Source organism: Streptomyces sp. NPDC043726 (assembly GCF_056436565.1).
Window position 1 is genome coordinate 848,822 of sequence record NZ_JBWKCI010000001.1, and the last position, 112,452, is coordinate 961,273.

Below are 112,452 nucleotides of genomic sequence, written 5' to 3' on the forward strand. Positions count from 1 at the left end.
TACGAACTGACGCCGCTGGGCGGGACCCTGCACGCCACCATCCAGTCGCTGGTGACGTGGACCGAGGAGCACCAGCAGGAGATCGCGCGGGCGCGGGAGGCGTACGACCGGCAACAGGCCGCCGAGGTGTCTTAGGACGGTTCCCGACCTAATGGGCCGCTATAAGTGACCCCATGACGCAGACACCTGAATCCGCATCAGCTCCCGCGCCGCTGCACTGGAAGCTCGTCATCGACTGCGCGAGCCCTCAGTCGCAGGCGGACTTCTGGGCCGCCGCGCTGCACTACGAGGTCGAGGACAACGACGCGCTCATCCAGCGGCTGCTGGAACTCGGCGCGCTGCCGCGCGAGGCCACCGTGGAGTTCCACGCGCGGCTCGCCTTCCGGGACCTGGTCGCCGTACGGCATCCCGAGGACCCGTACGACAAGGACAGCGGCACCGGGCTCGGGCGGCGGCTGCTGTTCCAGCGGGTGCCGGAGGAGAAGACCGTCAAGAACCGGCTCCATCTCGACGTGCACGCGGGCGAGGGGCGGCGGGAGGCGGAGGTGGAGCGGTTGCGGGGACTCGGCGCGCGGGTGCTGCGGGAGGTCGCGGAGCCGTCGGGGGCGTGGGTCGTGATGGCGGATCCGGAGGGAAACGAGTTCTGCGTGCAGTGAGCACGACAGGGCCTCGCTAGGGCTGTGCGTTCCGGGCGCGGTCGGTGAGCCGATCCATGCGGGCGCGGGCCGACTCCAGCCGCTCGGTGTCCTCCGCGGCCGGGCCGCCCTCGGCGACGAGCGTCGCCCACAGGGTGACCAGGTCCTGGCCCAGGCGCAGGCCCGGCTCCGGATCGCGTACGCCGCGCCAGGCGGTCGCCGCGCTCAGGACGTTGCCGTACGCGGCCTCGGCGTCCTGGGCACGGTGGTGTATCCGGGCCAGGTCGAGCGAGAGGGCGCAGGCCTGCGCGGGCTCGCCGGCCAGGTAGGCGATGTACGCGGCCAGTTCCCGCAGTCGCAGCACCTCGGGGTGTTCGGGGCCCAGGCTCTGGGAGGCCTGCGCCACGGTCCGCGCCGCCAGCTCCGCCGCGTCGGGCGTGCGCCCGTCCCGGACGGCCTCGTTGATCCGGGCCACGGGTTCCGCGAGGAGAGTGGTGCCGGTGGGCGGCCCGTCGCCGAGCACGGCTTCGGCCACGGCGTCGAAGCCCCGGGGCGGGGTGGGCGGCTTGGGCCCGGCGTCGAGGGCCGGGTCCTCCGGGACGGGGTCCACGTGCGCGGGGGGCTTACGGGCGACCAGGGGCCGAGTCCGCGCGTCGAACGGCCCCGGCACCGGCGCGTCCATCACGGGCGGCGGCCCGAACTCCCCCATCGGCGGAGCGACTGTGCCGGGGGTGTGGGCGGGGTCGTGGGCGGGGTCGTCGGGGAGGGGTGCGTCCGGGAACCGGGCTGGGTCGGGGGCGGCGTCCCGTACGGGATCGGGCAGGGGTGCGTCCGAGGACCGGGCCGGATCGGGTACGGGCGCTTCCGGGAACCGGGCCGGGTCGGGGGCGGCGTCCCGTACGGGATCGGGCAGGGGTGCGTCCGAGGACCGGGCCGGATCGGGTACGGGTGCGTCCGGGAACCGGGCCGGATCAGGTACGGGCGCTTCCGGGAACTGGGGCGACTCAGGTACGGCGTCCCGTACGGGATCGGGTACAGGTGCGGCCGGGGACCGGGCCGGATCGGATACGGGCGCTTCCGGGAAGCGGGGCGACTCGGGTACGGCGGCCCGTGCGGGGGCGGGCAGGGGTGTGTCCGGGAGTCGGGTGGGGTCGGGGACGGCTCGGAGGGGGAACGTCGGGGCGGGGTCGGGCACGGCCCGCAACAGGTGGGTCGGCCTGTCCCGCTTCGGCCGCGGTGGCTCTTCCGGCGCGAGGCGTACGGCGTCCTCGCCGCGCGGAGCCGTCGGGACCGGGTTCCCCGCCAGTTCGCTGGAGCCGTCCGGGTTCACCTGCAGGGGTACGGCGTAGCCGATGCGGTCGTCCTGGATCGTCGCCCGGACCGGGGCGCCGGTGGTCAGGGCGATGCCGTGCAGGTGGTTCAGGACGGTCTGCTGGATCTCCTCGCCGTCGGCCGCCCTGACCGGGACGCCACCGACCGAGGCGGTACGCGGGTCGGCGGACGGGACGTGCACGTCGATCGGGGAAGCCGAAGGCCCAGCCTGCTGCTGTTCCCGCTTCTTCGCGCGGCTGAGTCGAGACATCGGTTCCTCACTCGCTGGCTACACCTACCACCGAGTCTCTCCGCAGGTGCCCGGCGCACACGTCACCGCCGCGTCACAGCCTCGTTCCAGGACTCCCGCCCGCTCCCGGCACCGCCCCCGCCCACCGAAGATCATTGGCGTGACGAGGGAGGAACACGGGCATGCGGACTGACGTGCAGCAGGGACCGGAGATCTGGATACGCGGACCGGTGGCCGTACCGCCGGGCGAGGACGCGCGGCCGTCCGCCACACCGCGCCGCTACTCCTGGGTCGCGACCCACGGCGGCGCCGGTGCCACCACCCTCGCCCGCGTCTACGGCGGCCACGACTGCGGACGCGACTGGCCCGGGCCCGCCGCTCCGCGGTCCGTCCTCCTGGTCGGCCGTACGCACGCCGGCGGGCTGGACGCCGTACGGCGGGCGGTGGAGGCGTTTCGCTACGGACAGGTGCCCCCCGGCCTCGATCTCGACGGAGTGGTGCTCGTCGCGGACGCGCCCGGGCGGCTGCCGCGGCAGTTGGCCCAAGGGGTGAAGGCGATCGAATCACTCGTCGACGTGTACCGCGTGCCCTGGGTGCAGGCCTGGCGGCTCGGGGAGACGGACGGGAAGCCGCCCCGGGAAACGGAAGCCCTGGCTCACCTCATGGGAGCCGTGCGCCGATAGAACCCGCTCGACAATTCAACCCCCTCGACAATTACTTGCGTACGCATATACTGCAGATGCAGTTTGTTCGCGCACGCCGACCATTCGCATCCTGGGGGATCCATGACCCGCCGTTTCCTGTTCGTCCTCGGCAGCAGCCGCACCGACGGCAACACCGAGTTCCTCGCCCGCCGCGCCGCCGAGCAGTTGCCGGAGGACGTCGAGCAGGAGTGGATCGATCTCGCCGAGCATCCGCTGCCGGACTTCGAGGATCTGCGCCACGACACCGACCACGTCCGCCCGACCGAGGGCCCGGTCGCACGGCTGCTCGACGCCACCGTCGCCGCGACGGACATCGTGATCGCCTCGCCGCTGTACTGGTACACCCTGTCCGCGCCGGCCAAGCGCTACCTCGACTACTGGTCCGGCTGGCTGCGCACCCCCGGCCTGGACTTCAAGGCGACCATGGCGGGGCGCACGCTGTGGGGCGTCACCGTGCTCTCCGACCACGAGCCCGTGGTCGCCGACCCGCTGATCGGCGCGCTCAACAACTCGGCCGCGTACATGGGGATGCGCTTCGGCGGGGTGCTGCTCGGCAACGGCAGCAAGCCCGGTGACGTACGCAACGACACCGAGGCGCTGACCCGCGCGAAGTCGTTCTTCCAGAGCTTCGAGGGGGAGGCACCGCTCGCGCGGTTCCCGTTCCAGGACCAGTCGCCTACGCCGTGATGTCCTTCGCCGCGAACCTCGCCCACGCCGCCGTACCGAACACCCCGGCGTACAGGGCCTGCAGGCCGAGGTTCTTCACCAGGTCGTCCCAGTAGACCGGGTCCCGCATCAGGTCGGCGAAGGACAGCCAGTAGTGGGAGAAGAAGTACGGCTGGAACGCGTCGAGCTGGGGAATCTGGTCGAGGATCTGGACGGTGATCAGCAGGCCCACCGTCGTCGCCATCGCCGCGATGCCGCTGTTGGTCAGGGTCGAGACGAACAGGCCCAGCGCCGCGAGCCCGGTCAGGGACGCGGCGACGACCAGCGCGATCAGCAGGGCCCGGCCGAGCCCTTCGGTGAAGCCGATCCGGGTGCCGGAGATCGTCGTCAGGTCCCCCAGCGGGAAGAGCAGCGCGCCGACCGTGAGCGCCGAGGCCGCGACCACGAGCGTGGCCAGCAGGCAGAAGGCCATCGTGGTCGCGTACTTGGTGAGCAGCAGCCGGGTGCGGCCCGCCGGGGCGACCAGGAGGTAGCGCAGGGTGCCCGCGTTCGCCTCGCCGGCGATGGCGTCGCCCGCGACGACACCGACGGCCATCGGCAGGAAGAAGGGGAGCGTCGCGGCGAGGGCGGTGAAGACCAGGAACAGACCGTTGTTGGTGATCTGCGAGATGAAGGCGGGGCCCTCCCCTCCCCCGCCGTCCATGGATCCGCCGTCACCGGTCTCGATCTTCACCGCGACACCGACGAGGACCGGTACGGCGGCCAGGACGCCCAGCAGGGCGAGCGTGCGCCAGCGTCGGAGCGTCATACGCAGCTCGTCGCGGAGGAGCCCGAAGGACCACAGCGGGTTCGCCGGGCGCGTGAGTTCAGCCCGCGACATCGAAGCCCTCCCCCGTCAGCGCCACGAACGCGTCCTCCAGCGAGGCCCGTTCGATCGTGAAGCCCCGCACCCGAACTCCTGCTGTCACCAACGCCTCGTTGATGTCCGAGAGTTCCCCGTTCGGGGGTTCCGCCGTCACCCGGTCGTCGTCGATCACGACGTCGGACAGCCCCTGCTCCTTCAGCACCCGGGCCGCGTCCGCCGCGTCCGGGGTCGTCACGAGGAGGCGACCGCGCGCCCCCGCCGCCAGCTCCGCCACCGCGCCCTGGGTGATCAGCCGGCCCTGCGCCATCACCGCCGCGTGGGTGCACACCTGCTCGATCTCGTCGAGGAGGTGGGAGGAGAGGAAGACGGTCGTGCCGTCGGAGGCCAACTCCCGTATCAGCGCCCGGATCTCGCGCATGCCCTGCGGGTCGAGGCCGTTGGTCGGCTCGTCCAGCACCAGCAGCCGGCGCGGCTGGAGCAGCGCCGCCGCGAGCCCGAGCCGCTGCTTCATGCCGAGCGAGTACGCCTTGGCCTTCTTGCCCGCGGCGGCCGTCAGGCCCACCCGGTCTAGCGCCGCCGCGACGCGGTCGCGCCGGGTGCGCGGGTCGGCGGTCGGGTCCGCGGCGTCGTAGCGCAGGAGGTTGTCGCGGCCGGAGAGGAATCCGTAGAGCGCCGGGCCCTCGATGAGGGCGCCGACGTGCGGGAGGACCGCGCGGGTCGCCCGGGGCATGGGGCGGCCGAGCACCCGGGCGGTGCCCGAGGTGGGTTCGATGAGCCCCATGAGCATCCGGATGGTGGTGGTCTTGCCGGAGCCGTTGGGGCCGAGGAAGCCGAAGACGCTCCCCGCCGGGACGGTCAGATCGAGGCCGTCCACGGCGAGTTGTCCGCCGCGGTAGCGCTTGGTCAGCGCGCGGGTGACGATCACGCTGTCACCCGCGGGGTGCCGCTCCGGTTCGGCTGCGGGTTCCCCTGCCGGTTCCGCTTCCGCGGCGGACGTTTCGGTCATGGGTGCCTTCTTACCCGGCGTTCGCCGCCTTCACCAGGGCATCCTTGGTGACCGCTCCGACGTAGACCTTGCCGTCCTCCGTGATCAAGGCGTTGACCAGGCGGGTCTTGAAGACGGTGCCCTCGCCGAACTCGCCCTTCACCTTGTCGCCGAGGGAGTCCAGGAAGCCGCCGAGGTCACCGCCGACCTCGGAGCCGGAGGGGATGCCCTCGCCGCCGCCGTCCAGGACGGCGATGGAGTTCCAGCCCTCGCCGATGACCTCGGGCTCGCCCTCGGGGGCGACCTCAGGGGCCGTGGAGTGCCCGTCCGGGGCCTTGGAGTGCTCTTCCGGGGCCTGGACCTCGTCCTCCTCGGTGACCTTGGCACCCTTCGGCGGGGTGAAGTCGAAGGTGGAGGCGTCCGGCTTGGCGAAGCTGACCTGGGTGAAGCCCGCGTCCACCACGGCGGCGCCGCCGCTCGACGGGGTGAGCGTGAACTTCAGCGGCATGCCCGTCTTCGCGTCCACGGCCACGGTGATGGCGCCGACCGTGGTGTCGTCCTGCTTGGGCTTGATCAGCAGCCGGTAGGCGTCCCGGCCCGCGACCTGCGCGGTGCCGTCGACGGTGACGGAGGTGGTGTCGTCGACCGCCTTCAGGGCCTCCTCGGTGAGGTCCTTGGGCGTGGCGGGGGTCTCGTGGGTGCCCTCCTCGTGGGTGCCCTCCTCGGCGGTGCCGTGGAAGACCTCGTTGGAGGCGCTGTCGTAGCCCCAGACGTCCTTGCCGTTGTGGATCAGGCTGTACTCGGCGGCGTTCTCCAGCAGGGAGAGCTTCTGCCGGTCGGGGCCGTCGACGGCGACGCGCAGGGTGTGCGTGCCGGACACCAGCTCGGTGAGCTTGGCCGACGGGTCGGCGGACGAGCCGTCCCCGGACTCCATGGCCCCGGAGGCCAGCGAGCTCTCCAGACCACCGAGGTCGGGCAGCCCCAGATCGGTGCTGATCTTCACGGTCCCGGACAGCCGCTGTACGTCGGACTCGGCGATCTTCTCGATGAGTTGCTGTGCGCTGATCTCCGGCAGATCGGGGTCGCCGGAGTCGGCGATGGCGGGGACGAGACCGATGGTCGCCGCCGCCACGCCCACCACCGCGACCGGCACCACGTACCGCGCGGCCTTGCGTCGCCCGGAGCGCAGGTCGTCGGTCTCGTCCGCGGTCGTGCTGTCGTCGGATTCGTACGGTGCCATGTGTGCCTTACCTCCGTCGTCGGCGGCGGCCTGCCAACTCCCGTGCGTCCAGCCCGTAGCCGCCATTCTCACCCGAATCGGTGAGGAGTGGTGTTTTCCGTTGTCACCATCTGACCAAATCGGTCGCGCCCAAGCGTCAGACCGCGGGCTCAACTCCGTGTACACCTGCGGTATGACATGAGAGGGCGGCGTCTCCCCCGACCCGTAGGGGTCGCGGGGGAGGACGCCGCCCGGGGTGCTCTCGATCAGCCCTGGATGAACACGTAGTCCGCCTGGTAGGGCACGCCGACGATCGCCCCCGGGGCGCAGGAGCCGGCCGGGGCGACGCCGCCGACGGTGTTGAGCCGCAGGATCTCGGCCGTTTGGGCGAGCAGGCCCCGGTGCTTGCCGGACTGAGTGGCCTTCAGGTCCAGCTCGGGGATGTTCCCCGGCCCGTTCGGGGTCCTGCTGATGACCGATCCGGTGACCGCGCTGCGGTCGGGCGCGATCCACTGCGGGGTACCGGAGTTGGGCGCGACGAAGGAGTGCGCGATCGGCCCGGCCAGCACCGCGCCGACGTCCCGCTGGGCGAAGGCGTGGCCGCCGCCCTCGGCCGGCTTGCACTCGTAGATCTGCCGGCCCTTGATGACGGAGGCCTGGAAGTTGTCGAGCGCGTCGCGGAAGTCGAAGGCGGTGGTGACCTTGTGGAGCTGCCCGCGGACGGCGCCGGCCGGGAACTCGGCGGTGTGCAGGTTGGCGTAGAACGAACCGGGGTCGGACCTCAGGGAGTTGAGCAGGGCCGGGTCCTTCACCTGGACGCTGCCGGTGAGGGTCTTGCCCTTGCTCTTCGGGAGCAGCCCGGTGAGGTCGACCTTGACCCCGCCGTCGGTGCCCTTGACTCCCTGGTGGATGTGGAGCTTGGTGGGCCGGTCGACTCCGCGCCACTTGACGGCGACGGACACCTTGTCGCCCTTGACCTGGAGGAACTGGAGGGCGGCGCCGTCCGTGTCCCCGCCGGACACCTCGTTGGCGCCGCGCAGGCTGGCGGCGAGGATGACGCCGCCATGGTCAGCGGTCCCGCCGTCGTGGGCGGTCCCGCCGTCGTGGGCTGTGGCGGAGGTGGGCACCAGAGCGGCGGCCACGGCGACAGCGGCGACGATCAGGCTCGTACGCATGAGTTTTCTCCCCGTATGTCAGCCCACGCCCCCTGCGTCGGCTTCTGGGCATGAATACGGGGAGATCCGAGCATGGACTCAGGCCAGTGATGTGAGGCAGGTCACGAATACCTGCCTAGGGGCGCGGGGAACCGCGCGACCAGCCACGACGCACGCGCGGACGGCGCTGAGGCAGCGAGGGGGCACCCCTAGCCCGCCCGATGCACCACCGCGTCGCACAGCTCCATCAGCGCGGCCTTGGCATCGCACTCCGGCAGCGGAGCCAGCGAAGCCCGCGCGTCCTGCGCGTACCGCACGGTGTCCCGCCGAGCCTGCTCCAGGGCCGGATGCCCGCGCAGCCCGGCCAGGGCCTGCGCGAGCCGCGTGTCGTCGCTCAGGTCGGAGTCCAGCAGCTCGCACAGGGCGACGTCCTCCGCCAGCCCCAGCCGCTCCGCCCGCTCGCGCAGCCGCAGCACGGGCAGCGTCGGAATGCCCTCGCGCAGATCCGTGCCCGGGGTCTTGCCGGACTCGTGCGAGTCGGAGGCGATGTCCAGCACGTCGTCCGCGAGCTGGAAGGCGACCCCCAGCCGCTCGCCGTACTGGGTGAGCACGTCCACGACCGTCTCGTCGGCCCCCGACATCATCGCGCCGAACCGGCACGACACCGCCACCAGCGAGCCCGTCTTCCCGGCCAGGACGTCCAGGTAGTGCTCGACCGGGTCCCGGCCGTCCTGCGGCCCCGCGGTCTCCAGGATCTGCCCGGTCACAAGCCGTTCGAACGCCTCGGCCTGCACCCGGACCGCCTCCGGACCGAGGTCGGCGAGGGTGTGCGAGGCACGGGCGAACAGGAAGTCGCCCGTGAGGACCGCGACCGAGTTGCCCCAGCGGGTGTTCGCGCTGTCCACCCCGCGCCGGACCTCGGCCTCGTCCATCACGTCGTCGTGGTACAGCGTCGCCAGGTGGGTCAGCTCCACCACCACGGCCGACGGCACGATCCCCGGCGCGTACGGGTCCCCGAACTGCGCGGCGAGCATCACGAGCAACGGCCTGAACCGCTTCCCGCCGGCGCGCACGAGATGCTGGGCTGCCTCGGTGATGAAGGGGACCTCGCTCTTGGTGGCCTCGAGCAATCCCTCCTCGACAGCCGCCAATCCGGCCTGGACATCGGCTTCCAGAGCCTGGTCCCGCACGCTCAGCCCGAACGGCCCGACGACGGTCACGAGGGGTCTCCTGTCTGCTGGTGTCTACTGGCGATTACGCGGTTTGTCGATAGGTCGCTGCCTTCACTCAAGTCAGCGTATCCGGTCACGTTTCGATCACCGTCGCCGCCCACCGGTCCACGACGGGCGGTATCGGATCACGGCGGCTATGTTTTTGATCACCTGATAAGAACGGATATCCATCGACTTACGTGGAAGTAGTGGAGCGTGTCTCGAACCGAAGTCGATGTCCCACCCGGCGGCGACCCGGCCCGAACACCAGGGTTCCCGCGATGAGCCCGCACATCCGTACGTCGTTCCCCTACGAGACGACCCACGAGGACCTCCGTATCCCGCTCGCGGACGGAACCCTGCTCTACGCGCGGGTGTGGCGCCCGCTCACCGACGAGCCCGTCCCGGCGCTCCTCGAGTACCTCCCCCACCGGCTTACAGACCGGACGGCGCCGCGCGACTTCCAGCGCCACCCCTGGTACGCCGGTCACGGCTACGCCTCCGTCCGGGTGGACGTCCGCGGGCACGGCAACAGCGAGGGGCTGCCGACGGACGAGTACTCGGCGACGGAGCTGGCCGACGGGGTGGAGGTGGTGCACTGGCTGGCGGCCCAGCCCTGGTGCGACGGCAAGGTCGGCATGTTCGGCATCTCCTGGGGTGGCTTCAGCTCCCTCCGGATCGCGGCCCTCGCGCCCGAGCCGCTCAAGGCGATCGTCACGGTCTGCTCCACCGACGATCGCTATGACAACGACGTGCACTACACCGGAGGTTCCGTCCTCGCGGTCGACATGCACGCCCGGTCGGCGACCATGCTCGCCCTCGCCTCCCGCCCACCCGATCCGCGCTACGTCGGCGACGCCTGGCGGGACCTGTGGCTGAGGCGCCTGGGGGCCGTCGAACCGCTCCTGCACACCTGGCTGGCCCACCAGACGCGGGACGACTACTGGCGCCACGGCAGCGTCCGCGAGGACTACGGCGCCATCGACGCCGCCGTCCTCGCGGTGGGCGGCTGGCACGACCCGTACCGCGACACCGTGCTCCGGCTGGTCGAACACCTGCCCGCCGAACGTGTCCGCGGCCTGATCGGCCCCTGGTCCCACCAGTACCCCGACCGCGGCCGGCCGCCGGGCCCGGCGATCGGCTTCCTCCAGGAGACCCTGCGCTGGTGGGACCACTGGCTGAAGGGCCGGGGGACCCTCCCGGAACCCCTCCTGCGCGCCTACGTCAGCGACTCCCACCCGCCCGCCACGGTCTACGACGCCCTGCCCGGCCGCTGGGTCGGCGAGCCGGCCTGGCCCTCCCCGAACGTCACACACATGACGTACGCCCTCCAGGGCTCCCCCGTGCTCGTACGGTCGCCCATGCACACCGGGGTGGACGCCGGCCGCTTCCTCCCCCTCGGGAACGACGCCGATCTGCCACCGGACCAGCGGGAGGAGGACGGCCGCTCGGCCTGCTTCGAGTTCGCGGTGGGCGAGGAGACCTGGGTGCTGGGGCGGCCGAGGGTGCGGCTGCGGCTGACCTCGGAGGTGCCGCGCGGGCAGGTCGTCGCCCGGGTCTGCGACGTCGCCCCCGACGGCTCCTCGACGCTCGTCACGCGGGGTGTGCTGAACCTCGCCGCGCGGCACGGCCGCGACCGGGCGGTGCCGTGGGAACCGGGCGCCACGCAGGACGTCTCGTTCGAGCTGAACGGCATCGGCCACGCCTTCCCGGCCGGTCATCGCATCCGGCTCGCGGTGTCGTCGGCGTACTGGCCCTGGGTCTGGCCCCAGCCGGAGTCCGCGGCGGGCTTCACCCTGGATCCGGCGGGGAGCTTCCTGGAACTGCCGGTACGCGCGCGTGAGGCCGCTTCCGCCGCTGTCGGCAAGGGCGGCTCCGAGATCACTTCCGAGACCGACGCCGGGATCACCTTCGAGGAGCCGGAGCAGGCCGAGCCGCTGGGCGTGAGCCACCCCGTCACCCTGGACGAGCCGCCGCCCGAGCGGCTCGTCGTCCGTGACGTGGCCAAGGGCGAGTGGCGCCTGGACGTCGATCCGCGCTACGGCGGCACACGCCTGTACCCCGATGGCCTGGAGTTCACCGAGGACGCGCTGGAGACGTACACGATCCAGGAATCGGACCCGCTCTCCGCCCGCGCCCGCTCGGACTGGTCGATCCGGCTGCACCGCCCGGAACTGACGTGGGACACCTTCGTGCAAACCCGTTCGGAGATCGCCTGCGACGCGGAGGACTTCGTCGCCACGAACGAGGTGATCTGCCGGGAGGGCGGCGAGGTGGTGTTCCACCGGACGTGGGAGAAGCGGATCCCGCGAACGGCCGGTTGATAAGGCCCTATTGGATTGATTGCCCGTTTTGGCACGTCTTGCGCTCGGCGTGAGTTGACTCACGCGGAGAGACGCACAGGGATCCCACAGACTCACCCCGATACACCGCCATTGCTTGCGAGTTGAACCTTGGCACCCGCAAAGGCGCCACCTCCGCACACCCCTTGGGCAAAGATCAAATCCCGCGATATGTGAATCCGCCACTTGTTTCGGACATGTGCTCTCGCATACGTTCCCGGCCTGTCGGGCGGACGCCTCATCCTGCCGCCGTCCGACTCCACCGAGATCTTCGTACGGCAGGAGCGGGGGACCCAGGTAAGTCGCCGGGCCGGACGTCTTCGGACGTACCGGTACGGCTCGGGGTGAAGTCGTGTGCCACTTCGTGGTGCGCGGCCGGGCAGCTCCCGCCCGAACCCGACAGCTCACCTCGCAGGCGCCGGAGAGGAACTTCGTCATGTCCGCTGCCGCTCAGCCGCGCCGCCCCCGCCGTATCGCCCGCAAGCTCGCCGTCCTCGGCACCGGAGCCGCCGTACTCGCGCTCCCGCTCATCGGCGCGACCAACGCCTCGGCCGCCACCTCGACCGTCACCACCGCCACCTCGCTCGGGTACACCAACAACCTCGACGGCTGGATCCGCGCGTCCCTCCAGGTCATGGCGCAGAACGGGATCCCCGGCAGCTACGACGGCATCTACCGCAACATCATGCGGGAGTCCTCGGGCAACCAGTACGCGATCAACAACTGGGACTCCAACGCCGCCGCCGGCACCCCGTCCAAGGGCCTGCTCCAGGTGATCGACCCGACCTTCCAGGCGTACCACGTGGCGGGCACCTCGTACGACCCCTACGACCCGGTCGCGAACATCACCGCCGCCTGCAACTACGCGGCCCAGCGGTACGGCTCGATCGACAACGTCTTCGGCGCGTACTGAGCCTTCTCCGGGCCACCGTCCAAGCGGCCGTCCGGGCTATCGGAAGAGTCTTTCGAGGACGACGGCGATGCCGTCGTCCTCGTTCGACAGGGTGATCTCGTCGGCGACCGCCTTGAGTTCGGGGTGGGCGTTGGCCATCGCGACGCCGTGCGCCGCCCAGTCGAACATCGGGATGTCGTTGGGCATGTCCCCGAAGGCGATCGTCCGCTCCGGGCCGAGGCCGAGGTGGTCGGCGGCCAGCGCGAGGCCGGTCGCCTTGGTGATGCCGCATGGCTGAAGTTCGACGGTCCCCGGTCCCGACATGGTGACGGTCGCCAGCGAACCGACCACCGAGCGGGCCGTCGCCGCCAACTGGTCGTCGGACAGGTCGGGATGGCGCAGCAGCACTTTGCTGATCGGCTCGCACCAGAGGTCGTCGCGCCGCCCGACCCGCACCGCGGGCAGGGTGGGGTGCGGCATCAGGTAGCCGGGCTCGATCAGCGTGAGCCCGTCGACGCCGTCCTGGTCGACGGCCGCGTACACCTGCCCCACCTCGGCCTCGATCTTGCCGAGCGCGGTCTCGGCCAACTCCCGGTCCAGGGTGACCGACCACAGCAGACGGTCCGCGCCGGCGTCGTACACCTGCGCGCCCTGCCCGCACACCGCGAGCCCCTCACTGCCGAGGATGTCGAGGAGCGGCCGCACCCTGGGCGCCGGCCTCCCGGTCACCACCAGGTGCCGGGCGCCGGACTCCGCCACCCGCGCGAGCGCGGCGAGCGACCGGTCCGAGAGCGTGTCGTCGCCTCGGAGCAGCGTTCCGTCCAGGTCGGTGGCGATGAGTGAATATGCGATGGGTGCGGCCATGATCAGAGAATACGGACAGGACGCCCCGGCGACTCAGCGCGAACCGGACGACCCCGGCGTCCACCACAGCCCCGCGCGCCCCCTCCAACTCCCTTGACATCAACCGCATCTGGTGAAATGAGGGCACTGCTGTGACGGACGGGGGCGAGCGGCATGACCGGTCAGGGCGGAACATTCTCGGCATATCTCCGGGAGGCCGCGGCGGGCGTCCTCGAGCGCTTCCCCGAGCGGCTGAGACCTGAGATCTACGCCCTCTCCTTCCGTATCTGGCGGGTCGACGACGACGATCGCCGCCCGTACGTCGCCATCGGCTACAACACGGAGTCCCAGTACGAGCGGGAACGGAGCCCGGACGACCCCGGCGAGGCCCGCTGGAACTACGCCTGTTGGCTCCTGGACGGCTTCGAGACGCTGGGCAGCGCGCCGCAGGATCCCGTCGGCGGCCCGCTGTACGAGGACGAGATCAGGCGGCTCGGCCTGTGGTTCGAGGAGCGGGAGGACGACGAGGGCGCGGAGGGTGCGGAGGGCGCCGAGGGTGCGGAGGGCGCCGAGGACGAGGGGCGGGAGGAGGACGCGGGGGACGACGAGCGCGACGCCAAGCGCGAGCTGCTCGGACTCCACTTCGCCGACGCCTGCATCGGCCTGGCCCGCCACCTCCACGAGAGCGGCCGTATCGAGGCGGTCCTGGGCCGTCCGCTGCCCATCGTGGTGTTCGACATGTACTCCCCCGGCTGGGAGGTCGAGGCCACCGAGGCGGCCAACCCGCCGGAGCTGATCGAGGGCTTCCTGGCCTGGCAGCGGGCGCAGGGCGCCTTCGACCACTGATCATCTCGGTCCTTCGGCACTGCCCAAGAGGGGTGCCCCACACGTAACGTGTCCGGCGACGACACGGACCCGTGGCACGCACGAGAGTGAGGCAGCACCCATGCCCCCCTTCGATCTCCCCGAGGGCGACCCCTTCGGCCCGCACAACCTTCCGTACGGTGTCTTCTCCGTCCCCGGTGAGGACGGAGCGCGCCGGGTCGGTGTACGGCTCGGCGACCACGTCCTCGACGCGGGGGCGGCGGCGCGGGCGCTGGGTTCCCCGTACGCCTCCCTGCTCGACCGGCCCACGCTCAACCCGCTGCTGGCCGCCGGCCGCACCGCCTGGTCGGACGTGCGCCGGGCGCTGACGGCCTGGGTCACGGTGCCGTCGCACCGGGAGACGATCGAGCCGCTGTTCCACCCGCTGTCCTCGGTGACCCTGCACCTCCCCTTCGAGGTCGCGGACTACGTCGACTTCTACGCCTCCGAGAACCACGCCCGGAACGTCGGCCAGATGTTCCGCCCCGATGCGGCGGACTCCCTCACCCCGAACTGGAAGCACCTCCCGATCGGCTACCACGGCCGCTCCGGCACGGTCGTCGTCTCCGGCACGGATGTCGTACGGCCCTCCGGCCAGCGCAAGGCCCCGGCCGACGCGGCCCCCGTCTTCGGCCCGTCCGTCCGCCTGGACATCGAGGCGGAGGTCGGCTTCGTGGTGGGCGTGCCCTCGGCGATGGGCAGCCCGGTCGCCCTCGGTGACTTCCGGGAGCACGTCTTCGGGCTCTGCCTGCTCAACGACTGGTCCGCGCGTGACGTCCAGGCCTGGGAGTACGTCCCGCTCGGCCCGTTCCTCGGCAAGTCCTTCGCCACCTCGGTGTCGGCGTGGATCACCCCGCTGGACGCCCTGGACGAGGCCCGCGTGGCGCCGCCGGAGCGCACGCACGAACTGCTGCCCTACCTGGACGACGCGGCGGAGGAGCCCGGCGGCTACGACCTGCGGATCTCGGTGTCCCTCAACGGCCATGTGATCGCCGAGCCCCCCTTCTCCACGATGTACTGGACGGCCGCCCAACAGCTCGCCCACATGACGGTCAACGGTGCCTCCCTGCGCACCGGCGACCTCTACGGCTCCGGCACGGTCAGCGGCCCGACGGAACGCGAACGCGGCTCTCTGCTGGAGCTGACCTGGAACGGCCGCGACGCCCTCGAACTCCCCGACGGCAAGCGCACCTTCCTGGAGGACGGCGACGTGGTGACCCTGTCGGCCTGGGCCCCGGGCCCGGACGGGGCCCGGGTGGGGCTGGGCGAGGTGACGGGGCGGGTGGTCGCGGGGTGAGGCGTACGCCTGCCTACACCCTCCAATAGCCCCCGTCCGTACGGGCGTTGACGCTCCTGTGCGACGGTCGCCGCTCGTCTCGTCCCAGCGGACAGTTCACCGGCCGCAGACATCTGCCGCGTGCCCTCCGCCGCCGTCATACTTGGCGGCGGACGGTGCGCGCGGCACCCGCTCCGCACCGCCCGCGCACGGCCCGCCCCGCAGCCGCCTTGTCCCGACCAGGATCCGGAGCCCGTGGCATGACCGTCTGCCTGCTCCTGCTGAGCGCCGTCGCTCTGACGGCCGCCGTGCCGGTGCCGCGTTCCCTGACCCGGGCCGCCTGGCCGGAACGGGAGCCGGTGGTCGGGCTGTGGGTGTGGCAGTGCCTGGTCGCCACCGTCCTGCTGTGCTGTCTGACGGCCCTGGTCCTGGGCGCCGCCGCCGTCTTCCACACGGTCCGCGACCATGTCTTCGCGCCCGCGCCACCGGCCGTGACCGCGGCGTACGACCTGTCCGCGGCGCCGGTCTGGGCGACCGCGCTCACCCTGCTGCTGGCCTGCGGCGCCGCCTGGACGACGGCGATGCTGGCCCGCGAGCTGGTCGAGGCCCGCCGAAGCCGCGGCCAGGCCAGGGCCCACTTGAGTGAACGCGCGCCGGACCTGCCGGCGGGGCTGCCGGCCGCGCGCGGCCCCTTGCTGGTGCTGGAGGACGAATACCCGGACGCCTGGTGGATGCCGGGCAACCCGCCCCAGCTGATCGTCACGACGGGCGCCCTGCACCGGCTGACCGACCACCAGCTGGACGCGGTCCTCACCCACGAACGCGGCCACGCGCGCGCCCGCCACGACTGGCTGCTGCACCTCTCCACGGCCCTTGCCACCGGCTTCCCCCGAATCCCGTTGTTCTCCCACTTCTGCGACCAGACGCACCGGCTGGTCGAACTGGCCGCGGACGACACGGCGTCCCGTCGGTGCGGTCATCTCACGACGGCTCTGGCCCTGATCGAGCTGAACCAGCACCGAGGCGTCCTGTCCTGCGCCTCCAGCCACCGCCTCCTGGGCGAACGAGTGGACCGCCTCCTGGAACCCCGCCCCCGCCTGGGCCGCCGCCACCGAGTCCTGACGGCCACGACAGCGGCGCTGGTCCCCCTGCTCCCGCTGCTGATCGTGTTCGGCCCGGGTTTGACGGCGCTGGCGTAGGACTGCCGTCCTTCGGGTGCGGCTCGGTGGGGGCTGGTCGCGCAGTTCCCCGCGCCCCTTGGGTACGTGCAGCACCGGTGAGCCAATCAGCGCCGCCACGCCACGCCGGCTACCGCCCCCGGTACATCCCCCTCACGCCCAGTCGTCCGGCTCGGGCTCCGGATCGGGCTCGTCCTCAGGCCACGCGTCCTCCCCGGCAGCCTCGGCCCCCGCCCCGGCACCCGCGCCCCCCAGCCCGGCCAGCACCCCGATCACGCCCTCGCCGTACGTCGCCAGCTTCTTCTCCCCCACGCCTCCGACGCTCGCCAACTCCCGCACCGACGAAGGCCACACCGTCACGATCTCCCGCAAGGTCGCGTCGTGGAAGATCACATACGCCGGAACCCCCTGCTCCCGAGCCTGCTCGGCCCGCCAGGCCCGCAACGCCTCGAACGCGGGCGCCAGATGCGACGGCAACTCCGCCACCGCCGCCTTCGCCTTCCGCTCGCCCTTCCCCGACGCCCCCGAAGCCGACCGCGAGGACACCGGCTTCTTCGGCTCCTTGCGCAGCGGCACCTCCCGCTCCCGCCGCAGCACTCCCCCGCTGCCCTCGGTCAGCACCAAGGTCCCGTACTCGCCCTCGACAGCGAGCAGCCCCTGCGCCAGCAACTGCCGGATGACACCCCGCCATTCGCCCTCGCTCAGCTCCTCCCCGATGCCGAACACCGACAGCTGGTCGTGGTCGAACTGGATGACCTTGCCCGTCCGCTTCCCCAGCAGGATGTCGATGATCTGCACGGCCCCGAACTTCTGACCCCGTTCCCGCTGCAACCGCACCACCGTCGACAGCACCTTCTGCGCCGCGACGGTGCCGTCCCAGGTCTCCGGCGGGGTCAGGCACGTGTCGCAGTTCCCGCACCCGGAGAGGTCCGGCTCCTGCCCGAAGTAGGCGAGCAGTTGCCCTCGCCGGCACTGAGCCGTCTCGCACAGCGCCAGCATCGCGTCCAGATGGGCCGCCGCCCGCCGCCGGAAGGCCTCGTCGCCCTCGCCCGACTGGATCAGCTTGCGCTGCTGTATGACGTCGTTGAGGCCGTACGCCATCCATGCCGTGGACGGCAGACCGTCCCGGCCGGCGCGGCCGGTCTCCTGGTAGTAGCCCTCGACCGACTTCGGCAGGTCCAGGTGGGCCACGAACCGCACGTCCGGCTTGTCGATGCCCATGCCGAAGGCGATCGTCGCCACCACGACCAGACCCTCCTCCCGCAGGAACCGGGACTGGTGCGCCGCACGCGTCCCCGCGTCGAGCCCGGCGTGATACGGCACCGCCTCGACGCCGTTGCGGCACAGGAACTCCGCCGTCTTCTCCACGGAGTTGCGCGAGAGGCAGTAGACGATGCCCGCGTCCCCGGCGTGCTCCTCGCGCAGGAAGCCCAGCAGCTGCTTCTTGGGGTCGGCCTTCGGCACGATCCGGTACTGGATGTTGGGCCGGTCGAAGCTCGCCACGAAGTGCCGGGCCGTCGGCATGTTAAGCCGCTGGGTGATCTCCTGGTGCGTCGCGTGGGTGGCGGTGGCCGTGAGCGCGATCCGCGGCACCTCCGGCCAGCGCTCACCGAGCAGGGACAGCGTCAGATAGTCGGGGCGGAAGTCATGGCCCCACTGGGACACACAGTGCGCCTCGTCGATCGCGAACACCGAGATCTTGCCGCGCGAGAGCAGCTCCAGCGTGGATTCCAGGCGCAGCCGCTCCGGCGCCAGATACAGCAGGTCCAGCTCCCCGGCCAGGAACTCGGCCTCCACCACCCGGCGCTCGTCGAAGTCCTGCGTGGAGTTGACGAACCCGGCCCGCACCCCTAGCGCCCGCAGCGCGTCCACCTGGTCCTGCATCAGCGCGATCAGGGGCGAGACGACGATGCCCGTACCGGGTCTGACCAGGGACGGAATCTGGTAGCACAGGGACTTGCCGCCGCCGGTCGGCATGAGGACCACGGCGTCGCCACCGGCCACCACATGCTCGATGACCGCTTCCTGCTCGCCCCGGAAGGCCTCGTACCCGAAGACCCTGTGGAGCGTGGCGAGCGCCTCGCTCGCGGTTGCCGCTGTCATCGCACCGATCCCGCCCGTCCCGCCCATCGTCGTGCCCCCCGTACGTCGCTCCTCGACCACTGCGTCCACGATAGGCGTCCGCACCGACAGTGCCGGAGTTATCCACAGGCTGCTCACGTGACGTTCAGTAGTCAGTCCATTGGCCCCTGTCACCTGGCGGCGCCCGACCTGCCGGAACATGCTCGTCGGGCGGGACGGGGGAGGCCCGCCCACCTCTCGACCTCGGCGGACGGCGTGCCGTACGGGCGCGCCCGAACCAGCGCGGCTCATGCGAAAGGCCCCGGCTCCCCTCTCGGGATTCCGGGGCCCTCCACGCGGAAGCCGCAGGTCAGCGTACGAACACCCCGGCATCGCTCGCGAGGTCCAGGAAGTACTGCGGCGCCACGCCGAGCACCAGCGTGACCGCCACGCCGACCCCGATCGCCGTCATCGTCAGCGGCGACGGCACGGCGACCGTCGGGCCCTCCGGCCGGGGCTCGCTGAAGAACATCAGCACGATGACCCGGATGTAGAAGAAGGCCGCGATGGCCGACGAGATCACACCGACCACGACCAGCGGGGCCGCCCCGCCCTCCGCCGCGGCCTTGAACACCGCGAACTTGCCCGCGAACCCGGAGGTCAGCGGGATGCCCGCGAAGGCCAGCAGGAACACCGCGAACACGGCCGCCACCAGCGGCGAACGCCGGCCGAGCCCCGCCCACTTGGACAGGTGCGTCGCCTCGCCGCCCGCGTCGCGGACCAGTGTGACGACCGCGAAGGCGCCGATCGTCACGAACGAGTACGCGGCCAGGTAGAAGAGGACCGAGGACACACCGTCCGGCGTGGTCGCGATGACACCGGCGAGGATGAAGCCCGCGTGCGCGATCGACGAGTACGCCAGCAGCCGCTTGATGTCGGTCTGCGTGATCGCGACGATGGCGCCGCCCAGCATGGTGATGATCGCGACGGCCCACATGACCGGCCGCCAGTCCCAGCGCAGGCCGGGCAGCACGACGTACAGGACCCGCAGCAGCGCGCCGAAGGCCGCCACCTTGGTCGCCGCCGCCATGAAGCCGGTCACCGGGGTCGGAGCGCCCTGGTACACGTCCGGCGTCCACATGTGGAAGGGGACGGCGCCGACCTTGAACAGCAGGCCCATGACGAGCATCGCCATGCCGATGAGCAGCAGGGCGTCATTGCCCATGGTGTCCGCGAGGGCCGGGTCGACGGTGGTGAGGGTGCCGTCGACGACCTGCGCGATCGTCGCGTACGACACCGAGCCCGCGTAGCCGTACAGCAGCGCGATGCCGAACAGGGTGAACGCGGAGGCGAAGGCGCCGAGCAGGAAGTACTTCACCGCCGCTTCCTGCGACATCAGCCGCTTGCGGCGGGCGAGGGCGCACATCAGGTACAGCGGGAGGGAGAAGACCTCCAGCGCGATGAACAGTGTCAGCAGGTCGTTGGCCGCCGGGAAGACCAGCATGCCCGCGACGGCGAAGAGCAGCAGCGGGAACACCTCGGTGGTGGTGAACCCGGCCTTGACCGCGGCCTTCTCGCTGTCGCTGCCCGGCACGGAGGCCGCCTGCGCGGCGAAGGAGTCGACCCGGTTGCCGTGCGCCTCCGGATCGAGCCGCCGTTCCGCGAAGGTGAACAGGCCGACCAGACCGGCCAGCAGGATCGTGCCTTGGAGGAAGAGGGCGGGGCCGTCGACGGCGATGGCGCCCATCGCCGCGATACCCGCCTTCGTGGTGCCGTAGCCGTCGGCCGCGAGCGTGACCACCGCGGCGAAGGCGGCGGTGAGCGCGACGGCGGACACGAACACCTGAGCGTAGTAGCGGGACTTGCGCGGGACGGCCGCCTCGATCAGCACGCCCACGATCGCCGCGCCGACGACGATCAGCGTGGGCGACAACTGTCCGTATTCGATCTTCGGCGCGTCGATCTTCGAGATCGGATCGGCCGCGGTTGTCCACAGGCTGTGGACGGCTGATGCGCTCACTTGGCCGCCTCCACCTCGGGCTGGGGGTCCTTCTTCTGTACGTCGGACATGGTCTGCTCGACCGCCGGGTTGACGATGTCCGTGACGGGCTTCGGGTAGACGCCCAGGAAGATCAGCAGTACGACCAGCGGGGCGACCACGGCGAGTTCCCGCACCCGCAGATCGGGCATCGCGGAGACCTCGGGCTTCACCGGGCCCGTCATCGTCCGCTGGTACAGCACGAGGGTGTAGAGCGCGGCGAGCACGATGCCGAAGGTCGCGATGATGCCGACCACCGGGTATCTCGCGTACGTGCCGACCAGGACCAGGAACTCACTGACGAACGGGGCGAGTCCGGGCAGCGACAGCGTCGCGAGGCCGCCGATCAGGAAGGTGCCGGCGAGCACCGGGGCGACCTTCTGCACTCCGCCGTAGTCCGCGATGAGCCGCGAGCCGCGCCGCGAGATCAGGAAGCCGGCCACCAGCATCAACGCGGCCGTCGAGATGCCGTGGTTGACCATGTACAGCGTCGCGCCGGACTGGCCCTGGCTGGTCATCGCGAAGATGCCCATGATGATGAAGCCGAAGTGCGAGATCGACGCGTAGGCCACCAGACGCTTGATGTCCCGCTGGCCGACGGCCAGCAGCGCGCCGTAGACGATGCTGATCAGCGCGAGGACCAGGATCGCGGGCGTCGCCCACTTCGAGGCCTCGGGGAAGAGCCCGAGGCAGAAGCGGAGCATCGCGAAGGTGCCGACCTTGTCGACGACCGCGGTGATGAGGACGGCGACCGGGGCGGTGGCCTCACCCATGGCGTTGGGCAGCCAGGTGTGCAGTGGCCACAGGGGTGCCTTCACCGCGAACGCGAAGAAGAAGCCGAGGAACAGCCAGCGTTCGGTGTCGGTCGCCATGTCCAGCGAGCCGTTGGCGCGGGCCTCGGCGATCTCGGGGAGCGAGAAGTTCCCGGCGACCACGTACAGGCCGATCACCGCGGCCAGCATGATCAGACCGCCGACCAGGTTGTAGAGGAGGAACTTCACCGCGGCGTACGAGCGTTGTGTCGACGCCACCTCCTCGCCGTGCTCATGGGCACGGTCCCCGAAGCCTCCGATGAGGAAGTACATCGGGATGAGCATGGCCTCGAAGAAGATGTAGAAGAGGAAGACGTCGGTGGCCTCGAAGGAGAGGATCACCATCGCCTCGACGGCCAGGATCAGGGCGAAGAAGCCCTGCGTCGGCCGCCACCGCTTGCTGCCGGTCTCCAGCGGGTCGGCGTCGTGCCACCCCGCGAGGACGATGAACGGGATCAGCAGGGCGGTCAGCGCGATCAGGGCCACCGCGATGCCGTCCACGCCCAGGTCGTACCGGACCCCGAACTCCTTGATCCAGGAGTGGGATTCGGTGAGCTGGTAGCGGTCACCGTCCGGGTCGAAGCGGACCAGGATCGCGACGGCGAGCGCGAGCGTGCCGAGCGAGAAGAGCAGCGCCAGCCACTTGGCCGTGGTGCGCCGCGCGGCCGGTACGGCCGCCGTGGCGATCGCCCCGATCGCGGGGAGCGCCGCCGTCGCTGTCAGCAGGGGAAAGGACATCGGTATCAGACCGCCCTCATCAGCAGGGTCGCGGCGACGAGGAGTGCCGCACCGCCGAACATCGAGACCGCGTACGACCGCGCGAAGCCGTTCTGCAGTCGGCGCAGCCGTCCGGAGAGGCCGCCGACCGAGGCCGCCGTGCCGTTGACGACGCCGTCGACCAAGGTGTGGTCGACGTACACCAGGGAGCGCGTGAGGTGCTCGCCGCCGCGGACGAGGACGACGTGGTTGAAGTCGTCCTGGAGCAGGTCGCGCCGGGCGGCCCGGGTGAGCAGCGACCCGCGCGGGGCGACGACCGGCACCGGGCGGCGGCCGTACTGCAGGTAGGCGACGGTGACGCCGATGACCATCACGGCCACCGTGGACGTCGTGACCGTGGCCGCGCTGAGCGGGGAGTCGCCGTGGTCGTGCCCGGTGATGGGCTCCAGCCAGTGCACGAAGCGGTCGCCGATGCTGAACAGGCCGCCCGCGAAGACCGATCCGAAGGCCAGCACGATCATCGGGATCGTCATGGAGCTCGGCGACTCGTGCGGGTGCGGTTCGTGGCCGTGCTCGTCGGGCTGCCAGCGCTTCTCGCCGAAGAACGTCATCAGCATCACGCGCGTCATGTAGTACGCCGTGATCGCCGCGCCCAGCAGGGCGCAGGCCCCGAGGATCCAGCCCTCGGTGCCGCCCTTGGCGAACGCCGCCTCGATGATCTTGTCCTTGGAGAAGAAGCCGGACAGGCCCGGGAAGCCGATGATGGCGAGGTAGCCGAGGCCGAAGGTGATGAAGGTGACCGGCATGTACTTCCGCAGGCCGCCGTACTTGCGCATGTCGACCTCGTCGTTCATGCCGTGCATGACCGAACCGGCGCCGAGGAAGAGCCCGGCCTTGAAGAAGCCGTGGGTCACCAGGTGCATGATCGCGAAGACGTAGCCGATCGGGCCGAGGCCCGCGGCGAGGACCATGTAGCCGATCTGCGACATGGTCGAACCGGCCAGCGCCTTCTTGATGTCGTCCTTCGCGCAACCGACGATCGCACCGAACAGGAGCGTGACGGCGCCGACGATGGTGACGACCAGCTGCGCGTCCGGAGCGGCGTTGAAGATCGCGCCGGAGCGCACGATCAGGTAGACGCCCGCCGTCACCATCGTGGCCGCGTGGATCAGGGCCGAGACCGGGGTCGGGCCCTCCATCGCGTCCCCGAGCCAGGACTGCAGCGGCACCTGGGCGGACTTGCCGCAGGCCGCGAGCAGCAGCATCAGGCCGATGGCGGTGAGCGTGCCCTCGGAGGTCTCGCCGACCAGTCCGGGCTCCTCGTGGCTGCCGAGCAGCGGGCCGAAGGCGAAGGTCCCGAAGGTGGTGAACATGATCATGATGGCGATCGACAGACCCATGTCGCCGACGCGGTTGACCAGGAACGCCTTCTTCGCGGCCGTGGCGGCGCTGGGCTTGTGCTGCCAGAAGCCGATCAGCAGGTAGGAGGCGAGACCGACGCCCTCCCAGCCGACGTAGAGCAGCAGGTAGTTGTCGGCGAGGACCAGCAGGAGCATCGCCGCGAGGAACAGGTTCAGATAACCGAAGAAGCGGCGGCGGCGCTCGTCGTGCTCCATGTACCCGATCGAGTACAGGTGGATCAGCGAGCCGACGCCGGTGATCAGCAGGACGAACGTCATCGACAGCTGGTCGAGCTGGAAGGCGACGTCCGCCTGGAAGCCCTCCACCGGGATCCAGCTGAACAGGTGCTGGGTCAGCGTCCGGTCCTCGGCGTCCTTGCCGAGCAGGTCGAAGAAGAGGATCGCGCCGAACACGAAGGACACGGACGCGAGCAGCGTGCCGATCCAGTGCCCGACGGCGTCCAGGCGCCGGCCGCCGCACAGCAGGACCGCCGCTCCGAGCAAGGGCGCCGCGATGAGCAGCGCAATCAGGTTCTCCACGATTCAGCGACCCCTTACAGCTTCATCAGGCTGGCGTCGTCGACCGAGGCCGAGTGGCGGGAACGGAACAGCGACACGATGATCGCGAGCCCGACCACGACCTCCGCGGCGGCGACGACCATCGTGAAGAAGGCGATGATCTGGCCGTCGAGATTGCCGTGCATGCGGGAGAAGGCGACGAGCGCGAGGTTGCAGGCGTTGAGCATGAGCTCGATGCACATGAACACGACGATCGCGTTGCGCCGGATCAGCACGCCGGTGGCGCCGATCGTGAACAACAGGGCCGCGAGATAGAGGTAGTTGACCGGGTTCACTTGGCCGCCTCCCCACTGTTCGTGCGCTCCAGGCGCTCCTCGGCACGCTGCTCCAGGGCCTTGAGGTCGTTGAGGGCCTCCGTGGACACGTCCCGGATCTGGCCCCGCTCGCGCAGCGTCTTGCTGACGGTGAGCTCCGACGGCGTGCCGTCGGGCAGCAGGCCCGCGATGTCCACCGCGTTGTGCCGCGCGTACACACCGGGTGCCGGCAGCGGCGGGAGGTGCTTGCCCTCGCGCACCCGCTCCTCGGCCAGCTCGCGCTGGGTCTTGGCCCGCTCGGTGCGCTCCCGGTGGGTGAGCACCATGGCGCCGACGGCCGCGGTGATGAGCAGGGCGCCGGTGATCTCGAAGGCGAAGACGTACTTGGTGAACAACAGGGCGGCGAGGCCCTCCACATTGCCGTTCGCGTTCGCCTGCGCGATGCCGTTGAACTCCGTGAGGGAGGCGTTGCCGATCCCGGCGAAGAGCAGGATGCCGAAGCCGAGGCCACACAGAAGGGCCAGCCAGCGCTGGCCCTTGATGGTCTCCTTCAGGGAGTCCGCCGCGGTCACGCCGACCAGCATCACCACGAACAGGAACAGCATCATGATCGCGCCGGTGTAGACGACGATCTGCACGACGCCGAGGAAGTAGGCGCCGTTGGCGAGGTAGAACACCGCCAGGATGATCATGGTCCCGGCCAGGCAGAGCGCGCTGTGCACGGCCTTCTTCATGAAGACGGTGCACAGGGCGCCGATCACCGCGATCGTGCCGAGGACCCAGAACTGGAAGGCCTCTCCGGTGGAGGTGGAGTAGGCGGCGAGCTGCGCGGTCATCGGCCGATCACCTTCCCCGACGCCGGCTCGGTCCCGCCGAAGGTCGAGTCGGCCTCCTGCACGACCTCGCCCTTGGAGTGCGCGACCTGCACCTCGGTGCCGGGCGCGGCCTCCGTCACCAGGCCCCGGTAGTAGTCCTGTTCGTCCGTGCCGGGGTAGATCGCGTGGGGCGTGTCCACCATGCCGTCCTCGAGACCGGCGAGCAGCTGCTCCTTGGTGTAGATGAGGTTGGCGCGGCTGGAGTCGGCCAGCTCGAACTCGTTCGTCATCGTCAGCGCGCGCGTGGGGCACGCCTCGATGCACAGGCCGCACAGGATGCAGCGGGCGTAGTTGATCTGGTAGACCCGGCCGTACCGCTCGCCCGGCGAGTAGCGCTCCTCCTCGGTGTTGTCCGCGCCCTCGACGTAGATCGCGTCGGCGGGGCAGGCCCAGGCGCACAGCTCGCAGCCGACGCACTTCTCCAGGCCGTCCGGATGGCGGTTGAGCTGGTGCCGTCCGTGGAAGCGCGGAGCGGTGGTCTTCTGCTGTTCCGGGTACTGCTCGGTCAGCCGCTTCTTGAACATGGCCTTGAAGGTCACGCCGAAGCCTGCCACCGGGTTCTGGAAGCCCGGCTTCGACTGACCGGTCTCCTTGGGCTCCTCAGCCATCGGACGCCTCCTTTCCATCCAGAGATCCGTCGTCACTCTGAGTATTCATCCCGCCACTGACAATCAGCTCCCGCTCCCGGCGCGAACGGCGTCGCGGCACCGGTGGCAGCTCCTGTCCGGGCAGCGGCGGTACGGGGAATCCGCCCGCCGTCGCGTCGAACGCGGGGGGCGGTCCCGCCTCCTGCTCCTCCGTCGGCTTGCCGCGGAACATGTCCGCGACGAAGGAGAGCAGCAGGAGGGCCAGGACGCCGCCGCCGACGTAGAGGGCGATGTCGGCGAAGTCGTAGTTCTCGTTGCGCAGGGTCCGCACGGTCGCGACGAGCATCAGCCAGACCACGGAGACCGGGATGAGGACCTTCCAGCCGAGCTTCATCAGCTGGTCGTAGCGGACCCGTGGGAGCGTGCCGCGCAGCCAGATGAAGAAGAACAGCAGCAGCTGCACCTTGATCGTGAACCAGAGCAGCGGCCACCAGCCGTGGTTGGCGCCCTCCCAGAAGGTGGAGACCGGCCAGGGAGCCCGCCAGCCGCCGAGGAAGAGCGTCACCGAGACCGCCGAGACCGTCACCATGTTCACGTACTCGGCGAGCATGAACATCGCGAACTTGATCGAGGAGTACTCGGTGTTGAAGCCGCCGACCAGGTCGCCCTCGGACTCCGGCATGTCGAAGGGGGCCCGGTTGGTCTCGCCGACCATCGTGATGACGTAGATGATGAACGAGACCGGCAGCAGGACGATGTACCAGCGGTCCTGCTGGGCTTCCACGATGGTCGAGGTCGACATCGACCCCGAGTAGAGGAAGACGGAGGCGAAGGCCGCGCCCATGGCGATCTCGTAGGAGATCATCTGCGCGCAGGAGCGCAGGCCGCCGAGGAGCGGATAGGTGGATCCGGAGCTCCAGCCCGCCAGCACGATGCCGTAGATGCCGACCGAGGCGACCGCGAGGATGTAGAGCATCGCGATCGGCAGGTCGGTGAGCTGCATCGTGGTCCGCTCGCCGAAGATCGAGATCTCGTTGCCGGCCGGGCCGAAGGGGATCACCGCGATCGCCATGAAGGCCGGGATGGCCGCGACGATCGGCGCGAGGACGTAGACGACCTTGTCCGCGCGTTTGACGATGAGGTCTTCCTTCAGCATCAGCTTGATGCCGTCGGCGAGCGACTGGAGCATGCCCCAGGGGCCGTGCCGGTTGGGGCCGATGCGCAGCTGCATCCACGCGACGACCTTGCGCTCCCAGACGATCGAGAACAGCACGGTCAGCATCAGGAAGGCGAAGCAGAAGACGGCCTTGATGACGACGAGCCACCAGGGGTCGCGGCCGAACATCGAGAGGTCTTCAGCGGCGAGGTACGGGCTCATGCCTCCACCTCCTCGGTGGCCTCCGCGGCGAGCGTCGCCGGGCCGATGCGGACGAGGGAGCCGGGCCGCACACCGGCGTCGGAGGCGACGCCGCCGCCGGTGGAGTTCAGCGGGAGCCAGACCACCCGGTCGGGCATCGCGGTGATCCTGAGGGGGAGTTCGACCGTCCCGGCGGCACCGGTCACCGCCAGGACGTCGCCGTCCTTCACGCCCGCCTCGGCGGCCGTGGCGGCCGACACGCGCGCGTGGGCGGCGTGCCGGGTCCCGGCGAGCGCCTCGTCGCCGTCCTGGAGCCTGCCCTGGTCGAGCAGCAGCCGGTGCCCGGCCAGTACGGCCTCTCCGGCGGCCGGTCGCGGCAACTGGGCCGCGGACTCCAGGGGTTCGGTGGCCCGGGGACCGTCCCAGGCGCCCAGCCGGTCCAGCTCCGCGCGGGCGGTGCGCAGGTCCGGCAGACCCAGGTGTACGTCCATGGCGTCGGCCAGCATCTGCAGCACGCGGGCGTCGGTCGGGGGAAGCGGGCGGGTCATCTGGTCGGGCTTGAGCGCGGCCTCGAACAGGCGCGCCCGGCCCTCCCAGTTGAGGAAGGTGCCCGCCTTCTCGGCGACGGCCGCGACGGGCAGGACCACGTCGGCGAGTTCGGTGACCTCGCTGGGCCGCAGCTCCAGCGAGACCAGGAAGCCCGCCTCGGCGAGCGCCTCACGCGCGCGTGCCGGGTCCGGCAGGTCGGCGATCTCGACTCCGGAGACCACCAGGGCCTGGAGTTCGCCGGTGGCGGCGGCCTCCAGGATCTGGCCGGTGTCCCGCCCGTAGCGGTGCGGAAGTTCGGCCATGCCCCAGGCCGCGGCGACCTCCTCCCGCGCGCGGGGGTCGGTGGCCGGACGTCCGCCCGGCAGCAGCGACGGCAGCGCGCCGGCCTCGACGGCGCCGCGCTCCCCGGCCCGGCGCGGGATCCACACCAGGTGGGCGCCGGTCGCGGACGCGGCCCGTACGGCGGCGGTGAGCCCGCCCGCCACTGCGGCCAGCCGCTCGCCGACGACGATGACCGCGCCCTCGGCGCGCAGCGCCTCGGTCGCCTTCGCGCCGCCCTCCTCCAGGCCCACACCGCTCGCGAGCGCGTCCAGCCACTCGGTCTCGGTGCCGGGAGCGGCCGGCAGCAGCGTGCCGCCCGCCTTCTCCAGACCGCGGGTGCCGTACGTGGCGAGCGAGAAGACCTTCTGGCCGTGCTTGCGCCAGGCCTTGCGCAGCCTCAGGAAGACGCCGGGCGCCTCCTCCTCGGCCTCGAACCCGGCCAGCAGGACCGCGGGCGCCTTCTCCAGGACGGAGTACGTGACGCCCGTACCGTCGAGGTCGCGGCCGCGTCCGGCGACCCGGGCCGCCAGGAAGTCGGCCTCCTCGCCGCTGTGCACGCGCGCGCGGAAGTCGATGTCATTGGTGTCGAGCGCCACGCGCGCGAACTTGCTGTACGCGTAGGCGTCCTCCACGGTGAGCCGGCCGCCGGTCAGGACACCGGCCCGCCCGCGCGAGGCGAGCAGCCCCTGGGCCGCGATCTGCAGGGCCTCCGGCCAGGACGCCGGGACCAGTTCGCCCTCGGGATTGCGCACCAGCGGCGTCTGAAGCCGGTCCCGCTGCTGCGCGTACCGGAAGGCGAAGCGGCCCTTGTCGCAGATCCACTCCTCGTTGACCTCGGGGTCGTTGGCCGCGAGCTTGCGCATGACCTTGCCGCGCCGGTGGTCGGTGCGCGTCGCGCAGCCGCCGGAGCAGTGCTCGCAGACCGTCGGGGAGGACACCAGGTCGAAGGGGCGGGAGCGGAAGCGGTACGCCGCCGAGGTGAGCGCTCCGACCGGGCAGATCTGGATGGTGTTGCCGGAGAAGTACGACTCGAAGGGGTCGCCCTCGCCGGTGCCGACCTGCTGGAGCGCGCCCCGCTCGACCAGCTCGATCATCGGGTCGCCGGCGATCTGGTTGGAGAAGCGGGTGCAGCGGGCGCACAGCACGCACCGCTCGCGGTCGAGCAGCACCTGCGTGGAGATCGGGACGGGCTTCTCGTACGTCCGCTTGCGGCCCTCGAAGCGGGACTCGGCCTGGCCGTGCGACATGGCCTGGTTCTGCAGCGGGCACTCGCCGCCCTTGTCGCAGACCGGGCAGTCCAGCGGGTGGTTGATGAGCAGCAGCTCCATCACACCGTGCTGCGCCTTCTCGGCGACCGGCGAGGTCAGGTGGGTCTTCACCACCATGCCGTCGGTGCAGGTGATGGTGCAGGACGCCATCGGCTTGCGCTGGCCCTCGACCTCGACGATGCACTGCCGGCAGGCGCCGGCCGGGTCGAGGAGCGGGTGGTCGCAGAAGCGGGGGATCTCGATGCCGAGCTGTTCGGCGGCCCGGATGACCAGGGTGCCCTTGGGCACGCTGATCTCCACGCCGTCGACGGTCAGCGAGACGAGGTCCTCCGGCGGGACCGCCGCCTCACCGCCCCCGGAGGGAGCGCTGCTGGTCGTCACTGTCATGCGTTCACCTCCGAGTGCTTGTCGGCCCAGGCCGTGGACTTGGCCGGGTCGAAGGGGCAGCCGCGGCCCGTGATGTGCTGCTCGTACTCCTCGCGGAAGTACTTCAGCGAGGAGAAGATCGGCGAGGCGGCACCGTCGCCGAGGGCGCAGAAGGACTTGCCGTTGATGTTGTCGGCGATGTCGTTCAGCTTGTCGAGGTCGGACATGACGCCCTTGCCGGCCTCGATGTCGCGCAGCAACTGCACGAGCCAGTACGTGCCTTCACGGCAGGGCGTGCACTTGCCGCAGGACTCGTGGGCGTAGAACTCGGTCCAGCGGGTGACGGCGCGCACGACGCAGGTCGTCTCGTCGAAGCACTGGAGCGCCTTGGTGCCGAGCATGGAACCGGCGGCGCCCACTCCCTCGTAGTCCAGGGGGACGTCGAGGTGCTCGTCGGTGAACATCGGCGTGGAGGAGCCGCCCGGCGTCCAGAACTTCAGCCGGTGGCCCGGCCGCATCCCGCCGCTCATCTCCAGCAGCTGGCGCAGCGTGATGCCGAGCGGGGCCTCGTACTGGCCGGGGCTCGCGACGTGGCCGCTGAGCGAGTAGAGCGTGAAGCCCGGGGACTTCTCGCTGCCCATCGAGCGGAACCATTCTTTGCCCCGCTGGAGAATCGCGGGAACCGACGCGATCGACTCGACGTTGTTCACCACAGTCGGGCATGCGTAGAGGCCCGCGACAGCGGGGAAAGGGGGACGGAGCCGCGGTTGACCACGGCGGCCTTCGAGCGAGTCGAGCAGTGCGGTCTCCTCACCGCAGATGTACGCCCCGGCGCCGGCGTGCACGGTGAGATCGAGATCGAGGCCGCTGCCCAGGATGTTCTGTCCGAGGTAGCCGGCCGCATAGGCCTCGCTCACGGCCGAGTGCAACCGCCGCAGCACGGGGACGACTTCACCACGCAGATAGATGAAGGCATGCGACGACCTGATGGCATAACACGCGATGATCATGCCCTCGATGAGGCTGTGCGGGTTCGCGAAGAGGAGCGGGATGTCCTTGCACGTCCCGGGCTCCGACTCGTCGGCGTTGACAACTAGATAGTGCGGCTTTCCATCTCCCTGGGGAATGAACTGCCATTTCATCCCGGTGGGGAATCCCGCGCCGCCGCGCCCGCGCAGACCGGAGTCCTTCACATAGGCGATGAGGTCGTCCGGCGACATGGCGAGCGCCTTGCGAAGTCCCTCGTATCCGTCGTGCCTTCGGTAGACGTCGAGCGTCCAGGACCTGTCCTCGTCCCAGAAGGCCGACAGCACGGGTGCGAGCAGCTTCTCGGGGCTGGTGTCTTTCAGCTCGGGTGCCAAGGTCATCACTCCCCCTCCTCGGCGGTAGGCCCGGCCGGGTGGGTCGGGTCGGAGGCCGATGTGTCCTGCGGCGCGTCGTGTGAGCTCAAGTGCTCCGTCGGTGACGGCTCGTGCACTGCCCTGTCCTGCGGCTCCTCATGAGGTCCGCCGTCGCGTGGGTGAACCACCCGCGCGGGAGCGGCCTCCCCCTTGGCCAGCTTGAGGCCGACCAGCGAAGCGGGTCCCGCGCTTCCGCCGGCCTCGAGCGCCCCTTCCCGCTCGTCGGGAAAGCCCGCCAGGATCCGGGCGGTCTCCTTGAAGGTGCACAGCGGCGCACCGCGCGTGGGAGAAACCGGTGCTCCCGCGCGCAGGTCGTCCACCAGGCGCTTGGCGCTCTGCACGGTCTGGTTGTCGAAGAACTCCCAGTTGACCATCACGACCGGCGCGAAGTCGCAGGCCGCGTTGCACTCGATGTGCTCCAGGGTGACCTTGCCGTCGTCGGTGGTCTCGCCGTTGCCGACGGCCAGGTGCTCCTGGAGCGCCTCGAAGATCGCGTCGCCGCCCATCACCGCGCACAGCGTGTTGGTGCACACCCCGACCTGGTAGTCGCCGCTCGGGCGGCGCCGGTACATGGTGTAGAAGGTGGCCACGGCGGTGACCTCGGCGGTGGTCAGGTCGAGCATGTCCGCGCAGAACCGCATCCCGGTGCGCGTGACATGGCCCTCCTCCGACTGCACGAGGTGCAGCAGCGGCAGGAGCGCGGACCGGGAGTCGGGGTAGCGGGCGATGACCTCGCGCGCGTCCCGCTCGAGCCGGGCTCGAACGTCGTCCGGGTAGCCGGGCGCGGGCAGTTCGGGCATGCCCAGGCTGACGCCCTGCTCCGAAGAACTGGTGGTCACCGGTCGACGCCTCCCATCACGGGGTCGATGGATGCGACGGCGACGATGACGTCGGCGACCTGGCCGCCCTCGCACATCGCCGCCATGGCCTGAAGGTTGGTGAAGGACGGGTCGCGGAAGTGGACCCGGTAGGGGCGGGTGCCGCCGTCGGAGACGGCGTGCACCCCGAGCTCGCCCTTGGGCGACTCGACGGCCGCGTACGCCTGTCCCGGCGGGACGCGGAAGCCCTCGGTGACCAGCTTGAAGTGGTGGATCAGGGCCTCCATGGAGGTGCCCATGATCTTCTTGATGTGGTCGAGGGAGTTGCCGAGGCCGTCCGGGCCGAGCGCGAGCTGGGCGGGCCAGGCGATCTTCTTGTCGGCGACCATGACCGGTCCGGGCTGGAGCCGGTCCAGGCACTGCTCGACGATCCTGAGCGACTGGCGCATCTCCTCCAGGCGGATCAGGAAGCGGCCGTAGGAGTCGCAGGTGTCGGCGGTCGGGACGTCGAAGTCGAAGGTCTCGTAGCCGCAGTACGGCTGGGCCTTGCGCAGGTCGTGTGGGAGGCCGGTGGAGCGCAGGATCGGGCCGGTGGCGCCGAGGGCCATGCAGCCGGCCAGGTCGAGGTAGCCGACATCCTGCATGCGGGCCTTGAAGATGGGGTTCCCGGTGGCGAGCTTGTCGTACTCCGGGAGGTTCTTCTTCATCTTCTTCACGAACTCGCGGATCTGGTCCACCGCGCCCGGGGGCAGGTCCTGGGCGAGTCCGCCGGGGCGGATGTACGCGTGGTTCATCCGCAGGCCCGTGATGAGCTCGTAGATGTCGAGAATCATTTCACGATCACGGAATCCGTAGATCATGATCGTGGTGGCGCCGAGTTCCATGCCGCCGGTGGCGATGCACACCAGGTGCGAGGAGAGGCGGTTGAGCTCCATCAGGAGCACCCGGATGAGGGTGGCCCGGTCGGGGATCTGGTCCTCGACGCCGAGGAGCTTCTCGACGGCGAGACAGTAGCCGGTCTCGTTGAAGAAGGACGTCAGGTAGTCCATGCGCGTCACGAACGTGGTGCCCTGCGTCCACGTGCGGAACTCGAGGTTCTTCTCGATGCCGGTGTGCAGATAGCCGATGCCGCAGCGGGCCTCGGTGACCGTCTCGCCCTCGATCTCCAGGATCAGCCGGAGCACCCCGTGGGTGGACGGGTGCTGCGGACCCATGTTGACGACGATGCGCTCGTCGTCGGCGCGGGCCGCGGACTGGACGACCTCGTCCCAGTCGCCACCGGTGACCGTATATACGGTGCCCTCGGTGGTCTCGCGCCCAGTGGCGTGCTGCGTGCTCATGAGTACGACCTCCGCTGGTCCGGAGCCGGGATCTGGGCGCCCTTGTACTCGACGGGGATGCCGCCGAGGGGGTAGTCCTTGCGCTGCGGATGGCCCTGCCAGTCGTCCGGCATCATGATCCGCGTCAGGGCCGGGTGACCTTCGAAGACGATCCCGAAGAAGTCGTAGGTCTCGCGCTCGTGCCAGTCGTTGGTCGGATAGACCGGGACCAGCGACGGGACCCGCCGGTCGCTGTCGGGGGCGCTGACCTCCAGCCGGATGAGCCGGTTGTGGGTGATCGAGCGCAGGTGGTAGACGGCGTGCAGCTCGCGGCCCGTGTCGTTCGGATAGTGGACACCGCTGACGCCGGTGCACAGCTCGAAGCGCAGGGCCGGGTCGTCGCGCAGGGTGCGGGCGACGCGGAGCAGGTGCTCGCGCTCGATGTGGAAGGTGAGCTCGCCGCGGTCGACGACCGTCTTCTCGATGGCGTTCTCGGGGAGCAGGCCCTGCTCCTCCAGCGCGCCCTCGAGTTCGTCGGCGACCTCGTCGAACCAGCCGCCGTAGGGGCGGGTGGCCGGTCCCGGGAGGCGGACGGAGCGGACGAGGCCGCCGTAGCCGGAGGTGTCGCCGCCGTTGTTCGCGCCGAACATGCCGCGCTGGACGCGGATCTCCTCGCCGCCCTCGCCCCGCTGGCCGGGGAGGTTGGAGGCGCCGAGGTCCTTCTCGGGGTTGACGCCGTTGCCGGTGTCGCTCATCGCAGCAGCCCCTTCATCTCGATGGTGGGGAGCGCCTTGAGCGCGGCTTCCTCGGCCTCGCGGGCCGCCTCCTCGGCGTTCACGCCGAGCTTGGAGCTCTGGATCTTCTGGTGGAGCTTGAGGATCGCGTCCATCAGCATCTCGGGGCGGGGCGGGCAGCCCGGGAGGTAGATGTCGACCGGGACGATGTGGTCGACGCCCTGGACGATGGCGTAGTTGTTGAACATGCCGCCCGAGGAGGCGCAGACCCCCATGGAGATCACCCACTTGGGGTTCGGCATCTGGTCGTAGACCTGCCTCAGCACGGGCGCCATCTTCTGGCTGACCCGGCCGGCGACGATCATGAGGTCCGCCTGCCGCGGTGAGCCGCGGAAGACCTCCATGCCGAAGCGCGCCAGGTCGTAACGGCCGGCGCCGGTGGTCATCATCTCGATGGCACAGCAGGCGAGGCCGAAGGTGGCCGGGAAGACCGACGCCTTGCGCACCCAGCCCGCGGCCTGCTCGACGGTGGTCAGCAGGAAGCCGCTCGGCAGCTTTTCTTCGAGTCCCATGAGTTAAAGGCCCCTCAGTCCCATTCCAGGCCGCCGCGCCGCCATACGTACGCGTACGCGACGAAGACGGTGAGCACGAAGAGCAGCATCTCCACGAGCCCGAAGATCCCCAGGGCGTCGAAGGTGACGGCCCAGGGGTAGAGGAAGACGATCTCGATATCGAAGATGATGAAGAGCATCGCCGTCAGGTAGTACTTGATCGGGAAGCGCCCGCCGCCGGCCGGCGTGGGGGTCGGCTCGATACCGCACTCGTAGGCTTCGAGCTTGGCGCGGTTGTACCGCTTCGGACCGATCAGCGTGGCCATGACCACGGAGAAGATCGCAAAGCCTGCCCCGAGGGCTCCCAGTACGAGGATGGGCGCATACGCGTTCACCGCTCCTCGCTCCTCTCAGTCGGCACTGACTGCTGGCGGTTGCGTCAGGCTCACCACGTGCGCCTCATGCGTCCCTCGAATCCCGCTCGTCCCGGCGAAGATCGAGAACATGTGAAGCAGGTCACAAGCCCAACTGCCTCGCATCCTATGCCCGCCGCTCTGTGATCTGCGACACGGGGTATTACACAAGCTTTGTGATCTCCACCACCTGACGAAGGATCATGAAGTCGGATGAGTGGTGATCTTCGCACGCGAGGCATCCAAGTGATCACCTGAGGTGACATTTCCGCTCGTCGGCGCAGCTCGGAAGGGTCGTCTCAATATCAAGAGACTTCCTCTGCATGCAAATTGGCGATGGACGCGGCGCCTTGATAGAGGACGGCGTTCACACATCAGGGGGAGGGGCGGTGCGGGGTGTGGACGCGTGCGCGCGTTCACGAGCGGCGGGGGGTGGGGCGTGCGCGCGGGACGCGGCCGTCGCCGTAATCGTTGCGTGACCTCCACCACATCCATAAGAGCGCCATGAGAACCGGGCTTGGCCACCTGCCTCAACAAGTGGTAGGCGCGGGGCAATTCGGGCGAACCGACGAAAGGACGTGATCACGGGTGGGTTACGGTGCGCCCGCAATGTCCGTTACGGCGTCAATAAAGAGCGACACGCCCGGGATTCACGCCGCCGATTGAACAACTGTGGCGCAGCACACGTTTCTTGAAGGTATGGAGGAGCCCCTGATACCCGTTGTTCTCATGTCCCACACCGCTCACATACGCAGCCACCGGAAACCCCGCCGCACCGGGTCCACGACCCTCGCGATGCGCGCCGGAGTTGCCGGTGGCGTCCTCAGCATGGCAGCGGCGGGCGCGTCGGCCACGGCGAGCGCCGCCGAGCCGGTCACGCAGACCCTCGAACTGCCCACCCTGACGGCCGACCTGGCCGCTCAGGTAGCCGAGTCCGCTGACGCCACGCAGCAGGCCGCGGCCAGCTACGAGCTCCAGGCGGAGCGGGACGCGGCCGCCGCCGCGGCCGCCAAGGAGGCCAAGGCGGACCTCGCCGTGGCCAAGAAGAAGGCGGAGGCCAAGAAGAAGGCCGCCGAGGCCGCTCGCAAGGCCGCCGCCGAGCGCGCCGCCCGCGACGCGGAGCGCACCACGCTCGCCGCCACCTCCACCGCCACGACCGCCACCGCCACCGCCTCCGCTCCGGCGAGCGGCAGCGTCGCGACGGTCATCTCCTTCCTCAAGGCCCAGCTCGGCGACGCCTACGTCATGGGTGCCACCGGCCCCAACGCGTGGGACTGCTCCTCGCTGGTGCAGGCCGCCTTCAAGCAGGTCGGCGTGGACCTCCCCCGCGTCTCGCAGGACCAGTCGATGGCGGGCACGGACGTCTCCCTGTCCAACCTCCAGGTCGGCGACATCCTGTACTGGGGCGGCAAGGGCTCGGCGTACCACGTGGGCGTGTACATCGGGGACGGTCAGTACCTGGACGCCGCCAACCCGTCCAAGGGCGTGGTCATCCAGGACCTTTCCGGCTATCCCGCCTCGGGCGCGGTGCGCGTACTCTGACGCACAGCCCGCGAGGCATATAGCCCCGAAAGGGGCACAGCAGTACGGATGGGGCCGCAGCCGCTCGGGGGCAGCGGCCCCGTCCGGCACCTCCGCGAGGCCGGCGCTAGCCGAGGTCGAAGGTGTTGGGCAGGCCCAGCCGGTGCGGAACTCATCGATCCGCTTCAGCGGTTCCAGCTCGGGCGGACGGTACAGCCCGACGATCGCGCAGCGCTCGGTGTCCGAATCGTCCGCGTCCAGCAGCGCGTTGACGGCGGCGCGGGCGGCCTCGTTGGCGCCCTCCATGGACGCGAGGTCGATGTCGGTGCGGACGTAGTCGCCGGCGAGGAAGAGGTTCGGCACCTTCGTGCGGGCCGTGGGCCGGTTGTAGTACGTGCCCGTGGGATGGATCATCAGCTGTTCGCGGTTCTGCGGGTCGGGGCCGCCGAGGCCGGTCACCGCCGGGTCCATGAACCAGCCGAGGCGGTCGGCGTCCGTGAGCGTGGTCTTGCCGGGGTCGTTCAGCGCGTCCTTCAGTTGCGCCCACAGTTCGGCGACGACCTCCTCCTGGGTGCACTCCCGCGCGGGCTTGCCGTAGAGGATGCCCGGCTTGTCCCACTCGGAGATGATCGCGGAGAGGCAGTCCCGGACCTGTCCGTCGCCGTAGTCGCGGGCGAAGTCCCGGCCGGCCCAGAACTGGGCCTGGCCCACGGCCGTCACCGCCCAGGGTGAGTCGAGGCAGTTGACGTGGCCGTGCACGACCGGGGTGGGCGTGCGCAGGTAGAACATCACGCCGGTCATCCAGTCGGTCCTCAGCGCGTCGCAGCGGGCGAGCTGCGGGTCCGCCGCGCGCAGGGCCGGGCCCCACGTCCCGCGCGCGTGTTCCACGGGGCTCACAACACACGCCCACAGAAGGGGAGTTCACGAGGTCGGCGAGCAGGTGCTGCACAAGCCGTGGCGGGACGTGACCGAGTTCGGGCCGGATCTCGCGGCGCTCATCGTCGTCTACGACTGTCCCGACGACGAGGGGAGTTGCGCCGTCATGGACGTACCGCGGCCGGACCGGGCCGTGGTGCGGGGGCTGGACGAGGACGGGGAGCCGGTCGTGATCGAGGGCAGCGGGTACTTCGCCCGCTGTCTCGCGCACGAGACCGACCACTGCGACGGGCGGATCTACCTGGACCGGCTCTCCCAGCGGGAGCGCAAGGACGCGCTGCGGCAGGTGGCGGCCCGGCGGGAGGAGGTGCTCGCCCGCCGGGCCGCCGACGTGGAGGCGCTGAACAGCCGGCTCACGCCCGGAGAAGCCGGGTCACGCCTTCGGGGCCACCTTGCTCAGACCGTTGATGATGCGGTCCATCGCGTCGCCACCGGTCGGGTCCGTGAGGTTCGCGAGCAGCTTCAGCGTGAACTTCATCAGCAGGGGGTGCGTCAGGCCGCGCTGGGTCGCGATCTTCATGACCTTCGGGTTGCCGATGAGCTTCACGAAGGCGCGGCCCATCGTGTAGTAGCCGCCGTAGGTGTCCTTGAGCACGCGCGGGTAGCGCTGCAGGGCCATCTCGCGCCCCGCGGGAGTCGACCGCGCGTGCGCCTGGACGATGATGTCGGCGGCGATCTGGCCGGACTCCATGGCGTAGGCGATGCCCTCGCCGTTGAAGGGGTTCACCAGACCACCGGCGTCGCCGACCAGCAGCAGGCCCTTGGTGTAGTGGGGCTGGCGGTTGAAGGCCATCGGGAGGGCGGCACCGCGGATCGGGCCGGTCATGTTGTCCGGCGTGTAGCCCCACTCCTCCGGCATCGAGGCGCACCAGGCCTTCAGCACCTCGCGCCAGTCCAGCTCCTTGAAGGAGTCGGAGGTGTTGAGCACGCCCAGACCGACGTTCGAGGTGCCGTCGCCCATGCCGAAGACCCAGCCGTAGCCGGGCAGCAGGCGGTCCTCGGGGCCGCGGCGGTCCCACAGCTCCAGCCAGGACTCCAGGTAGTCGTCCTCGTGGCGCGGGGACTCGAAGTACGTGCGGACGGCCACGCCCATCGGGCGGTCCTCACGGCGGTGCAGGCCCATCGCCAGCGACAGCCTGGTCGAGTTGCCGTCGGCGGCCACCACCAGCGGGGCGTGGAAGGTCACTTCGCGCTTCTCGTCACCGAGCTTGGCGTGCACGCCGGTGATGCGCCCGGTGCGGTCGTCGACGACCGGGGCGCCCACGTTGCAGCGCTCGTACAGGCGCGCCCCCGCCTTCTGGGCCTGCCGGGCGAGCTGCTCGTCGAAGTCGTCGCGCTTGCGGACCAGGCCGTAGTCGGGGAAGGAGGCGAGGTCGGGCCAGTCGAGCTGGAGCCGGACACCGCCGCCGATGATCCGCAGGCCCTTGTTGCGCAGCCAGCCGGCCTCCTCGGAGATGTCGATGCCCATCGCCACGAGCTGCTTGACCGCGCGCGGCGTGAGGCCGTCACCGCAGACCTTCTCCCGCGGGAACTCGGTCTTCTCCAGCAGGAGCACGTCGAGCCCGGCCTTGGCCAGGTGGTACGCGGTCGTGGAGCCGGCTGGCCCCGCGCCCACGACGATCACATCGGCGGTGTTGTCGGAGAGGAGGGGCTCGGTCACGGCGGGATCTCCCCAAGTTCGAAATCTGCGTGCCGACCGGCACAGGACATGGGCAGTCTATTCAGCACCAGTGATCACCCGGCTGAAGGGCTGCCCCGTGAACCGAGCTCTCCCCGCAGTGCGGCTGCGCGTCCCCACCGACGAGGACGCCGTCGTCTGGCACCGGCTCTTCGACGACCCGGACGTCATGGAGTTCCACGGCGGCAAGTCCGCGGGCCTGTCCGTCTACGAGGAGCTCACGGCCCGGCAGCGGCGGCACGACGCCCAGCGCGGGTTCTGCCTGTGGTCCGTGCTGGACGAGTCCGGCGAGGTGATCGGGTTCACCGGCGCCCAGCCGTGGGAGCGGGAGTGGGGTCCCACGGGCGAGATCGAGATCGGCTGGCGGCTCGCGCGGGCGCACTGGGGCAGGGGTTACGTCACCGCGGCCGCGCGGTTGACGCTGGAGCGGGTGCGGACGGCGGGTGTCCCGGGCGTGGTGGCCATGGTCGACGCCCGCAACGCGCGCTCCATCGCGGTGACCCGGCGGCTGGGCATGACGCTGGCCGAGGTCTTCACGACGCCGACGAACGGCCGTCAGGGGCACTGCTACCGACTGGACCTGACAAGCGGAGCAGCGGGAACCAGTTTGAACACGAAGAGTAACTGACTGTCACAGAAAGCCACTTAACGCTTCCGGGCGGTACCGGGTGGGGGTTACTCTGCCGGTACCGCTGGGGGTGACGTCTGTGTACAAACCGCCCAAGACACCTGAAGTGCGCGTACCGCGCCTCGTCGGCCTGATGGCCGTGGACGCGCGCAGGTCGGCCGAGGCACGCGGAGTGCTGCTCGCCTCCCCCGACCAGCCCGACCTCCGACTCGCCGTCGTGGACTACGTCGTACGGCAGTACCCGGCGCCCGGCGTCGAGATCCCGCGCGGGGCCGTGGTCACCGTGTGGTTCGACTTCGGCGAGGGCGAGGGCGGCGGAGGTTCCGGGGTCCGCGAGCCACGCCTGCCGGAGCCACCCGGCGGCGGGATGCGGCGGGAACTGGACGAGCCGATGGGGCACTCCTACGCCCCGGCGGCCGGGTTCGCGTGAGCCCCCGGGCAAGCCCTCGAAAGGGGGTTACGGAAGCCCAGAGGCCCCGCGAGCGTGCCGTCAGCTCTCCTTGAAGCCCCGGTGCAGCGCGACCACCCCGCCCGTCAGGTTCCGCCAGGCCACCTTCGACCAGCCCGCCTTCCGCAGCCGCTCGGCCAGCGCGGGCTGGTCGGGCCAGGCGCGGATGGATTCGGCGAGGTAGACGTAGGCGTCGGGGTTGGAGGAGACCGCGCGGGCGACCGGCGGCAGGGCGCGCATCAGGTACTCGGTGTAGACGGTCCGGAAGGGCGCCCACGTCGGGTGCGAGAACTCGCAGATCACCACCCGGCCGCCGGGCTTGGTCACCCGGTGCATCTCGCGCAGGGCGGCGTCGAAGTCCTGGACGTTGCGCAGGCCGAAGGAGATCGTGACGGCGTCGAAGGTGTCGTCCTTGAACGGCAGCCTCGTCGCGTCGCCCGCCGTCAGCGGCAGCCAGGGGTGCTTCTTCTTGCCGACCTGGAGCATGCCGAGGGAGAAGTCGCAGGGGACGACATAGGCGCCGGTGCGGGCGAAGGGCAGGGAGGAGGTCGCCGTACCGGCGGCCAGGTCCAGGACCTTCTGCGCGGGACGGGCGTCGACCGCCTTGGCGACCTCCTTGCGCCACACCCGGTCCTGGCCGAGCGACAGCACGTCGTTCGTCAGGTCGTACCGTTCCGCGACGTCGTCGAACATCGAGGCGACTTCGTGCGGCTGCTTGTTCAGGGAAGCGCGGGTCACGCGCCCATTCTTGCAGCCGCCCCGGCCCGAGCGGCCGACGGCCTCACGGAAGAAGCCTCGGCTTCTTCCTCGCCGCCACGTCCTCCACCCATCCGCACGCCAGGACGAACCCGGCGATCAGCACCCAGCCGACGCCGAACATGAACCACTGGCTCTCCAGCGGCAGATACGCCTCGAAGGCGGGCACGTTCCAGAACTGGTCGATCAGCGGGACGGCGAGGATCAGCGCGATCTCGTGCCAGAGGTAGATCGTGACGGCACGCGCGTTGAAGACCGTCACCAGCCGGTCCAGGCGCCGCAGCCGCGTCAGCCCCGCGAAGTCGATCCGGAACCGCGCCTTGGCCCACATCAGCAGCATCACGAACCCGGCGGACCAGAAGGCCTGCGCGAGCGGGATCTCGTCCAGGTCGTAGGTGCCGTACTCCCCCTGGTGAGCGAAGGCGTACCAGCCGCCGTAGCCGAGCGCGGCGGACGACAGCAGGACCACGGCCGCCGGCGCCATCCGCTGGAGCACGCCGTCGCGGTGGGCGAAGCCGAGGATCCAGCAGAAGAGGTACGTCGACAGGTCCCACAGGGCGCTGCCGAGCCGGTTGTCCGGCCCCGCCCAGACGAACTGAAGCACCAGGACCGGCGCCAGGGAGCCGAGCAGGACGGGGACCGGGGCGAGGCGGAACAGCTTCAGCAGAAGGGGGGACAGGAGCACGAACCAGAGGTACGTCCGCAGGTACCAGAGGATCTCGTACGCCTGTACGCCCCACGCGTTGCCCGGCGGGTCGCCGAGCGGGACGACCCAGTAGACGATCTGCCAGCCCGGCATCCAGTCGTGGATCAGCATCGCGACGACCACGAAGAAGCCCCAGAACCAGAAGGGCGGCAGCAGGCGCCGGAGCCGGCTCCGGACCACCTTCAGCGCCGGCCGTTCCAGGGACTTGGCCATCAAGGTGCCGGCCAGGCCGAACATGATGCCCATGGAGGGGAAGACCAGGCCGGCCCAGGCCCAGCCGAAGGTGTGGTACGTCACCACCCTGACCAGGGCGAGCGCGCGCAGGGTGTCGAAGTAGCGGTCACGGGTGGGTGCGGCGGCGGCAGGCCGGGCCGCCAGGACGGCGGCTCCGCCCCGCCGGTGCGAGCCCACTCAGCCCACCCCCGCCGGCGTCCCGACCTCGCCCGTGCGCTTCAGCTTCTGCCAGCGCAGCCGGCCGCCGGTCAGGGCGGTGATGCAGGAGTGGATGAGGACGAGGTACATCATCTGCCGGTAGGCCAGCTGCTGGAGCGGCATCATCAGCAGGTAGCGGTACCGCTCCCGGTCGAGGCGGAAGGCGTAGGCCGCGCAGACGAGCTGGACCGCCAGCACCGCGAGCCAGGCCAGCAGGGCGGCCCGGAAGTCGACGAAGATCATCGAGTAGACGGTGAAGACGTCGATCAGCGGCGCGAAGACCGGTGTGACGATCTGGAAGATGACCACCAGTGGCATGCCGACTCGCCCGAAGCGGCCCGAAGGGCCCTTGTCCGTGAGGGACTTGCGGTGCTTCCACAGCGCCTGCATGGTGCCGTACGACCACCGGTAGCGCTGCGACCACAGCTGCTTGAGCGAGCCCGGCGCCTCGGTCCACGCCCGCGCGTGCTCCTGGTAGACCACCCGCCAGCCCGCGCGGTGCATGGCGATCGTGATGTCGGTGTCCTCGGCGAGGGTGTCCTCGCTCATCCCGCCGACCTCCAGGACCGCGTCCCGGCGGAACGCGCCGATCGCGCCCGGGATGGTGGGCATGCAGCGCAGCAGGTCGTACATGCGCCGGTCGAGGTTGAAGCCCATCACGTACTCGATGTGCTGCCAGGCGCCGATGACCGTGTTGCGGTTGCCGACCTTGGCGTTGCCCGCGACCGCGCCCACCCGGGAGTCGGCGAAGGGCTGCACGAGCTGCCGTACGGTGTCCGGCTCGAAGACCGTGTCGCCGTCCATCATCACGACGATGTCGTGACTGGCGCTGCGCACACCGTTGTTGAGGGCCGCCGGTTTGCCGGCGTTCTCCTGGCGGATGACGCGGACGTTGGTCATGCCCAGTTCGTCGGCGGCGTGGCGAGCGATCTCGGAGGTGCCGTCGGTCGAGCCGTCGTCGACGACGATGACCTCGATCGGATGGGTGCTCTTCGCCAGGGACTCCAGGGTGTTGGCGATGCACTCCTTCTCGTTGTACGCCGGGACGATCACGCTCACCGGCTCGGTGACCGTCGGACCCCAGCTGAACCGGCGTCTGTTGCGCTGCCGGTAGTGCCGGCGGGCGAGGATCAGCATCATCCCGAACCGGCCGAGCACGGCCACGCCCACGATCATCAGGCCGACCGACAGCGTCGGCACGGTCCACTCGGCGACGGCGACGGCGGCGATGAGGGCCTTGCCCTCGTAGAGCGTCGCTCCGGTGGCCTCGCGGTGAGCGGCCTGAAGGGACTGGGTTCCCCCGGGAACCCCAGCAGCTCCGGCGGTCCCGGCGTCCCCGGCGGCCGGCCCCTGCTCCTGCATCACCCCGCTGATCGTCGTGAAGGTGTACCCCTTCGCCTTCATCTTCTCGATGTACTTCGGCAGCGCCTTGATCGTCTGCGACCGCTCGCCACCGGCGTCGTGGAAGAGCACCGACGCGCCCTCGCCGTCGCTCGGCGTCGCCCACTTGACGATCTTCGAGACGCCCGGCCGCTTCCAGTCGTCGCTGTCGGTGTCGATGAAGACGCTGGTGTAGCCGTCCTCGCCGAGCTTCTGGTAGACGGGCCAGCTGTAGTTGTCGATGGCGTCCGTCTCCGAGGAGTACGGCGCCCGGAACAGGGTCGTGGTGATGCCCGCCGCGCCCGCCAGGGCGAGCTGGGTCTGGGTCATCTCGCGGGTGACACGGGCGTCGCTCTGGTACGACAGATCGACGTGGGTGAAGGTGTGGATGCCGACCTCGTTGCCCTGGTCGACCAGGTCCTTCACGATCGACGGGTAGCGGGAGACCATCGAACCGACCACGAAGAACGTGCCCGGGACGTCGTACTCCTGGAGGATCTCCAGGACCTGGGGCGTCCAGGTGGGGTTCGGGCCGTCGTCGAAGGTGAGGGCGATGGTCTTGTCCGGCACCGAGAGCGTGGTGGCCTGGCCGCCCCGGAAGGTGAGGATCGGGCCGCCGTCGAGGACCTCGTCCGGTACGTCACTGGAGCTGGCCCCGGAGCGGACGCGCTGGTCGCCGCCGACCTCGGCGCGCAGATAGCCGTCGAGCAGCATGATGCTGGTCAGCGCCAGAAGGAGCAGCAGGGCGAGGATGACCCGGGGCTTCTGCAGCGCCGAGGCCTTGCCCGCCATCCGTTCCATCCGGGTGGGGGCGCGCCGACGGCCGCGTGAGGGAGTCGTCGTAGTCATGGAAGTCGCTGCGGTCCCGGGTCAGTTCGTGGTGTCCGCGACGGCGGACGCGGAGGCGGTGGGCGCGGAGGCGGCGGACGCCGATGCGGTGGGCGCGGGCGTGCCGGAGGGCGGGGCCGACGGGGCGCCGCTGGGCGGGACCTGGCCGCCCACGCCGCCCTGCGGCTGCCGGCCGGGGGTGCCACCCGGTGCGCCGCCCTGGGCGCTGTTGCCGAAGGGCAGCAGCTGGTTCGGGTCCAGCGAGGTGCCGATGCCCATGAAGGCCATCCCCAGCACGATCGCGTACCCGAGGCAGCCGACGCCGACGAGGATGCCGATACGGCGCAGCATCTTCGAACGGCGTCCGGAGTTGTCAACGAACACGGGCCCTTCGGCGGACCCGTTGCCGCGTTTGCGGCGGCGACCGCGTGACGCGGCGCGGCTTTCGATGGCAGGCTCGGAATGCATTCCCTGGACATTAGAGCGGCTTTATGTGCTGAAGGCGCCGGAGTCATGTGAGACGCCCATGAGAAGCGCCTTAACCTGTCCGTTCGCTGAGAGTCTTGGCGGATACGGCGGCTTCCCGGGATGAACCCGATTCCATGTGAGAGATTCGCACAATGCGGATTCCCCTGAAGGCGACCACCGGGCTCGTCGTGCTGCTTTCCCTGGCGGCGAGCGCATGCACGGCGAATTCCGGAACCGCCGAGAACACGAAGAACACGAAGAAACCCGCGAGCACGCAGAGTGCCGAGAGCACCGAAAGTCCCACCTCCTACGCCCCCTACGTCAGCGCCCTCACCTCCTCCGCCAACGACAGCGCCGGCTCCCCCACGACGTACAACCTCGCCTTCGCCATCGCGAACGGCAGTGACTGCACGCCGAGTTGGAGCGGGGTGTACGGCGTCGACGACGACACGGTGGCGTCCCGGATCGCGGAGCTGAAGGAGTCCGGCGCCACGATCCGCGTCTCCTTCGGCGGGGCCTCCGGCGACGAACTCGCGCTGCACTGCGACAGCGCCGAGGCGCTGGCGGAGGCGTACGGCGAGGCGCTGGACGTGGCCGGCTCCACCCAGGCCGACTTCGACATCGAGGGCGACGAGCTGACCGACTCCGACTCGGTGGACCTGCGTTCGGAGGCGATAGCCCTGCTTCAGCGGGAGCGCTTGGACCTCAAGGTCTCCTTCACCCTTCCCGTGATGCCGTCCGGACTCGACGACGACAGCGTCGCGCTGCTCCAGTCCGCCAACGACCAGGCCGTGCAGGTCTCCACCGTCAACCTCATGACGATGAACTACGGCGAGTCCTACGACGGTGACATGGGCGACTACGCGATCACGGCGGCGAAGGCCGCGCATGCCCAGCTCCGGGACGTGTTCGGGACGTCGGCGGCGACCGCGTGGCGGGGGATGGCGCTGACCTCGATGATCGGGGTGAACGACGTGGACGGGGAGACGTTCACGCTTCAGGACGCCGCGCAGGTGAGGAAGTTCGCGGAGGAGAAGGAGATCGGCTGGGTGTCGATGTGGTCCACGTTCCGGGACCAGCGGTGCGAGGAGGGGAACGCCGACGAGGACGACGCGCAGACCGACTGCAGCGGGGTGGAGCAGAGTTCGGGGGCGTTCGGGGAGGCGTTCGCCGGCTGAGTCAGCGCCGGCGGTACACCAGTCGGCCGCCCAGCACCGTTGCCACGCAGGTCCCGGCGCCCTGGGCGATGAGCGTGGCCTCGTCCGGGACGTCGAAGGCCGCGAGGTCCGCCGGGCCTCCGACCGTCAGCGGGCCGTGGGCGGTGCCGGGGAGGTCGTAGCCCTCGACGAAGGGGTCCAGGGCGGGGCCGTCCCATACCGGTGCGGCCCGGCGCCAGGGCTCGGGGACCTCCCGCAGGCCCGACCGCGCCACGGACTGCCGTACGGCCTCCGGGAACGGGCCGCCTACATGGGTCGTTCCGTGCGCGAGCATCCGCTGCAGGCCCCGCCGGACGCTGCCCGCCATCCGCGCCGCGTCCGGGGCCAGTTCGTCGAGCGCCGCGCCCGTGATCGGCTCGGTGCCGAGTTCGTCGGCCTCGCGCGGGTCGGGGTGGTAGCAGCGCAGCAGCAGCCAGCGCCCGTGCAACTGCCGCAGCCCCGGCGCCAGCACCCCCGGCCAGCGGCGCGTGCGCGCGCTCTCGAAGGACACGGCCAGTTCGTCGTACGGCCCGATCGCCGCGACGCGGTCGCCGTCGACGACGACCGCCCCGTCCGGCACCGGCTCCGCGCCGACCGGCAGCACCAGCGGTGCCGCGTGAATCGTGAGCATCTGGTCGGGCGGATCTAGTTGGAGGCGAGGATCTTCAGCTCGGGGTGGGCCGTACCGCCCTCGATCGCCGTGGAGGAGATGTGGGACATCACGCGCGCGTCGACCGGGTCGTTCGCCGGGTCGTCGTGGACGACGAGGTGCTCGTACGTCGTGGACCGCTGGGCCGGGACCCGCCCCGCCGTGCGGATCATGTCGATCATTTCCTGGAGGTTGGAGCGGTGCTTGGCACCCGCCGCCGAGACGACGTTCTCCTCCAGCATGACCGAGCCGAGGTCGTCCGCGCCGTAGTGCAGGGTCAGCTGGCCCGCGTCCTGCCCGGTGGTCAGCCAGGAGCCCTGGATGTGGGCGATGTTGTCCATGAAGAGCCGGGAGATCGCGATCATCCGCAGGTACTCGAAGATCGTGGCCTGGGTGCGGCCCTTCAGGTGGTTGTTCATCGGCTGGTAGAGGTACGGGATGAAGGCGCGGAAGCCGCCCGTGCGGTCCTGCACGTCGCGGATCATCCGCAGGTGCTCGATGCGCTCGGCGTTGGTCTCGCCGGTGCCCATCAGCATGGTGGAGGTGGACTCCACGCCCAGCCGGTGAGCCGTCTCCATGATCTCCAGCCAGCGCTCGCCGGACTCCTTGAGCGGGGCGATCGCCTTGCGGGGGCGCTCGGGGAGCAGTTCCGCGCCGGCGCCCGCGAAGGAGTCGAGACCCGCCGCGTGGATGCGCTGGATCGCCTCCTCCACGCTCACCTTCGAGATCCGCGCCATGTGCTCGACCTCGCTCGCCCCCAGGCTGTGGATGACGAGCTGGGGGTACGCCTGCTTGATGGCGGCGAAGTGCTTCTCGTAGTACTCGACGCCGTAGTCCGGGTGGTGGCCGCCCTGGAACATGATCTGGGTGCCGCCCAGTTCGACGGTCTCCGCGCAGCGGCGCAGGATGTCGTCCAGGTCGCGGGTCCAGCCCTTGTCCTTGGCGGTGGGCGGCGCGTAGAAGGCGCAGAACTTGCACGCCGTCACGCAGACGTTCGTGTAGTTGATGTTGCGCTCGATGATGTACGTCGCGATGTGCTCGGTGCCCGCGTACCGGCGGCGGCGCACGGCGTCGGCGGCGGCGCCGAGCGCGTGCAGCGGGGCGTCGCGGTAGAGGTCGAGCGCCTCCTCGGGCGTGATGCGCCCGCCCGCGGCGGCACGGTCGAGGACGGACTGAAGGTCGGCCTTCTCGGTCACCGGCGGCGTCCCTTTCGTCAAGGGTTGTGGACGGACTGATCCAGCGTACGCCAGGGCCCGAGGGGGGCCGACGTCAGGCCGCGTAGGCCCCGATCAGCAGCCCGAGGAACGCCCCGCCGATCAGGAACGGCCCGAACGGGATCGCCGTCTTGCGCCCCGCCCGCCGTACGACGATCAGCGCACCGCCGTACAGCGCCCCGAGCAGGAAGCCGGCGAAGGTGCCGAGCATCAGCGTGGACCAGCCGTACCAGCCGAGCACCGCGCCCATGCCGAGGGCGAGCTTGACGTCGCCGAAGCCCATGCCGGAGGGGTTGATCAGGAAGAGGACGAGGTAGCCGCCGCCGAGGGCGAGGGCGCCGTAGAGGGCGGTGAGCCACTCCCCCGTGTGCTCGGGGACGAGGGTGACGACACCGAGCAGGGCCAGGGCCAGGGCCGCGAACGGCAGGGTCAGCGGGTCCGGCAGCCGGTGCACCCGGAAGTCGACGACCGCGAGCAGCACGCCGAGGGGGGCGAGGAGCAGCCAGACGCCCAGTTCGGGGCGGGTGCCGGTGGCCGCGGCGAGGGCGGCGCAGACGAGGGCGGCGGCGAGCGCGAGAGGGGCGACGCCAGTGCCGTAGGACCCCCGGCAGGTCGCGCACCACGCGCGGCCGAGCCAGCCGCGCACCGGATGCCCCTGCGGGCAGCCGTCCCGCCAGGGCTCCCCGGCCGGGGCGGAGAAGCGGTACGCGGCACGCGGCAGGAACGCGCCCGCCGCCGCACCCCACAGCGCGGCGGCGATCACGAGCAGCGGATCGGTCATCCCGCGGCCGTGGCGCCGGAGCGCCAGGTCGGCAGCAGCTCGTCGAGCAGCGCCTCCGTACGGGGCGGCAGACCGCGCGCGCCGCTGCGCCGGATCAGGTCGGCGGCCAGCGCCCGCAGCCGGGCGGGGTCGCCGGTGGCGTGGGTGGCGCGCAGCAGCTCGTGCCACAGGCGCTCGTCGGCGGGCGCGGAGTTCAGCGCGGCGGTGAGCGCCTCGATGGCCTTCTCCGCGCGGTCCTTCTCCAGGTGGAACGCGGACAGCGCGAGCCCGATGTCCGCGACCAGCAGCGGGAGCTGGGCGTCGACGATCTCGTGGGTGAGCCAGCGGTAGCGGCCCTCGGGCCGGTCGGCCAGCAGCTGTCCGCGCACCAGCACCAGCGCGTCGGTGAGCAGCCGCCCGCGCACGGCCCGGCTGTCCACGCCCCGGCCCTGGGTGGCCTCGTGGTACAGCGACCGCAGCACGTCCAGGTCGGATACGACGGACCGGGCGAGCGTGAGCCGCCCGGTGGAGTCGGTTCGCAGCCGGGGGCTGCCGTCCGGGTCGGTGCCGAGCCAGGCGTTCAGCCGCTCCAGCAGCGCGTCCCGGACGTCCTCCGTGACCCCGCGCGGCCACAGCGCGGAGGACAGCACCCGCGGGTGCACGCCCTCCCGGTGCAGCAGCAGCAGGGCGAGGGCCTCGTGCAGCAGCGCGCTGCGCTCCCCGTCCGGGGTGTCGAGGCCGATGATCTCGTACGGGCCGACGAGCCGGGCGTAGACCGCGGGCCGCCCCTGCTCGCTGATGTCGACGAGGAACGGCGGGGTGTTGACGGGACCGTCGGGGTCCTGGTCGGGGTCGGCCTGCACGAATAGCTCGACGACCGCCTGCTGTTGGGCGGACGGCAGCAGCTGTGCCTCCAACTCCAGCCCGAGCAGCGGGGCGAGCAGCTTGCCCTCGCCGGTGATCTCCATCTCCCAGGCGGCGCCGGGCAGATCGCCGGTCTCGGTGCCGACGAGGTAGCCGATGCCGAGGCGGCTGGCGTCGGAGGCGAGTTCGGCGAGCTTGACGGCGTCCTCGGCGGACGGCTCGGCGGCGAGCAGGACGAGATGCGGGGCCCAACGGGTGTGCTGGGCGGGCCCGGTACGGCCGGTGAGCACGGAGTCCTGACCGGCGGCCCCGAGCGCTCCGCGGCGCTGCCGGGTCTCGGCCTCCATGGTCTCGATCAGGTCGTCGATGCCGTCGAGGTGGCGGAGCCGGTTGGGGGCGAGCGGGGTGAGGTCCTGCCCGAATCCGACGAGGGTGATGGTCATGCGGTCGGACCAGCCGTTGGTGGCCAACTCGGCGGCGACGGAGGCGAAGACGGCGGCCCGGTCGGCCTCGCGGCCGCTGAGGGAGACGATGCCGGGCACGGACTCCAGGTTCAGCAGCAGCCGGGAGTCGTCCATGGTGCCGAGGCTGACGAGACCGGGGAACGGCGCGGCGGTGTCGACGTCCTCGTACCGCTCGGCGTCGGTGCGGGCCAGCATCCAGAAGGTCTGGTCCTGGCCGAGCTGCCAGGGGGCGGGCGGCTTTCCGGCGGGCTGCGCGAGCTGGAGGTGCAGGTCGCCGTTGCTGAGCCAGGCGGCGTAGACGGTGGGCAACGGCCGGGACTCGGCCGCGAGCGCCGCGGCGAGTCCGCGCAGGGAACGGTCCAGCAGTCGTACGCCTTCGGGGTCGGCGCCGACCAGGAGCGCGTCCTGGGCGTCCGCCGCGTCACCGGTCGGGGTGGGCGGCTCCATACCGCGCCGCCCGCCGACGGAACCGAGCGCGGACTGCCACAGGGCCTGCCGGCGACGGCGGCCGAGGGCGCCGAGGAGGCCGGCGGCGAGGAGGGGGGCGGTGAGGAGGGCTTCGGGGAGGCCGAAGGCGCTGTCGGTCGACTCGGCGGCGGGGGTGGCGGCGGGCGTCTGCTGCCGGTGCCCGGCCTGGCGGTCCTGTCCGCCCGCTTCCTGCCGGTCGGGGGCGGGCCGTTGCGCGGGAAGGGAACCGCTGTCCGTTCCCTCCTGCCCGTCTTGGGCGTGATCGCCGGTCTTGGCGTAGTCGTTGATCTGCCGCTCGACCTCGGGCGAGACGTTCGGTGTCTCGTCGGGCATCTCGACGAGGTCGCCGCCGCGGGCGTCACCCGGCATCTCCATGATCCAGCCGGGCCGGATCAGACTGGCCTCCGACAGCCGCGAACCGTCGGGCTGCACACGGTCCTTGTTGAGCTGGTAGATCTCCTTGTACCGGCGGCCGTCGCCGAGGTGGCGCTCGGCGATCTCCCAGAGGGAGTCGTGGTGCCGGCCCTCGGGCGGCTGGATCCGGTAGTACTTCGTGTCCCCGTCCTTGGCGGTGGCGCTCGGGGCGGCCTCCGCGTGGGACGCCTGCTCGGCGAGGGCGGCCGCGGCGGAGGCGGCCTGCTCCTGCTGCTGCGCGAACAGCCCGCCACCGGGCGTCTGCTGAGCGGCGGCGACGGTTCCGCGCTGGTTGCCCTCCAGGCTCTGGCCGAGCTGGGAGAGCCCTGGAGTGAGGCTGGCCGCGGTCGCGCCGACGAGCAGCAGCGCGGCGACGAGCTGCCGGGCGAGCAACTGGCTGGGCCCGGCGCCCGGAACGCGGCCCGGCACCCCGACCCCCGACACCGCGGCCTTCATCTCGACGATCACACAGGCGGTGAACTGCGCCCAGGCGAGCCAGACGAAGAAGGTGAGGATGGCGAGGAAGGTGTCGACGCTCAGCTCGTTCTGGAGCCAGTCCATCGGCTTCCACTCGCTCGGGAACGGCCACCCGAGCTGGGTGGCGAGCGCCGCGGGGACCCCGATGACCAGCACGAGCAGCGCGACGAACGCGAGGAACGCCTTGACGAAGTCCCCGACCGAACGCCGCCGCACCCGCACGGGCTGCGGGGTCCGGTTCCGCGGGGTGGTCGGGCTTCCCGTCGGGCTTCCCGACGAGCTGGAACGTCGCGGCATGGGAGGTGTCCTGGGGTTGGGGTGTGAGCGGTGTACTGAGACTACAGAGATCTTATGGACTGACTCGGGGGTCGTCGAAGGTCGGGTGATTGCGGGCAGGAGGACTCCTCACATCCCCCTCACCGTTCAGCTACGGCGTCCCCGCACGGCCTTCCAGGCGTCCTCGGCCGCGAACACCGCGCTCAGTCGCCAGGAGTCCAGCTTGCCCACCACGGTCGTTCTCACCAGTTGCCACTTGAACCACGGCGGCAGGTCCCGGAACGGCACGAAGGTCAGGGTGTCGTCGATGGCGTGGTCTGCGAAACCACCGCGGCCCTCGGTACGCAGAGCGGCGTACAGCTCCGGCGTGAGCCGCCCGTGGAGCCGGGCCACGTGAGCCGCCGCGGTGAAGGGGAAGTCCCGTCGGGAACGGTCCAGCACCTCGACGGCCCGGAGGATCCGCGGCGACGCCACCTCCGGCGGGCAGTTGAGAGCCAGCCCGATCACCGCCGCACCGACACTGCGCTCACCGCGCTCCAGCGCGGCGTCCACCCCGGCGGGGTCGTCCATGCCCAGCAGGCCTTCGCCGGTGTCCCAGTGCCACTCGGGCTTCATGAGCGGCACCACCGTGGCCGGGCAGCCGTCGGGACGACCGGCTCCTCCTCGGAGCAGGGGAAGGGAATCACCATGCGCGCTCAGTCGTGCAGCCGAGCCACAGCGAACTCGATCAGTTCGTCGATGCCGATCTCACGCGGGGTGCCGCTTGGCGTGTCCCACTCCGCGAGGTACCAGGTTCCGTGCCACTCGACCCGCCAGACGTGGCCGTGCCGGTTCTCGAACTCGACGAAGCTCCCGGCTCCGCCCTCGATCGCCCGCAGTTCGGTGACGAGCCGCTGGGGGTCGGTGAGACCGCGCCCCTGGTTGGTGCTGCGACCCCGGGTCCGCGTGTTGGAGAACCGCATCTTGAGGAACGGCAGCGGAGAACGTTCGAGGTCGGTGAGCCCGAGCGTGCGGTAGCGCGTGATCGCCTCGTCGAGGGTCTCCGTCCCGGCGAACTCGCACGCGTAGGCGGGATACACCAGCCGCACATGCTCCGTGAGCTCCGGCTTCTCCGCACGGTAGAAGCGGTGCACCTCGGGCGCGACGCCCACGACCGCGTCGAAGCGCTGCCCGCCGGGCGAGTCGAAGCCGTCCAGTGAACCGAGGAAGGCATTGCGGAGGAACATCTCGTCCTCGTGCGCCCGCGCGAACGCCAGCGCGGCGACCGCCAACTCCTGGTCGTAGGAGTCACGGCCGCTCAACTGGAGAAGACGCTTGCCGTCAGCGGACAGAGCCCCGGCGAAGTCGATCCCGGGCGCCGGCGACCAGTGCCAGGCGTCGGAAAGCCCTGGCAGCGGCGCAACACCGGGGAATTCCATCACTACGGCACGAATGTCCACGTTTCCTCCAAGGTCAGGTGCATGAGTATCCGTCGCCGACTTCCTGGATGTACGTCTCCGTCATCTGCCCGCCGCCGCGCGAGTTCTCGCTCCACTCCATCGGCTCCAGATGTCTCGTTTCGTTGTAGAAGTCGTTCCGGGTGCCGCGGTCGGTGAACCGGCCCTCGGTGTTCCAGTGCGTGACCACCGGGTTCCGGTGCTCGTAGGTCACCGTACGGTGGAACGGTTTGGGATTGTCCGCCTGGGGGTTCCAGATCACTTCATTGTTGCCGTTGCGCCAGGTCAGCTGATCGCGCGGGATCCGCTCCTTGGTCACGTCGTCGCGCGGCACACCGTTGATCGCCCTGCCCTCGTCGGTGAACCGCCGCACCATCTCGTCGTGAGTGGTCTGGCGGTAATCGGACGGGTACTGGTTGCTGCGCGTGTACTCACGATCGCCCTCGGGGAGGTCCGGGTCCCGCCCGAAGCGCATGCCGTTGCCCGGGTCCTGCCAGTACAGGCCGAGCGGGTCGTTCCAGATCAGCGGGTTGGGCACATACGCGCTGTCATTGGGCGAGGGTCCGAGGCCGAGGGGGTCAGGGCTGACGTACTGCCCCGTGAACGGGTCGTAGTAGCGCTGGAAGTTGTAATACCAACCGGTCTCTTCGTCGGCGTACTGGCCGGGAAACCGCAACGGGCAGTCGACCGTGTCCCCGTTGCCCCTGGCCGCTTGCGACGTGTCGGGAACGCGGCTCCCCCAGAGGGTGGTGCGCTGTTGCCAGACGACTTCGCCGTCCACCGACACGAGTTCGGCCGGCATGCCGGACAGGTCTGCGACGACTGCCTGGAACCGCGCCGGAAGATGCTGCTCCGTGCGATCGAGTTGTGTCACGGGCTGATGGCTTCCGGGCACGTAGTCCCAGGTCGTGGAAGCACCTCCGGACGAAACCCGCTCGACGAGACGGGTCCCGTCCCAGGTGAACAGCGTCTCCTCGGCGACATCACCGTCTTCGGCCAACCGCTGTTTCGCGACCCTCCGGCCCGCGGGATCGTACTGGTACCGCCAGTGGCTGCCGTCCGGGGTCGTCGTGCCGACGAGGTGCCCCCTGCTGTTCCAGCGGTAGGAGCGGATGCGGCGCTGACCGTTCAGCAGCCGCTGGACACTGCGGACGATGCGCCCTTCGCCGTCCCGCTCGTACCGAGTACGTCCGGAGTGCTGGATCCGGGTCCCGGCGAACGTCCGGTGCGCGTCCGCATCGTCGATGACCGGGCTGGACGCCCAGGTGACGTTGCCCAGTCCGTCGTAGCTGTACCGCTCCTGCCAGTCCCGCGCCTCGACTCGGGTCGTCTGTCCGCGCGTGTCGAGCGTGAAATGGCGGGTGCCCGTGGTGAGTTCGTCGATCGAGAGGGGCGCGCCGTCGGGGCGGTACCGGTATGAGCGCTGTTGGAGCAGGGTTTCCCGGGGGCCCGACTCCGATGCGCGCGCGAGCCGCTGAAGGGAGAGCCTGCCGGACTCGTCCCAGGACTGGGTGAGGGTGACCCCGCCGGGAAGACGGCGACTCGTCTCGCGGTCGCTCTCGTCGAAACCGAACGAGAGGAGGTGCCCCTCGGACAGCAGCGAGGCGGAGCGCTCCGTGTCGTCGTAGCTCCACGTCGACTCGATGCCGGTAGGGGTGATCCGCCGGACACGCCTTCCCAGCACGTCGTACTCGAAGGTCGTCGTTCTGCCGTTGATGCTCTCGGACAGGAGCAGGCCGTCGCGGCTGAAGGCCCGCTCGACGAGGACGCCGGGTGAGGCTTCCCGGACGCGCCGGCCGGCGGCGTCGTAGGCGTAGCGGGCCGAGACACCGTCGTACACCGTCTCCACGACGCGGCCGAGGGCGTCGCGGTGGAAGTCCAGTCTTTCTCCGGCGCCGTTCACGCGGGCCGCCAGGTCGCCCATGGCGTCCAGTTCGTACGCGATGCGCCGCCCGCCGAAGTCCGTCTCGGCCACCAGGTGGTTCGCCGCGTCGTAGGCGTAACTCCAGGCGTTGCCGAGTGGATCGGTCACCTGAAGCAGATTCAGCTCCGTGTCGTACGCGAAGGTGTGCCGCGACCCGTCGGCGAGGTGCCGTGAGGTCACCTGCCCGAACGGCCCGACCTCGAACCTGGTGGTGCGTCCGGCGCGATCGGTCTGGGACACCAGGTTGCCTTCGGCGTCCCACACCCAGTGTTCCTCGGCCCCGTCCGGCGTCAGACGCCAGATCAGCCGGCCCTCCACCGTCCTGCGCTGCTTCGTCACGCGGCCCTGCGGGTCAGTGGCACTGCTCACCCGGCCGAGGGCGTCACGTTCGAGTCGTCGCACGGCGCCCCGGGCGTCGGTGAACTCGATCGGGAGTCCCGCGTCGTTGTTGCGCGCGCTGTGTGTGTTGCCCGTCGGATCCGTGACCGCCACCAGTCCGCCGCGCCGGTCGTACGCGTAGCGGGTCTCCGCTCCTGACGGGTTGGTCGTACCGGTGTGGTTGCCCTGGCCGTCGTACGAGTGCCGCCACTCCGCACCGTCGGGGAGCACCGCTCGTACCAGTTGGCGCAACTCGTTGTACGCGACCTCGGTCAGCATGCCGTCGGGCCGAGTGACCGTGGTGAGGTTGCCGACGGAGTCGTAGGTGTAGCGGGTGGTGCGTCCCAGGGCATCGGTCTGCGCCAGCAGGCGGTCGTACCGGTCCCACTCGTTCGTCAGCGTCTGTCCGAGCGCGTTGGTGGACGAGACGAGCTGAAGTCGTTCGTTGTGGTGGTACACGGTGGTGCGGCCGAGGGAATCGGTGTACCGCGTCGCACGCGCCTCCGCGTCGTACTCGACGGCGCAGTTCAGGAAGGAGTCGATGCCCTCACCACGGACCACGCGATCAGCCGCGTCGTAGGTGTAGCGGTACCAGGAGCCCGTGCGGTCGGTCCACGAGGTGATGCGGCCGTCACGGTCGTAGGTGAATCGATACGGCAGGTCGGAGGAGTTGGTGATCTCCGTCAGATCGCCGTCTGCGTAGCCGTACCGCACGAGGGTCGTCTCCTCGCCGTCGGCGGCGAGCAGGCGCAAGCCCGTGACGCGTGCCTCGGCCGAGTCGACCACCACGTGGTATCCGCCGGAGTGGCGCAGGGAGACCGGGGCGCCGTCGGGGCCGTAATCGAACTCGATGCGGTTTCCGTGCCGATCCCACACCGCGCGAACGGGCATGGTGAACGCCGTGTCGTGGTCCTTGCTGGTCACGGGGACGAAGAGGCGCGTGATTCCGGAGACCGGATCGCTCACCCGCATGGCTCCGGATTGCGTCTCGTCCCAGCGCAGTGACCATCTGGGCCCCTCCTGCGGCAGCACTTCCCCGTCACCCTGCGGCACCGGGTAGTGCAGGACCATGCCGTCGGCGGTCGCGAACAGGACGCCCTCGTCGTCGAGTTCCAGTCGTTGGTCGAGGGTGGAGGCCCAGGACGGGCCGAACCAGCGGCCGGAACGGTACGAGGAGAGGTGAGTACGGGCCACCGCGAGCCGGAGCACACCAGGAAGCAGCACATCCGTGGTCGCCAGCAGCATCTCGCCGGAGATCATGTCGATGGGGTCGCCGTTCTTGCAACGCCCCTTGGTGGGCTTGCTGTTCGCGACGGCGTCGTCCGCTTCCTTGCGAAGCCCTCGCTTGCCGAGCCCTCTCGCCATGGCCTTGAGACCGCCCTTGCCCAGCGCCTTCGCGCCCGTGGCGAGCTTGCCGAGCGTGGTCAGACCCTTCATGCCGGGTATGCAGTCCATCGCGGCGAATGCGACGTCCAAGAGGCCGGCTTGGCCTTTCGAGTATTTGTAGAGCGTGTCCGCCAGGACTATCAGGCCGGCGACGATCACGATCGCGGCGAGGATCGGCCCACCGATGATCATCGCGATCACGCCCACCACCGCGACCACGACCTTGCACACCGCGACGATCGTGTCCCAGTTGTCCACGAACCAGTCGCCGATGTCCTCCCACCACGACCGGTTCTGGATCCCCGCGTCGGATGCCTCGTCGATCTTCGACTTCGCCGTCCGCGCGGCCTCCTCGCGCATCTTCCGCGCGTCCTCGGCCATCTTCTTCGCCGCGTCCAACGCGCCCTGGGCATCGGCGACATCACCACGGGCGTTCGACTGCGCCGACTCGGCGTTCCGGACGTCCCGCGTCGCCGCCCGGACCTTCGCCTCGTCCGGCTTCTCCGCCGACTTGCTCCCCGTCGGATCGTCCTTGTACTTGTCCGCCTCCTTGCCGGCCCGCGTCACCCACGAGTCGGCGGAAGCCAGCCGGGACTTGGCGGAGGAGAGATCCGACTGCGCCTCCCGGCCCTTCGCCAGCGCACGGTCCGCCAACGCCTGCGCACGCTCCAGCTTCGGCCAGTAGTCGGCGAGGGCATCACCACAGAGCTGGTACGACGACTTCAGCTTCCGCAGGTTCTTCGGGACATCGGCGAAGTCCTCCTTGAACACCTCCGCCGACTTGCCCGCCCACTCGGCAAGGGTCGTCTCCCCCGCCATCCCCTTCACCAGACGCAACGCGTCCGAGACATCGTCCGCGAAGTCGTGCAACGACTTCGCCAGCAACCGCACCTGCTGCGGATCGCCCGGCACCGGATCCTTCTCCAGGTCCAGCACATGCCAATCCGTAGGCCGATGCCCCGCCATACCGCAACCCCCGTCACGCGCACATCAACAACACCCGTATGCACAAGTGAACTTACAAGGCACGGGCGTTCGAGGTGAAGTTCGGGCTGACGGTGCTCAGGCGCGCAAGCGTGCCCTCACTCCGCGAAGCGGAACGTCGACGTGATCGCGTCGAAGATGTCGAAGAAGGAGTCCGCGAGGTCCAGGACCTGGCTGCTGCCCGCCACCAGGGCGACCTTGCCCTCCTGGCCGGGTACCGGGATGAAGGTCTGCATCAGGACCGCGCGGATCGTCCGCTTCAGCGCGTCGTCGGGGACGACGATGTCCTCGATGCCGTACGTCCGGGCCGCCGGGCCCACCCCCGGGATGTCGACCGTGGTCACCTTGCGCCAGGAGTCGCCCTCCTTCTTGGCCTCCTTGACGGCGAGCGTGCTCGCCATGACCGCGGGGTCCGTCGGCAACGGCTCCCCGGAGCGGGTGCTGCCGCCGACCAGGGAGACCGTGACCGAGCCGGTGATCGGGGTGTCGCCGCCGAAGCTGTCCGCCATGCAGCCGCAGTACAGGGCGCCCGACTTCCAGGCGTCGGCGGCCGCCTTGCGGAGGAACTCCGTGTAGGCGTCGCGGTACTTCGCCAGCTCCGGGTTGCCCGCGACCCTCTCGTTCACCATCCGGCGGATCGAGTCGTCCCGGGACTCCGGGCGGACGTCGAACTCCCACCACGATTCCGGAACCTTGATCCGGAAACCCCCGCGCTCGATGGTGAGCGCCTCCATGTAGCGGGCCATGACGTCGACCTTCCCCGTTCGTTCGATGTACCGTGCCGATCAGCCTACGAGTCACAGTCGGGGGACCAACATCATGGGCAAGGGCAAGAGCGACCTGTCGCTGCCGCTGACCGAGCTCGAGGACTTCGGGCGACGGCTGCGGTCCATCAAGACCCGGATGAACCACACCAAGAAGATGTTCGAGAAGTACGAGGACGACATCGGCGACGGCACCGTCAACAGCGCCCTCGGCGACTTCGAGTCCAACTGGGAGGACGGGCGCGAGGACATCGGCCAGCAGCTCGACGCCCTCGCGGGCATGTCCGACGCCGTGGTCCGTGAGTTCAAGAAGCTCGACGACGAACTCGCCAAGCAGGTCAACGACGCCATGAAGACCGAGGACAAGCGGCCCAAGAAGGACAACAAGGCCTGACTGCCCAGGCCGAGTCGCGCTCAGCCCACCTCGTTCTCCGCCACCGCCTCGCCGCGCACGATCACGTCCCCGCCGTAGAACATCCCCATGAACACCGGTGAGTACGTCAGCTGGACCTCGACCTGCACCTGGTCGACCGTCGCCACCGTGCAGTGCGTCGCCGCGATGTCCGCGCCGTTCATGTCCATCTCGGTGGCGAAGGCCTTCACCCGGGCGTCGCAGTTCTGGAAGTTGATCGGCGCCGGGCCGCCCTCGTTGTCGTAGAGGGCCTCGCGGTCGATGTCCTGGGCCGCGTAACGGGCCGCCTGTTCCGCGATGTCGGCCGCCCGTTCGCGCTTGGAGATGGACAGGCCGCCGTCGATCACGAACGCCGACAGCGACAGGAACACCAGCGCGAAGATGATCACCGCGCCCGCGCCGGAGCCGCGATCGTCCATACGGCGCCGGCGGTCCGCCAGGAATCGCCTCACGCCGACCTCCTGAACGGGTCCAGCGGCGAGCTGAAGGAGGCGTCCATCGTGGGGTCGATGTCCAGACCCAGCGTCGCGAGGCCCCGGACCCGGCAGCTGACCTGCACCGAGAACAGCGGGTCCACCTCGGGGTCGAAGCCCACGCTGGTCTGCGTCACCGTCACAGGGCCCGCGCACACGTCCGCCAGGTTCGCCTGCGCCGCCTTCCGCGCCTCGGCCATGGCCGTCGCGTGGTCCTTCTGGATGGAGCCCGCACGGGCCGCGTCACGCGCGGCGCCGTCCAGGGCGCCCCGGCCGTCCACCAGTTGCCCGAAGGCCACCAGGACGAGGATGAACAGCATCATCACCGGGGCGAGGATGACCACTTCCACGGTGGACAGGCCGCGGTCGTCGTCCCGCACACCACCCATCAGTTCTCCCCCTCCGGCACGAACCGCTCCACCGGTCCCGCCGACTGCGCGTGCACCGTGAAGTCCAGCCCCGGAAACACCGACGGCACCTTCGCCGTGATCTCCACGCCCACCGTGTTCTGCTCCGGCTGGAGCATCCGTACGTCCGGCGAGAGCACCAGCGCCGGGCCCAGCTGCTCGATGTAGCTGTCGACGACCGTACGGGCCTCGCCGCGCCAGCCGCCCGGCTGGGCGTCCGCCGTGGCTCGGGCCTTGCGGGCGCCGGCCTGGGCGGCCGCCTGGGCGACGTGATCGGCGAAGAAGTACAGCGCGAACTGCACGGTGGCGAAGATCATGAAGAACAGCACGGGAGTCAGCAGCACGAACTCGATCGCGGTCATGCCGGAGTCGCCGCGCGCGGAGACTTCCTCCCGCCTACGGCGTACCCATGCCCGCATACGTCGCTGCACCCCCGTCACCGTGACCGTGATCAGCAGGTGCCGCTCTGGTTGGCCCCGTTGATGCAGTTCTCCACCTTCTCGGCGCCACCCTCCAGCGCGCGGTTGATGATCGCGGCGACCACGCCGACGATCGCCACGACGACCGCGGAGATGATGACCCACTCCACGGCCGAGGCACCGCGGTCGAGTTCGCCGGAACGGGCGCGCTGCACCCGCCCCTGGAGGAAGGTGACGAGGAAGTCCACCGCCGGGATCCCGGTACTGAAGTTCCGCTGTTTCATGGTGAGTTGTCCTCTCAAGACGCAATCTGCAAGACGTAGGGGTGGTCAGACCTGGAAGACCCGCATGGCGGCCGGATAGATCAGGAACACCAGGAAACCGGCGCACAGCAGCAGCTGTGCCACCAGCATCGACTGGGACTTCTCGCCCGCGCTGCCCTCGATCTCGGCGAGTTCGCGATGCCGCATGGTCTCGGCGCGGGAGGCGAGGGACTCCCGGACCTTGGCGCCGTCGTCGGCGACCAGGGCCAGCGAGGCGGAGAGGTCCTTCAGCTCCTCCACCCCCAGCTCCTCGCCGAGCGAGCCCAGCGCCTGCCACTGGCTGATGCCGGTGATCCGGGCGTCGGCGAGGGCGCTGCGGATGCGCTGGTTGGCCCAGCCGTCCGAGATCTCCGCCGCCGCCATCAGCGCCTCGGGGAGACCGCGGCCGCCCGCCAGGCTCATCGACACCAGGTCCAGGTACGCCCCGATGACCCGGCGCAGGTCGCGCCGCTTCTCGGCCGCGTCCCGCCGTACCTCGACATCGGGGAGGAAGAAGAACAGGGCCGCGAAGAGCAGGGCCAGCCAGACCGGGACGATCGGGCTGCTGCTCAGGCTCATCGTCCACACCACGGCGAACAGGAACGGCCCGAAGAACAGACCCGCCAGCCCGAGCAGCACCTTCGTCGCCAGGAACTTCTCCCAGCTGCGCTCCAGCACCGCGAGGTCCGCCCGCAGCGAGCGCTGTTCCCAGCCCTGCTGCAGATAGAACTCGGCGACCCGCTGCCCGACCTCGGCGCGCAGGGAGGCGAAACGGCCCGTGTCCTGCGTGGTCCGCGCCGACTCGTACGCCGCACCCCGTGCCCGCATCGCGTCGATCCGCGCGACCTGCGCGACGGCGCTGCGCTTGGTCGGCATCAGGGCGCGGACAAGGGCGTAGACGCCCAGTCCGAAGACCGCTCCGACGACGATCGGCATCGTCACGTCGCTCATCGTCGTGCCCCCTCATCCGTGTAGAGCGGTCCCTGTGCCGCCGTGGGCGTGCGGGGCCGCACGAACTGCACCGACGACGCGTCCCGGACGAGGAACCGTTCGGGCGTCTCGATGGTCGACAGCTTCCGCAGCCACAGGAAGCCGAGCGCGAACAGCCCGCAGACGCAGGCGAGGACGAGCTGACCGACCGGGTCGCCGTACGGCTCGACGAACTCCCGGTTGAAGATGGACAGTCCGAGGACGAAGGCGACCGACACCGCGACGACGATCTGCACCGACCGCCGGGTGGAGGCTCGTTGGGCCATCACCCGCTGCCGCATGTCGACCTCCTCGCGGGCCGACTTGGCCAGCGCCCCGAGCACCTGGCGCAGACCGGGGCCGCGCAGCCGGGCGTTGAGGATGAGCGCGGCGACGATGATGTCGGCGGACGCGTCGTCGATCTCGTCGGCGAGCTGCTGCAGTGCGTCGGGCAGCGGGGTGCGCGCCCGCAACCGGTCGACGAGAGCGTCCAGATGGGGCCGCAGTACCGGGGCCGCGGCCCGCGCGGACGCCGGGATCGCCTGCTCCAGACCGACCGCGCCCGCGATCGTGTCCCGCAGCGACTCCGTCCAGGAGGCCAGCGCCTCCACCCGCTTCATGGCGGCCCGCTCCTCGGCGGCACCGCCGAAGAGCCGGTCCCAGAAGAAGACGAGGATGCCCGCCGCGATGCCGAGCACCGCCCACCGGGTGAGCAGCAGCACGGCCAGTCCCACGCCCGCGGCGAGCGAGCCGCGCTGACCGGCGAACCGGATCAGCTCGTTCGCCCGCTCGCTCGCCTTCTGCTTCTCGTGCTCGGGCTTGGCGGGCAGCCCTCGTACGGCGATCAGGAGCAGCGCGAGCCCGCCGCCCACGGCGACACCGCAGGCGAGCGCGTACAGGACGGTCGTGGAGAACAGACCGCCGAGAGAACCGAGTTCTCCGCTCATCGTGTGCTCACCCCCATGTTCCGGCGGGCCGGTAGCCGTGCGCCATCAGGTCGTCGAGGCAGGCGAGCGGCGCGTGCGGTACGACCCGGCCGTCGGGCGTCTGCGCGAACACCTCGCTGGACAGCACGCGGCCGTCGACGCCGTTGACCTCGCGGACGGAGGTCACCATGCGCTGGAGGCGGCCGCCGCTCTGGAAGTCGTTGCGCCGCTGGATGAAGACGACGAAGTTCACCGCGCCCGCGATCAGCATCTGGCTGGCCTCGATGGGCAGCCGCTCGGTCGCCTGGAGCGCGTACGTCGAAATACGGTTGAAGACCTCGCTGGAGCTGTTGGCGTGGATCGTGGACAGCGAGCCGTCGTTGCCCTGCGACATCGCGTTCAGCATGGTCACGATCTCGTCGCCGAGCACCTCACCGACGATGACGCGGGAGGGGTTCATCCGGAGGGACCGCCGTACCAGCTCGGCCATGGTGATGGCGCCCTGCCCCTCGGAGTTGGGCAGCCGTTCCTCGAACGCCACCACGTTGGGATGGAGTTCGGGGAAGGTGTCGAGCCCGAGCTCCAGGGCCCGCTCGACGGTGATGAGCCGCTCGTGTCCGGGGATCTCGTTGGCGAGGGCCCTCAGCAGTGTGGTCTTACCGGCGTTGGTGGCGCCGGCGATCATGATGTTCTTGCGGGCCCGGACCGCGCAGGCGAGGAAGTGGCCGACCTCGGGGGTCAGCGTGCCGTTGCCGACGAGGTCGGAGATGAACACCTTGCCCATGCGCGCGCGACGGATGGAGAGGGCGGGGCGCCGGGCGACGTCCATGACGGCCGACAGTCGCGAACCGTCGGGCAGCCGCAGGTCGAGCTGGGGGTTGGCCGAGTCGAAGGGACGGGACGAAAGCCCCGAATAGGCGCCGAGCACCTGAATGAGCTCGATGAGCTCCTCATCGGTCTCCGCGACGGGATCCCCTTTGACCTCCCGCCCGTCGCTGTACCCGACGAAGACCTGATCGCACCCGTTGATGTCGATGTTCTCGACCTCGGGGCTGTCGAGCAGCGGCTGGAGTCGCCCCACCCCGAAGAGCGCGGCGTGCACGGCGGCCGCGTACTGCTCCTCGGTCTCCGCGTCGAGCGGAGTACGACCGGCGTTGATCTCGGTCCGGGCGTACTCCTCCAGTATCTGCGCGATGACGGCACGGGCGTACTGCCGCTCGTCCTCGCTGGACATCGGGGTGACACCGCTGACCTGGTCCAGGCGGCGCTGCTCGGCGATCCGGTCGCCGGCCTCCTGCCGGAACCGCTTGACCAGCTGATGGTCGACAGCGGTCATCGGGCGGCCTGGCCGTTCATCTGGGCCTGGTGCGCCCAAGCGGCGCCGTACTGCTGGTAGATGTCGGCGGCGACCTTGCGGGCCGAGCGGATCAGCAGCGACTTGTCGAGCCGTCCGCGCTTACGGCCGGCCAGCTGGTCGGCGCCGGTGGGGTCGTCGGCGATGGTGCCGACGACGCGGGCGCCGGTCTGGGCGTGCACGAGCATGTCGTTGACCTGGCCCGCGATCTTTCCGGCGTCGCCCGGGTCGGCGATGAGCACGACGCCGATCAGCGGGGTGGCGAGGCTCGCGGCACCGCGCGGACCGCCGTGCAGCTTGGCGGCCAGGGCGGCGGCACGGTCCCGGACGCGGGCGATGGCCTCGGGTTCGGTACGGCTGATCAGCAGCACGAGCGCGGCATGCGGGAACAGTTCCACGGCCGGGGTGTCGCCGCTGATCCGGCCGCAGTCGGCGATGACGTCGGCGGGCGCGTTCGGGGAGTCGGCGAGGGTGGAGAAGGCGTGCCCGAGGGTGGGCCAGAGCCCGGCGAGGCCGGCGGCCTGCTCGGCGATGCCGAGTCCCACGAGGACTTCGAGCCCGCCGCTGAGCGGCTGGACGTGGTCCCAGAGCTGATCCGGGACGAGTCCGCGTCGCGCGGTGGCGGCTATGGACAGCATGCCGGTGTTCGGGTTGAGCGGTCCGCCGTGCGCGGCGGCACTGCGGTACACGAGGTCCCCGCCCGCCGGGTCGGTCTCGGCGAGCAGGACGCGGCGCGGCCAGACCGCCGAGAGGGCGACGGCCGCGGTGGTGACGCCGGGGGAACCCTTGTCGGCGGCGAGAGCGATGAGCGCCATGGGGTGTGTGCCGCCTTCTAGTTGCTGCCGGGGACGCGCACGACGGCCACTTCGCCGTTGGACGCGGCCTGGGCGAGAGGGGCGGCTTCGTCGGTGTCGACGGTCACGGTGATCGTGAAGTTGGTGCTGCCGACGAGGTCTTCGCCCTTGTCGCCGGGCACGGAGGAGATGGTGGCCTGGTCGACGATGACGCCGCTGCCCGCAGCGGTGGAGCCGCCGGTGTCGGAGTCGTCGTTGTTCGAGCCGGAGCCGGTCGCGCCGACGCGGTAGGCGGCGACGACGTCGCCCACCTTCAGGCCGGTCGGGTACTGGCCCGCCTTGAGGGAGAGGCCGACGGTGGCCTTGCCCTGGGCGGGGCCGGCCTCCTCGCCGAACATCTCACCGACGGCGACGGCACCGGCCGGGATGGTGTTGACGGCCTTGAGCTTCTTCAGGCCCTCCAGCTGCGTCCACTTGACGTAGTGGATGCTCTCGTCCTCGGCGACCATGACGGAGGTCACGCTGTCGTCGGTGACGGACGCGCCGGCCGGGATCTCCTTGGTCACCTTGACGACCTCGACCCGGTCCCCGGCCTGCAGCACGAGCATGGTCGCCCCGAGGGCACCCACCAGGATGAGCAGCACCGCCAGCGCGGCGAGCGCGGGTTTGCGCTCGCGAGGAGGGGTGGGAAGCCGGTCACCGACCGTCGGCTGAGCCGGAGCGGCGGAACGTCCCGCGCCTGCCCCCGTACGCTCTTGGATCTTCACGCAACCGCTCCCCGTACACCCAAGAAAATGTCTGCCAAATACTCTGCGAATCCGGACACTTCACCCGTTCCTGCGCGGATAACCAGCGGCGGGGCGAGTGTCAAGCCACCGCACCGTATCAGCCGCCCATAAGCCCCTCAAGGCGCGTCCGACCCCCTGGCACCCGCGGGGCGGAATGTTACCCATCCGCAACGGGAGCCCCGTTTCACCCAGTTGTGAGGGCGGCCGTGAACCACGCCTTTCTGTGCGCCAGCGAATCCAGGAGCCGTCTTCGGTCGCCCCACCCCTCACGCCGAAACCACAAGCCCTCCACGATTCACTCACCAGAGTGGGGCCGAAGGCGGCGATCCACGCCCGCGGCTCTGAGCGCCCCCCGTCGCGGTTTCGCAGCAGCGAAGGCCTGAGTAGAGTGCCGCGGTGGATTGCTGCCTGGTACGGGGGAGGCGACAGTGACCGTGAGGGGACTCTCGGCGCGAATAGGGGCGTTGCTGGTGCTCAGCGCCTTGGCGGCCGTGTTCGTCGGCTTGGCCACCGCCACCCCCGCCCGCGCGGCGGCGGACACCCAGGCCGCCTACCTCGCCGACCGCCTTCGCGAGAACCCCGTCTACGTCAGCGACCAACTCCCGCGCGAGGTGCCGAAGTCGATGACACGGGACTTCGCCACGGTGGCGAAGGGGGCGGGCGTACCGACGTACGTCCTCGTCCTGCCCAGCGGTGCCGCGTACGGCGACGGACTGCTCGGCGCCGTGCACGACCGGCTCGGCCGGGACGGGCTGTACGTGCTCCTCGACGAGTCGTCGGTGTCCTCCGCGATGGCCTACGGCGTCTCCGCACCGGTCGACGACGCGCTCGCCGTAGTCCTTTACGAACTGCCCTACGACGCGGGCCCCTTGCACGAGCTCCAGCTGTTCACCGAGGTCATCACCCAGGGCGCCGAGAAGGCCGCCGCACGGGCGGAGTCGGCGCGGGCGAAGTACGAGGACGACGAGCCGGCCCCGATGTATCTCGGCCCGTCCGACCGTGAGAACCAGTCCTTCCTCACAGGGATGCTGATCACCGGCGTACCGCTGCTGATCGTGCTGCTGGTTCCGTACGTACGGCGGCTGCGGGGCCGTAAGCGGACAAGGCTCGGGTGGGTGGCCCCGGCCTCGGCGGCCCTCGCGACCGCCACCGTCATCGCCGTGGCGGCCCCCCTCGTCTTCGACCAGACGAGGTCCAGCGCCTCCCCCCGCCCCCGCGCGATCGACCTGAACGCCCGTCTCGACCGCGTGGCGGAGGGTCTCGCGCAGGACCCGGTGTACACCGACCCGGAGAGCCCACGGGTTCTCGATGACGCTCAACTCACCCGGCTCCGCAGCCGCATCGAGAGGTTCGAGCGATCCGAAGGCGGCGGCCCGGTCTTCGTGTCCGTCGTCCCCCAACTGCCGGAGGACGAGTCCGAGGGCGACGAGGAGATGTTCGCGGGCTCGCTCCACGACAAGCTCGGCGCGGACGGGCTGTACGTGGTCGCCGACCCGCTCTACGGCGACATCGAGGTCTTCAACCACGGCCTGCGCCTGGACAGCCTGGACCTCGCCTACGAGCTTCCCGACTCCATCGCCCACGTCGACGACAAGGCGCGGGAGGCCGACGACCACCTCCTCGGCGAGCGCCTCGACGCCCTGATGACCCACCTCGACAAGGCCCCCCGCACGGAGGACCCGGACAGCATCGGTGACCCGTACCCGGTCACGAACCCCGTCACCGAGGACGACCTGCCCTCCCTCTACGGCGCCGAGGACTTCGAACCGGGCCTGTTCATGGGCACGTTCGCGGCGGGGGCCGTGTTCGGCCTGGTGGCAGCCGTCGTATGGATCATCCGCAAGCTGATCCGCCGCTGGCGCCCCGAGCCGTTGGCTACGAAGGCGCTGCCGGAGGTGTCACCGACGGCGCCTTCACTGCCGTATCTGCGCAAGGTGGCGAAGACCGAACTCCGCGCGCTGGCAGCCGACTTCAACCGCACGCCCCCGCGCTCCGACCCCCGCCCCGGCGACTGCCTCGACGCGGCGATGCTGCTGCTGGACGGCGACACCGGCCGTATCGCCGACGCGGACGCCCCCACCCTCCTCGCGGTCATCGTGCTGGCCCGCGCCGGCCGGGCCGCGCTGGCGGGCAAGGCGTACAACCGCTGCTGCGCGGTCAACCCCCTGCACGGCCCCGCCTACACCCGCCACCACGTCCGGGTCTCGGCCGAGAGCCGTGGCCGGCGCCTGCTCCACGTCTGCGCCCCGTGCCGCGACACGGCGATCGCCGAACCGGCCACGCTGCACGCGCGCGTACTGACCCTGCCTGCCGACGACACCCGGCTCCCGTACGAGGAGGCGGACGACCTCCCGACCGCCGTACCTGACGGCATCCGCAGGCTGATCGAGCGGGTGAAAAAGCGGGTCCATGTCCCTTAGCGGCAGGGCGGTTACGCCGATCGGCATCCGCCACCCAACCCCCTGCACGGCCGCGCCACGAGCCGCACGGTGTGGCGCCCGACGGGCCGCCGAGACCGAACCGAGGTGGCCACCTGCCCCGCCTGCACCAGGGCGCTGAACACCCACCACTCCCCCGAGGTCCTGCCGGACATGACGGACGACGGTGAGCCGGTGCCGTACTTCGAGACGCGGAGCGTCTGGGCGGTTACGGGGTACGGCTCACCGCGGCGCGACTTGGCGGCGGTGCTTGGCGGCGGTGCTGCAGACCGCTGACGATTCGCTACTACCTCTCGGAGAACCCCCTGTGGAGCGCCGCTCAGCACACGCAGCCATCGCCCGGAAGCGGCTCGGTCTCGAGGCGAGCTGCGCAACCTGGTGCGGCATCCTCAAGCTGCCCACGCCACCGAAGGACCTCCACGCGGCTTCAGGCGAAGGCGCCCTACGACCGGCCTTCATACGCCCGTTGGGCGTGCTGGGCCTGGCACTGCTCGCTCCCCTTTGGCCTGTGCTTGCAGTGCTGTCTCTTCTCTCCGCTCTCATGGACAAGGTGGAGCTGTATCTAAGCCCCAAGTCGGAACGTGACCGTGCCCGCGCCAAGGTCCAAGAGGGCAAGGCATACAAGGAGGCGATCCGGACGCACGGCCTGGACAAGCCGTTCGACGGCGACTGGTCGGCTTCGGCCGGCCAGTTCCTGCTGCGCTGGTACAGCCACTCCACCCACCCGAGGCGGCTCCTGGCCTTGACCCCGGACGCCCTCGTGCTGGCGGCGCCGCCACGAAGGGTCACTGTCCGCCAAGAGGAACTCCTACAGGTGGTCGCCGAAATTCCGCTGACCGAAGCGACATTGGAGGACCCCCTCCTCGGCTACCACCCCAGCGACCGGCTCCGCGTCCGCTTCACGGACGGCTCCTGGCTGACCCTCGTCACGGAGGAGGAGCGCACGGAGGTCCACATGCATCTGATGCGCCGGCCGGGGCTGGGAGCAGGAACGCGCCAGTAGCGAAGGGGAACCTGCAACAGCTCCACCCCGACACACACACATCCCACACTCCCTCGCATCCCTATTTGCCCACATTGGCCGAGTTCCGGGAGGAGTTCGCGCTGGCGAACCGGCAACCCCACCGATACCGTTTGAGCTCTTGACAGAACTCATGTCTCACGGGGAGCCCACTGTGAAGCGCCGCACTCTGCCCGCCGCTGCCGCGCTCGCCGCGACCGCAGCACTACTGCTGACGGCCTGCGGCAGCGAGGACGACACGACCGGTGACAACGACAAGATCGCCGGAGCCGACCAGGGATCGGAGAAGCCGAAGGAGTCGGCGTCCCCCTCGGGAGCCCCGGCGGAGTCCAAGCCGGACGGCGTGGACGTGTCCCTGCCGAAGGACATGAACCTGGTCTTCGACTGGGACGCGCCGGAGGACAAGAACGAGGCGGCGGCGATGGAGGACGCGGCGAACTACCTCCGGGCCATCTACCACGGCGTCGACAAGCGCACGTCCAAGGTGGCGGCGGTGACCGCATACTCCACGGGCGACGGACTGACGTACGCGAACACCCAGATCGGCGACCGGGTCGACGGCGGCTGGACTGCGACCGGCACTCGGCGCCATTACCAGGCCACCACCCGGTCCGCCTCGAACGGCACATCAGTGGAGGTGGCGTTCTGCGTCGACTCCAGCAAGTTCTACGGCAAAGAGATCAAGACCGGGAAAGTCCTGAAGAGCCAGCCCAGCATCGCGGACTACGACCACTTCAAGATCATTATGGTGAAGGTCCCCACGGGCGAGGAGCTGTGGCAGGCGTCCAAGGTGTACGTCGAGACGAAGGCGGAGCAGTGCCGATGAGCAGGTCACGGCATACGGCACTCGGCGCCGGCGTGACTGCCCTGACACTGGCCTTCGGCGCCACCGCCCACACGGGAACCGCCTACTCCGCGGAGCCGTCGAGCAACGGCAATGGATCGACAGAACAGTCGGGCGGCAGCAACAACACCGGCATCTACGCCACCGCACGAGTGACATACTCCGGCTCCGTCGCCAAGGGCGGCGGCAAGGGCAACGTGACGTCCACCGACGTCAACTGGACGCCCCCACCCTGCTGGTACGCCCCCTACCTCGGCGCCAAGGACTTCAAGGAGAAGATGTCCAAGGACATCGAGAGCCAGCTGTCCGCACCCGGCATGGGCGGCCACGCGGGTGCCGCGCTCGGCGAGCTGCAGCGCCACTACGAGGACGAGCACGGCTGGACCGACACCCCCGGCTACAAGGACTACAACGTCGAGAAGGACGGCGAGGGCATGTTCTGGGCCGCCGTGGAGAACCCCGACGAGCCGGACGTCCTCAAGCGCAGTTCGTGCAACGACCTCCCGTTCTGGGTGGACAACGGCGAGGCCCCGCCGCCCCAGTACGAGCAGGCGATCACGCCCCAGATACTCGCGGCCCTGGCCTACCAGCACATGCAACTGCCGGACACGAAGGTCACTTTGGCCCCCGAGGCGATCACGAAGGTGAACCTCCCCACGTGGGCCTGGCTCGACAAGGCGGTCTTCGACGAGGTCCAGGCGACGGCGGCCATCAACGCCCCCGGCTTCAACCTCCAGTCCACGACAACGGCGAAGCCGGTCTCCCTGAAGCTGGAGCCGGGCACGGCGGACGCGGAGACCTACCCGGCGTCAGGCGAGTGCACGATCGACGAGGACGGCTCGATCGGCGAACCGTACGCCAAGGGCAAGGCCGACAAGACCCCACCCTGCGGCCTGCGATACCTCCGCTCCTCCGGCGACGGCACCTTCAACCTCCAGGCCACCATCACCTGGGAAATCACCTGGACCGGCACCGGCGGAGCCGGCGGCGACCTCCCGAACGGCACCTTCGGCAACGACCAGGCCGTCACCGTCCAGGAAATCCAAGCCATCAACAGGTGACAACGCCAAGAAGGGGGCAGCGCGTTTTCGGCTCTGCCAAGCCACCGCGCGCCGGGTTCTTGCATTTCCCTTGGGGGTAAGCCATGTCCGACCGAACACGGGCAGACCTCGACACCATTCGAGACTGCTCCGACTCGTTGTTCGCCATACATCATGAATTCAAGGAGCACGGAAACCCAGCCGATGAGTACATGGAGGAACTGGGTAGCAGCAAGCTCCGTGAGGCGTTCGAGGAATTCTCCGACACCTGGAAAAAGACGCGCAAGAAGCTCATGAAAGACATTGAGAATCTGGCCAAGTTCACCAAGACGGCGGCAGACACGTACGACGAAGTCGACCACGAGCTCGCCAAGGCCCTACGAAACGCTCGCAAGAATTCGAAGGGGAAGAAGTGAGTCGACGCCCTCGCGACTGGGAACCCCTGCACGAAGGCGACCCCATTCCCGGCGATCCCTACGAAGTTGCCAGCCTTGGCAAGAAGCTGCGCAATATGGCCGACGAGATCGAGAAGCAAGCCGGTAATATTCGGGCATTGGCTTCCGTCGAAGGCTGGGACAGCGACGCGGGTCGCGAGTTCCATAAAATAGCCGATGGCAGCTCCGGTCGACTCAAGCGAGCATTCGAGCGGTACGACGAAGCCGCCAAAGCCCTCGGAACCAAAGTGAGGGAGGGCGAATCCAAGGAGTACGCGAGCGAGCTGCATCGAGCGCAGAAGATAGCCGACAAGGCCCTCAAGACGTACCGCGAAGCGGAGGGTGACCACAAGTCGGCTGTTGATTCCCTGAAGCAGTACGAAGGCAAGGTGCCCAGTCCGGACGACGTTTCAGAGCGCACCCGGCTTGAAAAGAACCGCGACGCCGCCATGGACGTCATTCGCGAGTGTCACAGCGAGATCGGGCGGGCGAAGAACATTCGCGACGAAGCCGCGGGGGCCGCCGCGAAACACATCAAGAACATCGTTCATCATGACGGCGTCCGCGACCCCGGCGGGATCATGAACTTCCTGGCCGACTGGGCAGATACATTCGCGAATATATCAGCAATTCTGTCCGTACTGGCGGTCATATGCGCCTTCGTTCCCCCGCTTACTGCCCTGGCCCCGATATTTGCGACTCTCGCGGTGGTGACAAGCGCGCTCGCGCTTGCGGGGCACGCCTACGACATGAGTGTTCGGGGTGGCAAGTTCAGCGCCTCAAAGCTGTTCTTTGACGGTCTGGGGGTAATGCCAGGCATGGGCGTGTTGAGAGGCTTCAGCGCCCTCAAGGGGCTCAAGGGACTTTCCAAGCTGCGCGGCATCCGCTTCAGTGGTGGCAAAGCGCTGGAGGGTGTCGGGTTCAAGTTCTTCAACGGCCTCGGCGTCACAACGGTAAATGCAATCCTCACCAAGGCGGGCAGACCCACCATCGCGGGGGAAAAGATCACGGCAGCCATCAAGACGGGCAGCTTCGTCGGCGCAATGGTGAAGATCTTCAATGGTCAGAACGGTGAAGCGACTGGTGACCCCGGTGACTTGCCGAAGGCCACGCCGAGCCCGTCCCCGCAACCAGCGCCCACGCCGTCGCCCACGCCGTTCCACACCGCTCTCGCCCTATGACAAGGCATGACGAGGCAGAAGGGAATGTGAAAGATGTCGGATGAGGATCGCGAGCCCGGTCCGGGCGAATACCGGGCACGGGGCGGCATCATCAGAAGAATGGTCCCGGGCAGTGTCCTGACTTCGGTACCGGCGGCACGAGAACTGGCCGAATCGGAAGGCAGTCGGCTTCATTTCGACTTCTTCGACGACGAAGCGGTCCTGAAGATGCTCCGTCTTCGCCATCTCGACGAGGCCAGACTGCACAGCGCAGGAATGAAATTGGGCGTTCCCTCCGCACTGCTTCTGGTCGGGCTTTTCGTTTACTGGGGAGGCTACGTCCAGTACTGGGAGTCATCGAAGTCGCAGACTCTTTACTATGCCGCGTCGGGCGCCCTAGTGGCCGCCATCGTCCTGCTCTACGTCATCATGCTGACCCGGCACTGGGGTGACCGAGCCCGCCAGAAGGTGCGAGCCAGGGCCGCCGCCTATCGGCAGATCGCGCATGTCGCCGCTCGGAACGGTGCGGAGCTTCCAGGGTTCTATCCCCACTACGGCGCGTACCCCTTTGCCGCCAACTTTCATGCCGATGCGAAAGAACTTGAGCTTCCCACCGAGGCGAACTCCTCATGAGCACAGTAACGGCAGAGGGGGAACTGGCCTCCGTCGTCGACGGCGAGGCCGTTCACGTACGGTGGATCATGCCTGAGGGGTTCTTCGAGCTCCCCACGGACGTGGAATCCGCAGACCATCTCGCGGACGCACTGATCGAGTTGGCGCATGAGGTAATCCCCAAAGGCACACCTGACATGCAGTACCAATGGGCCGCCCTGTGTGCCGGCAATTACGACGCCTTCGTCGAGGCGGGCGTCCAGTATGCCGGTTTTGTCATCACCGAGGTCGAGGGCGTCCGATGCGCGGCCACCGTGCACGTATCACTCATGGACCTCGCGGAGCAGGCGCGCATCAGCCCGATCAACGCCATCGGCAACGCCCTGAGCAGCCTCGGTACAGGCGAAGTGACCGAGATCGACCTTCCAAGTGGGCCGGCGGTTTCCTGGATCGGCGCGCGTCAGACGAGCGTCGATGCCGCGCTCGCGCCCTCGGGGCATGACGAACCGCTCTGGACCTCCTTCATCCAGGTACAGGTCCCCTTGCCGAATGCCACGGTGGTGGTACTGGAGATGGTGACCCCTTCCCCGGAGGGATGGGACACCTTCTCGTCGATGTTCGCCGGCATCGTCAAGAGCCTGCGCTTCTTCGACGGTGCAGGAAACGAGCTGGGGCTGTCCGCGTGAAGAGTCCTGAACCGCTCGAACCGCCCAGCGATTACCGACTCCTAGTTCCTCGCGACTGGTTCCGCATCGACCTCACACTCGACAACTGGCGTCCGCAGATCAAGACGTTCGTCGACCAGCAGTCTGCACGTCGGCCTATGTCCGCGGAGGAACAGCAGCGACTCTGGGTGGCCCTGCGCAACACCGCCGAGAAGGGCATGGCCCAGGGTGCCCTGGAACTGTTCCTACGGACAGAGCCTTCCGTCGGCATGGCAGCACCAGCAACCCTCCTGATCTCACTCCTCCCCATGACGGGTGCTCTGAACAGCTCACCGACCGAATTCGCAGAGGCTCTGTCGGCTCGCAGGAAGGACAGCGCTGAGGTCTCCCTGACATCGCTCCATGCCGGCCAGGCAGTGCGGGTCGTATCCGCGACGGCACTCGACCTCTACGTTCACATGCCGGGCGGAGTGGGATACCTCCTACTCGCCTTCACCGTTCCCCTGAGCGGCATCGACAGCCCCATGGGCGAGTTGTGCGACGCGATCGCCGATTCCTTGCGCTGGGTGTGAAGACGCGGGCAGCCCACGCACTTCGAACAGTCGGGCGGGGACGAGGCACCAGTCGGAGGCGCCCCGACTCCTATCGCACTCGCTCCCGAGCCGCCCGGCTCTTCCCCTTGCCCTTCTTGCGGAGGTTGCGCATGCGGTTTCTCTCCCGCACCGCGCGCTTCTCGGCTGCCGCGCTGTCGATGCGGAACAGGAGCCATCCGACCGCGATCACGGTGCCGACGTAGGCCAGCAACGCGCTCGACGTGCCCGGGATGTAGGCGCACCTCGGGCCGTCGGAGTGGCAGTTCTTGCCGGGGAGGGCGCCGAGGAGGTAGAAGAGCGGGCCGACGGCGGCCAGCCAGGCCACGCCGGTTCCCGACGTACGCAGTGCGCGGCGCACGCCACCCCTGCCCGTCCCCTCCGGCAACAGCAACAGACCGCCGATCGCCCCGAGCACCGATACCAGCCCGAGTACGGCACCGGCCGCCCAGGATCCCCCAGGCAGACTCACCAGCGTGGGCGCCGTCGCGCGGGCGAAGTTCTTCCATAACCCCAGGACGAGCAGGAGACCGGCCACGAAGGCGGCTCCGACCCCCACCGCGCCGGCCAGTCCGAAGCCGACCTCAGCCCGGGACCTCACACTCATTCGCTCTGCCATACAAGTCCGTTTCCTCAGCCGGACACCGGGGCGGACGCCGATGCGGCGGGGCAACGGACGAACCGTCGCCCCGCCGCATCACGGACTCACTTGCTCCGAGCCTGCTTGGCCAGCTCGTCGTCGATCTGCTCGAACTTGTCCGCCGCCATGGTCAGGTAGTCGCCCATGCCGTCCAGGCCGTCCAGCGTGTCCTTGGAACCCTTGACGAACTCCTCGAAGTTCTCGTCGAAGGCCTTGGAGGAGGACTTGGTGACGTAGCCCGACTCGACCAGGTTGCTGATGTACTTCCGGAGCCCGTCGAGCTTCTCGTGGAGCCTTTCCTTTTCCTTCACGACATGCTTGGCCGCGTCCCGCATGTCCTGATATGTGATGTCAAGGTCCTTGGCCATGAAGCCGCTCCCTATCCAAAACGCCGCAGGGCCAACCCCCGTGGCTCCCTGTTTGCGGTCCGACACTCGCCGGCCGGCCCCAACTCGCGTGCGACAGCCGGTGTGATCGTCCGCTCTTGAGGCAGCAGCCTACTTGTGCGCCCTGAGGTGTCACATCCCGCCTTTGTGAACAAGCCGTCGGCACCGTGCGCGAAAACCTCACGAACACCCGCCCGCCGCGTTGCCATCGGGAACCCTCGTCCCGCCCCGCTGTCCCCTCCTCGCCCCCAGCGGATATCGTCGGGCTCCTACTGTGACCAGCGTTGTGGAAGCGGTCGCAGGGGCAGCGGGGAGGACAAGAGACGTGCGCCTGACTCTGACCGTCGTCGACCCCTTCGGCGGCGGCACCGCCGACGTCGTACTCGATGCCGATCCTGAGTCCACCATGGGGGACATCGCGGCCGAGTTGGCCAAACAGGTCGGGCACAGCGGGGCGCAGGTCATTCCCATCGGGCAGCCCCAGCACGTGCCCGGCAACAACTCGCCTCTCCTCTACGTCGACGGGTACGCCGTCGATCCCTCCGCCACCGTCCTCAACTCGCCCCTGCGCGAGGGCGCCGTCGTCAGCCTTCAGGATCCTTCCGGGTGTCTGCCGGGCGAGCCCGCCGGGCTCGTCGAACTGCGGGTCGTCGGTGGGCCCGTCGCGGGGTACGTCCATCGCCTCGGCGTCGGGCGCTACGACATCGGCAGCGGGCCGGCCTGTCACATCCGTATCGACGACCCCGAACTCGACGCCCGCGCCCTCACCCTCTCCGTGTCCACCGACGGCACCTGCCGTTTCAAGGTCCACGGCGACCTCGACGGCGTCTTCCTCGACGGCACCCCCATCGACGACATCCTCAACCCCAAAGAGGATGACAACGGCTCGAAGAAGGAGAAAAGGAGAAGGAAGAAGCAGCAGGACGCGGACGCCCAAGCGGGCACGCAAGCGGGCACCCCATCGGGCTCCCAAGCCGACGCATCCCCACCCCCACCCCCACCCGCCGACCCCGACATCTGGGCCCTCGGCTCACAGATCGCCCTCGGCAACACCCTTGTCGAGCTGACCCGTTACACCCCGCCCAACGCCGCCCTCAAGTGGTCCGACGACGGCATCGGCCTCGACTACAACCGGCCCCCTCGGCTCCGTCCGCCCGAGCGGCAGACGCGGTTCCGGCTGCCCTCCTCGCCGCGCGAGTACGAGGCCCGGCCGCTGCCCTGGCTCATGGCGCTCACCCCGCTGGTCGGCGCCGTCGTCGCCGTGCTGATCTTCCAGCGCTGGTACTACCTGATCATGGCGGGCCTCAGCCCGATCCTGCTCTTCGCGAACTACTACAACGACAAGAAGCACGGCCGTAAGTCGCACGCCAAGCAGGTCAAGGAGTACGAGGAGCAGAAGGCCCGGATCGAGCAGGACGCGCAGGACGCCCTCGTCGCCGAGCGCAACGACCGGCGGCAGGCCATTCCCGATCCGGCCACCGTGCTCTCCCTCGGCACCGGGCCCCGCACCCGGCTCTGGGAGCGGCGCCGGACCGACCGTGATCACCTGCTGCTGCGCGTCGGCACCGGACAACTCCCCTCCGAGGTCGTCCTCGACGACCCCGAGCAGGACGACCACAAGCGCGAGGTCACCTGGAAGATCGAGGACGCCCCCGTCGCCCTCAACCTCCGCGGGCTCGGCGTGATCGGCATGGCCGGACCCGGTGACTCCGCGCGCGCCATGGGGCGTTGGGCGGTCGCGCAGACCGCGGCGCTGCACAGTCCCATGGACGTGCAGTTCTATGTCCTCAGCGAGCAGACCGCGCAGGACAGTTGGGACTGGGTCCGCTGGCTGCCGCACGCCAAGCCCTCCGGCGGCCAGGACATCAACGTCCTCATCGGCACCGACGCCGAGACCGTCGGCGCCCGTATCGGCGAGCTGACCCAGATCCTCGACGCCCGCAAGAAGGCCGCCGAGCAGAACCGCGGACAGGGCGCCACCTTCAGCGACCCCGACATCGTCGTCGTATGGGACGGGTCCCGGCGGCTGCGGTCCCTTCCCGGTGTCGTACGGCTGCTGCGCGAAGGCCCGTCCGTCTCCATCTACGCCCTCTGCCTCGACGCCGAGGAACGGTTCCTGCCCGGTGAGTGCCAGGCCTTCGTCGTAGCCGAGCCGAAGGCCGTCGAGCAGCGCAACCAGTTGCAGCCCCAGGCGCAGCAGGCGCCCGGCGGGTTTCCCTCCTTCCAGGCCTGGCACCAGGCCGCGCCCGAGCCCGCCCACTCCGCCGTGCCCGACAAGCTCCGCCTCCGGGTCGAGGAGGCCGGTGCCGAGCGGCGCAAGGACGTGCGGCCGGACTTCGTGTCCAGCTCGTGGTGTCTGCGGCTGGCCCGTTCGCTGTCCTCGCTGCGGGACATCAGCGGGGAGACCGAGGACTCGGCGCTGCCGGGGGCGAGCCGGCTGCTCGACGTCCTCCAGCTCGAACCGCCGACCAGTGACGCGATCGCCGCGCGCTGGCGGATGGGCGGGCAGTCGACCCTGGCCGTCATCGGTGAGTCGTACGACGGGGCCTTCGGGATCGACATCCGCAAGGACGGGCCGCACGGTCTGATCGCCGGTACGACCGGTTCCGGTAAGTCCGAGCTGCTGCAGACCATCGTCGCGGCGCTCGCCGTGGCGAACACGCCCGAGAACATGACCTTCGTCCTCGTCGACTACAAGGGTGGCGCGGCGTTCAAGGACTGTGTCCATCTGCCGCACACCGTCGGCATGGTGACCGACCTCGACGCCCACCTCGTCGAGCGGGCGCTGGAGTCACTGGGCGCCGAGCTGCACCGGCGCGAGCACATCCTCGCCAAGGCCGACGCCAAGGACATCGAGGACTACCAGGACCTGGTCAGGAGGGACCCGAGCCACAAGCCGGTGCCCCGACTGCTCATCGTCATCGACGAGTTCGCCTCGATGGTGCGCGATCTGCCCGACTTCGTCACGGGACTCGTCAACATCGCCCAGCGAGGGCGGTCCCTCGGTATCCACCTCCTCCTCGCCACCCAGCGGCCCTCCGGTGTCGTGTCTCCCGAGATCCGTGCCAACACCAACCTCCGGATCGCGCTGCGCGTGACCGACGGCGGCGAGTCGTCGGACGTCATCGACTCCCCCGAGGCCGGGCACATCTCCAAGAGCACGCCGGGACGGGCGTACGTCCGCCTCGGGCACGCCTCGCTCGTGCCGTTCCAGTCGGGACGCGTGGGCGGACGCCGGCCCGGCGCCGCGGACCCCGCCGTCCTCATGCCCTGGGTCGCCCCGCTGACCTGGGAGGACCTCGGCCGCAGCGCCCTCACCAAGCCCAAGGCCGAGTCCCGCGAGGACGAGGAGATCACCGACCTCAAGGTGCTCGTGGACACCATCCGCGACGCCAACCGCTCGCTCGGCATCCCGCCCCAGCACAGCCCCTGGCTGCCGGCGCTGGACGAGCAGCTGCTGCTCGACGAGATCCCCGTCCCGGAGTTCACGCCCGCGCCGGGCAGGCTGGCGCCCGCGGCCTTCGGTGTGGAGGACCTGCCGGCGCTCCAGGCCCGCCGCCCGGTCGCCATCGACTTCGCGAGCTTCGGCCATCTGATGATCGGCGGCGCCCCGCGCAGCGGGCGGTCGCAGCTGCTGCGGACGATCGCCGGTTCGCTGGCCCGCACGCACTCCACCGCCGATGTGCACATGTACGGCATCGACTGCGGCAACGGCGCCCTGAACGCGCTGACCCGGCTGCCGCACGTCGGCGCGGTGGTGAGCCGGAACCAGACCGAGCGGGTGGTCCGGCTCGTCAACCGGCTCAAGGGTGAGCTGGACCGGCGCCAGAACCTGCTGGCCGACAAGGGCTTCGCGGACATCGGGGAGCAGCGGGCCGCGGTCGCCGAGGACGAGCGGCTGCCGCACATCGTGGTCCTGCTGGACCGCTGGGAGGGCTGGGTGCCCACCCTCGGCGAGGTCGATCACGGCGCGCTGACGGACGAGTTGCAGACGATGATGCGGGAGGGCGCCTCCGTCGGCATCCACCTCGTCCTCACCGGTGACCGGACGCTGCTGGTGGGCCGTATCGCCACCCTCACCGAGGAGAAGTACGGTCTGCGGCTGGCCGACCGCAGCGACTTCTCCACGCTCGGCATCCCGGCCCGCAAGGTGCCCGAGGAGATACCGCCGGGCCGTGCCTTCAAGAACGAGGCCGGTACGGAGACGCAGTTCGCGCTGCTCGCCGAGGACACCACCGGTCAGGGCCAGGCCGCGGCGCTGGCCGCGATCGGCGAGGCGGCCGCCGCCCGTGACGCCGAAGTGCCGCGCGGCAAGCGGCCGTTCCGGGTGGACAGCCTGCCCAGCCGGATCTCCTTCACCGAGGCCTGGGAGCTGCGCGACCCGGACGTCTCACGCTCTAAGCTCTACGCGCTGGCCGGTATCGGCGGCGACGAGATCGTCGGCTTCGGGCCCGATCTCGCGCAGGGCGTACCGTCGTTCGTCATCGCGGGCCCGGCGAAGTCGGGCCGTTCGACGGTGCTGATGAACTTCGCGCAGTCCTTCCTGCGGCAGGGCGCGCGGCTCGTGGTCGCCGCCCCGCGTCAGTCGCCGGTGCGCCAACTGGACGGTGTGGAGGGCGTGCTGAAGGTCTACACGGGCGACGACATCGACGAGGACGAGTTCGAGGAGCTCATCGACGGCGCGGAGCCGTCGCCCGAGAACCCCGTCGTGGTCCTCGTCGACGACGGCGAGATCCTCGAGGACTGCGACGCCGAGAGCCACATGAAGAAGATCGTCTCGCGGGGCGCGGAACGCGGCCTCGCGCTCGTCATCGCCGGTGACGAGGAGGACGTCTGCAGCGGCTTCTCCGGCTGGCAGGTCGACGCCAAGAAGGCCCGCCGGGGCATCCTGCTCTCCCCGCAGGAGTCCTCCAGCGGCGACCTGATCGGCGTCCGCCTCAACCGGAGCATGGTCGGCGGGCAGGCCGTCCCCGGCAAGGGCATGCTGCACCTGGGGGACGGCGAGCTGCGGACGGTGGTCGTACCCGGCTAGCGGACGGGCTGGAGAAGCTCCACCTTCACGTCCGCCGGGAAACCGGTCGTCGGGCCGACCCGGCGGGCGAACTCCTCGACCGCGGCGAGCTGGGGCGCGCCGAAGCGGAAGTCGAGGGTGGTGAAGTACCGCTCCAGGACCCGCTCGTCGAAGGCCTCCCAGCGGGCGGCCTGCTCGGCGACCTTGCCGACCTCCTCCAGGGAGAGGTTGCGGGAGGCGAGGAACGCCTCGTGGACGCGGCGGGTGATGACCGGCTCGCGCTCCAGGTAGTCGCGCCGGGCGGCCCACACCGCGAAGACGAACGGCAGCCCGGTCCACTCCTTCCAGAGCGCGCCGAGATCGTGCACCTGAAGGCCGTAGCGCGGTCCGTCGAGCAGGTTGGCGCGCAGCGCCGCGTCCCCGATGAGTACGGCCGCGTCGGCCTCCTGCATCATCAGGCTGAGGTCGGGCGGGCAGGTGTAGTAGTCGGGCCGCACGCCGAAGCGCTCGGCCAGCAGGAGCTGGGCCAGCCGGACCGAGGTGCGCGAGGTCGAACCGAGGGCGACCCGGGCGCCGTCCAGGTTCTCGAGCGGGACCTGCGAGACGATCACGCACGACATGACCGGTCCGTCGCATCCGACAGCGATGTCGGGGAAGGCGACGAGGTCGTCGGCGTTCTTGAGGAACTCGACCAGGGTGATGGGCCCGATGTCGAGATCTCCCTGCACCAGCTGCTCGCTGAGCTTCTCGGGGGTGTCCTTCGTCAGCTCGAAGTCGAGGAGCGTGCCCGTTCTCGCGAGCCCCCAGTACAGGGGCAGGCAGTTCAGGAACTGGATGTGGCCGACGCGCGGCCGGGTGCGAGAATTGTCCACATCGCGAGGCTAGACCCTGTGGAGTACGCTCCAGACTCCGGCCCTGACGTCAAGCGGTTTCCGATCTTCAAACGTCCGGGTGACGTGATCTTGACCTCTATTGCATTCGGCTGCCTGCATGCTAGGCTCGCCGCAAGTTGCAGTTTGGTTTCCCTTGCAGTACAGAGCCTGCGGAGCATGTAACCGCGGGCTCTAGTCGTTTTCAGACGTATGCAGTGCGGCATTTGCTCTCACACTTGCAGGTTCTGGAGCAGGGCAACCCTTTGGGCCCAAGGAGGGCTTATGGCTACCGGAACCGTGAAGTGGTTCAACGCCGAAAAGGGCTTTGGCTTCATCGCCCAGGAGGGCGGCGGCCCCGACGTCTTCGTCCACTACTCCGCGATCAACGCGAGCGGTTTCCGTTCGCTGGAGGAGAACCAGCAGGTCTCCTTCGACGTGACCCAGGGCCCGAAGGGCCCGCAGGCGGAGAACGTCACCCCCGTCTGAGGCGAGCCTCGTCTCTGATCCGGAACTGAGAGCAGTACCCAAGGAGCCCCGCGCCGCAAGGTGCCGGGGCTCCTGCCTTTTTGTCCGCCACCGCCTTCGGGCTTCTACGGCGGCCTATACGTGCTGCATGACCAGCACGAACGTCGTCCCGGGGGCGAGCGCCTCGTACGAGTGCGGCACATCCCCCCGGTACGACATGTAGTCACCGGCCTCCAGTTCGACCTGCTCGCCCACCGGACCGGCCTTGATCCGGCCCGATCCCACGATCAAGTGCTCCACAGTGCCCGGAATGTGGGGCTCCGACTCGCGGGCGGGGCCCGGCTCGGCCCGCAGGTGGTAGATGTCCCGGCGGGCGCCGGGCGGGCTGGCCGAGAGCAGGGTGGCCGCGTAGTCGGACTTCTCCGAGGCCACGGAGGGCCCTTGTCCCGCGCGGATGACCTGGACGGACGGCATGGGGGGTTCGACCAGGGCGCTGAACGGCACGCCGAGCGCGACACCGAGCGCCCAGAGCGTCTCCACGCTCGGGTTCCCGCCGCCCGCCTCCAGCTGGGACAGCGTGGACTTGGCGATTCCGGCGCGCTTGGCCAGCTCGGAGAGGGAGAGGCCGGCGCGGGTGCGTTCCCTGCGCAGGGAGGCGGCGATCCAGTCGAGGGGGAGCTTGGACGGTGGGCTGTCGGACATGCTGTTCGCTCCGTAGGTACGATCGTTCGCCTTGACGAACGCGAGGCCATCTGTCCATTGTAGAGAACATGCGTACGGCAGAGCGAACAGTGAGAGTTCCCCGAGAGCTGGTCCGGGACGCCTCTCTCGTGTGGGTCGCGAGCGGGGTCGTCGGTGTCTCGTTCGGGGCGATCGCGGTGGCGGGCGGCCTCCCGCTGTGGGTGCCGGTGGTGATGTCGCTGCTGGTCTACGCGGGATCGGCGCAGTTCAGCGCGGTGGGGGTGCTGCTGGCCGGGGGCGGGCCGCTGGCCGCCGCGGCGACCGGCCTCCTGCTGAACACCCGTACGGCGGCCTTCAGCCTCGCGGTCGCCGACGTCCTCGGCGGCCGGGGCCGGCTGTCCCGCTTCGTCGGGGCGCACCTCGTCACGGACGAGACGGTCGCCTTCGCGCTCGCTCAGTCGGATCCGGGGCGGCGGCGGACGGCGTTCTGGGTCTCCGGGGTCGGTCTCTTCGTGGTGTGGAACGTCGGGGTGCTGGCGGGGGCGCTGGCCGGGACGGCCCTTGGGGACACGGCGGTGTACGGACTGGACGCGGCGTTTCCGGCGGTGCTGGTCGCGCTGGTGCTGCCGACCCTGCGGGCGGACGCGGCGGTGCGGCGGTGTGCGGTGGCGGGGGCCGCGGTGGCTCTCGCGTCGGCGTCGGTGGTTCCGGCTGGAGTACCGGTGCTGCTGGCGCTGCTGGGACTGTTCCTCTACGGCCGTAAAGGGGGCGGAGCGTGAGCGCGACCGTGGCTCTGATCCTCGCGCTGGCGGTGGGGACGTACGCCTTTCGGCTGGTGGGGCCTGTGCTGCACGGCCGGGTCGTGCTGCCCGACCGGGTACGGGAACTGCTGTCGGCGGGTGCGGTGGTGCTGCTGGCCGCGCTGCTGGCCACAGGGGCACTGACGGAGGCCGGACACTTCGCGGGCTGGGCCCGTCCGGCGGGGGTGCTGGCGGGCGGCGTACTGGCGTGGCGCCGGGCCCCGTTCGTGGTCGTGGTGCTGGGCGCGGCGGGCGTCGCGGCGGGGTTGCGGTGGCTGGGGGTGCCGTGACGTCGGCGGGTTCAGAGCGTTCCCGCGATGTGCTTCGCCGCGATGTGGCCGAACGTCATCGCCGGGCCGATGGTGGAGCCCGCGCCGGCGTAGCTGTGGCCCATGACCGCCGCGCTGGCGTTGCCCGCGGCGTACAGGCCTGGGAGCACGGTGCCGTCGGGGCGTAGGACCTGGGCTTCGGGGGTGGTGCGCAGGCCGCCCTTCGTGCCGAGGTCGCCGGGGACGATGCGGAAGGCGTGGTACGGGGGCAGCCAGAGGGGGGCCAGGCAGGAGTTCGGGGTGATCGCCGGATCCGTGTAGTAGTGGTCGTACGCGCTGTCGCCCCGGTGGTGGTCGGTGTCCCTGCCCTGTCGCGCCATCGTGTTGAAGCGGTCCACCGTGGTGCGCAGGGCCCCGGCGGGCACGCCGATCGACCGTGCCAGGGCGTCCCACGTCCAGGCCTTGTGGGCAGCGCCCGAGCTGTACCAGGAGTCCGGGAAGGGGAGCGTGGGGGCCACGTCCCGGAAGAGGTAGCGGTTGCGGTAGTTCTGGTCGACGATCAGCCAGGACGGGATCGCGGGGTTCGTCGGATTCTGGTCGTACATCGTGTGGACGACGTCGCTGTACGGCGCCGCCTCGTTCACGAAGCGGGCCCCCGCCGCGTTGACCAACAGCCCCCCGGGCAGCGTGCGTTCGGCCAGACAGAAGTACGGCCCGCCCGGGAGCGGGATCGCCGGCCCCCACCAGGCGTCGTCCATCAGATCCAGCGCACCGCCCGCCCGCTCACCCGCGCGGATCCCGTCCCCGGTGTTCTCCTTCGCCCCGACCGTCCACTCCGTGCCGATCGGCTGGCGCTGGTACTGCGCGCGCATGGCCGCGTTGTGCTCGAACCCGCCCGAGCCGATGATCACGCCCCTGCGGGCCCGGACGAGGGCCGGCTCGGAGCCTTCGCGCGCGACCACCGCGCCGGAGACGACGCCGTTCTCGATGTGCAGGTCGGTGAGGGGGGTGCGGAGCCAGACCGGAACCCCCGCGGAGGCCAGCCCCGCGCGCAGGCCCGCCGCCAGGGACTGGCCCATGGTGAGCGGCCTCTGCCCCAGCAGGGCGGCCTTCGTGCCGCGCGCCAGACAGGTGGCGGCCACGGCGGCGCCCTTCGCGCTCACGGCGGCCAGGGCGAGCCACTTGTAGTCGGCGCTGAAGACCACTATGCCGGCCGGGACGTCCATGTACGGCGGGTTCAGGCGCGCCAGTTCGGCGCCGAGGAGGTTGCCGTCGAGCTGGTCGGGTTCGATGGAGCGGCCGTTGGGGAGACCGCCGGGGAGTTCGGGGTAGTAGTCGCTGTACCCCTCCATCCAGCGGAAGCGGAGCGGGCTGTGCGCCATGACGAACGACAGCATGGCCGGGCCGTGGGCGAGGAAGGCCCGCTGGCGGTCGAGGGAGACGTCGGGGCCGACGACCGCGGCGAGGTAGGCGGCCGCCTTGGCCGGGGTGTCGGGGACTCCCGCGGCGAGGACGACGGAGTTGTTGGGGATCCAGATCCCGGCACCGGAGCGGGCGGCCGAGCCGCCAAACGTGCCGGCCTTCTCCAGGACCACACAGCTCAGGCCCTGGCGGGCGGCGGTCAGCGCGGCGGTCATACCCGCGGCACCGGCGCCGACGACCACGACGTCGTAGGTGCCGAGGAGGGGTAAGTCGGCGGCGGTCGCGGGGCGGTGGGCGAGGGCGAGGCCCGCCGCCGCGGTGGCGGTGGTCGCGAGGACCCGTCTGCGGCTCGGAGAAGGGGTGGTAGGCGTGGTCATGGCTCGGCGCTCCAGCATCCCGGGAAACTCTGACGGAGTGTCAGGATCGCGAATGTGGCGCGACGGTCTTGTGAAGTCAAGCGGCATGCCGAGCACCGGGGTCGGGCCGGTGCGCGTGCCGGACAGCTACGGACGGGCAGGTGCGCCTGCCCGTCCGCACCCCCGCCCGGCTACTGCGGGAACGACGCCACCACGTTCACTTCCTTCGCTCCCGTGCCCGTGATGCCGGAGCCCGTGCCCGGCAGCAGTACCGCCGGGCTGTAGTGGTCGCCGGACACGAGCAGGTCCTTGCGCCCGTCCCGGTTGACGTCACGGACGCGCACCAGCTGGCCGAAGCTGCCGTACTGGGTCGGGCTGCCGGGGACACCGGCCGTAGCGCGCGTGAACCACTGGGAGTTCGTGCCGGTGAGGCCCGACTTGCCGCCGCGCAGGACGTGCACCCCGCCCGCGTCGTCCTGCGAGCCGACCACCTCGTAGGGGACGCCGACCGCCAGGTCCGGGTAGCCGTCGCCGTTGGTGTCGCCGGCGGAGAGGCTGGTGCCGAAGTAGTCGCGCGCCGTGGCACCCGTGGCCACGCCCGAGGTCGACTGGGTGATGCGGTACTTCGTGCCGGGACCGGTGCTGCCGCCGCGCCAGACGACCACCGAGCCGGCGTTGCCGCCGTACCGGGTGTCACCGACCGCCAGGTCGCCGTAGCCGTCCTTGTTGAAGTCGGCGACCACGCCGGTGGGGCTGTAGTCAGGGGCCGAGCTGTTGTAGACGGTGATCGCGCCGGGCTTGATCGTGGAGCCGCCCCGGATGAACCACGCGTCCTGGGTCATCTTGTCGTTGTGGTAGCCCTGGCCCAGCAGGAAGAGGTCGGTCGCGCCGTCGTTCGTCACCCTGCCCGCCACCAGGCCGGCCGGTTCCAGGAGGGCGTTCGGCACGTGCTTGGTCACCGTGCCCGTCGTACCGGACTTGGAGAAGCCGCCGCGGTAGATCCGTACCGCCTCGATGCCGTCCGCGACCGCCAGGTCGGCCTTGCCGTCACCGTTGAAGTCGCCGGTCTCGATCTGCTTGCCGAAGCCCCGGTGGGAACTGGGCGTGATCTTCAGGCGGACGGCGCTCGTGCCGGTGAGGCCGGACGACGAGCCCCACAGGATGGTGACCGCGCCGGAGCTGACCTTGCCGTCGACCTTCTCGGTGAAGTCGGCGACCGCGAGGTCCGCGTAGCCGTCGCGGTTGTAGTCGGCGGGGGCGAGGTCCTCGCCGAACGCGTCGGCGTAGCCGTTCGCGTCACCGGCCGTGCCCGGGACGCCCGCTGTGGCCTGCGTGAAGGTCTTGCTGGTGGTGCCGGGACCGGTGGCCGTGCCGTAGGTGACGGTGAACTGACCGCCCAGCCCGGCACTGGCGTAGTCCCGGTACCCGTCGCCGTTGAAGTCGTCCGCGTACTTCGCCGGGGTGGCCGCGGTCGCCGTGCTCACCGAGAGGGTGAGCAGTCCGCCCGTGAGGGCGGCGGCCGTCGCCGTGGCGATCACCAGGCGAGCGGTGCTGCGCTTGAACATGGGTCTCCTGCGCTGATCAAGAGTTGGCGACGAGGAGACTCACGGCACCTGTTGATGGTTGTACGTCCCGGAGTCCCGAAGTCCCGGAGTCCCGGAATCAGCGCGCGTACAACTCCTCGATCTCCTCCGCGAAGTCCCGCATGACCTGCTCTCGCCGGAGCTTCATCGACGGCGTGAGGTGACCCGCCGTCTCCGTGAAGTCGTACGGGAGGATCCGGAAGCGCCGGATCGACTCGGGGCGGGAGACCAGCTTGTTCGCCTCGTCCACCGCGCGCTGGACGATGGCCCGCAACTCCTCGTCGTCCAGCAGGAGTTCCGCCGGTACCGGGTGGCGGCCGTTCATCCGGCGCCAGTGGGAGACGCCGTCCATGTCGAGGGTGATCAGGGCGGAGACGTAGGGGCGCCGGTCGCCGAGCACCATGGCCTGGGAGATCAGGGGGTGGGAGCGGAGCCAGTTCTCCAGCGGGGCCGGGGCCACGCTCTTGCCGCCCGCCGTGATCAGCAGTTCCTTCTTGCGGCCGGTGATGGTCAGATAGCCCTCGTCGTCCAGTTCGCCGATGTCGCCCGTGGCCAGCCAGCCGTCCACCGCCGCCGGGACCACTCCTCCGGCCGCCGGGTCCCAGTAGCCGCGCAGCACCTGCTCGCCGGAGATCAGGATCTCGCCGTCCGCCGCGATCCGGACCCGGGTGCCGGGCAGCGGCCAGCCGACCGTGCCCAGCCGGGGTTTGAGGGGCGGGGTGACGGTGGCGGCCGCCGTGGTCTCGGTCAGGCCGTAGCCCTCGTAGATCTCGATGCCCGCGCCCGCGTAGAAGGCCGCTAGTCGGCGGCCGAGCGGGGAGCCGCCGCAGATCGCGTGGCGGACCCGGCCGCCCATGGCGTTGCGGATACGGCGGTAGACGAGCGGGTCGTAGAAGGTGCGCGCCATGGTCAGGGCGCGGCCGGGTCCCTTCCCGGTGCCGTGCTGCTTGGCCTCCGTGGCCTCGCCGTAGCGCCCCGCGATCGCCGCGGCCCGGTCGAACATGGTCAGCCGGCCGCCCTCCTCCGCCTTGGCGCGCGCGGAGTTGTAGACCTTCTCCAGCATGTACGGGATGGCCAGCAGACAGGTCGGGCGGAAGGCGGCCAGGTCCGCCATGAGGTCCTCGGCGTCGAGGCTGGGCGCGTGGCCGAGGCGGACCCGGGCGCGGACGCAGGCCACCGCCACCATGCGGCCGAAGACATGGGACATGGGGAGGAACAGGAGGACCGAGTCCTCCTCGCTCGATCTGGACTTGAAGACGGGGTAGAGGAGTTCGATGGCGTTGTCGACCTCGGCGAAGAAGTTGCCGTGGGTCAGCGCGCAGCCCTTGGGGCGGCCGGTGGTGCCCGAGGTGTAGATGAGCGTGGCGAGGGTGCTCGGGCCGAGCATGCCCCGGCGGACGTCGACCTCCTGGTCGGGTATCTGCGCTCCGGCCTCCCCGAGCCGCTCCACATGGCCCTTCTCCATGACCCACAGGTGCTGGAGGTCGGGGATGCGTTCGCGCTCCGGGCCGAGGGCGGCGGCCTGTGCGACGGTCTCGGTGACCAGGGCGACGGCGCCGGAGTCCTGGAGGATCCAGCGGGTCTGGAAGACGGAGGAGGTCGGGTAGACCGGGACGGTCACCAGGCCCGCGGCCCAGGCGGCGAAGTCGAGGAGCGTCCACTCGTACGTCGTCCGCGCCATGACCGCGATCCGGTCGCCCGGCATCAGGCCCTCGGCGATCAGCCCCTTGGCCACGGCGTGCACCTGCTCGGCGAACTCCGTCGCCGTCACGTCCGTCCAGCCGCCCTGTTCCGTCTTCCGGCTGAGCAGCACCTTGTCCGGTACGGAGACGGCGGTGTCGAACGGCAGGTCGCCCAGTGAGCCGTGCGAGACGGGCGGTGCGAAGGGCGGTACGTAGGCCTCCCGGACGACACCGTCAAGACGCCGGGTCTCGGGCTCCACGAGGGTGGGCGCGGGAGCGTCGTCGAAGGCGGCGGACGCGGCGAAGGAAGGCAGAGGCGTGGACACGGGCGGCTCCTGGCACGGCGTTCACGGACGGCTCCCCGTGTGCGGAAAATGGGGTTACCGCCGGTTAGACAGGGGATCGTACGGGGCTGACGTGTGGGGGCTGTGCTGGTTCGGGGAGGGATGGGGGGCGGGGCTGTGCAACCTCGGGGGTTACGTGAGGGTCACTCAGCTCTGTGCCGTACTCATCTCCTTACCTCCGGTAACCTTACTCCGGAGTAAGCAACTGGAGGAGTAGGGAGACGCCCCCATGACGGTCCTGGCCCTCAGAAGTCCCCGCCCCGACGCGGACTTTCCCCGCACCCCGCTGGTCCGCCCCTCCGTCCGTGTCGACCTGGCCCGGCTCTCCGCCTACGAGCGCGTGTGCGGGTTCCCGACCGGGGAGGACGCGCTGCCGGTGACGTACCCGCATGTGCTGGGGTTTCCGCTCGCGCTGCGCCTGATGGCCGGACGGGACTTCCCCCTGCCACTGCTCGGCCTGGTGCACACCTCGATCGACATCACGGGACATACGCGGCTGCCGGCGACCGGCGTCTACGAACTCTCCGTGCGCGTCGACGGGTTGGCCCCGCACCGGCGCGGGACGGAGGCGGGGGTCGTGACGGAGGTCAGGGCCGGGGAGACCGTCGTATGGGAGTCGCGCAGCACCTATCTCGCCCGGCACCGGACGGACGGGCGGGGCGCCCCCAGGCGGGAGCCGCCTCCCCTGCCCGCCGTCGCCGAGTGGCGGCTGGGCGGCGACATCGGACGGCGGTACGCGGCCGTGTCCGGGGACCGCAACCCGATCCACCTCCACCCGCTCACCGCGCGCCCGTTCGGCTTCCCGAGGGCCATCGCACACGGGATGTGGACGGTGGCCCGCTGCCTGGCGGCGTACGGGGTCCCTCCGACAGGCCGGGTCACGGCGGAGTTCCGGGCACCGGTACTGCTGCCGGGGACGGTGACGTACGGCGCCGGGCCGGGGCGGTTCGAACTGCGGGGCGGCGACGGGCGGGTGCACCTGACGGGGGCGGTCGGCTGACCGGCGAGGGTCGTCGGGTGCGGGCCGGTCAGTCTGCGGGCGGCACCCAGGGGCGGCCGTCCATCATGTTGCCCAGACCCGCCCAGGCGAAGTTCATCAGGGTCGCCGCGGCCTGGCGGGCGGTGACGCCGGGGGTGGCGTTGGCCCAGTCGGCGAGCGACTCGGCGGCGCCGACCAGGGCCTCGGCGAGGCCCGCCACCTCGTGCTCGGGGAGGTCCGGGTCACGGTGGGCGGCGCGGGCGGCGGTGAGGATCAGCTGGGTGACGAACGCGACGATCTCCGCGCGCATCGCGGTCACCTCGGCGGCGAACACCTCGCCGTGGGTGCGGGCTTGGAGATGCAGCACGGCCCAGCCGTCCGGGTGCCGCGCGGTGTGCGTGAAGAACGCCCGCAGGCCGTCCCAGAGTTGGCGGTCGGCGGGCGCGCCGGTGTCGACGCCGGTCCGTACGGCGGCGGTCAGCGCACGCGCCTCGCGGCGGATGCAGGCGGTGAAGAGGTCGTCCTTGGAGTTCAGGTACAGGTAGACCAACGGCTTGGAGACACCGGCGAGTTCGGCGATCTCGTCCATCGAGGCGGCCATGTACCCGCGCCGCCCGAAGGTCCGTACGGCGGCGTCCAGCATCTGCTGTTCCCGGACCGCACGCGGCATCCGCTTGGTCTTGACTGCACCCATGGGGGCAAGACTAGGACGTCTGCCCCTGCGCCCGTGCCGTGTCGTCGGCGACGTCCTCCTGGCTGCGGTTGGCCTCGAGGTTGGCCTTCACGCTGTCGACCTTGCGGACGATCTGCTCGGAGGCGCGGTCCCGCTCCTTGCGCAGGACGACGAAGCTGATCGGGGCGGAGATCAGCAGGGCGAGCAGGACGACCCACATGCCGTTGGAGTCGCCGAGGCCGCGCGGGGCGAGACCGGAGTAGACGAGGCCCCAGACGACCACGAGGCAGCCCACGAAGATCCCGAGGCGCATCAGCGTGTAGCGGAGCATCTCAATCCACTCTTCCGATTCCGACAATTCCAGTAAGGAGCGACATCCAGTGAAGCACGTGCACCGCGCGATCTTGGGGGCGGGGCTCAGTCGAGCGGCAGCAGCATGATCACGTCGTCGCGGTGGTCGTCCGGGGCGACCCGGATGGCCTCCGGTATCCGGCCGACCTCCTTGTAGCCGCAGGTGCCGTAGAACCGCTCCAGGCCCTGGCCGCCGCGGCAGGTGAGCCGTATCGCCCGGATGCCGTCGAAGCCGCGGGCGGCCTGCTCGGCGGCGGCCAGCAGGTCCCGTCCGTACCCCTTGCCCTGATGCCGCGGATGCACCATCACCGTGTACAGCCACACCCAGTGGGTCATGAGCCGGTGCGTGTTGAAGGAGAAGAAGGCGGTGGCGGCGACCTGCCCGTCCGCGTCCCGCCCGACGAGCAGCCGGGTCCGCCCCTCGGCCATCGCCACGAAGTGCTTGACCAGCTCGGGCCGGATCACGTCCCGCGTCACGGGCGGCACGAAGCCGACGGAGCCACCGGCGTTGGAGACCTCCGCCCACAGATCGAGGACACCGTCACGCAGGGTGGGGTCGATGGCGGGGTCGAGCGTGAAAGTAAGGGACACACATGCATGGTAACCATTACCTCAGCGCTCGCGCCGCCACTTCCAGATCCGAGACCAGCCCCTGGTAGGCGGCCTCACGATCGTCGGAACGCAGAACGGAGGACGGATGAACAGTGGCCACCAGCCGCTCGGGCCGCCCGTGGATCTCCTCCTCCAGCACGGTCCCCCGCACCTGGGTGACCCGGAACGACGACCCGAGCAGCGCCTTCCCGGCGGTGGCCCCGAGTACGACGATCAACTCGGGTTCGACCAGAGCGAGCTCCCGCGCGAGCCAGGGCCCACAGGCGGACATCTCCCGCAGCGTCGGCGCCTTGTGGATACGCCGCTTCCGGGGCTCGGCGCGGGTGAACTTGAAATGCTTGACCGCGTTGGTCACATAGGTGTCGTCGGGGTCGATCCCGGCCTCGGCGAGCGCCCGGTCGAGCAGCTTCCCGGCGGGCCCGACGAAGGGCTTCCCCTGCCGGTCCTCCTGATCGCCGGGTTGCTCACCGACGAGCATGACGGCGGCGTGCGCGTTCCCGGCACCGAAGACGGTCTGCGTGGCGGCCGCGTGGAGCGGGCACCCTCGACACTCGGCGGCGGCCCGCCGGAGGGCGGGAAGACCACCGCTCTCCGGCAGAAAGGGGTCCGCGGTGTAGCGGTCCTCGGGCGCCTTGCTGATCACGCGCCCCGAGTACCCACCTCAGAGGTGCGGGACCCCTCACACGCGCATGGGCTGAGGAGACTCCCGCCGCGAGGGATCGGGCCCCTCGAACTCCCGGATGATCTCGTACCGGGTGTTCCGCTCCACCGGGCGGAAGCCCGCGTCCCGGATCAGGTCCAGCAGATCGTCCCGCGTCAGTTTGTTCGGCGTGCCGTAGTTGTCCGCGTCGTGGGTGATCTTGTACTCGACCACCGAGCCGTCCATGTCGTCGGCGCCGTGCTGAAGGGCCAGCTGGGCCGTCTGGACGCCGTGCATGACCCAGAAGACCTTGACGTGCGGGACGTTGTCGAAGAGCAGCCGGGACACCGCGAAGGTCTTCAGCGCCTCCGCGCCCGTCGCCATCTGCGTCCGCGCCTGCAGCCGGTTGCGGACCTTGCCGTCCTTCATGTCCACGAAGTCGTGCTGGTAGCGCAGCGGGATGAAGACCTGGAAGCCGCCGGTCTCGTCCTGGAGTTCGCGCAGCCGCAGCACGTGGTCCACGCGGTGGCGCGGCTCCTCGATGTGGCCGTACAGCATGGTGCTCGGGGTCTTCAGACCCTTCTCGTGCGCCAGGCGGTGGATGCGGGACCAGTCCTCCCAGTGCGTGCGGTGGTCCACGATGTGCTGGCGGACCTCCCAGTCGAAGATCTCCGCGCCACCGCCGGTCAGCGACTCCAGACCCGCGTCGATGAGCTCGTCGAGGATCTCCGACGCCGACAGCCCGGAGATCGTCTCGAAGTGGTGGATCTCCGTCGCCGTGAAGGCCTTCAGCGAGACGTCCGGCAGCGCCGCCTTCAGCTCCCGCAGCGACCGCGGGTAGTAGCGCCACGGCAGGTTCGGGTGCAGCCCGTTCACGATGTGCAGCTCGGTGAGGTTCTCGCTCTCCATCGCCTTGGCGAGCTTCACCGCCTCCTCGATGCGCATCGTGTAGGCGTCCTTCTCGCCCGGCTTGCGCTGGAACGAGCAGTAGGCGCAGGACGCCGTACAGACGTTGGTCATGTTGAGGTGGCGGTTGACGTTGAAGTGGACGACGTCGCCGTTCTTGCGCGTGCGCACCTCGTGGGCGAGCCCGCCGAGCCAGGCCAGGTCGTCCGACTCGTACAGCGCGATGCCGTCCTCGCGGGTCAGCCGCTCACCGGCCATGACCTTCTGCTCCAGCTCGCGCTTGAGCCCGACGTCCATGCGTACACCTCTCTCAGACCGACTGCGTCAAACCTACTCCCCCGCCCTTCGGGCGGGAGGTGCCCCCATGCGGCCCTCGGGCCTACACCTCTTCGGGCAGCTCACCCACCCGGTTCTCCCACTTCGTGGAGAGCACGATGGTGGTACGGGTCCGGGAGACGCCCTTCGTCCCGCTGAGCCGCCGGATGATCTTCTCCAGGCCGTCGACGTCGTTCGCCCGCACCTTGAGCATGAAGGAGTCGTCGCCGGCGATGAACCAGCAGTCCTCGATCTCCGGCAGGTCCTTCATGCGCCGGGCCACGTCCTCGTGGTCGGCCGCGTCGGAGAGCGAGATGCCGATCAGGGCGGTGACGCCGAGGCCGAGGGAGGCGGAGTCGACGGTGGCGCGGTACCCGGTGATGACCCCGGCCGCCTCCAGCCGGTTGATGCGGTCGGTGACACTGGGTCCCGACAGGCCGACGAGGCGCCCCAGCTCCGCGTAGGAGGCCCGGCCGTTCTCCCTCAGGGCCTGGATGAGCTGCCTGTCCACCGCGTCCATGCGATTCGAAGCCTTCCGCTGAAAAGTTCTGACGTTCCCGATGTGATGAGTACTGCTGGTCCCGCTTGATGCTCAGGTGGTGCGCGCGCCGCCGAGGTCGCCCTTCCAGCGGCGGTAGAGCCCGTGCTCCACACCCGCCGCGTCGAGGACGCGTCCGGCGACGAAGTCCACCAGGTCCTGGATGTGGGTGGCCCCGGCGTAGAAGGCGGGCGAGGCGGGTACGACGGTGGCGCCCGCGTCGTCGAGAGTGACCAGGTGCCGCAGCGTCTGTCCGTTCAAGGGGGTCTCCCGAACGGCGACGACCAGCTTGCGCCCCTCCTTGAGGGTCACGCTCGCGGACCGCTGCAGCAGGTCCTTGGACAGCCCGAGCGCCACGCCCGCGACACACGCGGTGGACGCCGGCACGATCAGCATGCCCTTGCTGGGATACGACCCCGAGGACGGCCCCGCCGCGAGGTCCCCGGCACTCCAGTGCCGTACGCCGTCGAGGTCCACGTCGAAGGTGTCCGGCTTGCCGTCGGCCCCCCGCGCCAGCCATTCGCGCAGGTCGGTCTCCCAATGGGCGTCGCGGAAGGAGATCCCGGTCTCGTCGAGCAGCGTGAGCCGGGAGGCCCGGCTCACGACCAGGTCGACGCTCTCCCCCGCCGCCAGCAGCGCCCGCAGCACAGCGGCCGCATACGGCGTCCCGGAAGCTCCGGACACCCCCACGATCCAAGGCACGCGCTGCGATTCTCCTGCGTTCACACCACTGAGCCTACCGGCGGGTCGCTCGGTCTTCAGACCGTCAGACCCCGGACCAGGAGATCGAGCAGCGCGCACACGAACAGGGCGATCCCGATGAAGCCGTTGACGCTGAAGAACGCCCTGTTCAGACGGGACAGGTCGGTGGGGCGGACGATCGAGTGCTCGTAGACGAAGGCGCTCGCGACGATCATCAGGCCGAGCCAGAAGAACGTGCCCGCGTCCGTCGCCACGGCGTACCAGACGAGGAGGGCCGTCGTCACGGCGTGGCACACCCGCGCGGCCCGGATGGCCGTCGGGATGCCGAAGCGGGCCGGTACCGACATCACGCCGATCTCGCGGTCCGTCTCCACGTCCTGGCAGGCGTAGATCAGATCGAAGCCGCCGATCCAGATGCCGACCGCGAGGCCCAGGAGCACCGCGTCCCACGACCAGCTGCCGGTGATCGCCAGCCAGCCGCCCACCGGGCCGATCGCCTGGGCCAGGCCCAGGATGGCCTGCGGGAAGTTCGTGAACCGCTTGCCGTAGGGGTAGACCACCATCGGGATCACCGCGACGGGGGCCAGGGCCAGGCACAGCGGGTTCAGCAGCGCCGCCGAGCCGAGGAAGATCACCACCGCGATCAGGGCGCCGGTCCAGGCGTGCTTGACCGACATCGCGCCGGTCACCAGCTCGCGCTGCGCCGTCCGGGGGTTGCGGGCGTCGATCTCGCGGTCGATGATCCGGTTCACCGCCATGGCGAAGGTGCGCAGACCCACCATGCAGATCGTGACCAGCAACAGCCGGCCCCAGTGGATGTTCTTGTCCCACTGGAACATCGCGGTGAGGGCCGCGATGTAGGCGAAGGGGAGCGCGAAGACCGAGTGCTCGATCATCACCAGCCGCAGGAACGCCTTGGTGCGTCCCGGCTGCGGCAGCGCTGCGGAAGCCGAGCTCACAGGCCGTACTCCTTCCAGCGGCGGTCGACCTTCGCCGCCGTCTCCGGGTCCGACTCCACCATGTCCGGCCAGCCGCCGTCGCGGGTGTAGCCCTCCTCTGGCCACTTCCTCGTCGCGTCGATGCCCGCCTTGCCGCCCCAGAACTGCTGGTAGGAGGCGTGGTCGAGGTGGTCGACGGGGCCCTCCACGACCGACAGGTCGCGGGCGTAGTCCGTGTTGCCGAGCGCCCGCCAGGCGACCTCGTGCAGGTCGTGGACGTCGCAGTCGGCGTCGACCACCACGATCAGCTTGGTCAGGGACATCATGTGGGCGCCCCAGACCGCGTGCATGACCTTCTGCGCGTGCTTGGGGTACTTCTTGTCGATCGAGACGATCGCGCAGTTGTGGAAGCCGCCCGCCTCGGGCAGGTGGTAGTCCACGATGTCCGGGATGATGATCTTCAGCAGCGGCAGGAAGAAGCGCTCGGTCGCGCGGCCCAGCGGGCCGTCCTCGGTCGGCGGCCGGCCCACCACGATCGACTGCAGCAGCGGACGCTTGCGCATCGTCACGCAGTCGATGGTCAGCGCGGGGAACGGTTCCTGCGGGGTGTAGAAGCCCGTGTGGTCGCCGAAGGGGCCTTCCGGCAGCATCTCGCCGGGCTCCAGCCAGCCCTCCAGGACGACCTCCGCCTGCGCCGGCACCTGGAGCGGGACGGTCTTGCAGTCGACCATCTCGATCCGCTTGCCCGCGATGAAGCCGGCGAACAGGTACTCGTCGATGTCGCCCGGAAGCGGGGCGGTGGAGGCGTACGTCACGGCCGGCGGGCAGCCGAAGGCGATGGCGACCGGCAGCCGCTCGCCCCTGCGCGCCGCGACCTGGTAGTGGTTCCGGCTGTCCTTGTGGATCTGCCAGTGCATCCCGATCGTGCGCTTGTCGTGCCGCTGGAGCCGGTACAGACCGAGGTTGCGGATCCCGGACTCGGGGTCCTTGGTGTGGGTCAGGCCCAGGTTGAAGAAGGAGCCGCCGTCCTTGGGCCAGGTGAACAGCGCCGGGAGCCGGTCCAGGTCGACGTCCTCGCCGCGCAGCACGACCTCGTGCACCGGGGCGTCCTTGACCTTCTTCGGCGGGACGTGGGCCATCGCGCCGAGCTTGCCGAAGGCCTCCCGGACCCCGACGAACCCGTGCGGCAGCTCGGGCTTGAGCAGCCCGCCGATCTTCTCGGAGATCTCGCCGTACGACTTCAGCCCCAAGGCCTTGAGCAGGCGGCGGTCCGTCCCGAAGACGTTCATCGCGAGGGGCATCGCGGAGCCCTTCACGTTCTCGAAGAGCAGTGCCGGGCCACCCGCCTTCTGCACCCGGTCGACGATCTCCCCGACCTCCAGATACGGATCGACCTCAGCCTTGACGCGCTTGAGGTCGCCTTCGCGTTCCAGTGCCCTGAGCAGGGAACGAAGATCGTCGTAAGCCATGGGGTCAAGTATCCCCGAGCGGCTACCCTGGCCCTGTACCTGGGGGCTGTGATCGCGGCCCCGACCACCATCTCGCGGGAGGGCCCCATGCTCCGGGTGCTGATGTTCCTGGTTCCACTGGCGCTGAGCATCTACGCGTTCATCGACTGCATCAGCACCAAGGACGAGGACGTCCGGCACATGCCCAAGCCGCTGTGGGCGATCCTCGTGCTGCTGTTCCCGCTCGTGGGCTCGCTCTCCTGGCTGATCGCGGGCAAGAAGCGGGCGCCGGCCGCGGAGGGGTGGTCGGGGGTACGGACGAACCGCTCCCGGCAGTGGGTCGCGCCCGACGACAACCCCGAGTTCCTGAAGTCCCTGGACGACGACGACAAGAACAAGCGGGACGAGCCCTGACATGGAGCTGCGGCTGCTCGTCACGTTCGAGAAGGTCGCGACCGTCCTGAGCTTCACCCGGGCGGCGGCCGAGCTGGCGTACGCGCAGTCCAGTGTGACCAGTCAGATCCGCGCCCTGGAAACCTCCCTCGGCACCGAGCTGTTCGACCGGCTCGGCGGCCGGATCCGGCTGACGGAGGCCGGTGAGCGGCTGCTGCCCTACGCCCGGCAGATCATCGAGCTGAGCGAGGAGGCGCGGGCGGCGGTGACGGCGGCGGAGGAGCCGACGGGCTCGCTGGTCGTCGGCACCATGGAGTCGCTGACCTCCTACCGGCTGCCCCCGCTCCTGGAGCTGTTCCACCACCGCTATCCGCGCATACGGCTGGCGCTGCGCACGACCATCGGCGCCGAGACCCAGGAGGCGCTGCGGCAGGGGACGTACGACCTCGGCTTCCTCATGGAGGAGGAGACCGGGCATCCCGGCCTGGAGAGCGAGGTGCTGGCGGTGGAGCCGCTGGCACTGGTCGCGGCCCGCCCGCTCGACGCGACGGCCACCGCCGACCTCGTACGGCATCCTCTGCTCGCCCTCGAACCGGGCTGCGCGTACCGGGACTTGTTCGAGCGGGAGCTGAAGTCGGTCTCCCCGACGGTGGAGTTCATGGAGTTCGGCACCATCGAGGCGACCAAACGAGCGGCGGCGGCCGGTCTCGGGATCGCTCTGCTGCCCGAGGTGACGGTCGCCGCCGAACTCGCGGAGGGGTCGTTGGTACGGCTGCCCTGGGAGCCGCCGTTCACGCTTCGGACGCAACTGGCGTGGCGGGCCGGGAAGCGGCTTCCGGCGCACGCCCGGCTGTTCCTGGAGCAGGCGCGGAAGCTGGTCGCCGAGCAAGGGTGACCTTCAGGCTCGCCGTCACGATCAGCGGGACGCCGAGCGCCTGGACGAGGCCGATGTGGTGGCCGTACACCATCCAGTCGACGACCATCGCGACCGCCGGGTAGACGAAGGCCAGTACGGCGATCTTCGCCGTGGGGAGCTGGGCGTAGGCGGCGTACATCAGGACGTACATCAGACCCGTGTGGATGAGCCCGAGGCCCACCAGCCAGCCCCAGTCGGCGCCCGTGCCGGCCATCGCGCCGAAGTCGGCGAAGGGGAGCAGGAGCGGGATGCCGACGAGGACCTGGACGAGGGCGATGAGGTGCGGGCGGACGCCGGTGATGCGCTTCGTGACCACGGTGGACAGGCCGTAGAGCAGGGCGGCCAGGAGAGCCTGGCCGACACCGGTCAGATACGCCCCACCGCCCGCGAAGTCTCCGGGCGTCACGCCGGACACGAGGATCAGCCCCGCGAAGGCGACGGCGATCCAGCCGGCCTTCGCCGCGGTCAGGCGCTCGCGGAACAGGAGCGCGCCGAGCAGGACGACGTAGAACGGCTGCGTGTGGTAGACGACCGTGGCCACGGAGATCGACGTGTTCTCGTACGACTGGAAGAGGAGGACCCAGTTGAGGACGATGAACACGCCGCCGAGGACGGCGAGTCCGAGGGTGCGCGGGGTGAAGCCGTGCTCGCGCAGCCAGCCCCGGGCGAGGATGTAGCCGCCGAGGGCGAGGGCGCCGAACAGGACGCGGAAGAAGACGACGTTGAAGGGCGAGGCGCCCGACTCGACGACGAAGACGCCGAGGGTGCCGGAGAGCACCATCGCGGTCGTCAGCTGGGCCGTGCCCTTGTTCTCTGAGGTCATGTCCAGGACGCTACGAGCCCTCTGACCTGCGGGTCCACGCGCCGCTGGGGCGTCCTGCCGATGGGCCCATCGGCGGCGTCGATGGGCCCAGGTCGTCAGTCCAGGTGGGCCTGCTCGACGTGCACGACCTTGATGTGCTCCGTCCCGAACGCGTCGTGGACGAGGGGTTCCGCGGTGCCGGGATCGTCGACTCCGACGTGCACCCAGCCCCGCTCGTCGACACCGACCTCCCGGAGCTGGAAAGTGCCGTCCCAGCGCTTCATGTCGTCAGTGATCCGCTCGGCGAGGGCGTCGAGGTCCTTCCGGTTGGCGTCGGTGTCGTGGATCCGCACGGTGACGCCCTTCTCGGCGCCGTCGCAGACGGCCTCGTCGAAGGCGGCGGAGGGGATGCGGTAGAGGTCGGCCGCGTTGTCGTCCTGGTCGACGGAGAGCCCCGTGAAGGAGTGCGTGTACCGCTTCGCTGCGAGGCGGTCGATGAGGTCGATGGTGCGATACAGGGGGGTGTCGTCCGGGTCGTCGCCGCGGCCTTCGCCGGTGTCGGACGCGCTGGGTGCGGGGCGGGTGCCGACGCACTCCTCCGTTGGCGACCGCCGCAACTTCGCCAGTTCGGGCGGCACTTCATCACCCGGGTCGGCGAGGTAGACGACGTCCTCCGGGGCGTCCGACACCGCGACGGCCACGTCGGGGTCCACGCCCTTGATCGCGTAAGCGGTGACACGGCGGGCCGACGATCCCTCGTCGCCGTCGTTCGGGGTGTCGTCGCAGGGCGGTTCGGTCGCGGTGCCGATCTTCTCGCCCCGCTCGTATTCGTAGGTGCCAGAGCCCGAGTAGCGCCGGCCGTCGAAGTCGATCACGGCGGCGCAGGACGCCGCCGCTTCCCCGGACGCGCCCCCGTCCTCGAGCGACCCGCAGCCGCCGACGCCCAGCACCACGACCGCCACCGCCACCGCCACCCCGGCCAGCCTCGCCGATTTCATCCGATCCCCCTCGTCGTCGCTTCCACGACTCCGACGCGGCGATCACCGGATTCGTTCGGTATTCGTTCGGTCAGGAGGCGTCGACGATTTTCCCGTTCTCGTCGAGGGTGTGGGTGCGCCAGTAGACGTCCCACTTGTCGTCGACGTGCTCCGGCACCTTGCCCTCGGGGTAGCGGGCGTAGCCCTCTCCGGGCTCCTCGCCGTCGGAGGCGCAGTCCGAGCCCGTGCCGTTCACCTGGAGGACGGGGTACTGGCCGCCGCCGCAGATGTTCTCCCGGTACTCCAGTCCGGCGCATCCGGTGAGCAGCACGGCCGCCGCCGCGCCCGCGAGGGCGGCACCGAGGATCTGGAGGCTGCGGGGCTTCTGCACGGTCGTCTCCTGTGGGTGAGGGGTGGTCCGACGTGGTTGACGTGTGGTCCGACGCCACCCACTCTCGCGGTGCCGGGCCGCCGGGACCTGAGCACGCGTACTCAGACGCAGTGGTTCACGTGCCTACGGGGGCAGAGTGGACGTATGGATCAGGCACAGGCACGCATCTGGCTCGGTACCGCCGTCGCGGAGGCCCGCGCCGGGCTCGCCGAGGGCGGGATCCCGATCGGGGCCGCGCTCTACGGCCCCGACGGCAACCTGCTCGGCCGCGGGCGCAACCGGCGCGTCCAGGACGGCGACCCCTCCCTGCACGCGGAGACGGCGGCGTTCCGCGCGGCGGGACGGCAGCGGTCGTATCGCGGTACGACGATGGTGACCACCCTCTCGCCCTGCTGGTACTGCTCCGGTCTGGTCCGGCAGTTCGGCATCTCGCGGGTCGTGATCGGCGAGGCCGTCACCTTCCACGGCGGACACGACTGGCTGGCCGAACACGGGGTGGAGGTGGTGCTGCTCGACGACGCCGAGTGCGCCGCCCTGATGCGTGACTTCATCGCGAAGAACCCGGCTCTGTGGAATGAGGACATCGGTGAGTGAGCCCCGGACCCCCCGTATCCCCACGATCGACCTGCGGCCCTGGCTGGACGGCGACCCGGCCGCCCGCGCCGGCATCGCCCGTACCGTCGACCAGGCCCTCCGGACCGCCGGGTTCCTGCTGGTCACCGGGCACGGCGTCGACCCCGCGCTGCGCTCCCGCATCCGGCGGGCGGCGCGGTCCTTCTTCCGGCTGCCCGCCGAGGCCAAGCAGCCCTACGCCGCGAAGGTCGGCGGGCGCGGCTGGCTGGGACCCGGCGCCGAGGCCAACGGCTACTCCGAGGGCACCGAGACCCCGCCCGACATGAAGGAGTCGCTGACCTTCGCCACGCACGAGCCCTTCGACGACCCGGTCGTCAACGCCGAGTGGTACGCGCCCAACGTGTGGCCGCGGGAAGTGCCCGAACTGCGCACGCTCTGCGAGGAGTACCTCGCGCGGATGGCCGAGCTGGAGAAGGAACTGCTCTCCCTCCTCGGAGAGGCCCTCGGGCTCGAACCGGACTTCTTCTCCCGGCACATGGACCATCCGACCTACGGCTTCAACATCAACTGGTATCCGGGCACCGAGGTCCTCGGGGCGCCCGCGCCGGGGCAGTTCCGGATCGGGCCGCACACCGACTTCGGGACGGTGACCATCCTGGACCGGCAGGCCGGGAAGGGCGGGCTGCAGGTCTGGACGGACGAGGGCGGGTGGCAGGACGCGCCCTTCGACCCGGCCGCGTTCACCATCAACATCGGTGATCTGATGGCCCGTTGGACCGGCGACCGGTGGCGCTCGGGGCGGCACCGGGTGCTGCCGCCGCCCGCGGACGCGCCGGCCGAGGAGCTGATGTCCCTGGTGTACTTCGGCGAGTGCACACCGGGGACGATCGTGGAGTCCGTGCCCGCGCCGGTCGGCCGGGTGGCGTACGAGCCCGTCGACTCCCATGTGTACCTGCGGGAGAAGCTGGACTCGATCACCGTCGACTGACGATCACCGTCGACCGGCTACTGCATGACCTGAAGGTGCGGGTGGTCGTAGGACTCGGGACAGAGGTAGATCTGCATCGTGTAGCCCCGGCCGATGTTGACCATCGTGGGTTCGTGGGACTGCGGATAGCTCGGGCGCCGGTCCTCCGGGGGCTCCTCCGCGGGGCACCAGCTGCCCGTGCCGCCGTCCCACTCGGAGCTGTCGACGGTCAGGAAGGGCCGCATGGGGCCGCCGCACTCGGCGCAGTCCATCGGCCAGGGGTCGCAGAAGCTCCAGTTGCCGTAGCCGCCGAGCTTCCAGCCGGGGGCCACGGCGAGGTCCGACTGGTAGTCGTACGGCCTGCCCTCCTCCCAGGCGTCGATGCGCCGGGCGAGATCGTCGTCGAGCTCATGGCGGGCCGGGTACTCGACGACCCCGGGCTCGGGGTGGAGCAGACAGGGCTCGGGAAGGTACCCGTCCTCGCTCACCACCGTCGGCCACTGCTCCTCGCGCACCTCCCCCACGTCGGCGGCCCGCCGCCAGCGCAACCGGACCCCGGGCATGCAGTCCTCACCGTGCTCGAAACTGCACCACAGCACCTGGAGGAGGTCGGTGCCCTCCGGGCGGGGCAGGGAGGGGACGTCACGGGCGTAGAGCTGGAGGACGGGCAGGAGGGGGACCTGGCCCTCCAGGGGTTTGCGTACGCCGGTGCAGCCGAGGCCGTTGACGAAGGCGCGCTCCTCGGGCGTGAGGAAGTCCGTCCCCTTGATCTGCGGGCGGGCCCAGCCCTCGGTCAGGATCCGGCGCTGTTCGCGCAGGTCGTTGGGGTCGTGGCCGAGCAGCCAGGGTCCGGTGTGCTCGGGGCAGGTGGGCCAGGGTTCGTCCGCCGGCCACAGCAGGGGCCCGCCGACCGAACTGTCCGCGACGGTGGGCGCCGCGGGGCGCGGGTGCAGACGGACGGTCGTGCGGGCGAGGGGCGCCAGCTCCGGGAAGACGGCGGCTATGTCGACCGGGCGGGGCGGGGTCGTGCGGGTCATGCGGGGAGGTTACGGGAATGAGTGCCTGCCACCTTCTCGGGCGACCTCGAAGGACTCGACCAACCGTTCGAACCGCCTTCGCCAGCGCTCCTCCGACTCGTGCTCCCCCTGGAACTCATGGGTGAACCGGAGAACGCTGGCGTCGTCCCCGTCCCGCTCCAGGTGGAACCGGATCCGCCCCCCGCCCTCGACGGTGTACTCGGCGACCCGGTCCACGTCCCACGCGGTGACCTGGCCGTCCCCCAGCCCCCGCAGCCTGACGGCCCCGCCGAGCCGGGGCTCGAGCACATCCGCCCCGGTGAACCACCCGGCGAGCCCCTCCGGCGTGGCGACCGCCGGCCAGACCGCCTCCATGGGCCTGGGCAGCCGCACCAGGAAATGCAGGATGTGCGTGGCCCCGTCGATCTCGCTGACGCCCTGCTCGATGCCTCCACTCATGACACCAGCCTGGCCCCGCCGACGCCGGAACGCGACCCTTACGGGCGCTGACCTGCGCTTCCCGCGTTTCAGAACCCCACGGACTGCAGGGCGCCCAGGCCCACGTCGGCGTAGGAGTGCTTGCCGGAGACGAAGATGTTCACGCCGTAGTAGTTGAAGAGCCAGCAGCCGAAGGCCACCAGGGCCAGGTAGGCGGCCTTGCGGCCCTTCCAGCCGGCCGTGGCGCGGGCGTGCAGGTAGCAGGCGTAGGCGACCCAGGTGATGAAGGACCAGGTCTCCTTGGGGTCCCAGCCCCAGTAGCGGCCCCAGGCGTCGCCCGCCCAGATCGCGCCCGCGATGATCGTGAACGTCCACAGGGGGAAGACGGCCGCGTTGACGCGGTAGGAGAACTTGTCCAGGGAGGCCGAGGAGGGCAGCCGGTCCAGGACGGAGTTGGCGAAGCGGCCCGGGGTGCCGCCGTTCGCCAGCTTGTTCTCGTAGGAGTCCTTGAAGAGGTACAGCAGCGTGGAGACCGCGCCGACGTAGAACACCGCGCCGCAGAAGATCGCCGTGGAGACGTGGATGTACAGCCAGTACGAGTGAAGGGCGGGAACCAACTGGTCGCTGGCGGTGTACAAGACAGTGACGGCGAGGCCGAGATCGAGGAGGACCGTGGTGATGAGGAACAGCCCGAGCCAGCGCACGTTCTTCCGCAGCGCCAGCAGCGTGAGGTACACACCGACGGCGACCGTGGAGAAGGTGATGTTGAACTCGTACATGTTGCCCCACGGCGCCCGCTGCACCGACAGGGCCCGGGTGAGCACTCCGCCGAACTCGATGAGGAAGGCGAGCACCGTCAGGGACACGGCGATACGGCCGTAGAGGTCGCCCTGCTCGTCGCCGCCGTGCGCGCCGGGTCCGTCCGGCACGTCGCGCGAGCCGCTCGCGGCCCGGACCACGACCTTCGGCCGCTCCAGTACGGCGGTGCCCCCGGCCTTCTTCACCGTGACCGCCGGCGCGGCGGCGGCCTTCTTCGTCGCGGTGAGCGCGGCGGCCGTGCGGCCGACCTTGCTGCGGCTTCCGAAGAGCCATTCGGCGATGTACGCGAAGAAGGCCAGGGTGTAGACGGCCATCGCGGAATAGATCAGCGTGTTGCTGAGATTCGCGAGGCTTTCGTTGGTAGCGGCGGCGAGAGTCACTTCTCAGCCCCTTCGGCAGGTACAGCGGAGTCGGTGGTCGGTTCGGGGTCGTCGTCGGGGGCTTCGGGGTCGGGCGCCCCCGGGGCCTGGTCGTACAGGGTCCCGGCGAGCTCGCCGAGTTCCTCGGGCACCTTGGCGGACTCGCTGCGGCCGAGCCCGGCCATCTCCACGACGGTCACACCGTCGGCGCCCTTGACCGCCCTGACCCACACCCGGCGGCGCTGGATGAACAGGGAGGCGGCGAGACCGAAGATCGCGGCGAGGGAGCCGGCCAGCGCCCAGCCGCTCGCGGGCTGCTGGGTCACCTGGAAGTTCGCCCACTCCTTGGTGCCCTCGTAGGTGATCGAACCCGCGCCGTTCGGGAGCTTGACGGTCTGCCCGGGGCGCAGGTTCTTGCGCAGCTGCTTTCCCTTGGCGTCCTTGAAGCCCTTCATGTGCTTCTTGTCGAGCTGGTACACGCTCTGCGGGATGCCCGAGTCCACGCCCAGGTCGCCGTAGTACGGCTCGAGGTTGAGCACCGGGTTGATCAGGGCGGGGAAGGAGGAGGTGATCTCGTTGCCGGCCGTGTAGGTGGGCAGGAAGAAGGCCTTGATGCCGAGCTGCTCGGTGACGCCCTCGGCGTTCTTGTAGCCGTCGTAGACCTTGATCACACCGGAGGAGGTGACGTTGGAGTCGAGCGGCAGCAGCGGTACGGCGTCGCTGTAGACGACCTCGCCCTTGCCGTCGCGGATCGTGATGACGGGGGCGTAGCCGTGGGCGGTGAGGTAGACCTTCGAGTCGCCGATCTCCAGCGGCTCGTTGACCTTGACGACCGTCGAGGTCTCCTTGCCGTAGGCGCCCTCGGAGTAGGCGAGGGACGCCTGGTAGGTGCGCGGGGTGCCCTTGTTGGGTCCGGTGGCCTCGTAGGTGCCCTTGAAGTCCTTCAGGTCGAAGGAGAACGGGGTGAGGTCGTGGGTGTCGAAGAGGGTGCCGGACTTGAAGTCGTCGTACTGCGTGAGGGTGTTGGAGAAGCCGTCGCCCTCCACGACCAGCTTGTTGCCCTCGGTCTTGAACAGCTGGCCCCAGGCGAAGGCGATCAGCATCACGATGAGCGCGATGTGGAAGAGGAGGTTGCCGACCTCGCGCAGATAGCCCTTCTCGGCGGCGACGGCGTCACCGGCGAGGTGGGCCCGGAAGCGGTTCTTCTTGAGCAGGGCCAGCGCGGCCTCGCGGACCTGCTCGGGCTCGGCCTCGGTGCGCCAGGTGGTGTAGGCGGGCAGCCGGGTCAGCCGCTTCGGGGCGCCCGGCGGGCGGCCGCGCAGCTGGCCCACGAACTGCCAGGTGCGGGGCACGATGCAGCCGATGAGGGAGACGAACAGCAGGATGTAGATCGCGGAGAACCACACCGAGCTGTAGACGTGGAAGAGACCGAGCCTGTCGTAGAGGGGCGCGAGGATCTCGTGCCGCTCGCGGAAGTCGGCGACCTTCGTCTCGTCCGAACCGGACTGCGGGATCAGCGAGCCGGGGATCGCGCCGAGCGCGAGGAGCAGCAGAAGCAGCAGCGCGACCCGCATGGAGGTCAGCTGCCGCCAGAACCAGCGGGCCCAGCCGACGACGCCCATGGCGGGCAGGTTCGGCAGCTCCTCCCTGGGGGCGGTGGAGAGCTGGGAGCCGGCGGCGCCGAGGTCCTGCTCTTCGGCGCGGTCGGTTGTCGTCTTGCTCATCGGTCAGATCCCCACAGTGAAGCCGTTGGACCAGGTCTGCATCTCCGACACGAGACTGTCCCAGGCGCCGGTCAGCAGCAGCAGACCGGTCGCGATCATCATCGTGCCGCCGATCCGCATCACCCAGACATAGTGGCGCTTGACCCACCCGAAGGCACCGAGCGCCTTGCGGAAGGCGACCGCAGCCAGCACGAAGGGCAGGCCGAGGCCGAGGCAGTAGGCGACGGTCAGTATGGCGCCCCGGCCGGCGCTCGCCTCGTTGTAGGACAGCGCGATCACCGAGGTGAGGGTCGGGCCGATGCAGGGCGTCCAGCCGATGCCGAACAGCGCGCCGAGGAAGGGGGCGCCGACCAGACCCGTGACGGGCCGCTTGTGCAGGCGGAACTCACGCTGGGTCATCCAGGGCATCAGGCCCATGAAGAAGACGCCCATGGCGATCATGAGGACGCCGAGCACCTTGGACAGGACGTCCTTGTGCTCCTGGAGGTTGTCGCCGAAGTAGCCGAACAGGGCCCCGCTGGAGACGAACACAGCGGTGAAGCCGAGGACGAAGAGGGAGGCGCCCGCGACCATCCGGCCCCGGCGGGCCTCGGCGAGGTCGGTGCCGGTGACGCCGGTCACGTAGGAGAGATAGCCGGGGACCAGCGGCAGGACGCAGGGCGAGAAGAAGGAGACGAGACCGCCGAGCATCGCGATGGGCAGGGCGATCAGCAGGGCGCCGCTCATCACCGTCTGGTTGGGATCGGTGGCCGCAGCGAGTGTCGTGAGGGCGCTCACGTCACTTCTCCGCGAGGACCGGGGCGATCATCCTGCGCAGCTTCTCCTCGCTGAGCGGGGCCAGCGAGCGTGCCGCGATCTTCCCCTGCCGGTCGAGGACGAGCGTGGAGGGGATCGCCTGCGGGTTGAGCGTGCCCTTCTCGAAGCGGAGCATCAGCTTGCCGGTCGGGTCGTACAGGCTCGGGTAGGTGACGCCCTGCTGCTTCTCGAAGGCGAGGGCGTTCTTGGTGCTGGTGTCGCGGGTGTTGATGCCGACGAACTGCACCCCGTCGGCCTTCAGGTCCTTGTAGACCCGCTCGAAGCCCTTCGCCTCGGCCCGGCAGGGCGAGCACCAGGAGCCCCAGACGTTCAGTACGACGACCTTGCCGTCGTAGGAGGAGACGTCGAGCTGCTTGCCGTCGACGGTGGGCCCGGACAGCTCGGGGGCCGTGTCCCGCTCAGCCTGCTCGACGGTGGCGATGCCGTCCTTGCCCATGACGAAGCCGGTGTTGCCCGAACCCCCGGACGTGCCGCCCGAGGTGCACGCGGACAGCAGCAGCGCGGTGACGACGGCACCGGCGAGGGTCAGGGGGGCGCGACTGGCGGCACTCATGTGAAAAGTTTCGCATGTCCGTTCCGGGGATCTTGCGCACCCCCCTTGCAGGTGAAAACCCGCATTTCAGACCGCCTTTCAGAGGCTCTTCCAGCCCCCGGCGGGCGCCTGCCCCACATCCAGCGTGCGCAGCTTGTCGAGCACCTCCGGGGTCTGCGCGTCCAGCCAGTCCGTGAACTGCCGGAAGGAGACCAGCCGTACGTCCTCGCCCTTCTCCTTCTCCCGCGCGATGTGCCGCAGCGCCTCCTCGACGGCGTCCATGTAGATGCCGCCGTTCCACTGCTCGAAGTGGTTGCCGACGAAGAAGGGTGCACGATTTGTCTCGTACGCCCGCTTGAAGCCTGATATGTACGCCTGAGTCGACTGCTCGCGCCAGCCCGGGTAGTTGTGGGCGGGGGCGTTCGTGGAGTTGACGGACTGGTTGGCGAGCATGTTGTAGTCCATCGACAGGACCTCGAAGCCGCGGCCGGGGAAAGGTATCTGCTGAAGCGGCAGGTCCCATATGCCCTGCTTCTTCGTGGGCCAGACCTGGCGGCCGCCGGGCGAGGAGGCGTCATAGCGCCAGCCGAGCTCACGGGCGGTGGGCAGCAGGTTGTCCTGGCCGAGCAGGCACGGGGTGCGGCCGCCGACGAGTTCCTTGTCGTAGTCGAAGGGCAGCGACGGCAGATCGGTCCAGCCGGTGTTGGTGCGCCACTCCTTCACGAAGGACTTCGCCTGGTCGATCTCGCTGCGCCACTGCTGTGGGGTCCAGTTGCCGACCGAGCCCGAACCGGCGCAGAAGTGGCCGTTGAAGTGGGTGCCGATCTCATGGCCGTCGAGCCAGGCGCGGTGGACGTTCTTCAGGGTGTCCTTGATGTGCGCGTCGGTGAGGTAGCCGATGTCGGAGGCGCCGCGCAGGTTGTTCGGGGGGTCGTAGAGGCGCTTCTTGCTCTCCGGCAGCAGATAGAGCCCGGAGAGGAAGAAGGTCATGTGCGCGCCGTGTTCCTCGGCGAGGTCGAGGAAGCGGGGGAAGAGGCCGTTGCCGACCTCGGCGGCGCCGTCCCAGGAGAAGACGACGAACTGGGGCGGGGTCTGGCCGGGTTCCAGCGGTACGGGCTTCTCGGGCTGCTTCGGCTGCTTGCCGGTGTACGAGGTGGAGCCGTCGCCGATGAGCCGGGCCCGCGGCTCGCCCTTGCCGGCCGGGCGGTGATCCGCGGCACCTCCGTCCGCGGAACCTCCGGAGGGGGTGGACCCGTCTGACGGCTTGAGAGCCCCGCAGCCGGCCAGCCCTACCGCGGCGGCCCCGCCGACGCCGAGCCCGAGTGCTCCCCTTCGGGTGAGAGTGCGCATCGCATCCCCGTTCGTCACGTTCTCTGGTGGTCACCCAGTCAGAGGACGGGACGAACGGGGAGGTTCCTAGGAATTGCATAGGTTTCGCAACAAGAGTCACGAAGTCCTGTTACGCGCCGAACGCCTTGTTCTTGCCCTTCACCGGCTTCGCCCCGGCCCGCAGGTGCTCCGGGACCAGGTCGATCGCGGGCTCGCTGTAGCCGACGGAGACGATCTTGTCGCCCTGGTACGTGAACGACGTCAGGGACGCCAGCGTGCACTGCCGGCGGCGCGGGTCGTGCCACAGGCGGCGCTTCTCGACGTAGGACCGCACGATCCAGATCGGCAGCTGATGGCTGACCAGCACGGCCTCGTGCCCGCGCGCCCGGTCCTTCGCGGTGTCCAGCGCCCCCATCATCCGTACGACCTGCTCGAAGTACGGCTCGCCCCAGGACGGCCTGAACGGGTTGACGAGGTGCTTCCAGTTGGCCGGCCGCTTCAGCGCGCCGTCGCCGACGCCGAAGGTCTTGCCCTGGAAGACGTTGTCCGCCTCGATGAGCCGCTCGTCCGTGGCGAGGTCCAGGCCGTGCGCCTTGGCGATCGGCGTCGCGGTCTCCTGCGCCCGCTCCAGCGGGGAGGAGCAGACGTGGGTCACGTCCCGGGAGGCGAGGTGCTCCGCGACCCGGTCGGCCATCTGGCGCCCGAGTTCCGAGAGGTGGTAGCCGGGCAGCCGGCCGTACAGGACGCCGTCCGGGTTGGCGACCTCGCCGTGCCGCATCACGTGGACGACGGTGATGTCGGCGTCGCTGCCGGAGCTGATGGCGGGGTCGATGCCGGGGTCGATGCCGGGGGTGCTCATGCCGTCGCCTCCGCCGCCGCCCGGGCCGCCGCCGGAAGGGCGTCGGCGATCTTCTGCACGGCCCGCTCGTCGTGGGCGGTGGAGACGAACCAGGACTCGAAGGAGGACGGCGGCAGGTAGACGCCGTTCGCCAGCAGCGAGTGGAAGAACGCGGTGAAACGGAAGGACTCCTGCTTCTTGGCGTCCTCGTAGTCCCGCACCTCGCGGTCCGTGAAGAACACCGAGAACATGTTGGAGGCCCTCTGCAGCCGGTGCGCGACGCCCTCCTTGGTGAGCGCCTCGGTGACCAGGCCCTGGATCTGCTCCGACACGGCGTTGACCTTGTCGTAGGCCGCATCGTCGAGAAGCCGGAGCTGGGCGAGACCGGCGGCCGTCGCGATCGGGTTCCCGGAGAGGGTGCCGGCCTGGTAGACGGGCCCGGCGGGCGCGAGGTGCGCCATGACGTCGGCGCGGCCGCCGAAGGCCGCGGCCGGGAAGCCGCCGCCCATGACCTTGCCGAAGGTCATCAGGTCCGGGACGACCCCGTCGACGCCGAACCAGCCGGCGCGGCTGGTGCGGAACCCGGTCATGACCTCGTCGGAGATGAACAGGGCGCCGTTCTTGGCGCAGGCGTCCTTCAGCCCCTGGTTGAACCCGGGGAGGGGAGGCACGACGCCCATGTTGCCGGGTGAGGCCTCGGTGATCACACAGGCGATCTCGCCCGGGTGCCGGTGGAAGGCCTCCTGCACGGCCTCCAGGTCGTTGTACGGCAGCACGATCGTGTCGCCGGCCTGCGCGCCGGTGACGCCCGGGGTGTCCGGCAGCGCGAAGGTGGCGACACCGGAGCCCGCGGCGGCGAGCAGCGAGTCGACGTGGCCGTGGTAGCAGCCGGCGAACTTGATCACCTTGGCGCGCCGGGTGAACCCGCGGGCGAGCCGGATCGCCGACATGGTGGCCTCGGTGCCGCTGGAGACGAGCCGTACCTGCTCGACGGGCCCGACCCGGCCGACGATCTCCTCGGCGAGCGCCACCTCGCCCTCGCCGGGCGTGCCGAAGGAGGTGCCGCGCGAGACGGCCTCCTGCACGGCCGCGATGACCTCTGGTTGGGAGTGCCCGAGGATCATGGGACCCCAGGAGCAGACGAGGTCGACGTACTCGCGTCCGTCGGCGTCGGTGAGGTAGGCGCCCTTGCCGGACACCATGAACCGGGGTGTTCCGCCCACGGCGCGGAAGGCGCGCACCGGGGAGTTCACGCCGCCGGGCGTGACGGCCGCCGCACGATCGAACAGAGCCTGCGACTCAGGCGCATCGTATGAATAAGGCAGTGAGCTCATGTCCTGCGACTTCTCCGACCTTCTCCGACTGCTCGGACTCCGGGTGTCAGTGACCTCCTCAGGGTAGGCCAGGGGGCGCCCGGGGCTGTGGGCCCGCTCTCTCCTGACCCGAGATCCAGTCCCCACTCCCCCGCGATCTGCGAAACTGGGGCCTGGTGCAAGATCCTGCGGACAGGTGTTTCACCGCACGTTTCGGCGAGCGGCCGTGGGGGAGGTCACTGACACGATGATCGGGTTGCGCGGCGGGGACCACGCGTCCTAGAAAAGCAGTCGGGTGGAGATATGCATCGCGGTGGCGGACTGGGCGAGGGGACTGATGACCTGGGTCCTCGTCGTGCCCGGCGGGGAAGGCACCGGCGCGAAGCGGAGGACACGACCGAAGCACGGCAGGCACAGGGCGGACAGACGGACCCCGAGCGGATCGACCAGCGCGTCGACCGGATCCGGGCGGCGAGCAGGAATGGTGGTCGGGTGGGGGTGACGTACAAGTACTTCGGCGCGCCGGACGGCGCGACCGCGGCCCGCGTCCCGATCTCGATGCGCCCCGAGGAACTCGGCGGCGACGAGCTCGGCATGAACGGCATGTTCACCAAGATCAAGCCGGAGACGATGGCCGCGATGGTACTGACGGGCATCGAGGGCGTCCCCCTGCACAAGGTCCCGCCCCTGGAACTGGTCGTCCTGCACCCCGACTACGCCGTCGTGAAGCTCCCCATGACGGTCGTGGACCCCCTGCGCGGCATCGGCGAGGAAGCGGTCGGCGCGGCCGCCTTCATCTGGTCCACGGTCCCGGACCGCGGGGGCCCACGGGACGCGTTCAACGTGTACCAGCTGCTGCACGAGTGGCAGGACTTCAGCCATCGGTTGCATGAGGCGGGGCATCAGCCGTACTGCCTGGTGTGGCCCTGAGCGGATCGTCGCGCTCGTCGCGAATCCGTGAAACGCGTGTGACGCGCTCCCGTCCCCCGAGGGCGGCAGCGCGTCACCGGTAGTGGCGGATCAGCCGCTGATCTCGACCTTCCCGTTCAGTTCGGCCGTGGGCTCCGCCGGGGTCGTGCCACGCCGGGTGATGTCCTTGAGCAGTTCGGCGAGGTCGACGCCCGTCGTGGAGCCGAGGAGTTCCATGCCCTGGGCGACGTTGTCCGCCACCGCCCGCGGGATGCGGCCCGCGCCGTCCGTGGAGATCACCGTCAGCTTGTCCACCGCGCTCAGCGGTTCCGACGCCTTCGCCACGACCTGCGGCAACACCTCGACGAGCATCTGGAGCACCGCCGCGTCGCCGTACTGCCCGAACGCGTCCGCCTTCTTCCGCATCGCCTCCGCCTCGGCGGCGCCCTTCGCCCCGATCGCCGACGCCTCGGCCTCGCCCTCCAGCCGTACCGCCTCCGCGATCGCCGCGCGCCGGGACCGCTCGGCCTCGCCCTGCTTCAGGCCCTCGATGGCCTCCGCCTCGGCCAGCGCGCCGCGCCGCTGCTTCTCGCCCTCACCGGTCAGCCGGGCCCGCTCGGCCTCGGCCTGCGCGTCCGCGATGCCGGCCGCCTTCTCCGCCTCGGCCTGCTTGACCCGGGCCACCCGACGGGCCTCGGCCTCCTGTTCGGCCGCGTACCGCTGGGCGTCGGCGGGCTTGCGGACCTGGGTGTCGAGCTGGCGGTCGGTCAGCGCGGCCTGCCGTTCGGCGACCTTCTCCTGCTGGGTGAGGATCTCCTGCTGCCGGGCCG

Annotated in this window: 106 protein-coding genes, 2 pseudogenes and 1 riboswitch (2 of these 109 only partly in view); of the genes and pseudogenes, 34 read left to right on the forward strand and 74 right to left on the reverse strand. The window is 70.1% G+C overall.

What is annotated here, in order from left to right; all coding sequences use genetic code 11:
- Both AC068Z_RS03940 and AC068Z_RS03945 read left to right on the forward strand, forming a co-directional pair.
- Positions 1-135 carry the 3' end of a winged helix-turn-helix transcriptional regulator gene (locus AC068Z_RS03940; RefSeq protein ID WP_478551964.1) on the forward strand. The gene continues 303 nt to the left of window position 1, outside the view, so 135 of the gene's 438 nt are visible here — the last part of the coding sequence; its start codon lies off the left edge, out of view; it ends in the stop codon at positions 133-135.
- 38 nt (positions 136-173) lie between these two features.
- Entirely contained in the window at positions 174-656 is a 483-nt protein-coding gene (locus AC068Z_RS03945; protein ID WP_478551966.1) for a VOC family protein, read from the forward strand.
- A gap of 16 nt (positions 657-672) precedes the next feature.
- Here the strand turns inward: AC068Z_RS03945 and AC068Z_RS03950 are convergent, their stop codons facing one another.
- Positions 673-2,217, reverse strand: a complete 1,545-nt coding sequence (locus AC068Z_RS03950; RefSeq protein WP_478551968.1) for a tetratricopeptide repeat protein — start codon at positions 2,215-2,217, stop codon at positions 673-675.
- 161 nt (positions 2,218-2,378) lie between these two features.
- Here AC068Z_RS03950 and AC068Z_RS03955 point away from each other — a divergent pair, with 161 nt between their 5' ends.
- Together AC068Z_RS03955 and AC068Z_RS03960 are read left to right on the forward strand one after the other, a co-directional pair.
- On the forward strand, positions 2,379-2,879 hold the full coding sequence (locus tag AC068Z_RS03955; protein WP_478551970.1) for a DUF6668 family protein: 501 nt from the start codon (positions 2,379-2,381) through the stop codon (positions 2,877-2,879).
- A gap of 102 nt (positions 2,880-2,981) precedes the next feature.
- Positions 2,982-3,587: a flavodoxin family protein gene (locus AC068Z_RS03960; protein ID WP_478551972.1), complete on the forward strand. Its 606-nt coding sequence runs from the start codon at positions 2,982-2,984 to the stop codon at positions 3,585-3,587.
- Here the strand turns inward: AC068Z_RS03960 and AC068Z_RS03965 are convergent.
- The 5 genes from AC068Z_RS03965 to AC068Z_RS03985 form a co-directional block, all read right to left on the reverse strand.
- A complete protein-coding gene (locus AC068Z_RS03965; protein ID WP_478551974.1) occupies positions 3,577-4,446 on the reverse strand; it encodes an ABC transporter permease in 870 nt (289 codons plus the stop codon). The two genes, AC068Z_RS03960 and AC068Z_RS03965, sit on opposite strands and share 11 nt — an antisense overlap.
- On the reverse strand, positions 4,433-5,437 hold the full coding sequence (locus tag AC068Z_RS03970; RefSeq protein WP_478551976.1) for an ABC transporter ATP-binding protein: 1,005 nt from the start codon (positions 5,435-5,437) through the stop codon (positions 4,433-4,435). The genes AC068Z_RS03965 and AC068Z_RS03970 overlap by 14 nt, the downstream gene beginning before the upstream one ends.
- A gap of 10 nt (positions 5,438-5,447) precedes the next feature.
- The gene (locus tag AC068Z_RS03975) at positions 5,448-6,656 is read right to left on the reverse strand and encodes a LolA family protein (RefSeq protein ID WP_478551978.1); all 1,209 of its coding nucleotides are present in this window, start codon (positions 6,654-6,656) and stop codon (positions 5,448-5,450) included.
- A gap of 245 nt (positions 6,657-6,901) precedes the next feature.
- On the reverse strand, positions 6,902-7,810 hold the full coding sequence (locus AC068Z_RS03980; protein WP_478551980.1) for a CHRD domain-containing protein: 909 nt from the start codon (positions 7,808-7,810) through the stop codon (positions 6,902-6,904).
- Between the two features lie 188 nt (positions 7,811-7,998).
- Positions 7,999-9,009, reverse strand: coding sequence for a polyprenyl synthetase family protein (locus AC068Z_RS03985; protein ID WP_478551982.1), 1,011 nt, complete (start codon positions 9,007-9,009; stop codon positions 7,999-8,001).
- A 272-nt stretch (positions 9,010-9,281) separates the two neighbouring features.
- Between AC068Z_RS03985 and AC068Z_RS03990 the strand changes: the two genes are divergently transcribed.
- Positions 9,282-11,324 carry a CocE/NonD family hydrolase gene (locus tag AC068Z_RS03990; protein WP_478551984.1) on the forward strand — a complete coding sequence of 681 codons (2,043 nt, stop codon included), beginning with the start codon at positions 9,282-9,284 and terminating at the stop codon, positions 11,322-11,324.
- A 268-nt stretch (positions 11,325-11,592) separates the two neighbouring features.
- Positions 11,593-11,775: riboswitch (cyclic di-AMP (ydaO/yuaA leader) on the forward strand.
- Positions 11,776-11,778: 3 nt separating this feature from the next.
- Positions 11,779-12,255, forward strand: a complete 477-nt coding sequence (locus AC068Z_RS03995) for a transglycosylase SLT domain-containing protein (protein ID WP_478551986.1) — start codon at positions 11,779-11,781, stop codon at positions 12,253-12,255.
- A 36-nt stretch (positions 12,256-12,291) separates the two neighbouring features.
- On the opposite strand, the gene AC068Z_RS04000 is transcribed toward AC068Z_RS03995, so the two are convergent.
- A complete protein-coding gene (locus AC068Z_RS04000) occupies positions 12,292-13,098 on the reverse strand; it encodes an HAD family hydrolase (protein WP_478551988.1) in 807 nt (268 codons plus the stop codon).
- A gap of 153 nt (positions 13,099-13,251) precedes the next feature.
- Between AC068Z_RS04000 and AC068Z_RS04005 the strand changes: the two genes are divergently transcribed.
- From AC068Z_RS04005 to AC068Z_RS04015, 3 genes are all read left to right on the forward strand, one after another.
- Positions 13,252-13,923, forward strand: coding sequence for a hypothetical protein (locus AC068Z_RS04005; RefSeq protein WP_478551990.1), 672 nt, complete (start codon positions 13,252-13,254; stop codon positions 13,921-13,923).
- 100 nt (positions 13,924-14,023) lie between these two features.
- Positions 14,024-15,238: a fumarylacetoacetase gene (gene fahA, locus AC068Z_RS04010; protein WP_478551991.1), complete on the forward strand. Its 1,215-nt coding sequence runs from the start codon at positions 14,024-14,026 to the stop codon at positions 15,236-15,238.
- A 239-nt stretch (positions 15,239-15,477) separates the two neighbouring features.
- A complete protein-coding gene (locus AC068Z_RS04015) occupies positions 15,478-16,416 on the forward strand; it encodes a M56 family metallopeptidase (protein ID WP_478551993.1) in 939 nt (312 codons plus the stop codon).
- A 132-nt stretch (positions 16,417-16,548) separates the two neighbouring features.
- On the opposite strand, the gene recQ is transcribed toward AC068Z_RS04015, so the two are convergent.
- From recQ to AC068Z_RS04090, 15 genes are all read right to left on the reverse strand, one after another.
- A complete protein-coding gene (recQ, locus tag AC068Z_RS04020; RefSeq protein WP_478552290.1) occupies positions 16,549-18,525 on the reverse strand; it encodes a DNA helicase RecQ in 1,977 nt (658 codons plus the stop codon).
- Between the two features lie 301 nt (positions 18,526-18,826).
- On the reverse strand, positions 18,827-20,476 hold the full coding sequence (gene nuoN / locus AC068Z_RS04025; RefSeq protein WP_478551995.1) for an NADH-quinone oxidoreductase subunit NuoN: 1,650 nt from the start codon (positions 20,474-20,476) through the stop codon (positions 18,827-18,829).
- Positions 20,473-22,044, reverse strand: a complete 1,572-nt coding sequence (locus AC068Z_RS04030) for an NADH-quinone oxidoreductase subunit M (protein WP_478551997.1) — start codon at positions 22,042-22,044, stop codon at positions 20,473-20,475. Before AC068Z_RS04030 ends, nuoN begins: the two co-directional genes overlap by 4 nt.
- Before the next feature lie 5 nt (positions 22,045-22,049).
- The gene (gene nuoL, locus AC068Z_RS04035) at positions 22,050-23,963 is read right to left on the reverse strand and encodes an NADH-quinone oxidoreductase subunit L (RefSeq protein ID WP_478551999.1); all 1,914 of its coding nucleotides are present in this window, start codon (positions 23,961-23,963) and stop codon (positions 22,050-22,052) included.
- A gap of 14 nt (positions 23,964-23,977) precedes the next feature.
- Positions 23,978-24,277, reverse strand: coding sequence for an NADH-quinone oxidoreductase subunit NuoK (gene nuoK, locus AC068Z_RS04040; RefSeq protein ID WP_019756142.1), 300 nt, complete (start codon positions 24,275-24,277; stop codon positions 23,978-23,980).
- Positions 24,274-25,092, reverse strand: coding sequence for an NADH-quinone oxidoreductase subunit J (locus AC068Z_RS04045; protein ID WP_451725164.1), 819 nt, complete (start codon positions 25,090-25,092; stop codon positions 24,274-24,276). The genes nuoK and AC068Z_RS04045 overlap by 4 nt, the downstream gene beginning before the upstream one ends.
- The gene (gene nuoI, locus AC068Z_RS04050; protein WP_478552001.1) at positions 25,089-25,739 is read right to left on the reverse strand and encodes an NADH-quinone oxidoreductase subunit NuoI; all 651 of its coding nucleotides are present in this window, start codon (positions 25,737-25,739) and stop codon (positions 25,089-25,091) included. The genes AC068Z_RS04045 and nuoI overlap by 4 nt, the downstream gene beginning before the upstream one ends.
- Positions 25,732-27,096: an NADH-quinone oxidoreductase subunit NuoH gene (gene nuoH / locus AC068Z_RS04055; protein ID WP_478552003.1), complete on the reverse strand. Its 1,365-nt coding sequence runs from the start codon at positions 27,094-27,096 to the stop codon at positions 25,732-25,734. The genes nuoI and nuoH overlap by 8 nt, the downstream gene beginning before the upstream one ends.
- Complete coding sequence (locus AC068Z_RS04060; RefSeq protein ID WP_478552005.1) at positions 27,093-29,600, reverse strand: NADH-quinone oxidoreductase subunit G; 2,508 nt, start codon at positions 29,598-29,600, stop codon at positions 27,093-27,095. Before AC068Z_RS04060 ends, nuoH begins: the two co-directional genes overlap by 4 nt.
- Positions 29,597-30,946, reverse strand: a complete 1,350-nt coding sequence (gene nuoF, locus AC068Z_RS04065) for an NADH-quinone oxidoreductase subunit NuoF (protein ID WP_478552007.1) — start codon at positions 30,944-30,946, stop codon at positions 29,597-29,599. Before nuoF ends, AC068Z_RS04060 begins: the two co-directional genes overlap by 4 nt.
- Positions 30,946-31,818 (reverse strand): NADH-quinone oxidoreductase subunit NuoE, encoded by an 873-nt coding sequence (gene nuoE, locus AC068Z_RS04070; RefSeq protein ID WP_478552009.1) that lies wholly within the window; start codon positions 31,816-31,818, stop codon positions 30,946-30,948. The genes nuoF and nuoE overlap by 1 nt, the downstream gene beginning before the upstream one ends.
- The gene (locus tag AC068Z_RS04075; RefSeq protein WP_478552011.1) at positions 31,815-33,137 is read right to left on the reverse strand and encodes an NADH-quinone oxidoreductase subunit D; all 1,323 of its coding nucleotides are present in this window, start codon (positions 33,135-33,137) and stop codon (positions 31,815-31,817) included. The genes nuoE and AC068Z_RS04075 overlap by 4 nt, the downstream gene beginning before the upstream one ends.
- Positions 33,134-33,871: an NADH-quinone oxidoreductase subunit C gene (locus tag AC068Z_RS04080; protein WP_478552013.1), complete on the reverse strand. Its 738-nt coding sequence runs from the start codon at positions 33,869-33,871 to the stop codon at positions 33,134-33,136. Before AC068Z_RS04080 ends, AC068Z_RS04075 begins: the two co-directional genes overlap by 4 nt.
- Positions 33,868-34,422, reverse strand: coding sequence for a NuoB/complex I 20 kDa subunit family protein (locus tag AC068Z_RS04085; RefSeq protein WP_007383964.1), 555 nt, complete (start codon positions 34,420-34,422; stop codon positions 33,868-33,870). The genes AC068Z_RS04080 and AC068Z_RS04085 overlap by 4 nt, the downstream gene beginning before the upstream one ends.
- 14 nt (positions 34,423-34,436) lie before the next feature.
- On the reverse strand, positions 34,437-34,796 hold the full coding sequence (locus tag AC068Z_RS04090) for an NADH-quinone oxidoreductase subunit A (protein WP_003974383.1): 360 nt from the start codon (positions 34,794-34,796) through the stop codon (positions 34,437-34,439).
- Positions 34,797-35,513: 717 nt separating this feature from the next.
- On the opposite strand from AC068Z_RS04090, the gene AC068Z_RS04095 reads away from it, so the two are divergent.
- Complete coding sequence (locus tag AC068Z_RS04095) at positions 35,514-36,356, forward strand: C40 family peptidase (protein WP_478552015.1); 843 nt, start codon at positions 35,514-35,516, stop codon at positions 36,354-36,356.
- Between the two features lie 106 nt (positions 36,357-36,462).
- On the opposite strand, the pseudogene AC068Z_RS04100 reads toward AC068Z_RS04095, so the two are convergent.
- A pseudogene (locus tag AC068Z_RS04100) lies at positions 36,463-37,226 on the reverse strand (FAD-dependent oxidoreductase); the annotation flags it as partial.
- Here AC068Z_RS04100 and AC068Z_RS04105 point away from each other — a divergent pair.
- Positions 37,135-37,617 (forward strand): annotated as a pseudogene (locus AC068Z_RS04105) (peptide deformylase); the annotation flags it as partial. The pseudogenes AC068Z_RS04100 and AC068Z_RS04105 sit on opposite strands and share 92 nt — an antisense overlap.
- 27 nt (positions 37,618-37,644) lie before the next feature.
- Here the strand turns inward: AC068Z_RS04105 and AC068Z_RS04110 are convergent.
- A complete protein-coding gene (locus tag AC068Z_RS04110) occupies positions 37,645-38,931 on the reverse strand; it encodes a geranylgeranyl reductase family protein (RefSeq protein WP_478552017.1) in 1,287 nt (428 codons plus the stop codon).
- 97 nt (positions 38,932-39,028) lie between these two features.
- On the opposite strand from AC068Z_RS04110, the gene AC068Z_RS04115 reads away from it, so the two are divergent.
- Together AC068Z_RS04115 and AC068Z_RS04120 are read left to right on the forward strand one after the other, a co-directional pair.
- On the forward strand, positions 39,029-39,577 hold the full coding sequence (locus AC068Z_RS04115; RefSeq protein WP_478552019.1) for a GNAT family N-acetyltransferase: 549 nt from the start codon (positions 39,029-39,031) through the stop codon (positions 39,575-39,577).
- Between the two features lie 106 nt (positions 39,578-39,683).
- Positions 39,684-40,007, forward strand: a complete 324-nt coding sequence (locus AC068Z_RS04120) for a PASTA domain-containing protein (RefSeq protein ID WP_478552021.1) — start codon at positions 39,684-39,686, stop codon at positions 40,005-40,007.
- Between the two features lie 60 nt (positions 40,008-40,067).
- Here AC068Z_RS04120 and AC068Z_RS04125 read toward each other — a convergent pair whose 3' ends face one another.
- The 4 genes from AC068Z_RS04125 to AC068Z_RS04140 are packed head-to-tail and all read right to left on the reverse strand — an operon-like array spanning position 40,068 to position 44,511.
- Complete coding sequence (locus AC068Z_RS04125; protein ID WP_478552023.1) at positions 40,068-40,763, reverse strand: demethylmenaquinone methyltransferase; 696 nt, start codon at positions 40,761-40,763, stop codon at positions 40,068-40,070.
- A gap of 43 nt (positions 40,764-40,806) precedes the next feature.
- Entirely contained in the window at positions 40,807-41,898 is a 1,092-nt protein-coding gene (locus tag AC068Z_RS04130; RefSeq protein WP_478552025.1) for an acyltransferase family protein, read from the reverse strand.
- Positions 41,899-44,148 carry a bifunctional polysaccharide deacetylase/glycosyltransferase family 2 protein gene (locus tag AC068Z_RS04135; RefSeq protein WP_478552027.1) on the reverse strand — a complete coding sequence of 750 codons (2,250 nt, stop codon included), beginning with the start codon at positions 44,146-44,148 and terminating at the stop codon, positions 41,899-41,901.
- Positions 44,149-44,169: 21 nt separating this feature from the next.
- Positions 44,170-44,511, reverse strand: a complete 342-nt coding sequence (locus tag AC068Z_RS04140) for a hypothetical protein (RefSeq protein WP_478552029.1) — start codon at positions 44,509-44,511, stop codon at positions 44,170-44,172.
- 236 nt (positions 44,512-44,747) lie between these two features.
- On the opposite strand from AC068Z_RS04140, the gene AC068Z_RS04145 reads away from it, so the two are divergent.
- Complete coding sequence (locus AC068Z_RS04145) at positions 44,748-45,773, forward strand: chitinase (RefSeq protein WP_478552031.1); 1,026 nt, start codon at positions 44,748-44,750, stop codon at positions 45,771-45,773.
- 1 nt (position 45,774) lies between these two features.
- Here the strand turns inward: AC068Z_RS04145 and AC068Z_RS04150 are convergent, their stop codons facing one another.
- The 8 genes from AC068Z_RS04150 to AC068Z_RS04185 form a co-directional block, all read right to left on the reverse strand.
- Positions 45,775-46,422, reverse strand: coding sequence for an imidazolonepropionase-like domain-containing protein (locus AC068Z_RS04150; protein WP_478552033.1), 648 nt, complete (start codon positions 46,420-46,422; stop codon positions 45,775-45,777).
- Between the two features lie 14 nt (positions 46,423-46,436).
- A complete protein-coding gene (mqnC, locus tag AC068Z_RS04155; RefSeq protein ID WP_478552035.1) occupies positions 46,437-47,636 on the reverse strand; it encodes a cyclic dehypoxanthinyl futalosine synthase in 1,200 nt (399 codons plus the stop codon).
- Between the two features lie 73 nt (positions 47,637-47,709).
- Positions 47,710-48,435: a prepilin peptidase gene (locus AC068Z_RS04160; protein WP_478552037.1), complete on the reverse strand. Its 726-nt coding sequence runs from the start codon at positions 48,433-48,435 to the stop codon at positions 47,710-47,712.
- Entirely contained in the window at positions 48,432-51,398 is a 2,967-nt protein-coding gene (locus tag AC068Z_RS04165; protein ID WP_478552039.1) for a BTAD domain-containing putative transcriptional regulator, read from the reverse strand. Before AC068Z_RS04165 ends, AC068Z_RS04160 begins: the two co-directional genes overlap by 4 nt.
- 126 nt (positions 51,399-51,524) lie before the next feature.
- Positions 51,525-51,992, reverse strand: a complete 468-nt coding sequence (locus AC068Z_RS04170; protein ID WP_478552041.1) for a hypothetical protein — start codon at positions 51,990-51,992, stop codon at positions 51,525-51,527.
- An 80-nt stretch (positions 51,993-52,072) separates the two neighbouring features.
- Positions 52,073-52,816, reverse strand: coding sequence for a hypothetical protein (locus AC068Z_RS04175; protein ID WP_478552043.1), 744 nt, complete (start codon positions 52,814-52,816; stop codon positions 52,073-52,075).
- A 13-nt stretch (positions 52,817-52,829) separates the two neighbouring features.
- Positions 52,830-57,437 carry a DUF6531 domain-containing protein gene (locus AC068Z_RS04180; RefSeq protein ID WP_478552045.1) on the reverse strand — a complete coding sequence of 1,536 codons (4,608 nt, stop codon included), beginning with the start codon at positions 57,435-57,437 and terminating at the stop codon, positions 52,830-52,832.
- A 146-nt stretch (positions 57,438-57,583) separates the two neighbouring features.
- On the reverse strand, positions 57,584-58,231 hold the full coding sequence (locus AC068Z_RS04185) for a hypothetical protein (RefSeq protein ID WP_478552047.1): 648 nt from the start codon (positions 58,229-58,231) through the stop codon (positions 57,584-57,586).
- Positions 58,232-58,304: 73 nt separating this feature from the next.
- Here AC068Z_RS04185 and AC068Z_RS04190 point away from each other — a divergent pair, with 73 nt between their 5' ends.
- Positions 58,305-58,643, forward strand: a complete 339-nt coding sequence (locus AC068Z_RS04190; protein ID WP_478552049.1) for a hypothetical protein — start codon at positions 58,305-58,307, stop codon at positions 58,641-58,643.
- 20 nt (positions 58,644-58,663) lie between these two features.
- On the opposite strand, the gene AC068Z_RS04195 is transcribed toward AC068Z_RS04190, so the two are convergent.
- Genes AC068Z_RS04195 through AC068Z_RS04235 form a run of 9 tightly spaced genes read right to left on the reverse strand, consistent with a single transcriptional unit; the run spans position 58,664 to position 65,072 of the window.
- Positions 58,664-59,080, reverse strand: coding sequence for a pilus assembly protein TadG-related protein (locus AC068Z_RS04195; protein WP_478552292.1), 417 nt, complete (start codon positions 59,078-59,080; stop codon positions 58,664-58,666).
- Between the two features lie 29 nt (positions 59,081-59,109).
- Positions 59,110-59,523 (reverse strand): TadE/TadG family type IV pilus assembly protein, encoded by a 414-nt coding sequence (locus AC068Z_RS04200; protein ID WP_478552051.1) that lies wholly within the window; start codon positions 59,521-59,523, stop codon positions 59,110-59,112.
- Positions 59,523-59,960: a TadE family protein gene (locus AC068Z_RS04205; RefSeq protein ID WP_478552294.1), complete on the reverse strand. Its 438-nt coding sequence runs from the start codon at positions 59,958-59,960 to the stop codon at positions 59,523-59,525. Before AC068Z_RS04205 ends, AC068Z_RS04200 begins: the two co-directional genes overlap by 1 nt.
- A 32-nt stretch (positions 59,961-59,992) precedes the next feature.
- Positions 59,993-60,244, reverse strand: a complete 252-nt coding sequence (locus AC068Z_RS04210; protein WP_478552053.1) for a hypothetical protein — start codon at positions 60,242-60,244, stop codon at positions 59,993-59,995.
- A gap of 45 nt (positions 60,245-60,289) precedes the next feature.
- On the reverse strand, positions 60,290-61,213 hold the full coding sequence (locus tag AC068Z_RS04215) for a type II secretion system F family protein (protein WP_478552055.1): 924 nt from the start codon (positions 61,211-61,213) through the stop codon (positions 60,290-60,292).
- Positions 61,210-62,178: a type II secretion system F family protein gene (locus AC068Z_RS04220; RefSeq protein ID WP_478552057.1), complete on the reverse strand. Its 969-nt coding sequence runs from the start codon at positions 62,176-62,178 to the stop codon at positions 61,210-61,212. The genes AC068Z_RS04215 and AC068Z_RS04220 overlap by 4 nt, the downstream gene beginning before the upstream one ends.
- Before the next feature lie 7 nt (positions 62,179-62,185).
- Positions 62,186-63,493: a CpaF family protein gene (locus AC068Z_RS04225; protein WP_478552059.1), complete on the reverse strand. Its 1,308-nt coding sequence runs from the start codon at positions 63,491-63,493 to the stop codon at positions 62,186-62,188.
- Positions 63,490-64,326 carry a hypothetical protein gene (locus tag AC068Z_RS04230; RefSeq protein ID WP_478552061.1) on the reverse strand — a complete coding sequence of 279 codons (837 nt, stop codon included), beginning with the start codon at positions 64,324-64,326 and terminating at the stop codon, positions 63,490-63,492. Before AC068Z_RS04230 ends, AC068Z_RS04225 begins: the two co-directional genes overlap by 4 nt.
- Before the next feature lie 17 nt (positions 64,327-64,343).
- Positions 64,344-65,072 carry a hypothetical protein gene (locus AC068Z_RS04235; protein ID WP_478552063.1) on the reverse strand — a complete coding sequence of 243 codons (729 nt, stop codon included), beginning with the start codon at positions 65,070-65,072 and terminating at the stop codon, positions 64,344-64,346.
- Between the two features lie 449 nt (positions 65,073-65,521).
- On the opposite strand from AC068Z_RS04235, the gene AC068Z_RS04240 reads away from it, so the two are divergent.
- The 9 genes from AC068Z_RS04240 (at position 65,522) to AC068Z_RS04280 (ending at position 73,879) form a co-directional block, all read left to right on the forward strand.
- Entirely contained in the window at positions 65,522-67,513 is a 1,992-nt protein-coding gene (locus AC068Z_RS04240) for a hypothetical protein (RefSeq protein WP_478552065.1), read from the forward strand.
- 559 nt (positions 67,514-68,072) lie between these two features.
- On the forward strand, positions 68,073-68,534 hold the full coding sequence (locus tag AC068Z_RS04245; protein ID WP_478552067.1) for a hypothetical protein: 462 nt from the start codon (positions 68,073-68,075) through the stop codon (positions 68,532-68,534).
- Between the two features lie 172 nt (positions 68,535-68,706).
- Positions 68,707-69,378 carry a hypothetical protein gene (locus AC068Z_RS04250; protein ID WP_478552069.1) on the forward strand — a complete coding sequence of 224 codons (672 nt, stop codon included), beginning with the start codon at positions 68,707-68,709 and terminating at the stop codon, positions 69,376-69,378.
- The gene (locus AC068Z_RS04255; RefSeq protein WP_478552071.1) at positions 69,375-70,457 is read left to right on the forward strand and encodes a hypothetical protein; all 1,083 of its coding nucleotides are present in this window, start codon (positions 69,375-69,377) and stop codon (positions 70,455-70,457) included. The genes AC068Z_RS04250 and AC068Z_RS04255 overlap by 4 nt, the downstream gene beginning before the upstream one ends.
- Positions 70,458-70,540: 83 nt before the next feature.
- Positions 70,541-70,852 (forward strand): type VII secretion target, encoded by a 312-nt coding sequence (locus AC068Z_RS04260; RefSeq protein WP_478552073.1) that lies wholly within the window; start codon positions 70,541-70,543, stop codon positions 70,850-70,852.
- Positions 70,849-72,051: a putative T7SS-secreted protein gene (locus AC068Z_RS04265; RefSeq protein ID WP_478552075.1), complete on the forward strand. Its 1,203-nt coding sequence runs from the start codon at positions 70,849-70,851 to the stop codon at positions 72,049-72,051. Before AC068Z_RS04260 ends, AC068Z_RS04265 begins: the two co-directional genes overlap by 4 nt.
- Before the next feature lie 33 nt (positions 72,052-72,084).
- Positions 72,085-72,663, forward strand: coding sequence for a hypothetical protein (locus tag AC068Z_RS04270; RefSeq protein WP_478552077.1), 579 nt, complete (start codon positions 72,085-72,087; stop codon positions 72,661-72,663).
- On the forward strand, positions 72,660-73,328 hold the full coding sequence (locus tag AC068Z_RS04275; protein WP_478552079.1) for a hypothetical protein: 669 nt from the start codon (positions 72,660-72,662) through the stop codon (positions 73,326-73,328). The genes AC068Z_RS04270 and AC068Z_RS04275 overlap by 4 nt, the downstream gene beginning before the upstream one ends.
- The gene (locus AC068Z_RS04280) at positions 73,325-73,879 is read left to right on the forward strand and encodes a hypothetical protein (RefSeq protein ID WP_478552081.1); all 555 of its coding nucleotides are present in this window, start codon (positions 73,325-73,327) and stop codon (positions 73,877-73,879) included. The genes AC068Z_RS04275 and AC068Z_RS04280 overlap by 4 nt, the downstream gene beginning before the upstream one ends.
- A 70-nt stretch (positions 73,880-73,949) precedes the next feature.
- On the opposite strand, the gene AC068Z_RS04285 is transcribed toward AC068Z_RS04280, so the two are convergent.
- Together AC068Z_RS04285 and AC068Z_RS04290 are read right to left on the reverse strand one after the other, a co-directional pair.
- Positions 73,950-74,504 carry a hypothetical protein gene (locus AC068Z_RS04285; protein ID WP_478552083.1) on the reverse strand — a complete coding sequence of 185 codons (555 nt, stop codon included), beginning with the start codon at positions 74,502-74,504 and terminating at the stop codon, positions 73,950-73,952.
- Positions 74,505-74,602: 98 nt separating this feature from the next.
- Positions 74,603-74,905, reverse strand: a complete 303-nt coding sequence (locus AC068Z_RS04290) for a WXG100 family type VII secretion target (protein ID WP_478552085.1) — start codon at positions 74,903-74,905, stop codon at positions 74,603-74,605.
- Positions 74,906-75,248: 343 nt separating this feature from the next.
- Between AC068Z_RS04290 and AC068Z_RS04295 the strand changes: the two genes are divergently transcribed.
- Positions 75,249-79,955: an FtsK/SpoIIIE domain-containing protein gene (locus AC068Z_RS04295; protein ID WP_478552087.1), complete on the forward strand. Its 4,707-nt coding sequence runs from the start codon at positions 75,249-75,251 to the stop codon at positions 79,953-79,955.
- Here AC068Z_RS04295 and AC068Z_RS04300 read toward each other — a convergent pair.
- Positions 79,952-80,806 carry a menaquinone biosynthetic enzyme MqnA/MqnD family protein gene (locus AC068Z_RS04300; RefSeq protein ID WP_478552089.1) on the reverse strand — a complete coding sequence of 285 codons (855 nt, stop codon included), beginning with the start codon at positions 80,804-80,806 and terminating at the stop codon, positions 79,952-79,954. The genes AC068Z_RS04295 and AC068Z_RS04300 overlap by 4 nt on opposite strands.
- A gap of 282 nt (positions 80,807-81,088) precedes the next feature.
- On the opposite strand from AC068Z_RS04300, the gene AC068Z_RS04305 reads away from it, so the two are divergent.
- Positions 81,089-81,292, forward strand: coding sequence for a cold-shock protein (locus AC068Z_RS04305; protein WP_003992177.1), 204 nt, complete (start codon positions 81,089-81,091; stop codon positions 81,290-81,292).
- A gap of 114 nt (positions 81,293-81,406) precedes the next feature.
- Here the strand turns inward: AC068Z_RS04305 and AC068Z_RS04310 are convergent, their stop codons facing one another.
- Positions 81,407-81,973 carry a helix-turn-helix domain-containing protein gene (locus AC068Z_RS04310; RefSeq protein WP_478552091.1) on the reverse strand — a complete coding sequence of 189 codons (567 nt, stop codon included), beginning with the start codon at positions 81,971-81,973 and terminating at the stop codon, positions 81,407-81,409.
- Positions 81,974-82,041: 68 nt separating this feature from the next.
- Between AC068Z_RS04310 and AC068Z_RS04315 the strand changes: the two genes are divergently transcribed.
- The gene (locus tag AC068Z_RS04315) at positions 82,042-82,731 is read left to right on the forward strand and encodes an AzlC family ABC transporter permease (RefSeq protein ID WP_478552093.1); all 690 of its coding nucleotides are present in this window, start codon (positions 82,042-82,044) and stop codon (positions 82,729-82,731) included.
- On the forward strand, positions 82,728-83,042 hold the full coding sequence (locus AC068Z_RS04320) for an AzlD domain-containing protein (RefSeq protein ID WP_478552095.1): 315 nt from the start codon (positions 82,728-82,730) through the stop codon (positions 83,040-83,042). Before AC068Z_RS04315 ends, AC068Z_RS04320 begins: the two co-directional genes overlap by 4 nt.
- An 11-nt stretch (positions 83,043-83,053) precedes the next feature.
- Here AC068Z_RS04320 and kstD read toward each other — a convergent pair whose 3' ends face one another.
- The 3 genes from kstD to AC068Z_RS04335 all read right to left on the reverse strand — a co-directional run bounded on the left by kstD (position 83,054) and on the right by AC068Z_RS04335 (position 88,390).
- Positions 83,054-84,820, reverse strand: a complete 1,767-nt coding sequence (gene kstD, locus AC068Z_RS04325; protein WP_478552096.1) for a 3-oxosteroid 1-dehydrogenase — start codon at positions 84,818-84,820, stop codon at positions 83,054-83,056.
- 170 nt (positions 84,821-84,990) lie between these two features.
- A complete protein-coding gene (locus tag AC068Z_RS04330) occupies positions 84,991-86,364 on the reverse strand; it encodes an FG-GAP-like repeat-containing protein (protein WP_478552097.1) in 1,374 nt (457 codons plus the stop codon).
- A 97-nt stretch (positions 86,365-86,461) separates the two neighbouring features.
- Entirely contained in the window at positions 86,462-88,390 is a 1,929-nt protein-coding gene (locus tag AC068Z_RS04335; RefSeq protein ID WP_478552098.1) for an AMP-dependent synthetase/ligase, read from the reverse strand.
- 247 nt (positions 88,391-88,637) lie between these two features.
- Here AC068Z_RS04335 and AC068Z_RS04340 point away from each other — a divergent pair, with 247 nt between their 5' ends.
- Positions 88,638-89,408 (forward strand): MaoC family dehydratase, encoded by a 771-nt coding sequence (locus AC068Z_RS04340; protein ID WP_478552099.1) that lies wholly within the window; start codon positions 88,638-88,640, stop codon positions 89,406-89,408.
- Between the two features lie 28 nt (positions 89,409-89,436).
- Here the strand turns inward: AC068Z_RS04340 and AC068Z_RS04345 are convergent, their stop codons facing one another.
- The 9 genes from AC068Z_RS04345 to AC068Z_RS04385 form a co-directional block, all read right to left on the reverse strand.
- Complete coding sequence (locus AC068Z_RS04345) at positions 89,437-90,081, reverse strand: TetR/AcrR family transcriptional regulator (protein WP_478552101.1); 645 nt, start codon at positions 90,079-90,081, stop codon at positions 89,437-89,439.
- Positions 90,082-90,091: 10 nt separating this feature from the next.
- Positions 90,092-90,391 carry a DUF4229 domain-containing protein gene (locus tag AC068Z_RS04350; RefSeq protein ID WP_478552103.1) on the reverse strand — a complete coding sequence of 100 codons (300 nt, stop codon included), beginning with the start codon at positions 90,389-90,391 and terminating at the stop codon, positions 90,092-90,094.
- A gap of 86 nt (positions 90,392-90,477) precedes the next feature.
- A complete protein-coding gene (locus AC068Z_RS04355; protein WP_478552105.1) occupies positions 90,478-91,002 on the reverse strand; it encodes an N-acetyltransferase family protein in 525 nt (174 codons plus the stop codon).
- Positions 91,003-91,018: 16 nt separating this feature from the next.
- Positions 91,019-91,666, reverse strand: coding sequence for a UdgX family uracil-DNA binding protein (locus AC068Z_RS04360; RefSeq protein WP_478552107.1), 648 nt, complete (start codon positions 91,664-91,666; stop codon positions 91,019-91,021).
- Between the two features lie 36 nt (positions 91,667-91,702).
- Positions 91,703-92,866, reverse strand: coding sequence for an aminofutalosine synthase MqnE (gene mqnE, locus AC068Z_RS04365; protein ID WP_478552109.1), 1,164 nt, complete (start codon positions 92,864-92,866; stop codon positions 91,703-91,705).
- A gap of 82 nt (positions 92,867-92,948) precedes the next feature.
- Positions 92,949-93,404 (reverse strand): Lrp/AsnC family transcriptional regulator, encoded by a 456-nt coding sequence (locus AC068Z_RS04370; protein WP_478552111.1) that lies wholly within the window; start codon positions 93,402-93,404, stop codon positions 92,949-92,951.
- Between the two features lie 72 nt (positions 93,405-93,476).
- On the reverse strand, positions 93,477-94,124 hold the full coding sequence (locus tag AC068Z_RS04375; RefSeq protein ID WP_478552113.1) for a UbiX family flavin prenyltransferase: 648 nt from the start codon (positions 94,122-94,124) through the stop codon (positions 93,477-93,479).
- A gap of 56 nt (positions 94,125-94,180) precedes the next feature.
- Positions 94,181-95,083, reverse strand: a complete 903-nt coding sequence (gene mqnP / locus AC068Z_RS04380; RefSeq protein WP_478552115.1) for a menaquinone biosynthesis prenyltransferase MqnP — start codon at positions 95,081-95,083, stop codon at positions 94,181-94,183.
- Complete coding sequence (locus AC068Z_RS04385) at positions 95,080-96,531, reverse strand: menaquinone biosynthesis decarboxylase (RefSeq protein ID WP_478552117.1); 1,452 nt, start codon at positions 96,529-96,531, stop codon at positions 95,080-95,082. Before AC068Z_RS04385 ends, mqnP begins: the two co-directional genes overlap by 4 nt.
- Before the next feature lie 87 nt (positions 96,532-96,618).
- Here AC068Z_RS04385 and AC068Z_RS04390 point away from each other — a divergent pair, with 87 nt between their 5' ends.
- Together AC068Z_RS04390 and AC068Z_RS04395 are read left to right on the forward strand one after the other, a co-directional pair.
- Complete coding sequence (locus AC068Z_RS04390; RefSeq protein WP_478552119.1) at positions 96,619-96,924, forward strand: PLD nuclease N-terminal domain-containing protein; 306 nt, start codon at positions 96,619-96,621, stop codon at positions 96,922-96,924.
- Between the two features lies 1 nt (position 96,925).
- Entirely contained in the window at positions 96,926-97,798 is an 873-nt protein-coding gene (locus tag AC068Z_RS04395; protein ID WP_478552121.1) for a LysR family transcriptional regulator, read from the forward strand.
- On the opposite strand, the gene AC068Z_RS04400 is transcribed toward AC068Z_RS04395, so the two are convergent.
- The 3 genes from AC068Z_RS04400 to AC068Z_RS04410 form a co-directional block, all read right to left on the reverse strand.
- On the reverse strand, positions 97,695-98,642 hold the full coding sequence (locus tag AC068Z_RS04400; RefSeq protein ID WP_478552123.1) for a DMT family transporter: 948 nt from the start codon (positions 98,640-98,642) through the stop codon (positions 97,695-97,697). The two genes, AC068Z_RS04395 and AC068Z_RS04400, sit on opposite strands and share 104 nt — an antisense overlap.
- A gap of 95 nt (positions 98,643-98,737) precedes the next feature.
- The gene (locus AC068Z_RS04405; protein WP_478552125.1) at positions 98,738-99,619 is read right to left on the reverse strand and encodes a DUF6281 family protein; all 882 of its coding nucleotides are present in this window, start codon (positions 99,617-99,619) and stop codon (positions 98,738-98,740) included.
- A 70-nt stretch (positions 99,620-99,689) separates the two neighbouring features.
- Positions 99,690-99,989, reverse strand: coding sequence for an SCO0607 family lipoprotein (locus AC068Z_RS04410; protein ID WP_478552126.1), 300 nt, complete (start codon positions 99,987-99,989; stop codon positions 99,690-99,692).
- 144 nt (positions 99,990-100,133) lie between these two features.
- On the opposite strand from AC068Z_RS04410, the gene AC068Z_RS04415 reads away from it, so the two are divergent.
- Positions 100,134-100,583, forward strand: a complete 450-nt coding sequence (locus AC068Z_RS04415) for a nucleoside deaminase (RefSeq protein WP_478552127.1) — start codon at positions 100,134-100,136, stop codon at positions 100,581-100,583.
- Complete coding sequence (locus tag AC068Z_RS04420) at positions 100,564-101,550, forward strand: isopenicillin N synthase family dioxygenase (RefSeq protein WP_478552129.1); 987 nt, start codon at positions 100,564-100,566, stop codon at positions 101,548-101,550. The genes AC068Z_RS04415 and AC068Z_RS04420 overlap by 20 nt, the downstream gene beginning before the upstream one ends.
- A 17-nt stretch (positions 101,551-101,567) precedes the next feature.
- Here the strand turns inward: AC068Z_RS04420 and AC068Z_RS04425 are convergent, their stop codons facing one another.
- From AC068Z_RS04425 to hemL, 9 genes are all read right to left on the reverse strand, one after another.
- Positions 101,568-102,566 (reverse strand): hypothetical protein, encoded by a 999-nt coding sequence (locus AC068Z_RS04425; RefSeq protein ID WP_478552130.1) that lies wholly within the window; start codon positions 102,564-102,566, stop codon positions 101,568-101,570.
- A 9-nt stretch (positions 102,567-102,575) separates the two neighbouring features.
- Positions 102,576-103,004 (reverse strand): SRPBCC domain-containing protein, encoded by a 429-nt coding sequence (locus AC068Z_RS04430; protein WP_478552131.1) that lies wholly within the window; start codon positions 103,002-103,004, stop codon positions 102,576-102,578.
- A gap of 68 nt (positions 103,005-103,072) precedes the next feature.
- Positions 103,073-104,182, reverse strand: a complete 1,110-nt coding sequence (gene ccsB / locus AC068Z_RS04435; protein WP_478552132.1) for a c-type cytochrome biogenesis protein CcsB — start codon at positions 104,180-104,182, stop codon at positions 103,073-103,075.
- On the reverse strand, positions 104,179-105,885 hold the full coding sequence (resB, locus tag AC068Z_RS04440) for a cytochrome c biogenesis protein ResB (protein WP_478552134.1): 1,707 nt from the start codon (positions 105,883-105,885) through the stop codon (positions 104,179-104,181). The genes ccsB and resB overlap by 4 nt, the downstream gene beginning before the upstream one ends.
- Before the next feature lie 3 nt (positions 105,886-105,888).
- The gene (locus AC068Z_RS04445; RefSeq protein ID WP_478552135.1) at positions 105,889-106,662 is read right to left on the reverse strand and encodes a cytochrome c biogenesis CcdA family protein; all 774 of its coding nucleotides are present in this window, start codon (positions 106,660-106,662) and stop codon (positions 105,889-105,891) included.
- Between the two features lies 1 nt (position 106,663).
- Positions 106,664-107,254: a TlpA family protein disulfide reductase gene (locus tag AC068Z_RS04450; protein ID WP_478552136.1), complete on the reverse strand. Its 591-nt coding sequence runs from the start codon at positions 107,252-107,254 to the stop codon at positions 106,664-106,666.
- A 78-nt stretch (positions 107,255-107,332) separates the two neighbouring features.
- Positions 107,333-108,583 (reverse strand): polysaccharide deacetylase family protein, encoded by a 1,251-nt coding sequence (locus AC068Z_RS04455; RefSeq protein ID WP_478552138.1) that lies wholly within the window; start codon positions 108,581-108,583, stop codon positions 107,333-107,335.
- Between the two features lie 109 nt (positions 108,584-108,692).
- Positions 108,693-109,421 (reverse strand): histidine phosphatase family protein, encoded by a 729-nt coding sequence (locus tag AC068Z_RS04460; RefSeq protein WP_478552140.1) that lies wholly within the window; start codon positions 109,419-109,421, stop codon positions 108,693-108,695.
- Entirely contained in the window at positions 109,418-110,734 is a 1,317-nt protein-coding gene (gene hemL, locus AC068Z_RS04465) for a glutamate-1-semialdehyde 2,1-aminomutase (RefSeq protein ID WP_478552142.1), read from the reverse strand. The genes AC068Z_RS04460 and hemL overlap by 4 nt, the downstream gene beginning before the upstream one ends.
- 282 nt (positions 110,735-111,016) lie before the next feature.
- Here hemL and AC068Z_RS04470 point away from each other — a divergent pair, with 282 nt between their 5' ends.
- Complete coding sequence (locus tag AC068Z_RS04470) at positions 111,017-111,643, forward strand: hypothetical protein (RefSeq protein ID WP_478552144.1); 627 nt, start codon at positions 111,017-111,019, stop codon at positions 111,641-111,643.
- Between the two features lie 90 nt (positions 111,644-111,733).
- Here the strand turns inward: AC068Z_RS04470 and AC068Z_RS04475 are convergent, their stop codons facing one another.
- On the reverse strand, positions 111,734-112,452 hold the 3' portion of the coding sequence (locus AC068Z_RS04475) for a flotillin family protein (RefSeq protein ID WP_478552145.1). It continues 805 nt past the right edge of the window; 719 of the gene's 1,524 nt are visible here — the last part of the coding sequence; the start codon falls outside the window, past its right edge — the gene reads right to left on this strand; the stop codon is at positions 111,734-111,736.

Coding starts and splice junctions, on each gene's coding strand:
- AC068Z_RS04390 (WP_478552119.1), top strand. CDS start 96,619: ATGCTCCGGGTGCTGATGTTCCTGGTTCCACTGGCGCTGAGCATCTAC.
- AC068Z_RS04015 (WP_478551993.1), top strand. CDS start 15,478: ATGACCGTCTGCCTGCTCCTGCTGAGCGCCGTCGCTCTGACGGCCGCC.
- AC068Z_RS04060 (WP_478552005.1), bottom strand. CDS start 29,600: ATGACAGTGACGACCAGCAGCGCTCCCTCCGGGGGCGGTGAGGCGGCG.
- AC068Z_RS04415 (WP_478552127.1), top strand. CDS start 100,134: ATGGATCAGGCACAGGCACGCATCTGGCTCGGTACCGCCGTCGCGGAG.
- AC068Z_RS04205 (WP_478552294.1), bottom strand. CDS start 59,960: ATGCGGGCATGGGTACGCCGTAGGCGGGAGGAAGTCTCCGCGCGCGGC.
- AC068Z_RS04385 (WP_478552117.1), bottom strand. CDS start 96,531: ATGGCTTACGACGATCTTCGTTCCCTGCTCAGGGCACTGGAACGCGAA.
- AC068Z_RS04225 (WP_478552059.1), bottom strand. CDS start 63,493: ATGACCGCTGTCGACCATCAGCTGGTCAAGCGGTTCCGGCAGGAGGCC.
- AC068Z_RS04425 (WP_478552130.1), bottom strand. CDS start 102,566: ATGACCCGCACGACCCCGCCCCGCCCGGTCGACATAGCCGCCGTCTTC.
- AC068Z_RS04450 (WP_478552136.1), bottom strand. CDS start 107,254: ATGAGTGCCGCCAGTCGCGCCCCCCTGACCCTCGCCGGTGCCGTCGTC.
- AC068Z_RS04400 (WP_478552123.1), bottom strand. CDS start 98,642: ATGACCTCAGAGAACAAGGGCACGGCCCAGCTGACGACCGCGATGGTG.
- AC068Z_RS04230 (WP_478552061.1), bottom strand. CDS start 64,326: ATGGCGCTCATCGCTCTCGCCGCCGACAAGGGTTCCCCCGGCGTCACC.
- AC068Z_RS04190 (WP_478552049.1), top strand. CDS start 58,305: ATGGGCAAGGGCAAGAGCGACCTGTCGCTGCCGCTGACCGAGCTCGAG.
- AC068Z_RS04150 (WP_478552033.1), bottom strand. CDS start 46,422: ATGCTCACGATTCACGCGGCACCGCTGGTGCTGCCGGTCGGCGCGGAG.
- AC068Z_RS04005 (WP_478551990.1), top strand. CDS start 13,252: ATGACCGGTCAGGGCGGAACATTCTCGGCATATCTCCGGGAGGCCGCG.
- AC068Z_RS03975 (WP_478551978.1), bottom strand. CDS start 6,656: ATGGCACCGTACGAATCCGACGACAGCACGACCGCGGACGAGACCGAC.
- AC068Z_RS03960 (WP_478551972.1), top strand. CDS start 2,982: ATGACCCGCCGTTTCCTGTTCGTCCTCGGCAGCAGCCGCACCGACGGC.
- AC068Z_RS04260 (WP_478552073.1), top strand. CDS start 70,541: ATGTCCGACCGAACACGGGCAGACCTCGACACCATTCGAGACTGCTCC.
- AC068Z_RS03945 (WP_478551966.1), top strand. CDS start 174: ATGACGCAGACACCTGAATCCGCATCAGCTCCCGCGCCGCTGCACTGG.
- AC068Z_RS04420 (WP_478552129.1), top strand. CDS start 100,564: ATGAGGACATCGGTGAGTGAGCCCCGGACCCCCCGTATCCCCACGATC.
- AC068Z_RS04255 (WP_478552071.1), top strand. CDS start 69,375: ATGAGCAGGTCACGGCATACGGCACTCGGCGCCGGCGTGACTGCCCTG.
- AC068Z_RS04430 (WP_478552131.1), bottom strand. CDS start 103,004: ATGAGTGGAGGCATCGAGCAGGGCGTCAGCGAGATCGACGGGGCCACG.
- AC068Z_RS04330 (WP_478552097.1), bottom strand. CDS start 86,364: ATGTTCAAGCGCAGCACCGCTCGCCTGGTGATCGCCACGGCGACGGCC.
- AC068Z_RS04345 (WP_478552101.1), bottom strand. CDS start 90,081: ATGGGTGCAGTCAAGACCAAGCGGATGCCGCGTGCGGTCCGGGAACAG.
- AC068Z_RS04220 (WP_478552057.1), bottom strand. CDS start 62,178: ATGAGCGGAGAACTCGGTTCTCTCGGCGGTCTGTTCTCCACGACCGTC.
- mqnE (WP_478552109.1), bottom strand. CDS start 92,866: ATGGACGTCGGGCTCAAGCGCGAGCTGGAGCAGAAGGTCATGGCCGGT.
- hemL (WP_478552142.1), bottom strand. CDS start 110,734: ATGAGCTCACTGCCTTATTCATACGATGCGCCTGAGTCGCAGGCTCTG.
- nuoI (WP_478552001.1), bottom strand. CDS start 25,739: ATGGCTGAGGAGCCCAAGGAGACCGGTCAGTCGAAGCCGGGCTTCCAG.
- AC068Z_RS04185 (WP_478552047.1), bottom strand. CDS start 58,231: ATGGCCCGCTACATGGAGGCGCTCACCATCGAGCGCGGGGGTTTCCGG.
- AC068Z_RS04085 (WP_007383964.1), bottom strand. CDS start 34,422: ATGGGACTCGAAGAAAAGCTGCCGAGCGGCTTCCTGCTGACCACCGTC.
- AC068Z_RS04350 (WP_478552103.1), bottom strand. CDS start 90,391: ATGCTCCGCTACACGCTGATGCGCCTCGGGATCTTCGTGGGCTGCCTC.
- AC068Z_RS04080 (WP_478552013.1), bottom strand. CDS start 33,871: ATGAGCGACACCGGCAACGGCGTCAACCCCGAGAAGGACCTCGGCGCC.
- AC068Z_RS04290 (WP_478552085.1), bottom strand. CDS start 74,905: ATGGCCAAGGACCTTGACATCACATATCAGGACATGCGGGACGCGGCC.
- AC068Z_RS04030 (WP_478551997.1), bottom strand. CDS start 22,044: ATGTCCTTTCCCCTGCTGACAGCGACGGCGGCGCTCCCCGCGATCGGG.
- AC068Z_RS04470 (WP_478552144.1), top strand. CDS start 111,017: ATGCATCGCGGTGGCGGACTGGGCGAGGGGACTGATGACCTGGGTCCT.
- AC068Z_RS04455 (WP_478552138.1), bottom strand. CDS start 108,583: ATGCGCACTCTCACCCGAAGGGGAGCACTCGGGCTCGGCGTCGGCGGG.
- AC068Z_RS04145 (WP_478552031.1), top strand. CDS start 44,748: ATGCGGATTCCCCTGAAGGCGACCACCGGGCTCGTCGTGCTGCTTTCC.
- AC068Z_RS04095 (WP_478552015.1), top strand. CDS start 35,514: ATGGAGGAGCCCCTGATACCCGTTGTTCTCATGTCCCACACCGCTCAC.
- AC068Z_RS04160 (WP_478552037.1), bottom strand. CDS start 48,435: ATGACCGATCCGCTGCTCGTGATCGCCGCCGCGCTGTGGGGTGCGGCG.
- AC068Z_RS04210 (WP_478552053.1), bottom strand. CDS start 60,244: ATGAAACAGCGGAACTTCAGTACCGGGATCCCGGCGGTGGACTTCCTC.
- AC068Z_RS04285 (WP_478552083.1), bottom strand. CDS start 74,504: ATGAGTGTGAGGTCCCGGGCTGAGGTCGGCTTCGGACTGGCCGGCGCG.
- resB (WP_478552134.1), bottom strand. CDS start 105,885: ATGAGCAAGACGACAACCGACCGCGCCGAAGAGCAGGACCTCGGCGCC.
- nuoH (WP_478552003.1), bottom strand. CDS start 27,096: ATGAGCCCGTACCTCGCCGCTGAAGACCTCTCGATGTTCGGCCGCGAC.
- AC068Z_RS04165 (WP_478552039.1), bottom strand. CDS start 51,398: ATGCCGCGACGTTCCAGCTCGTCGGGAAGCCCGACGGGAAGCCCGACC.
- AC068Z_RS04245 (WP_478552067.1), top strand. CDS start 68,073: ATGGACAAGGTGGAGCTGTATCTAAGCCCCAAGTCGGAACGTGACCGT.
- recQ (WP_478552290.1), bottom strand. CDS start 18,525: ATGGGCGGGACGGGCGGGATCGGTGCGATGACAGCGGCAACCGCGAGC.
- AC068Z_RS04370 (WP_478552111.1), bottom strand. CDS start 93,404: ATGGACGCGGTGGACAGGCAGCTCATCCAGGCCCTGAGGGAGAACGGC.
- AC068Z_RS04340 (WP_478552099.1), top strand. CDS start 88,638: ATGACGGTCCTGGCCCTCAGAAGTCCCCGCCCCGACGCGGACTTTCCC.
- AC068Z_RS04195 (WP_478552292.1), bottom strand. CDS start 59,080: ATGGACGATCGCGGCTCCGGCGCGGGCGCGGTGATCATCTTCGCGCTG.
- fahA (WP_478551991.1), top strand. CDS start 14,024: ATGCCCCCCTTCGATCTCCCCGAGGGCGACCCCTTCGGCCCGCACAAC.
- AC068Z_RS03950 (WP_478551968.1), bottom strand. CDS start 2,217: ATGTCTCGACTCAGCCGCGCGAAGAAGCGGGAACAGCAGCAGGCTGGG.
- AC068Z_RS04305 (WP_003992177.1), top strand. CDS start 81,089: ATGGCTACCGGAACCGTGAAGTGGTTCAACGCCGAAAAGGGCTTTGGC.
- AC068Z_RS04310 (WP_478552091.1), bottom strand. CDS start 81,973: ATGTCCGACAGCCCACCGTCCAAGCTCCCCCTCGACTGGATCGCCGCC.
- AC068Z_RS03970 (WP_478551976.1), bottom strand. CDS start 5,437: ATGACCGAAACGTCCGCCGCGGAAGCGGAACCGGCAGGGGAACCCGCA.
- AC068Z_RS04405 (WP_478552125.1), bottom strand. CDS start 99,619: ATGAAATCGGCGAGGCTGGCCGGGGTGGCGGTGGCGGTGGCGGTCGTG.
- AC068Z_RS04135 (WP_478552027.1), bottom strand. CDS start 44,148: ATGACTACGACGACTCCCTCACGCGGCCGTCGGCGCGCCCCCACCCGG.
- AC068Z_RS04075 (WP_478552011.1), bottom strand. CDS start 33,137: ATGAGCACGCAGCACGCCACTGGGCGCGAGACCACCGAGGGCACCGTA.
- AC068Z_RS04200 (WP_478552051.1), bottom strand. CDS start 59,523: ATGGGTGGTGTGCGGGACGACGACCGCGGCCTGTCCACCGTGGAAGTG.
- nuoF (WP_478552007.1), bottom strand. CDS start 30,946: ATGACCTTGGCACCCGAGCTGAAAGACACCAGCCCCGAGAAGCTGCTC.
- AC068Z_RS03955 (WP_478551970.1), top strand. CDS start 2,379: ATGCGGACTGACGTGCAGCAGGGACCGGAGATCTGGATACGCGGACCG.
- kstD (WP_478552096.1), bottom strand. CDS start 84,820: ATGACCACGCCTACCACCCCTTCTCCGAGCCGCAGACGGGTCCTCGCG.
- AC068Z_RS03980 (WP_478551980.1), bottom strand. CDS start 7,810: ATGCGTACGAGCCTGATCGTCGCCGCTGTCGCCGTGGCCGCCGCTCTG.
- AC068Z_RS03965 (WP_478551974.1), bottom strand. CDS start 4,446: ATGTCGCGGGCTGAACTCACGCGCCCGGCGAACCCGCTGTGGTCCTTC.
- AC068Z_RS04000 (WP_478551988.1), bottom strand. CDS start 13,098: ATGGCCGCACCCATCGCATATTCACTCATCGCCACCGACCTGGACGGA.
- AC068Z_RS03995 (WP_478551986.1), top strand. CDS start 11,779: ATGTCCGCTGCCGCTCAGCCGCGCCGCCCCCGCCGTATCGCCCGCAAG.
- AC068Z_RS04045 (WP_451725164.1), bottom strand. CDS start 25,092: ATGACCGCGCAGCTCGCCGCCTACTCCACCTCCACCGGAGAGGCCTTC.
- AC068Z_RS04215 (WP_478552055.1), bottom strand. CDS start 61,213: ATGAGCGACGTGACGATGCCGATCGTCGTCGGAGCGGTCTTCGGACTG.
- AC068Z_RS04170 (WP_478552041.1), bottom strand. CDS start 51,992: ATGAAGCCCGAGTGGCACTGGGACACCGGCGAAGGCCTGCTGGGCATG.
- AC068Z_RS04270 (WP_478552077.1), top strand. CDS start 72,085: ATGTCGGATGAGGATCGCGAGCCCGGTCCGGGCGAATACCGGGCACGG.
- AC068Z_RS04460 (WP_478552140.1), bottom strand. CDS start 109,421: ATGAGCACCCCCGGCATCGACCCCGGCATCGACCCCGCCATCAGCTCC.
- AC068Z_RS04395 (WP_478552121.1), top strand. CDS start 96,926: ATGGAGCTGCGGCTGCTCGTCACGTTCGAGAAGGTCGCGACCGTCCTG.
- AC068Z_RS03990 (WP_478551984.1), top strand. CDS start 9,282: ATGAGCCCGCACATCCGTACGTCGTTCCCCTACGAGACGACCCACGAG.
- AC068Z_RS04315 (WP_478552093.1), top strand. CDS start 82,042: ATGCGTACGGCAGAGCGAACAGTGAGAGTTCCCCGAGAGCTGGTCCGG.
- AC068Z_RS04275 (WP_478552079.1), top strand. CDS start 72,660: ATGAGCACAGTAACGGCAGAGGGGGAACTGGCCTCCGTCGTCGACGGC.